We start from the raw sequence: 115,343 nt of genomic DNA on the forward strand, positions 1-115,343 counted from the left end.
CTGAGTAGCTTTCCTCAATCTGACCATCGCTATCTTGCATAATGTAGGTATAGGCACCGTGTAGAATACCTTTAGAGCCGGTACAAATTGCCGCACCGTGATCTTTGGTGTGAATACCTTTGCCCGCAGGCTCAACACCGATAAGGCGTACAGACGGTTCGTCGATAAAGTCTGCAAACATGCCTATGGCGTTAGAACCACCGCCGACACACGCAACAACAGCATCAGGCAAACGGCCTTCTTTCTCTAAAATTTGCGCACGTGTTTCTTCGCCAATCATACGATGATATTCACGTACAATGGTGGGGAACGGGTGAGGGCCTGCAGCAGTACCGAGTAAGTAATGCGCTTTGTCGTAATTGGCAGACCAGTCGCGCAACGCTTCGTTCACTGCATCTTTTAATGTGCCTGAACCTGAGTCTACCGGAATCACTTCTGCGCCCATCAAACGCATTCTAAATACATTGGGAGCTTGACGTTCTACGTCTTTTGCACCCATGTAGATGCGAGCTTTAAGCCCGAGTAACGAACAGGCGAGTGCGGTTGCTACGCCGTGTTGCCCTGCACCTGTTTCGGCAATAACCTCGGTTTTGCCCATGCGCTTGGTTAATAGTGCTTGGCCGAGTACTTGGTTAGTTTTATGCGCGCCACCATGGAGTAAATCTTCACGCTTGAGGTAAAGTTTTACTTTTGGGTTAGACACCAAGTTACGGGTCAGCGTCATAGATGTGGGGCGCCCTGCATAATCTTTTAGCAGCGACATAAATTCTTTTTGGAATTCAGGGTCTTCTTTGGCATCCAAAAATGCTTTTTCGAGTTGGTCTAACGCTGGAATGAGCAGCTCAGGCACATACATTCCGCCGTATTCACCAAACTTGCTATCGAGTTGATTCATAGTTGTCCTGTAATTTCTTTAACACTTGTTCTTAATACGTTCTGCACTGTGTAAACAGGGCATCGAGTTTATCGGTTGACTTATCTGCGGGTGCATTTTCTACACCTGAGTTCACGTCAACCATATCCACGCCACTGGCGAGTGCATGTCCTACGTTGTCTGGCGTAATCCCGCCAGCGAGGACTAATTTGGCTTTGTCTTCACAGTCATCCAGCATCGACCAGTCAAACTGTTGGCCTGTGCCGCCTTTTTCATTACCCACTTGGCAATCGAGTAATATGCGGTCGATGGTGTCGTCATCAAGTAATGCAAACAACAGTGGAGGTAACTGAGTATTTACGCCAAGTGCTTGCCAAATTTCACAGTCTTTAGGCAGCGCATGGCGCAGTTGTTGACGATAGGTGGTGTCTTCATCGCCATGAAGTTGTACAACTTTCAATTGCAATGCATGAGCAAGGGTGACCACCATATCCAGAGATTGGTTTACAAATACACCAACGTAACTGGCGGGTACTTGCTCGACTAATGTTTTTGCTTCACTTTCTGTCACGCAGCGTTTTGAGTGCGGCGCAAAAATCAAACCAAGGTAGCTCGCCCCTTTTGCTAGTGCGTGTTTGGCTTGGTCTATATGTTTCATGCCACACACTTTGACTTTACCCAACACCAATTGCTGCACGGCTTGAGGTAAATTGGCTTGGGCCATAAGTGCACTACCAACAAGGAAACCTTGGCAGATTGGCGCTAAGCGGCGCACGTCAGCATGGGTATAAATACCGGATTCTGAAATAACTACAAAATCGTGGCTTGCTTGCTCTAGCATGGGCACTAGGCGTTCAGTCGTTGCCAAATCTGTGCTCAAATCACGCAGGTTGCGATTATTGATACCAATGATTTTGGCCTCTAGCTCAATAGCGCGTGTCATTTCTTCTTCGTTGCTCACTTCGGTCAAAATATCGAGCTGCAACGTGTTTGCGAGCGCCGCTAATTGGCGGTACGTGTCGTCATCGAGTACCGACAACATAAGTAAGATGGCATCAGCGTTGTAATATCGAGCCAGGTACACCTGATATTCGTTAACGAAAAAGTCTTTGTTGAGTACGGGTTGAGATACGCGCTCTGTGACGTACTGCAAATATTCGTATTTGCCTTGAAAGTACTTTTCGTCGGTGAGTACCGAAATTCCCGCAGCATAAGGCGTATAAGCCGCTAGAATTTCATCGAGGTCAAACTGCTCTCGAATTAAGCCCTTCGACGGCGACGCTTTTTTACACTCTAAAATAAAACCTGCATTAGGCTGGTTTAGCGCGTCAAACAAGCTCTTGGTTGATGGCGTCAGGTTTTGTTTCACTGTTTCAAGGGGCAGGGCTGCCATTCGCGCTTCTAGTTCAACGCGTTTATCAGCAACAATTTTTTCTAGTACGTTTGCCATGAATTACTTCTCCTGATTGCTGATGGTTGCCACTTTATTCACTAAATCGAGGGCCTTACCGACTCGCATTGTTTCTAGCGCGAGTTCAGCACCTTGTTTAAACGTGTCTACGTGTCCGGTGACTTTTAATAAAGCGGCAGTATTCATTGCAATGGCTGCACAGTGGGCTTCTTTGCCTTCGCCGGCAAGCGCAGCCTGAATCATAGCTTTATTTTCTGCCGGTTCACCGCCTTCAATCGCTGATAGCGGGTAGGTGGGCAACCCAAAATCGTCAGGGGTGACTGTGTATTGGCGAATATCACCGTGCTCTAAGTCAACAATTTGGGTTTCACCGTGAAGGGCGAGTTCGTCTAGCCCTGCACCATGTACGATCAAAGCGCGATGTTGGCCCAATAACATGAGTGTTTCTGCATAAGGCTTAAGCAATTCTGGTGAGTAGACACCAAACACGCCGTGTGTTGGCCCCGCTGGATTGGCCAATGGACCGAGTATATTGAATACGGTTCGTGTTTTTAATTCTGCTCTCACTGGTGCAGCATGTCGCATGCCCGCGTGATAAACGGGGGCAAATAAAAAGCAAAAATTGGCTTCATCTAAGCATTCACGGGCTACGTCAGGCGCAATGTCTAATTTAATCCCCAGCTCGCGAAAAAGATCCGCTGAGCCCGATTTACTCGATACACTGCGGTTGCCGTGCTTGGCAACTTTAACGCCACAACTCGCCGCAAGTAATGCAGATGCGCTACTGATGTTAATGGTGTTGTGGCCGTCGCCACCTGTACCTACGATATCTGCAAAAGCATAATCTGGTGTCGGAAAGGGCAGGGCGTTAGCAACCATAGCACTGGCTGCCCCTGCAATTTCATCTGGGGTTTCGCCCTTTAGTTTCAGTGCGGTTAGCAGCGACGACAAACGAATAGGCGATAGCTCACCATGCATGACTTTGTTAAATGCAGCAAAAGCTTCTGTTTGGGTAAGCGAGCTTTGTTGGTAAAGCTTTTCCAATAAAGCGTTGATGTCAGCCATGACGCGCCCCTTCTTCGGTTAAATAATGAATACTTTGAAGTAACAACTTGCTGCCGTCTGCAGTTAAGATGGACTCTGGGTGGAACTGGAATCCGAGCATATTATCTTGCTCATGATACACCGCCATTACCGTTTCGCCCACCTTTGCTAGCGGTTGTAAACAATCGGGTAGCTCGGTCGCCATAAGTGAGTGATATCGCGCTACGTGAAGGGGCTGTGCTAAACCCGCGAACATCGCATTACCGGTATGAGTGATTGCCGAGGCCTTACCATGCATCACATCTGCTGCGCGGCCAACAGCGCCGCCGTAGTGAGAAACGATGGCTTGATGCCCTAAGCAAATGCCCAATACTGGGAATACACCTCGAACCTTATTCAGTAGTTCAGGCATACAACCGGCATCTTCTGGTGCGCCAGGGCCGGGCGATAATAATAGCAGAACCGGGCCTTGTTCAGCTTGGGCTTGCATCTTATCAAACAGGGCTGTGGCATCTACGGTGTTGCGATACACCACAATATTCAATTCCATAGCTCGCAGTTCATCTACGAGGTTGTAAGTAAATGAATCTACGTTATCGAGGAGGAAGACAGTAATTGGTTGCATTAGTTGTTTTCTCCTGCTTGTGCGGCCAATACGGCATTGATAACAGCTTGTGCCTTAGTACGAGTTTCATCAGCTTCTGACTGTGGGTCTGAGTCGTACACCACGCCCGCACCGGCTTGAATAAAGGCGCGCTGGTTTTTCACAAAGGCAGAGCGAATAACAATACAGGTATCCATGTCGCCTTCGCTGTTTAGGTAACCTACAGCACCGCCATAACTCCCACGGCGTTTGTGTTCGACACTGCGAATGAGATTAGCGGCACTGACTTTCGGTGCACCGACTAAGGTGCCCATATTCATACACGCTTGATAGGCGTGAAGTGCGTCGAGATCATCGCGTAACTGGCCGACAACGCGAGAAACCAAGTGCATCACATGTGAGTAACGGTCAACTTTGAGCAAATCTTTTACGTAGCGGGTGCCAGGGCGAGACACTTTAGCCACATCGTTGCGGGCTAAATCGACCAGCATAATGTGCTCGGCCTTTTCTTTCATGTCTTCGCGCAAGTTCAACTCGATACGGCTATCCAAATCGGGATCGATTTGACCATCAGGACGCTTGCCTCTCGGACGCGTACCGGCAATGGGGTATATCTCCACCACATTAGAAGCCTTTTCGTATTTCAATGCCGATTCTGGTGACGCGCCAAAAATCGTAAAATCGCGATCTTGCATGTAAAACATGTAAGGGCTGGGATTTTGTTGTTTGAGATTGGCGTAGGCGTTGAGCGGGTTTGGGCAAGGCAGGCTGAAAGTGCGAGAAGGAACAACTTGGAAGATATCACCAGCGAGAATATTCTCTTTTAAATTGATGACATCTTGCTTGTATTCCTCATCGGATTTGTCTACGTCGACACTAATATTCGCAAGGATAGAAGAACTCGAAATTGGCGTCGCGTCGTTGATATTTTTTAGCTCGGCCAGTATGTGCTCTAAACGTTGGGCCACTTCGAAGTAGTTGGTGGCAACATCCGGCCCGCTGAACACGCTACCTAATAATTGAGTTTGCTGAGTTTGGTGGTCGATAACGAGCAAGGTTTCGGCAAGGTAGAACACGTAATCTGCGCAGTCATTATCGCCTTCCGCCACTTCAGGCAATTGCTCAAATGTGGCAAGCAAATCGTAGGCGAAAACACCTCCTAAAAACACCGCGTTAGGGTGTTGGCGAATAGGAGTAACTTGATTGATAACCAAGCGTAAGGCGTCGAATACACTCGCTGACTTTAGACGTGCATCTTCGTCGAGATCACCACCTACAAAACAACATGTAAGCACTAACTGTTCACCGTCTTGAGTGACTTGAATACCTTCTGGGGCCTTTTCTTCAAGCAAGGGTAGTATTGCTTTGCCGTTGTTGGTGAGGGCTTCACATCGAATAGATTGGCCTCTGCATTCAAATCGCACGGCGGCGTCGACCATCATTAAACTTTTTAAATTGTCTTTACTGTCAATTTCAGCTGACTCAAGCAAAAGCGCATTCGGTTTTGCTTTGCACAAGTGGCTAAATGCCGTTAAAGGATCTTGCACATAGTCGCCAACTCGTTCAATTGACTCAACTTTTCCGGGCGTTGTGCCCAGTTCTGCTAAACTCATTTCGCGATACTCCGCCTGCGAATGTAAAAAAAAGGCCCGTAAAAACGGGCCTTTGTATTTTGTTATGCGTACCAACGCTCACACCGCCCGTCAATTGAGGGAGTGCCACCACCAGATAGCGCCTTTGGCCACTGTATTAAGGTTATTTTGCGTTAGTTTCATCGAAATCTTCTGTCTTTATTTTGCTTTTCGTCAATCTTCATTAGTCAATGGAGCGACGAATCCGTATACTTCTCCCTATAGAAGAAAACAAAACGTCTGCTGTGTCAACCAATAATTTACCCGAAGCTTTAAAAATCGACCTTCATAGTCATACCCATTTCTCCGATGGGCATTTATCGCCCACTGAGTTAGTGATGCGCGCGCAAACCATGCAAGTGGACGTTTTGGCGGTTACCGACCACGATACTGTCGCGGGTTTACAAGAAGCGCACGAAGCACAGCAGAAGCACGCCCGTAAATTGCGCATTATTGATGGGGTAGAAATATCAACAGGCTGGCACGGGTTTGATATTCATATTGTTGGGTTGAATGTTAATCGACATTGCCCGCAATTTTTGAGCATGTTGGAAAACCAGCAAAATATTCGTGACGAACGCGCCCAAAAAATTGCCGATAAGCTTGAAAAGTGTGGTTTTGAAGGGATCTTAGACTACGCTAAACGATATGCCGGCGTTGGACAAATTACCCGTGCGCACTTTTCCCGAGCGCTAGTGAATAACTACGGTGTCAGTACGCCAGAAGCCGCGTTTAGAAAGTATTTAGGCAAAGGTAAACGCGCAGCAGTGAAAGCCCATTGGCCAGAAATGGGTGTCGCTATTGACGCGATCCACGCTGCGGGTGGGGTAGCGGTTTTGGCGCATCCCATTCACTATGACATGACCACTAAGTGGTTGCGTAGGCTGGTGGACGAATTTTGCCAAGCCGGGGGTAATGTGATGGAAGTGGCAGATCGCAGTGCCAGCCTGGATAAAGCTAAATTAATTGAAGACATTGCGTTACAGCACGCAATGTTGGTCTCGGCTGGGTCTGATTTCCATTTTCCCAGTCGATGGACTGAGCTAGGTCGTTGTGCCCGAATCAGTGAACCACTCACTCCGGTTTGGCACGATTGGTCGCTCGCAACGGCGTAACGCCAACATTGGATTGTAGTCATGAGTCAATTTTTTTACGTACACCCCGAAAACCCACAACAACGCTTGTTGAACCAAGCGTGTGAGTTAATTCGTCAAGGGGAAGTGATTGTGTATCCAACCGATTCCGGCTATGCCATCGGTTGTCAGATGGAAAACAAAAAAGCGTTGGAACAAATTTGCCGTATCAGGCAACTCAAGAGCGACCATAATTTTACCTTGGTTTGCAAAGACATGTCTGAACTGTCGGTCTATGCCAAGGTGGATAACATTGCGTTTAGGCAAATCAAGAACAATACACCAGGGCCTTACACCTTTGTACTGCCAGCTACTCGCGAAGTTCCTCGTCGTTTACAAAACCCAAAGCGTAAAACTATTGGTATTCGCGTGCCAGACAATGCCATAGCCTTGCAATTGTTAGAAGCCTTGGGTGAGCCTCTTATATCTACAACGCTGATGTTGCCAGGGGAAGTAGTGGCAGAATCTGATCCCGATGAAATTCGCGATAAACTAGAACGCCAAGTGGGCCTCATTATTCACGGCGGCTACTTGGGTGAACAACCCACCACAGTCATTGATATGTCAGACGGCGAAGCCCAGATTTTACGTGAAGGTGCGGGCAGTATTGAGCCTTTCGTGTAATGAGTGACTTGCCTGAGGTACCCAAAGTCAATCAAGAGCCAGTGCAGCAGCCTTTGCCGTTGGCTTTTGTAAATGGCGAGGCGGTAATTGAAAAACCCGAAGATCTCTATATTCCGCCTGATGCGCTGGAAGTGATCCTGGAGTCTTTTGAAGGCCCGTTAGATTTACTCTTGTACCTCATTCGCAAGCAAAAATTTGATATTACCGCATTACCGGTTGCCATGATTACGCGTCAGTACATGGAATATGTAGAGGTGATGAAAACCCTCAAGCTTGAACTGGCAGCTGAATATTTATTGATGGCAGCAATTTTAGCCGAAATTAAATCTCGTTTGTTATTGCCCAAACGGGCCAGTGATGACGAAGATGAAGACGACCCCCGCGCCGAACTGATCCGTCGTTTACAGGAATACGAACTGACGAAAAAAGCGGCGGAAGAACTCGACAATCAACCGCGTTTAGAACGCGACATTTTTACCGTACAAGTGGACACCGCTGCCGATGTAGCTCCCGTGGTTATTCAACCCGATGTAAGCTTACAAGAGTTGGTTTTGGCTTTTTCAGATGCGATGAAGCGCGCAGCCGCTTTTGAACATCACACTATTGCGCCAGAGGCCTTGAGTACTCGGGAGCGCATGTCGATGATTTTAGCCACCTTAAAAACCGACGATTATTACCCAATGGAAGCGCTGTTCACAGCTGAAGAGGGCAGAGCTGGCGTGGTGGTTACGTTTTTAGCTATTCTCGAATTGGTAAAAGAAAAGCTGATATCCTGCGTTCAGGCTGGTCCTTACGCCAAAGTACATGTGAAATTGACACGTTATGAAGAAGATCAATAAACAACAACTTAAACAACTCATCGAAGCCGCCATCTTTGTATCAGACGCGCCATTGTCGATCGAAAGAATGAAGCTATCCGTTTTGGCAGAATTTTCTGTGTCTGATGCAGCAATTAAGCGTGCGATTGACGATTTAGTGTTAGACTATCAGCCAAGAGGTATTCAACTGATAGAAGTGGCAAGCGGTTTTCGCTTTCAGTCCGCCGACAGTTTAAGTCCTTGGATCAGCCGTTTGTGGCAGGAGAGCAGCCCGCGTTATTCGCGAGCCATGTTGGAAACCCTCGCGTTAATTGCTTATCGACAACCCATTACCCGTGGTGAGATAGAGCAGGTGCGTGGTGTTGCCGTAAGCAGTAATATCATTAAAACACTAACGGAACGCGAGTGGGTACGTGTGGTTGGGCATAAAGAAGTGCCAGGACGCCCAGCGCTTTACGCGACCACGAAACAGTTTTTAGATTATTTTTCACTGAAATCTTTATCCGAACTACCGAGTACAGACGCCTTTGCCCAGCTCGCTGAGCAGGCAGCGGATTCAACCAAAGTGGTGACCGTTTTATCCGATGATGCGAGTCAACCAGATGAAGATTCAACTAAAGAGCAGTTACATTAAATGACTGAGAAGTTACAAAAAGTGCTCGCGAACCACGGAATTGGTTCGCGTAGAGAGATGGAACGATGGATTGAAGAAGGCCGCATATCGGTAGATGGTAAGGTTGCAACCTTGGGTGAACGTGTGGGTGAAACCGCTCAAATTCGTGTGGACGGACATTTGTTGTCTCGCCAAGCCGAAAAGCAAGTATGCCGCGTACTGATGTACAACAAACCAGAAGGTGAGTTGTGCAGCCGCAGCGATCCTGAAGGGCGTGATACCGTATTTGACCGCTTGCCGCGAATTAAACAAGGACGTTGGATCACCGTTGGCCGTTTGGATATCAACACATCAGGTTTGCTGTTGTTTACTAATGACGGTGAGTTGGCAAACCGATTAATGCACCCTCGTTGTGAAGTAGAACGCGAGTACGCCGTACGTGTATTCGGTGAAGTCTCTGCACAAGCTTTGCGCAATATGCAGAAAGGCGTCGAATTAGAAGATGGTGTTGCGAAGTTTACAACGATTCGCCCGCGTCCATCTGAAGAAGAAAGCATCAATCATTGGTACAACGTGACATTGAGCGAAGGCCGTAACCGTGAAGTACGACGCTTGTGGGAAAGCCAAGAATGTCAGGTGAGTCGTTTGATTCGTTTGCGCTACGGCCCAATCGAACTGCAAAAGCGTTTACCACAAGGCGCTTGGGTTGAACTCAGCCTAGACGACGTCAATGCACTGCGCAAGCATGTGCAGTTAAGCCCAGAAACGCAAAGTATGATTGATGAGCGTCGCAATAAACTCGATCATGCGCGTTTGAGCCGTATGCGCCGCTCGGTGAAAAAGCACAAGGTTCGCAAAGAGAAAGTTAATCATCGACGCTCTCAGCCGAAAAAATAATTGATAAAGCACCGTTTTTACGGTGCTTTTTTGTCAGTGAATAAGAGCGTAAATACGATAAGCAATGACAGAATCACATTCCCACACTGATATTCAATCTCTGATGGAGAACAAATCCAGCTGGTTTGCAGCACTTTCTGATGACTGTCAGCAGCTATTGCTCAGGGAATGTCGGCATATGACTTTGCCGCAAAAGCAATACTTGTTTCATCGCGGTGATGGGTTCGACGGTATCTATGCCATGATTAGCGGCACACTGTGGATTAGTGGCTTGGATATTACTGGGAAAGAAATTGGCCTAACTGTGATTGAACCTGGCGAGTGGTTTGGTGAAATTGCGTTGTTTGATCAAGCTCCCAGGACTCATGATGTTGTTGCACTCCAACCCTGTGAAATACTGCATTTACCAACCAAAATATTGAATAGGATGGTAGAAGAAGACCCTTTGTGGTGGCAACGATTTGGTAAGCTGATGACGTTAAAGCTCAGATTGTTGTTCCAGAATATTGAAGATCGCAGTATGCCATCGGCGTTAATTCGCTTAGCCCGACGTTTGCTGACCTTTTGCCAGCAACAAGAAGGGCAATTACAAGCCGTTGAGATTGCCATTCCACAAGAGCAGCTTGGGCAGTTATTGTCTCTGTCACGGCAAAAAACCAACACATTGCTCCGCGAATTAGAGCAACAACAAATCTTATCGTTAACCTACGGCAAAATAGTACTCACTCATCCTGATAAGCTGATCGAAATTGCCTTTCCACGAGAGTAATTCAACACCTTAACTCGTCAATGTTGACGGGTAGCGGCGTGTAAAGCGCTTTAACCGAATGAATTGCTTGAGTTTAGTAATACCTGACATTGTTTTATAAGACGATGCTAGGTTTTTTCTTACCTCATCAACCACGGCTCTTTGTACTATCTCGTTCAGTTGTAAATGCGCTGAGCCTGTTACATCGCGGTTTAACTCCGCACCGCTGTCTATGGCTTGGGTCCAATAGAGCAATTCGCCTAGTTGAATTGCTGCCGGTGAGTCGTCTCTGTTTGGCCTAGTCATTCTAGGTTCAAAATCGAAACTGCCTTTTACCGTACTTTCAACACAGATACTTTGTACAGCTTGGTATGCAGCCATCGGCATAAACAAGTTTAAGAATCCGTCCTTTTTCCTGACATAGTAGAGCCTGGCTTGCAGGTACTTATCTTTTGAGGTTTGCAATTTGGCTGCCGCGTTGGTTTGGCACCCGTTAATATGAAAACCAATTAAGCGATGGGAGTTCGGTACGTTGAATTTTTCTCCTGATTCAAGAGACAAATAAGTCGCTTGTGTCAGTGAGTTTTTATAATGTTTGATTTTGTCACTGTTGCCTTGCAAGTGCGCTTTTTCACTGTGAAAGTTTTGGCTGTAATCCGTTGCTGTTCCACTGGGAGCCAGTTGATCGATTTTGGCAGATATTGCCTGACCAAGATAAAAACCAATTTGTTGAGACAAATGAGATTTAGGGTGCGCAGGGTGGTCGGAATAAACGTCTTTTTCCTGGAATGCATAGGTTCTCAGCGCAGCAGTAACGTCGATAAATTGAGCGTGATTTACACACGCAAAACGCTCTCGGTCTTGATAGACATCTGAGGCGTTAGAGAAAAAAGAACGCACCGAAATCCCAATGACAATCAGCCTTGTTTGTGCGGATATGGTTGAAACTAACTCAAACAAAACACGCCGATAGTCTTCATGGTACTGATAACCAGAAGTCTGTAACCCGAATTGTTCGTCGTTGGGGACAGAGTCGAGCAATACTACATCATATTGGCTAAAATCTTTTTGAGCGTACTTAGCAAATTGTACTCCGGGTGACGCACCCGATGACCAGTTTGTCCAAGTTGCCTTTGGCAAGGCGCGCTTTATACCACTGACATAGCCATTTTTTAAAATAGAGTTTGATGTACCCAGTATTAAGATATTCATAAAATAAGGTTAGTCCTTAAACCACTAATGCATCGCGAATCTATCAAGGATTGTCGGACGATTCAAAACATTGTCACTTTAGTGACAGTTTTCATTTTGAATTACTATTATTGTTTGTGAAAATAATGTAAATAACGTCGGTAAGGTTCGTATTATGAAAACCCTTCAACAACATCTCAGCCAATATGCCGAGTATCACAGAGACCAACGTAATATTCTCACGCACTACTTTGGCATCCCTCTGATTGTTTTTGCTGTATTGAGTTTACTCTGTCGGCCAATGCTGTTTTTAACCTTGCCTGTAGTGGGAGACGTAGTCGTTAATCCCGCACTGCTAGTATGGCTCGCGGGTAATGTGTTTTATTTAAAACTCGACATACGCTTAGGAATGACAATGGTTGTGCTAACCGGCACTTTGCTATTAATGGCGAATACGTTAGCGATGACCAGTACGTTGGTGTGGTTGTCTGCGTCTATCGGTATATTTGTTGGGGGCTGGGTTTTACAGTTTGTTGGGCATTATTACGAAGGCAAAAAACCTGCTTTTGTTGATGACGTAATGGGGTTAGTCATAGGGCCGCTATTTGTGGTGGCGGAATTGAGTTTTCAGTTCGGTTTGAGAAGAGAGTTACTAGCCCAGGTTGAATCAGTCGCTGGGCCTGTACATTAAACGAGTGAGGCGCATACGCGTTCGCTGTAGCTGTTATCTGACTGCAAGTACTCGTTGGAAAAAGCTCACTGCTTGTTGGTACATTTGTAATGCCAATGCACCATCGTATCGTTCGCCACCATCACGCATAAAGGCATGCACCGCATTTACTTCTTGCCAATGGTAATTTAAGCCAGTTTGTTGGCATGCTTGATAGATTTTAAGGCGGCCCTCTTGTGGTACGTGAGGGTCTTGTTTACCCCAGACAAAATACACTTCACCCTGAATGTCTTTCATTCGTGCAAAGCTCTGTTGTTCTGGCGTAGCGGGCAAAGCGTCGCTGTGAATGTCAGTTGCGTACAAACAGTACGCGCCCAATACTTTAGAGTTGAGTGCCGCTCTATAAGCCAAATGGCCGCCAAGGCAAACGCCCATGGCGCCAATGTTACCATTGCAATATTCAGCTTGCTCACAAAAGGCAATCAGCGCTTCGTTGTCGGTATCGTAATCGGTTAAGGGTTTAGCCCATTTGTCGTTGTTACCTTTGTCTTTTCCTGCATCGTCATACCCTAATACCGTTCCTATAGGATTTAACTCGTGAAACACTTCCGGCACGATAACCACAAAACCATGACATGCCATCATTGCCGCTGAACGACTGATGGGAGCTGTGTGTTGAAAAATCTCAGAATAGAAAAACAAGCTGGGGAATTTGCCTTCAGCGTTTGGACGATAAACGTAACAACGCATCGTACCGGTAGCGGTATTGATATCGATAGTTTCTTCGAGTATTTGCATGGAAAAAAGTCCGTAACGGGTTACTGGTATTGGAGAGATAAGGCTTCTAACGCGTCAATCGCACTATTTGCATCTTTCTCGGCAACAAAAATATGATCGTGATAATAGCCTGCGAGAACGTTCGCACTGATATTTTGCTTACCGAGTGCGGAGGCAAAAGCAGCCGTCAGGCCAACTGCTTCTAGGCTTGAATGAACAGAGAGTGTAATTTGTTTAAATACCCCCTGATAACCCAGCTTAAAGCTATCAGCTTGATGTTGCTCGCAAATAAGGGTAATACCTTCGTCTTCGACAAACATGCCCTTGGGGTGTAAATGGGTTGATAACTCGGCATAGTGCGCAGGTGACACCGTAGTAAAAACATAACATTTTTCACATAGGTGGGGGCGCATTGAAGCAATCAACTGATGTAAGTCGGTAATGCCTGACATAGGTAAACCATTGATTAGTTGTGATGCCACAGTATAACGAATAAGGAGGTAATTGAAACGAAGTAGGGAGATTGGCTTGCGAGGTGTTGGAAAAGGCCTTGGTTCACCACTTTTGTGAAGCCCGCAAAAAGCGGGCGTTATAATTAATGTTGATTGTTAAGCCTTGTTATAAAGGTATTCGACTTTATGGCCGAATTTTTCCATATCGAAATCTAGGGTCACTTCACGATAAAGAATAATTTTTCCTTCGAGTTGTACGTCAGAATCTAGATGCAGAGTAGGGATATGATCATCATCGTCCCAATCGTCATTTCTTTTATTATATGTGATATCGCCAACAACGTGAGTATGGCTAGTCAGTGAAATATCACCGTTAACGGTTTCAATATCGCCGCTGATCATGCTTTGATCGAATACAATGTCGCCATTCACGGTTTCAACATCGTAACCCACATTAGCTTGTTCTTGAAATTCGACATTGCCGTTTACAGTTACAATGCTATGGTAAATCTTTACGTGTTTACCCGCATCTATGTTCCCGTTAACCACATCGATTGAACGAATGTTGACGTAACTGCCAATATCAATTCCACCATTAACCACGGAAATATCTCTCACTTCGGCATGATCGCCTATTTCAATACCCCCGTTAACTGTAGATAAATTACCCATGTGACGATGCTCAGCCACATCAATACCACCGAGAATTGAACTCACGTCGCCGTTAGCGTCAGTACTACTTCCGCCGATTTTGATAACACAACCAGAAAGGTTAACGAGTAATAAGGCGGCGACAGATGTTGCGATAATCGATTTCATATAATCCCTGCTTGTCATTATGTTCGTCATTAATAGGCTTTACGTAGCAGGGCACATGCCAATTTTAAAATTTATTAAAAATCAATAGGTTATTGTTTTTGTGAGGCAGGGGATTTGCTAGGGGATTGTCTAGTTCACTAAATGTTAGTGAACTAGACGGTAAATAATTAAATTGACCAAGTTTGTGTGATTATTGGTCTAGCGGTGTGTTGAATTCTTCTGATAGCTCGAAGTCAGATTCGATATTAACCAATTTGTTATCAACGAATGAAATAACCATACGCTTCTCGAAATCTTCACCACGCTTTTTCATTCCGCGCTTCATTTCGTAGAAGTAATACCAGGTATCATGATCAAACGAGTCTTGAACGACGGGCTTGCCTAATACGTAGGTTACTTGCTCTTTCGTCATACCAATGCGTAGTTTTTTAACGTCTCGATCATCTAGAAAGTTACCCTGAGGAACATCAATTCGATAAATCCAGCTAGTGCATGCTGTGCCCATTGAGGTGAGCAAAATTAGAGCGATAATTCGATACAACTTCATTGTGCTTACTTTTTCCAAGTGCTTTATTGTCATTTTTGCCCATCGCCACATCAGTAATCGAAAGATGAGGGCAGTTGGTTAGCGCAAAGCATGCTATAAGCTCATCACGCCTGAGTCAACTATGACCCTCATATTCACAATTAGTTCGATACTGTATTGGCCAATAATTCTCTTGCATTAGCGAGTGCGGATTCCGTTATTCTATCTCCAGCTAATAATCGCGCTAGTTCATCCACACGCGCTTGTTCGGTGAGTGGCAGCATGTGGGTTTCGGTACTGTCATTGTCACTGACTTTGGTGACAAACAATTGATTGTGTGCTTGCGCAGCCACTTGAGGTAAGTGAGTTACACACATTACTTGCTGTGTTTTGCCTAATTGACGTAGAAGTTGGCCGACAATAGAGGCGGTAGGGCCACTGATGCCCGTGTCAACTTCGTCGAAAATCATGGTAGGAGTGGCATTTTGGTCACTGGCAATCACCTGAATTGCTAAGCCAATTCTAGATAGTTCACCGCCCGACACTACTTTGTCTAGTTTGTCTTTGTTTTGGCCTTTATTGGTGCTCACTTTAATGCTGATAGCGTCTAACCCCTGGGCCGTTGGTTTTAATTCAGAGTTAAATTGAATGTCAAAACACAACTGGGCATCGGGCATGTTTAATCGTTGAATTTGAGCTTCAACCGCCTTGGCGAGCTTCGCGCCTTGCGCTACCCGAGACTCAGACAGCTTTAAAGCTGAACCAAGATAGGCTTGTTTCGCTAATTGCACTTCATCTTCCAGTGATTCCAAACGCTCAGAATCAGCGCTCAACCCTGCTAATTCAGCGCTGAGAGTTTGGTGATGCTCATAAAGACTCTCTGGCATGACATTGTGTTTACGAGCTAATTCCATCGCGTAGCTGTAGCGTTTTTCAACTTGCTGAAGTTTAAACGGGTCAATTTCTAACTGGTCGCTATAGCTGCGTAATTCACGAGCAGCTTCTTCTACTTGAATTGCCGCCTCGTTGAGCATTTGCACTATTGGGGATAATGTCGAATCGTGTTCTTCCAACTCAGACAGTTTGTCTGCACTTTTTTGGATGGCACCAAGTGCGTTAAATTCATCGCTTTCATATAAATGGTAAGCACTGATCTGGGCTTCTTCGAGCAACGTTTGACTATTACTTAGGCGCTTGTGCTCTATTTCTAACTCGCTAAATTCACCTTCCTCTAAGGCAAACTCATCTAGTTCTTCAACTTGATAGGTGAGCAATTGCTCCCGGTCAGCCCTTTGTTGGGCTTCTTCCTTGAGAGTAATTAATTCTTTTTGCAAAGCACGCCATTGCTTGTAGTCTTCCGCTGTTTTCTGCAAAAGCTTGGGATGTTTGGCAAAGCTGTCTATGAGTTGACGTTGGTAGTCTTCTCGCAATAACTGCAAGTGCGTATTTTGACCATGAATGGCTAGCAGGGTTTGGCCAAACTGTTTCAATTGCTGCAAAGAAACGGCAGTCCCGTTGATAAAGGCTTTACTGCGCCCTTCCTTAGACACTAATCGGCGAATGAAGGCGGTATCAATATCATCTTCATCGGCTAGTTCATGCTCATCCAACCATGCTTTTGCAGCATGATTTGTTGTTAGGCTAAAATGGGCAATAATTTCCGCCTTACTTGCGCCTGAGCGCACAGCGCCAGCATCGGCGCGTTCGCCCATGCACAAGCTTAAGGCATCAATAGCGATAGACTTACCGGCGCCGGTTTCACCGGTAATCGCAGTTAGGCCTGCCTCCAAATTGACATCAAGATGCTTAACCACTGCGAAATTTTTGACCGATAAATGCACTAACATACAAAACACTCAATTTTTACACTGATACTGTTAATATATACAGTAATTTGTGGTTGTAAAGAGAATTTGTATAGAAGATGAGGGCATCGACTTACACGTATTGGTAACCCTTTAGTTTTCTAAGCGCCTCTAAACTTCAAGATGGCCCCCCTCCCATCTTACTGCTCATGGTAGGGGAGATGGGTTGTACACTGATCACCGCTCAATAAGGAGCAGGCCTTGTGAATGACGTTAGAGAGTAAAAGTGAGCTTTTTCGTGCTAACCGCTCCTTGTACATCATGGGGAGCAAATCGCCATTGGGCAACGGCTTGTTTCGCAGCGTTATCAAAAATACCTTCCGGATAAGAACTGATAATGTTGATGTTATTCACAACGCCATTGTTTTTTATACCAAACTCAACAACAACCCAGCCTTCAATGCCTTGTTGTTTTGCGTCGGTAGGGTAGGTAGGCTCTATACGTACAATAGGCGTTTTCAGCGGCATTAATTTTTCAAATACCTCCTTTTCGTGGTCTGTCGTTTGGGCTCGTAGTTGTACTGCTGCGACTAACGTTAGTGCGATAAGGCTGCACCAAGCAATTTTTCTGCTGTATGACTGACTAGTTTGTATATTGCTGATTCGTTCTTTAATCATCTTTGTATTTGCTCCTTTTCCAAATGAAGTTTGCATGTTAAATACCGTTGTTGAGATGTTAGAAGTCAGGATTGCTTTGGCATATTCTTGCCGATTAAAAAGAGTTTCATTTTGCATTACTGCATCGTCGCAAGAGAGTTCCTGGTCTTGCCTAAACGTGCGGTAGGCCACCCAAGTCAAGGGGTTGAACCAGAACATCACAACAATGACGTGCGCGACAAGATTCCAAAAAATATCTTTGCGGCGATAATGGTGTAGTTCATGTTGAATGATGGCGGATTGTTGGAATGAGTTAAATCTGGTGTCAAAGTCTGTGGGCAGATGTATTGTTGGGGTGAATAATCCCATTAACATGGGGCTGCTTATTTTTGGGTTTAAGTAAATCGGTAATTCACTTAGGCCGTCAATGCTGTGATAGCGGGGCAATAACAGTGTTTTTTGTAATCGATGATATCTGATGAAGCTGATCAGAAATACCAGTGTGAAAATCGTCAATCCAACAAAATAGGCTGCTAGCAGGTAACTGCCGAAATTAACCTGAGTCACGTTTGTACTAGTCTCAGATGGCAGTACATTAAAATCCGTAGTGCTGAAAGCAACAGGAATTTTGGTTTGATCTGGTAATAGCGACACGATTAAACAACAAGGAACGGCGAGCCAAAAATGATAGGCTTGGTTTGCGCCAAATCGTTTAATTGTTAGTGGTCTTAGGGCTAATATAACGACAACAGCAATAGAAAAAACAATGGTCAGTTCGTCGATTACATTATTCATTGTGGGTTTCCCATTCATCGATGAGCTTTTTCAACGCTTCAATGTCTTCTCGCTCAAGTGACTGATGTTTAGAAAAATGGGCGACAAGAGGAGATAGTTTTCCATCGAAAACTTTTTGTAAAAAGCTCTGACTTTCTTGTTTTACATAGCTTTCTCGCTCTACTAGGGGGGTGTACGCATACTCTCTGCCTGTTTTTGTATAAGAAAGCGCGCCTTTTTTAACCAGTCGGTTGAGTAATGTGTTCAAAGTGGTGAGTTGCCAACCTCGCTCAAGGGTTTGTAAAATGGCCTTAGCTGTTTGGGGCGCATCTTTCCACAGTACTTCCATTACCGCGTATTCGGCCTCTGATATTTCAACTCTATTCTTCATTCTTAACGTCAAAACTTTATATTACATGTGTAGTATTTAAATTTATTACACTTGTAGTATTAAAAGTCAACAAAAAATATACAGAGTGATCTCAGCGAAGCGCGGTCATGTATTTTTCGATAGACAGAGTTATTGTTTTTAACTCAGTATTCGTGTGCTTTTGCTCAATGACTTTATTTGTCTATTCAACCGTAGCAACTACTTTCCGAGTAGCAGTGAGTCGTCAATACAATGAAATTCAGCAGCGGCTTGTTTTAGAATATCTGCCGTGAGGTGCTCAGCCCCATATACATCGCACGGTAGCTGATAATTATTCGCCAAATGACCAAGTAGTAGTGCAAAATCACCGTCGCCAGACAGTAAAACCGCTTTATCAAGCTGTTTGGCCTCTTCCAGCATATCAATGGTAATACCTACATCCCAATCGCCTTTCGCACTGCCATCTCGGCGCTGAATAAGGGGTTTTAGTTTTACCTCAAAGCCAATTGCGCGCAGAATATTTTGAAACTGAGATTGTTTTTCGTCGCCACGGTAAATGGCGTAGGCAAAAGCGCAATCAATTTGGTAACGCTCGCTCATCTGAGCCCAAAAGGCATTGTAATCAAAATTTTTCTTGTAGCTTTCTTTGCAGGTGTAATAAATATTTTGTACATCAACAAAGATACCCACTCTTGGTTTATCAACTGCTGGCATAATTCTTCTGATTTAGTGATGAATGCTCACTGTAGCATTTCTGGGGTGGCATTGACGAAAAAGTCACTACTTCTAATGATGTTAAGTGGCGATAAAAAGCTTGGGATAGAAACCACTACATTCCATGAACGATTGTGTTTAGCCAAAATTTCATCGATCATACCGGCAAAAGCCCAGCGACAATCACTTCATGAGAACAAAAGTTGTCGGTAAATCCGGGAGTAAAATTATCCGGCTAAATAATCGCATTCATAATTCATCCTCATTAAAACCTGATATCTGATAGCGGAGAGCCACTTATGTTTTACTCAGTACAAGGCTAGGAGGCTTGATAGGGGATTAATCGTGCGGTCACCAGAACAATGAAAAATAAGACAAAAACGATAGCGAGGGCATACAGTAAACTATAGCTGTGGGCTATCACGCCAATACTGGCTGGCCCTAATAAAACGCCTGAGTATGCCATGGTTGAAACGGCAGGGACGGCGGTACTCTGGCTCATGTCTTGTTGATTAGCAATGGCACTGAACATTACAGGGACCACATTGGCGGCGCCAAGTCCTATGAAAAAATAACCGACAATATTGGCGAGTAAATAGGGGGTGAATAACACAGCTGCCAACCCCAGTGTGGCGACGATAGTGCCAATTGTGACCACTTTCATACCACCAAAATGAGCGACTATGTTGTCACCAGTTAATCTTGCTATTGTCATTGCCACGGAGAACGCGGCAAAACCCATTCCACCGTACGTAATTGCCACACCTCTGTGTTCTGTAAGAAATACGCTACTCCAATCAAGCACACTGCCTTCGGCCAAAAACATGCAAAAGCAGCTCAAGCCAATAAAGAAAACGGCACCTTTGGGCCACGCGAATGCAGGGCCATTTTCTTCGTTGCCGTACGAGAGCATAAACCGTTGATAGTAGATAAAAGCAATGACTACGGGAGCCATCGCGAGGAGTACAGCAATAACTACTGAGAAAATATTCAAACACATTGCCATGACTAGAGCGCCGACGATGCCCCCTAAGCTATAAAACCCGTGAAAGCTAGACATCAATGGTTTTGTATTCGCCTTTTCAACCAAAATGGCCTGAATATTCATGGCGCAGTCAATGGCGCCAATGCAGACACCTGCAATAACAACCACAACGGCAAGTAGCCATAAATTGAGAATAAAAGGCATGCAAGCCACTGTAGCTAGCAAACCAGCGAACCCAATAGTGATAATGTGCTTACAGCCAAATTTTGACGTGAGTGGACCGACTACTGGCATCGCAACCAAAGCACCGGTACCCATGCAAAGTAGAATTGCGCCTAAATCGGCGTCTGAAGCTTGGGTATGTAACTTTAGAAAGGGAATCAGTGTGGCCCACACAGCGGTAATGAATCCAGTGCAGAAAAAGATGCACTTGGTCGCGCGCTGTTCACAGACCCTACTTATACCGACATGATGCGCCGAGCGGTTATTTGCCATTGATTACACGACTTACGTTAGTTTTGGCGTAAAAAAGGCGCTGCGTAAGGTTTGTATTCAGCGATTTCTTCTTCACTCAAGCCTTTTAATTCGTAGGGGAATACCAACCAATCGTTGGTGTTGTGCAAGCAAAAGTCAGGTTTGAGATCGGTGCGGTTATACCCCTCTCGTTGATATAAGGTCGCGACTTTTACTTCACTGGGCATATTGCGTTTGAGTTTGGTGCGCAACCGGTTGATTACGGCATTGATGTTTTGGCCAGAACTAAACACATCGTCCACAATCAATAAGCCATCTTCAACGTTAAGGTTTTCAATTAAATATTGAGTGCCATGCACGCGGATGCGCTCTGGGGTTTCCACCATGTTCTGATAGTCGGGGAGGCCTGGGTAGGACGTTCTTAGCGCAATGTGGTCGGTTTCTACGCCCAAGGTTTGCAAGCATTCTTGCACGTATATACCAACGGCACTACCACCGCGCCACAAGCCAACGATAAAGTTGGGTCGAAAGCCGCTTTCAAATATTTGTACACCCAAACGAAATGAGTCTTCAATAATTTGTTGTTCCTGCAAAAATCGCTTATTCAATCTGCTGCTCCCATGTGACACTTTGCTCCTACGTCGGTATCATAGCATCCGACAGCTTAGTCGGGTAATACCTTTCTCAGAGGAAACGAAATGAAAAGTAAAACATATTTGAGTGCGCAGGGACTGTTGGAAGACTCTTTCCGTTTAGCTGAGAAAGTATATGAATCGGGATTTAAGCCCACCTTCATCATTGCTGTATGGCGAGGTGGCGCGCCCATTGGTATCGCCGTGCAAGAGTACCTCGCGTTTCACGGTATCGAGACCGATAATATTGCCATTCGCACCTCGTCTTATCAGGGGATCGACAAGCAATCCAAAGATGTGAAAGTGCATGGTTTAAATTATTTGGTGAAGAATATTCAACATCATGATCGTTTGCTTATCGTGGACGATGTATTTGACAGTGGCCGGTCTATTGAAGCCATTATCGATAAACTTACAGACCTTGCTCGTTTAAACACGCCTGAAGATATTCGTGTGGCAGTGCCGTATTACAAACCTGAGCGCAATCAAACCAACCGAGTGCCTGATTATTTTCTTCATGAAACCCAAGCGTGGCTCAAGTACCCACATTCGCTAGAAGGGTTGAGCAAAGAAGAAATTGCAGAAAACCGTCCAGAACTCTATGAGATTATGAAAAAGCACTTGTAGATTTTAGAAGGGCGAAGGGGGAAAATAGACTGGTTGAAGGATGACCAAATGGTCAGAAAAGTTGGGGGTGAGCCCTGAGTTATCTCCCCAGCATACGCCCCTAATTTTGAGAATGGAAGGCTTTCCGGTGCGAAAAGTGCCACAAATCAACTTTCTTTTTTTCTTCGCTAAAAAGGGCTTGTAAACGCGATAGGAATCCTGATATCAAGTAATGGAGGCAAAGAAATTTACCCTCCACAAGAAAGCGAGTGACCGCGCTGTAACGCGCAACTTCACTTCTACAATTAAGTTTCAGGAATAAGGAAAACTTATGAGAATTAGACTTTCTGGCCATCACGTCGAAATCAGCGATGCAGTAAAACAACACGTCTCTGAAAAAATCGATAAACTCGTTAATCGCTTCCCTAGCTTAATCTCTACCGACGTGGTTATTATCAAAGAACACGGAGAATTTATTGTCGATATTGCGACTCACTACGAAGGGCGCAGTGTGGCAGCAAAAGGTACGAATAAAGTCATGTACCCCGCTATTGCACAGGCAGTGAAAAAACTCGAAACCGTACTCGCTCACCGCAAAGGGCAATTACGTCAGGATTTACATCAAAAGCCAGTGCTTGTTTCGCCAGTTGACACGACTGAAGGCGTAGACGTTTTTGATGAGTACGACGAAGCGGTATAAGTCGCTCGCTTGGTAAACTAAACACAACCAATGGAAACCCGCCGATGAGCGGGTTTTCTGCTTTTAACCGCCTGCAAATTGTTAGCAAATGTGTGTTGTCGCCGCTTCAACCGTGGCCACTAACTCCAACAATGGCCACTAACTCCAACAATGGCAGTTGATATTACTACGCACTGTTTTCACGCTTGATGGCGTTGTTAATCAGCGCCACCAATTTAACGAGTTTGTTTTGTCTTGCAGGGGTAAGCTCAAACGACGCATTGAGGCGAATACAATGAGAAAATTCGCCCTGTAAGCAAAACAATTTCCCCGGTGCCAAGCTCAGGTTGAAGCGTAATACTTGTTGATAAATAGGCATTGTGTCGACATGGCGAGGGAGCGTGAGCCATAAAAAATAGCCGCCTTGGTTGGCATCAATCGTTACCTGTTTATCCATGTGTTCGCTCAGAAACGCGCGCATGCTTGCCTTTCTTTGTTTTAGTGTTTTTCGCAGTGATTTTAGGTGCTGCTCGTAGTTTTTAGTAGAGAGATAGTCCACGAGGGCGTGTTGTATTGGCGCACTAGTGGCAAGCGTGCTCATGAGCTGTTGTTTTTGCAATGCTTCTGCGTGTTTTCCTGCCGCTACCCAACCGATGCGATAACCCGCAATGAGTGATTTAGAAAACGAAGAACACAATAACCCATTACTGTTGTTGAGATAGTGTTTAATAGGCAATGAGGACTGTTGTCCTTCATACAGTTCTGCATACACGTCATCTTCGATAAGCGGCACCGCGTACTTTTCCAATAGTTGTGCAATTCGCTGCTTTTTCTCATCGTTCAAACTGTATCCCATGGGATTTTGACAATGAGACATCAACCAACACGCTTTAATTCGCTCAGTTTGTAACGCACGTTCCAGCGCCGTAAGATCCACTCCTTCTGTGGGTGAAGCCTCAACCGTTACCGCTTTTAACCCCAGTCTTTCCAGTGCCTGCATTGCACCATAAAAAGTGGGAGATTCAATAATCACGCTATCACCTGGAGACGTACACACTTGCAGACTTAAATTAAGCGCTTCCAATGCGCCTGCGGTGATCACAATTTCATCGGGTGATATCAACACGCCTTTGGCGGCGTAACGTTTAGCAATCAGTTTTCTCAATGCAAGGTTGCCGGGGGGCAGGTTGTCAAAGGCACTGGCTGAAGATAAGTCTCGTGCCGTTCTCGCGAGGGCCTTGCTCAGGTGATGTTTGGGGTAAAGCGAGGGATCTGGATAAGCAAAGCCCAAACTAAACATGTGAGGATCACGTGATGCTTGCAGCACGTCGTAAATAAAATCGTTAACGCTAACCGATTCATTGTGTTGTACTTTGCTTGTTGATGTCGGTTTGGTTGGTGCACTTACTTTATAACCCGAACGGTCAACCGATCGAATCAACCCTTGGCTTTCCAGCAATTGATAGGCGTTTAACACTGTCATCAAGCTCATTCCCGAATGAGCAGATTGCTTTCTCAATGACGGTAGTTTTTCATTCTCCACCCAAACGCCATTTTGAATTTGCACTTTGATTTGTTCGGCAAGTATTTCGTATTTTGTCACAGGTTCGATCGAATGAGTATGATGTGTAAACTATAACAGTTGTAGTTTTAAACTGTTATAGTTTTTCAGTGGTCAACTGTGTCTGTTAGGTAAAGTGAAACAGAGTGATAATCCCCAATGACGAATTAGTATTGGGGCCTAAAATGATGAAACCGTTTATCTTCCTGTTGTTACTTTGCTTCGTAGCGCCTTCTTATGCATCGGAAGCCACCACCATTGGCATTATCGGTACCGTGTTTTTTGTTGTGGTGTTATTGGTGGGTTACGCTGTTTTGGTGTTGGGAACGGGCGACACTGCCAAATCTGACGAGTCTTCCGCTAGTCCGGCTAACACCCAAAAGCACCATGCAACTCAGCCACCGTCTTCAAAATCGCGTTAACGGTAACGGCAGTAAATAGCCCAGTTCAGTCGTTTCAACTGGGGTTGCTACAACAACCAGCCGCTCAGGTGGGTTGGGCAACATACTGTCTACAGGGTAACAGGTGATTAACTGCACTTGATTTTGTTCAGGGGCAATCAGCCATTCATCTTTGCGTGTGTCGACGATGTGGCGGGATGTCACTTTATAACGCATCCAGCGCCCAGCCATGCCGCGAATATCAAACGTTTGGCCAATACCCAATGTATTGAGAAACGAGAAGTGCGTGTCTCTGTGGGCACTGAACACTTTTGTGCCTGATTCATCGGGCAGGGCCGTACCGTCAATGTGCCCAGGCCCAAAGGCGAGACTAGTGCCATGACTACCAGCCAGCGCATAAACTCGCACATTTTGATTTGGGAAGTAAAGCTCAGCGACGGGCCAGTTGTCTGCCCAACGCCAAGGTTTAACCGGCTGGTGGGTTTGCAGCGACTCTTGCCATGCCGTTGCGATCAAATGCTGAGCCAGCACAGCTTTGGCGCTGATATAAGCGCTATTGCCCCAAAGCAATGTGGCAAGGCATAACAAAATTGCGCTTGAGGCCCATTTCAAAGTCCCTTTCAAAGGGCGTTTATTTATCACGAAGTAGGCCTTGTATAAAAACGAATGCGCCAAAGCACACTAACCCGAGCCAGAATGTGAGCGTTGAGTTGGTTGCCGTTTGTGGCATTGCCAGAGCTTGCCTTGCTTGAAGCACTTGGCCTTTGGCTAATTGGTTGGCCACAGTGTCTAGCTTTAATTTTGCATCGCTGGGGCGAACAATGGCTTTGTCTACCGCCACAAATGATGTAAATCGACTTAATAAATGATGACGCAGTGCAACGGGAAGTACTTGTTCTTCCACTTCTTCTTTACTTAACAGACCGCGATGCCCCGCATCTTCAATAGCGGCAATCTTATCCCGCGCCCATAAGCTCCCAATACCTTGGCTTTTCGCAGCATTTGGCGCTGTCACTTTCTTAAGCCAGTGGTTTGAAGTGGTTACGCCAGCACTTTCTCCGGCTACTTTTAATTCTTCTGGCGGTGAGGTGAGTTTAGCAATGGCCACAAGGGGCTCGTCAGCATACAGGTCGCCGATACGCTGGGGGTACACTTCTGCATCGCTCGGCCAATTGACAATCAGGTTTTTTGCTACCGCGCTATCAAGTTTGGTAAATAGGCGTCGCATGTGTTGCTGTACTTCATTGGCATCGGCAATGTACTCATACGTACCGCGCCCAAATTGAGCGGCTTTTTTCATAAACCAGGTATTGGGGGCCGTGCCAATGCCAACGGTGAACAGGCGCGCATCACCTGCTTGTTGCTCAATACGTTGAAACAATGCTGATTCATTACCCACGGCACCATCTGTGATAAACACCACTTGAGCGAGGTGTTGGCTATTCGCCGTTTGCAGAAAAGCCGCATCCAAGGCGTTTTGCATTTCCGTGCCACCGTCCGCTTGTAACTGCGCAATCCAGTGCGTAGCAGTGGCAATGTTTTGCTCATCAGCAATTTGGGGGCGAGCAAACAGTAAAGAGTAATCACTGTTAAATTCGATAATGTTGAAGTTATCGGCAGGCGTAAGTTGGTTTAATGCATAGGTTAAACTGGCTTTTGCTTGTTCAATGGCAGTGCCTTGCATAGAGCCTGAGGTATCGATAATAAAGAGTAGGTCTCGATTTAAATGGGTTTGTTTATTTGCTTCGGGCGGTAACACCATGAGTAGGGTGAAGTAATCGTTGTCGATACGTTGCTGAAATATGGCCGCTTGAGGTTTTTGTGATAACACGGGTTGCCAGCGCAAAACAAAATCCCGATCCATTTCTTCTGGTTGTTGAAAGGTAATGTGATATTGCTCGTTGCTTTCGTTATTGCCTTGCTTATCACTTTGCCTCTCTATACGAATATCGTGGTAAAGCGACGATACATCAGCAAAGGTTAAACCGCCCGTGTGCAAGTTGATATTCATCGAAATAGGGTTGTGGGCAAGGTGACTGATGGGCGGCGATATTGCGCTAGCATCCTCTCGTTGTGCCGGTGTTAATGCCCATCCGGAGGCATGCACCTCAATGTTTTCTTGCCCATAATTTTGTGGCGGTAGTGCTGAAATACCGGGAATAAAACGCGGCGTTAGGGTAGTGGGGAGTCGCCAAGTAAATTCACTGTGTCGGTACTCCGCTTTGTCGGTAAAGGCAATTGTCACGATAAGGGTTTGATGGGGAGCTATATTGGCAATGCGCTGAGTAAACAAATTAGGCCGCTGTTGTTCCGTGAGTGCAGCTTGTTTACCCGCTTTCAAAGCGTGTTGGTAAATCTCTTTGGCTTTTTTTTTAGGGTGAATCTCACCCACAATAATGCGATTGCCAAGGTGTATTTCCATGTGGTGAATGGCAGCACTTTCAGGCAGCGGGAAGGTATAAATGCCCTCCACCCACTCATCACTGTCATTGCGAAACTCTTGCTGGTATTGCACGTTAACCACTAACCCCGATATGTCGGCATCGACTTGGGTTGCTACATGAGTGGCTTGCTGAGTACGAATGTTTGACGGCGTAAGAGTTTGCCCTTCGCGTTGGAAAACTAATTGTCCAGCGTGATTATCGGCCATTTCTTGGCTATTCGCTTTCACTGCCACCAAGGTAAAAAAGCCAATAATCAAAAGTAAAATAATGCTGCCTACCCAGCGGTGAGCTTTGCGTTTGGGTTGTGGTTCTAATAATAAATGTTTTGGAATGCGGCGAGTTTTCATTGTAGTTGCCAAGAGTGTGGAATAAGGATTATTCCACCAATGAAATCTGGCAATAATTTGTATCAGGTATGGTAATTACGAGGTCAATTCGGGCGAATTATTACCAATAGTGGCTAAGTGGTTGTATCACCGTTGGCCCTGTTGGTGGAGCACACAACGGTTCTCTTAGGCAGTGTCATTGATTTGATTTTAGTAATAGTCTCATCACATTGATAGATTTGAGCATACTAGGCGATACTTTGGATAAACAATATGACGAAGAGTCGTCGATATTGAGAGCCTGGTAATACTCGACAGAATACGCCATTGACGTATAATGAGGTTTGCATGGTAATTGTAGAAACCCCGATATTCACCAAGCTCATTACTGAAATGATGAGTGATGATGAATACAAGGGGTTACAAGAAGCCTTGGTCAATCGGCCGGATATGGGCAGCGTGATTAAACACAGCGGCGGCCTGCGTAAACTGCGTTGGGCGTTAGAGGGACGAGGAAAAAGCGGCGGTGTGCGGGTTATCTATTACTGGATGAGCGCCGATGAGCAGTTGTTTATGGTTTATGTTTATCCCAAAAATACTCAGGAGAGTTTAACCGATGCGCAGCTCAAGGCTTTGCGCACTGTTGTGGAAAGGTGGTCACTATGAAAGATGATATGTTCAATGAACTATTAGTTAGTGTTGAGCAGGCTGACGATATTATACAAGGCAAGGCTCAAGCTACGCGAGTTACTGAGTTTGCCGAACCTGAAGTGAAAGCCATTCGAGCTAAGACTGGCCTAAGTCAGAGTCGCTTTGCTGGTGTGATGGGGGTCAGTAAGCGCACGCTTGAAAACTGGGAGCAGGGGCGACGTCATCCTACGGGGCCAGCTCGGGCGTTACTTAAAATCGTGGATGCCGATCCAGAATACGCTTTAAAAGCCCTGAATAGCTAGTAAAGCTTGCTGCCCCAATTCAACTTATTCCGCAATACGTTGAAATAATTGTAATCTTTTGGATGCACCATGGTGAGCTTGTTGGCATTTTTGTGCACGCGGATCTCATCGCCCGGTAGCACAGGTAAAACAATGTGGCTGTCACAACTGATTTGTAAGTTGTCGGTATTATTGCCCGATACGCGCATGGATATTTTGCTGTTAGCATCTACAACAATTGGGCGGCTGCTCAAGGTATGGGGGAACATAGGCACTAGGGTTAGGGCATCTAAATGAGGCATGAGAATAGGGCCGCCACCCGATAAAGAATAAGCGGTTGAGCCGGTGGGCGTTGCCACAATCAGACCATCGGAGCGTTGGCTGAATACAAAGGCATCGTCGATATACACTTCAAATTCCATCATGTGCGCCACTTTTGCGTGGTGCAATACAATCTCATTCACGGCGGCATTGCTGCTCTTTAAAATCTCGTGGCGATACACAGACACTTCTAGCAAAAAACGTTGTTCTACGGTGCAATGACCATCAAAAATCAGGTCCATTTGCTGAACGATATCGTCGGGGTGAATATCGGTGAGAAAGCCAAGGTTGCCTCGGTTAACACCGACTACATGAATGTCGAAGCGAGAGAGAACTCGTGCCGCACCCAGCATATTACCGTCGCCGCCGACTACGATGGCAAGGTCAGCAATTTTACCAATGGTGACAAGATCACTCAGGGTGTAGTTATCGCTATCCATTTCCTGGGCAACAGACCCTTCAACCAAAATCGTACAGCCTTTGGCGTGCAGGTATTCGGCAAGTATGTTTAAGCTCTCGTGCGCACCTTCGTGCGCGGCTTTGCCGATGAGTCCAACCGTTTTGTATTGCATGCACTTGTCTTCCCATTAAAAACAGGCTTACTGATGAGGGTTTATCAATAAGCCTGTGGGCGACATTAGCACATTTAAAATATTAAAAGAAAGCGTTGATAGCTTTCTTCCAATGGTGTTTTGAAATGCTGGATTAGCGAGAGGTCCAGCCGCCATCCAAGATCATAGTTTGGCCGGTAATGTTTCGCGCACTGCTACTGATCAAGAAAGCAGCGGTGTCGGCGAGTTCTTCCAAACTGATAAATGATTTTTTCGGCATGGGTTCTAACATGATTTTGTTGATCACGTCTTCTTCAGAAATCCCATTTTCTGCGGCTTGAGCAGCAATTTGCTTTTCAACCAACGGCGTTTTGACATATGCCGGACACAAGGTATTCACGGTTACATCGCAATCTCCAGTTTCAAGAGCTAGGGTTTTTGCAAAGCCTAATAAGCCGTGTTTTGCTGCCACGTAAGCCGATTTATAAGGCGAGGCCACTACTGAGTGAATAGAGCCTACATTAATAATCCGGCCAAAGTTATTCGCTCGCATATGAGGCAAAAAGGCTTGGCTAAGTAATGCTGGGCCGACCAACATAATGTTGATTAGTAACTGCCACTTCTCTGCTGGGAAGTCTTCTAGTTTCGACACGTGCTGTATACCGGCGTTGTTCACTAGCACGTCGACAGGCGTATCTTTGAGTTTTTCAGGTAACTGGGCAATTTGTGCCGCATCACATACGTCCACTTGGATGGCCGAAGCACTTAAGCCTTTTTCATTTAAACTCGCTGCTGCGGACTCGGCAGCATCAAGATTGATATCTGCCAAAATCACATGATGACCATGGCCTGCAAGCGATTCGGCAATGCCCAAACCAATGCCACTTGCACCACCGGTAATAAAAATATTGTATTGACTCATTGTCGCCTCCTAATTTGCCAAACTTTTCACAATCGCCTCAACGGCTTGAATTTGTGGGCCTTGTTTGGTGGCATAATCTGCCCCCGTATAGCCCCACCAGTCCCAACACCCTTGTGGGTTTAACGGCATAAAGAGGGATTTTTTCGTTTGTGGATAAACCACCACAATTTGGTTGTCATCAGCCCATTCATTCAAGCCTGTTTGCTCAACATAGGCTTTACCTACGGCGCCAGCATATTGGTTACAGCCGTGAAAACTCACGTGTACTTTACAGGCTGTACCCTCGCTGTTTTCAGCGCCTTTTTTACATGACGCTGGAATATAAGCATAGCCGGTTTCTCCCATGGTGGCGGCATTTGTGCCCGCTAATGCTTGTTGATTAAAGCTCACGACTTCACCTGACAAACTATCATCTGGCTTGTTTAAACTACCGAGTAAATATTGAAGCAAGTCACCCGCAGCGTCATACTCGCAGTTGCCAATGTAGGGTGTCTCTGACGTTGTACAATTTCCACTACCTTTGTTTGTAGGGAAGACGTGGGCAAAAGGCTGAGTGTTCAGATAGGTTAGGTTGTCTTTGTCTACCCAGCCTTGGTATTGCTGATAGAGCGCGTTGTTAACATCACTGATAACGCGTACGTCTTTGGTGCCGTGCAATAGCCATACTCGGCTGCTTTTTAAATTCGACAGGGCGTCTATTTTGCCCGCTTTTGACCAAGCTTCGGCTTGTTTTGTTAATTCTGTTAGTGGAATAGGAGACTCAAACTTGTTCACACAACGCCCAAGAGCGGTAGTAATATCACCCTGTGCACAAAAATAAGGGCCGGCAGCGAGTATGGCTGCGCCAGATACCCATTCACTGCGGGCGATGTGAAATTGGTTCGCCATGTAGCCGCCCGATGACAAGCCAGAAACAGTGATGTGTTCAATATCTACATTCACAGGTGGGATGGCGGCAGTCGCAGTAGCAGTAAACACAGCGCTCACTAACATCGATGACAAAGATAATTTCATGGTTGCGTCCTATTCGTTTAAAAAGCGGCGAAGCGTATCGGCTTGTTCAGCAATATCCAGTACCCCTTCAAGGTGACCTAATCCGCCTTGCAGTTCCACATATTCACTGTGTTTACCCATATCAGCTAATGATTGATGGGCAGCTTGTGCTCCGTAGGGCATGAGTATGAGATCATTTTTCGCTGGAATAAACAACGTCTTGGCTTTTATGTTGAGTAGGCCATCGTTTAATGACCCTTTATGACCGGCAACAAAGAGTTGGCAGGCTCTTACCAAATACAACAAATGATTGGCATCCATGCTATTGGCTCGTGATGCAGCACGTTTGTATAGCCAATCAACAATACTGTGGTTGGCTAAAATACTGTGCAAAGGCGCTTCTTCAACGCTTTGGTAATGCAATTGCTGACCCTGTTTATTAAAAAACTCGGGGTGTAATGCTTGTTGCGTTACTACCATCAAGGCTGAAATCAATCCAGCCGTAGGTGGTTCGCTGTCGTAATAGTTCCCTTTTTGCCAATGGCTATCTAGCTTAATGGGCATGGCCCATTGCTCTAATGCTGCGGTTGTCCATGCATCGCTTTGCCCTGTGCCTATCACTGATACCATGCGCTCTACCCAAGTAGGGTAAGCTGCAGCCCAATCAATCGCCTGCATGGAGCCCATAGAAGGGCCAATTACGGCGTGGAGTTTGCGAATACCCAAACTTTCCAGCACGGCTTTTTGTACATTTACAAAGTCGCGAATTGTCACCACTGGAAAAGTGAGACCATAAGGTTTGCCGGTTTCAGGGTTAATCGAGGCTGGGCCGGTTGTGATCACGTTCGGCGCATTGGCGTTGAGGTTAGCTAGGGTGTCGACACTGATCACAAAGTATTTGTTGGTATCAATGGCTTTACCTGGGCCAATGATGGCATCCCAGTAACCCACTTGTTGATCATCTGGGTGGTATTTACCCGCGGCGTGTGATGTACCTGAAAAGTAATGGGTGATTAAGATCACATTGTCTTTGTTGTCGTTTAACTCGCCGTAACTTTCCCAACCCACGCTAACATGTTTGATGGCTTCACCACCAAAGGTAGTGAAGTTATCAATGTTAAAAACCTGCTTTTGTGTAATCAAAGGTGTGGCGCACGTGCTCGATGCAAGGAGCATCAAGCACACGGTTATCACCCATTGATTCATCCGCTTGGCTGCTTTGTTCATGCAAAATCCTTAGGCAAAGCTAAATAGTGTGATCGCAATGGCTAATCCTATCATCGGCGTTACGGCCGTAAGTGCAGCCATAGGCCAATAGGCATCTTTGTGTGTTTCATGACAAATAGCCCGAATGGTGGTGACCACATAGCCGTTGTGAGGCAATGTGTCTAACGCACCAGATGATATAGATACAATACGATGAAGTTGCTCGGGTTGTACACCTTGGTCAATATAGTGTTGCCCCACCAAGGGTAAAACAATGGCTTGTCCACCGGAGGCAGATCCGGTTAACCCTGCAATCACGCTCACTGCAACAGCCGCACCAATCAGCTCATTACCGGGTAAGTGAGTCATTACCTCTACGGTCATTTGAAAAGCCTCAGTCGACTTGGCAATGGCGCCAAAACCCACAACGGCTGCCGTGTTACCAATTGCAATTAACGCGCCTGTCGTGCCTAAATTAATCGCATTGCTGAGGTTTGAAAAATACTGGAAGTTGATTGCCATCAAAGACAATACGCCGCCCGCCAGTGCCACGATGAGTGCTAGATGGCCAAGGGCATCGTGGAGTAAGAAAGACAATACTAGCACCACAACCAACGGGAATAGTCCGCTCAACGGGTGAGGGTAATCTCGTTCTTTCAATTCAGGATCGGCGGCGCGCGCTTCAAATACTTCGCCATTTGCTACGGCTTTGGTGATCATGCGTTTGAGCCACCAATAGCCGAAACACGCCATAAAAATGGCCACGACTAGGCTCACTTCCCACGCTGCAAACGGGGAAGTTCCCAAGTACTTAATCGGGATCCAGTTTTGGATTTCGGGTGAGCCTGCCGAGGTCATCGTAAAGGTCACCGAGCCAAAAGCTAACGTGGCTGGAATAAAGCGCCGCGGTAAATTCGCATCTTTAAACAAGCTCACTGCCATGGGGTAAACCGAAAAGGCGACCACAAACAAACTCACCCCGCCGTAGGTGAGAATGGCACAAGCGAGTACAACAGCAAAAACCGCGTGCTTTTGCCCGAGCTTGCCTACTATCCAGCGTGCAACGGAATCCGCAGCACCTGTGTCTTCCATGAATTTACCGAATATTGCGCCGAGTAAAAACATAAAAAACCATGAGGCGATAAAGCCTGTGAAGCCACTCATATATACGCTAACAAAGTTGCCGTCGCCGACAAAAACGGGAATGCCATTGCACAATGCAACCAGCAGCGCACAGAGTGGGGCGGCGATGAATAAGTTCATGCCGCGTATGGTTAACACTATCAGTAGTGCCAGGCCTACAACCAAGCCTATTAAACTCAACATAATGATTTCCTTGCTAAAAACCTGTGACCGCAGATCTCTAGAGGTGAGCAGATTGTGGCTGGCAATCAGTAATTTGCCCATAGTACGATGGTACTACAGACCTGAAAGAGGAAGTTGCCTACAGTATTTATCGACCGCAGCCTTTAGTCAGTGAACAACGATAAATCAGCGATAGGGACACATATCATGAAACAACAAATCACGACGCCTCAGGCCTTACACACTCAGTACAGCTTTAGCAAAACCTTGTGCGCCGCAGCCGTAGCCATGGCTTGTGTGGGTTTACCTGCTCATGCACAAGACGCCGACACGACAGAAAATAAACGCGGAACACTCGAACGCATCGAAGTAACCGCACGTAAAACCGTTGAAACCTTGCAAGAAGTGCCTGTTTCCATCACGTCGGTGGGGTCGGTTGAACTTGCTGAAAAGGGCATCAGTGTACTGACTGAGATTCAGCAGTTTTCGCCTAACACCACCTTACAAACCAGCCGAGGCACTAACTCTACACTGACCGCGTTTATTCGCGGTGTGGGCCAACAAGATCCATTGTGGGGCTATGAGCCAGGCGTGGGGATTTACGTAGACGATGTTTATATCGCTCGCCCTCAAGGCGCGGTGTTAGACCTGCTCGACGTGCAACGTATTGAAGTACTTCGCGGGCCTCAAGGCACGCTTTACGGTAAAAACACCATTGGTGGAGCGGTGAAATATGTTACCAAGGAAATGTCGGGTGATATGCAGTTTAACCTCGAAGGTACGGTGGGCAGCTACAGTCAACGTGACGTTAAAACTACCGGCCAAATTCCGCTGATTGACGATACCGTTTATCTCGGGTTTGGCTATGCCAACCTGAACCGTGATGGCTTTGGTGAGTATTTGGTTTCAGCACTAGATGGCCAAGATAAAGAGAACTACAACAAAGATTTATGGGCGGCACGCCTTACGTTAGAAGTGCACCCTACCGAGGATTTATTCTTCCGCATTGGCTGGGATAAAACCGAAGATACCTCGAATGCGAAAGGGGGCTATCGATTGCTTCCCAGTTTGTTAACCGATGCGCCCGTGCCTGATTCCAAATACGATTCCTACACCAGTATGCCAACATGGAATAAAGTGGAAATTGAAGGGTACAACTGGCTAGTACGTTACAACCTCACTGACAACATGGAGTTGAAGTATGTGGGGTCTCACCGCGAGAGTTACTCTCCGACTAACATCGACTTTGATAACACGCCTCTGGATATTTTTGATGTACCAGCCGAGTACGATGACAGCAATGATACCCATGAAATTCAAGCGAATTACAGCGGCACTGACTTCTCTCTTGTCAGTGGTGTGTACTTATACGACGGTGAGTCGTGTGGTAATTTCGACGCTATTTTAGGCGTATACGGCCGTTCTTTGGGCTTACCGGGTTTAACTCGTGAAGTCACAGGCTGTAACAACAGTGAAAGCTGGGCCGTGTACACGCAGTTAAATTATGATTTCAGTGAAAAGCTGTCTATGTCTGTCGGCGCGCGATACACCGACGAAGAAAAGTCAGCCTACGTAAACAATGGCTTGGTATACGCGAATACTTACCCGTCTACAGGTTGGGTTGACGGTTATGTGCGCCCTGATGGTCAGTTAGTGCCACAAGTATTGGGTGTAGATTCAGACGGCGATGGCACATTAGATGCGCCGAAAGTAGAAAGCTGGTCGCGCTTCACGCCTCGTTTGGGTCTTGAGTACCAATACTCTGACGACATCATGTTGTTTGCTAGTTACTCGCAAGGCTTTAAATCAGGTACGTTTAACCCGCGTGCAACCATCAACGAACCGGCAGTTAATCCAGAGATTGTTGATTCTTACGAACTAGGGATGAAAGCCGACTGGACAGATTCTTTGCGTACTAACGTGACCTTGTTCTCACTTGATCACAAAGATCGTCAGTACATTTCTGTGCTTGCCGGCGCGAGTGCCACCGACTTACAGCAAATTTTGGGTAACGTAGGTGAGTCGAACGCACAGGGTATTGAAGCTGAAATTACTTACGCCGCTTCTGAATACCTGACTTTTGATTTGGCATTGGGGTATATCGATGCTGAGTTTGAAACCGTGATTGAAGAGACCGAATCAGGCTCGGTGAATATTGCTGACCGATTCTCAATTTCCAACACGCCAGAATACACCGCAAACTTTGCGGCGAACTATTTGATTGAGTCGTCAGTGGGTGATTTTGTAGTGAACGCAAGTTACTACTACCGCGACGATTACTCGTTGTTTGAGCAAGATAACCTGCTTAATCAAGACGGCTACGGTATCGTGAATGTGAGTGTGACTTGGCAGAGCGATGACGGCAGTTGGTATGCAGGCCTTCATGGTAAAAACCTAACCGATGAAGAATACTTAGTGGGTGGATATCAGTTTGTTACGCCTGATCCAACTGACCCATCTGATACCTCTAAGTATCAACCTGGCCTAGGCGGTGACAACACGTTAATCGGTTATTACGGCGATCCTCGTACCATTCACTTAACAGTGGGCTACCGCTTCTAAACAATTTCCCGTGTTCTCTTTCAAGCGCCGACACTGAAAAGTTTAGGCGCTTTTTTTTCGTCAACAACCGCATTTGTTCCTCCCACTATTTTTATTCGTCAATAGACTGACGATCCAACACAATTTATTCCATCTGCTACGCTTAAAACTGATGTTTTGCCTGATTATTTCCTCAAAAAAGGTTGGGTGGGTGTTAATAATTGGTTAATATGTTTTTGGTTTGTTTACAACGTTGAGAATGGATTACCACATGAACACCAAAGTCTTGATTGTCGATGACCATCCGCTCTTTCGAGCCGCGATGAAGCAAGCCTTGGTAGATTTAGTCGGCGACGGGATTCTTGAGGCGGATTCAGTGCAAAGTGCAGCTTCAATACTCGATACTGAGATAGACGTTGAGTGTGTGTTTCTCGATTTAAATATGCCGGGCAATCAAGGTTTGGTTGGGTTACAAACTCTGCGTAGCCAGTACCCTGATGTGCTGGTGGTAATTGTTTCAGCCGATGAAGATCCAGCAATGATCAGTAAAGCAATGGGTTTGGGGGCCAGTGGCTATATTCCCAAATCAACGCCTTTAGAAACCATTGCCGATGCGGTTGAAGAGGTGTTGGAAGGCGAGACTTGGCTACCTGAATACATGATTGAAGCGATCAACAAAGCGAAGCAATTAGAACAGCCTGATTTTGCCGAACGCCTTAACCAGCTCACCCCTCATCAATTCAAAGTGCTACAACTCATGGCCGATGGTTTGTTGAACAAGCAAATTGCTTACGAACTGGATATTTCTGAATCCACCGTTAAACAACACGTGTCAGCCGTACTCAAAAAGTTACAGGTGATCAACCGCACCAAAGCGGGCGTGCTCTTTAAACAGATGATGGGCGCTGAGGAAGTAGCCTAAGCACCGTTTATTGATTAAATTTGATTTTTTGCTTCAACAAGCGTTTCAATGCAGCCGGTTTGAGTGGTTTGGGCAAGTAGTGTAAATCGGCTTCTGCCGCTTCATCGCGAATGGAGTCACTGCGATTGGCGGTGTTGAGAATACCAGGCACCGATTGCTGCCAGTATTCACGTAAGGCTTTGGCCGTTTCTGTGCCCGTTTCACCGTGGTCGAGATGATAATCGACAATAATAAGATCGGGAGGTGTGGCGCATTGCTGCTTTGCATTCTCTAGGTTATTGGCGCTAAGAACTCTGGCACCCCAATCTTGCAATAGAGCCACCATAGCCGCAGTAATTTGCGCATCATTTTCTACTAATAAAGCCGTGCGATGTGCCAGCAACGCGGATGTCGGCGTTGGGTTGTGGGCAGACGTAGATTCCGTTGATGATTGACCACGGGTAACGCGAGGGAGGATGACCCGAAACTGCGTGCCTTTTCCTACTTCAGATTGCAATTGCACAGGGTGATCGAGTAAGTGACTCATACGCTCAACAATGGTGAGCCCAAGCCCTAACCCTTGGTTGTTGTGCTTAGATTCCAATTGATGAAACTCATTAAATATTTCGTGCTGTTGGTGTTTGGGGATACCCGGCCCAGTATCGAGTACACAAATACTGATTTGCTGGCTGGGTAATCGCCTTACTCCCACCAGTACAGCACCTGATTCGGTGTATCGAATAGCATTAGATAACAAGTTTTGTACAATGCGTCGCAACAGCTTTTTATCGGTTTGTACCCATACGTTGCTAGCTTGGTAACGCAATGTCAGTGACTTTTGTTCGCAGATAACTGCGAACTCTTGAATCAAAGGAGCGAGCACAGCATCAACAGCTACTTCTTCTCGCTGTGGGGTCAATACTCCGGAGTCGAGTTTGGTCATGTCTAACAACATGCCGAGTAGGCTCTCAGCACTGTGAAGGGAGTTCACTAACCCTTCAGTCATTGGACGCAAATCAGGCTGCGTAACTTTGTTTGCAAGCATAGCGGCAAAAAGCGTTGCAGCGTTAAAAGGCTGCATTAAATCATGGCCGGCAGCAGCGAGAAATTTAGTTTTACTTTCATTCGCCTTGTCAGCTTCTAGCTTGGCTTGTTGCAACTGTTCAGTGCGCTTCGCCACCCGTTGTTCGAGTTTGGTTTTGGCTTCACTGAGTTGCTCTTGAATTGCAATATATTCGGTAATATCTGTGTAGGTGGTCACATAGCCGCCGCCGGGTAAAGGACTCCCGTTTAGTTCGATTACACGGCCATCGCGCTGCTTTCTAACGTGTTTGTATCTGCTGCCTTGCTTAATGTAGGTAATACGCTTTTCTATTTCAGCGTTGATGGTGTCGGCATTATGGTCAACATCGCCTAACAATCCCCGTTCAGCGTTGTACTGAAGTAAGGTGTGAATGGGCAACCCCACTTTAATAAAACCCGGTGGATAATTAAATTGGGTGAGATAGCGTTCATTCCAAGCGAGCATGGTCAGGTTTTGGTCTACTACGCTGATACCTTGCTCAATATTTTGTACAGAAGACTGTAACACTTCGTGATTGAATTGAAACGACTGCGAGGCTTCTTCCACCCATTCAACCAGTTCGGGTAAGGTGTCTTGCTTGGTATCGGCAATGGCGGTAAGTAAGATACGTGCACTCGGAGAGCCCACCTGGGTCGTCAGTAACTTTTCAACACGAGTTAGTAGGTTTTGGCTGGCAAAGCCAGAAGAGTTTTCTGGTAGTTTTGTCGACAGTTGATTGATTAACGCTTGATGAACAGCAGGTTCAAGTACTCGTTGAGTTAAATGAAGTAAGTCTTTTACCCTCACAACCAGCTCGGGTTTTGTTTCCTGTGTAGTCGGGATGTGTTGCGTCGCCTCATTTGACGACGGTAGCACAAGTGCCACGATCACGTAGACCACACAGTTTACCGTTAAGCTGAACATGTAACCTAGGCCCAATTCAGTGTCGGTCGGAACGGGGTTAAAGTAATAGCTCGACATAATACTGGGGTAAAGTAACAGCATGACCCAACAGAGAAAGCCTGCAAGTAGGGCCAATTGTGCAGCTGCTTTACTACGTCGCCGCCAATATAAGCCAAACATCATTGTGGGCAGGGCTTGTGAAAGTAGGGCAATGGCAATAATTCCACTCTTAACCAAAGGTGCGGTTTGGCTCACATTTAGGTGATACCAATACGCCACACTCAACACCACCAATACCGTGAGTCGACGGATAGTTAAAATGCGCTCGGGTTGCATGGAGTGAGTTGGGTCGGCCTTGAGTTTTATTTTTAACCACAGTGGTGTGATCACGTTGTTGGCGATCATGATCCCTAGCGCTAATGTTGCCACAATCACCATGCTGGTAGTGGCCGACAGCCCCCCAATAAAAGCCATTACTGAAACCGGAATATTGCCCACCGATAAGGGCAGCGCAAGCACGTAAGCCTCAGCATTCACATAGGACGTGTCGAGTAACAAAGCCCCGGCTAACGCAATGGGTAATAAAAACAGACTCATGCCCAGTAGATAGAGTGGAAATAACCAGCGTGCTGTACGCAGTTCACTCTCGCCATTGAGTTCAATAAAGTTCATATGAAACTGGCGCGGTAATACAAACATGGAACATATGCCTAACAGGATGTGTGTGATGTACACAATCACGCCGCTGTCTGCGTACAAAATTGTGCGGCCTTGCTCTGACATGCCTGCTTTGGCAATCAAATCATATATACCGTCAAACAGGCTGTAACAGACAAACAAGCCAACAGCGACTAGCCCCACCAATTTAATAATGGATTCGAAGGCGATGGTGAGTAGTAAGCCTGGGTGTTTATCGGTGAGGTTAAGTGTGCGGGTACCAAATAAAATAGCAAACAGGGCCATTAGCGCAGCCACATACAAACCCACTGTACTGGAACTGTCCTCGCTGGTGGGCGTGATCAAATTAATACTGTCGGTAATGGCATCGAGTTGCAACGCGATATAAGGCACTACGCCGACAAAGCACAACAAGGTGATCAGGGCTGCTAACAAGTGTGATTGTTTGTACTTGAGGGCGATAAAGTCTGCTAGTGAGCTGATATTGTGTTGTTGGCATAGTCGGCTAATACGCAAAATGACGGGGTAGGCGAAGAGCATCACAAATGCAATGCCCACATAAGTAGGAAATAGTGCCCAGCCGTATTCAGCGGCCTGTGCTGTGGTGCCGAAAAAAGCCCAAGAGGTACAGTGTACGCCGAGTCCTAGACTGTACAAAACTGGGTGCTGTTGGTTATCGCGTAGGCGTTTGTCGCCCCAAAATGCAATAAGGAACAAAATTCCCAGATAAATAACGACGATTGTTCCCACCGTCCATATGCTTAGCATTTTCTCGATATCTCTTTAAAAACACAGGTTTACCCTAGCATAAAAAGACAAAAACACGTACAGCACCTTGGTACTATGGCAATGAGTCCATAAAAAAATTGTGGATACACTTGAAGGCGCACAAACAAACCCCATAAATAGCCTCATTGGAAAATTTGCTATGTAAAAATCACAGGTGGAGGTAGGCATGAGCGAAGAGCGCGACATGCAGACAGAAGAACAACAGCAAGCTGCTGAAGTTGTAGAAGATCAGGCTCAGCAGGTTGAAGAAGTAGAAGTTATCGAAGCAGGTAGCGAAGACGAAGCACAAGCACGCATCGCCGAGCTTGAAGCTGCGCTTCTCGCCTCTAATGCCAAAGTTAAAGAGCAACAAGAATCTGTGTTGCGCGCACGTGCTGATATGGAAAACGCACGCCGCCGTGCAGATGCTGAAGTAGAAAAGGCGAGAAAGTTTGCCCTTGAACGCTTCGCGAACGAGTTGTTGCCCGTGATCGATAACCTCGAGCGCGCTATTCAAATGAGCGACGCTGAAAACGATCAGGTGAAGCCGTTGTTGGAAGGCGTAGAAATGACGCTAAAAACTTTCAATAGCGCTATTGAAAAATTCGGAATGAAGGCCATTGATCCGCAGGGCGACGCCTTTAATCCTGAATTGCATCAGGCAATGTCGATGCAAGAAAGTGCAGAAATGGAACCGAATACCGTAATGGCAGTGATGCAAAAAGGTTACGAGTTAAACGGTCGTTTGTTGCGTCCGGCTATGGTCATGGTTTCTCGCGCGCCAGAAAGCGGCGTAGATACACAAGCATAAGTCATTTTTTTTGGAAAATTTTTGCTGACACTATTGAAAATCAAGGGCTATAACCCCACTAAAAGTGCAGCATTAACAGAATTTTTGGAGACACGTAATGGGTAAAATCATTGGTATCGATTTAGGTACAACGAATTCATGTGTCGCAGTTTTGGACGGCGACAAAGCACGCGTTATCGAAAACGCAGAGGGTGATCGTACCACCCCTTCAATCATCGCCTACACAAACGACGGTGAGACCCTAGTAGGTCAGCCGGCAAAACGTCAGGCTGTGACTAACCCAACTAATACATTATTCGCAATCAAGCGTCTTATCGGCCGTCGCTTTGAAGACAAAGAAGTACAACGTGATATTGACATCATGCCGTACAAAATTGTTAAAGCTGACAACGGTGATGCGTGGGTAGAAGCAAAAGGCGACAAAATGGCGCCTCCGCAAATTTCTGCTGAAGTACTCAAGAAAATGAAGAAGACAGCAGAAGACTACCTTGGCGAAGAAGTGACTGGCGCAGTAATTACTGTTCCTGCTTACTTTAACGACTCTCAACGTCAAGCAACAAAAGACGCTGGCCGTATCGCTGGTCTAGAAGTTAAGCGTATTATCAACGAGCCGACAGCGGCGGCGTTGGCATACGGTATGGACAAAAAGCAAGGCGACAACGTTGTTGCAGTTTATGACCTTGGTGGTGGTACATTCGATATCTCTATCATCGAAATTGACGAAGTTGACGGCGAGCACACCTTCGAAGTATTGGCAACCAACGGTGATACTCACCTTGGTGGTGAAGACTTCGATAACCGCATGATCAACTACCTTGTTGACGAGTTCAAAAAAGACCAAGGTATCGACTTGCGCAAAGATCCGCTAGCGATGCAGCGTTTGAAAGAAGCGGGTGAAAAGGCAAAAATTGAGTTGTCTTCTGCACAACAAACAGAAGTAAACTTGCCTTACATCACTGCTGACGCTACTGGTCCTAAGCACTTGGCAATCAAAGTGACTCGCGCGAAGCTTGAGTCTTTGGTTGAAGATATGGTTAAAAACTCTCTTGAGCCTGTTAAACAAGCTCTTGCTGACGCAGACCTATCAGTAAGCGACATCAACGACATCATTCTTGTTGGTGGTCAAACTCGTATGCCTTTGGTTCAGAAATACGTAACTGAATTCTTCGGCAAAGAGCCACGTAAAGACGTTAACCCTGATGAAGCGGTTGCTGTAGGTGCTGCGATTCAAGGTGGTGTACTTGCTGGTGAAGTAAAAGACGTACTACTACTTGACGTTACACCGCTATCTCTTGGTATCGAGACCATGGGCGGCGTGATGACAGTGTTGATTGAGAAGAACACGACGATTCCAACGAAGAAGTCGCAAACCTTCTCTACTGCTGAAGACAACCAGTCTGCGGTAACAGTACACGTACTTCAAGGTGAGCGTAAGCAAGCACAAGGCAACAAGTCGCTTGGTCAGTTCAACCTAGAAGGTATTCGTCCTGCTCAACGCGGTGTACCGCAAATCGAAGTAACCTTCGATATCGATGCTGACGGTATCTTACACGTGTCTGCGAAAGATAAAGACACTGGTAAAGAGCAGAAGATCACCATTCAAGCGTCTTCTGGCTTGAGTGATGAAGAAGTCGAAAAAATGGTAGCGGACGCGGAAGCGAACAAAGACGCAGACAAGAAGTTCGAAGAACTGATTCAAGCGCGCAACCAAGCTGACGGCATGATTCACGCAACACGCAAGCAACTTGAAGAAGTTGGTGACGCGTTGAGTGCAGACGATAAAGCACCAATTGAAGCTGCGGTTTCTGCTCTTGAAACAGCAAGCAAAGGCGAAGACAAAGCGGAAATCGAAGCGAAGACGCAAGAACTCATTCAAGCATCTTCTAAGTTGATGGAAGCGGCACAAGCACAACAAGCTGCGGCTGGTGGTGCTGATGCAGGTGCTGAACAAGCAAATGCTAAGCCTGAAGATGACGTTGTTGATGCTGAATTTGAAGAAGTTAAAGACGACGACAAAAAGTAATCTGCGATGAGATAAACCACTTGCTGTAAAGTGAGTGGTGTTCGCAGAAACACTCAGGCGCAGCAGGCTAGCTTGTTGCGCCTTTGTTGTGTTAACAGAGACACAAATTTAAAGGTGTGATTAAATACTGAGTATTGATGACATCTGGTAACGATGGGTAGGAATAAGTAGCGATATGTCAAAACGAGACTACTACGAAGTGCTTGGGGTAGAGAAAAGCGCCAGCGAACGCGATATTAAAAAAGCGTACAAAAAGATGGCGATGAAGTATCACCCCGACCGCACCCAGGGCGACAAAGCCCTAGAGGAAAAATTTAAAGAGATTCAGGAAGCGTACGAAATACTGACCGACTCTCAAAAGCGCGCGGCATACGACCAGTATGGTCACGCTGGCGTTGATCCTAATCGTGGTGGGGGCGGCGGCTTCGGCGGCGGCGCTGATTTCGGCGATATTTTCGGTGACGTATTCGGCGATATTTTTGGCGGTGGCCGTGGTGGCCGTCAATCTCGCGCTCGTCAAGGTTCAGATCTGCGCTACAACTTGGAAATGACCCTTGAAGAAGCGGTTCGTGGAAAAGAAGTAGAAATTCGCGTGCCAACCTTGGTGGAATGTGATTCTTGTCACGGTTCCGGCGCGAAGAAAGGCTCGTCTCCCACAACGTGCCCAACCTGTCATGGTAATGGTCAGGTTCAAATGCGTCAGGGTTTCTTTGCCGTACAGCAAACATGCCCAACCTGTTCGGGTAAAGGGAAGATCATTAGTGATCCTTGTACCTCTTGCCGAGGCCAAGGCCGTACAGAAGATACCAAAACGCTTTCTGTTAAAATTCCAGCGGGTGTGGATACTGGCGACCGTATCCGACTTTCTGGAGAAGGTGAAGCTGGTGAAAACGGCGCTCCTGCGGGCGACTTGTATGTTCAGGTTCACGTACGTGAGCACGATATCTTCACTCGTGACGGTAATAACCTTTACTGTGAAGTACCACTGAGCTTTACTACAGCAGCCCTTGGTGGCGAGCTACAAGTGCCAACACTTGAAGGCAAAGTGAAGCTTAAAGTGAGCCCTGAAACACAAACAGGCCGTATGTTCCGCTTGCGTGGTAAAGGCGTGAAGTCGGTACGCAGCGGTAGTGTTGGTGATTTGTTGTGTAAGGTTGTGGTGGAAACGCCAGTTAACTTATCAGCGCGTCAGAAAGAGCTGCTCAAAGAGTTGGATGACTCAATGGGTAAAGGTACTGACGCGGCGAAACATCGCCCTAAAGAACAAGGTTTCTTTGACGGCGTGAAGAAGTTTTTTGACGACTTTACCAATTAAGCTCTATGCTTGAATGACGAGAGAACCGTCAAATAAAAATAAACCATTAAGCCCTCCTCTTGGAGGGCTTATCGTATCTGCACTTGTATCCTCAATGTATATCACCCACTATTATTAAGGTTAAATTCAAGTTGCAGTTTTTACTTAAGTTTATAAATTAGATAATTAAATACACTCAAAAACAGGCAAATTCGCGGTAACGATCGGTTACTGACTGAATCAAACGGAGACAAGACCCAATGAAAAAATTAATGCTAACGGGCATCAGCGCAATGGCAGGGGTAATGGCACTATCAGGTGTGGCCATTGCTGAGCCAGCTTCATCGCAAAAGCATGCAGAAGCTGCCGTGACCTATCGAGAAGCAGTATTTCAATTGATTCGCAGTAATATGGCGCCTTTAGGTGGAATGGCAAAAGGCGCACTACCGATGGACGAAGCGGTACTCATGACTAACGGTATGCGTTTAGAGCAGCTTGCGAATATGTTGGGTGATTATATGGCTGTTGATACCCGAGAGTTTGACGTACACACCGAAGCCAAAGACGCGGTGTGGGAAAACCCCGAAGACTTCGCTAACAAAATTGAAGCGCTTCGCAGTGCCGCGGTAGCTTTGCAAGCAACCGTAGAAGCGGGCGATGAAAGTACATATCGAGCCGCCATTGGGAAAGTGGGAGCCAGCTGTAAATCTTGCCACGATTCATACAAAGACTAATTCATCGTTTTGCTTTTAGTTGTTGGGGCAACCTCGAAGAGTAACGCACATCTTTTCGCGTTATTTACTTGGGTTGCCTTTAGCAAAAACTTCCTTTATTTTCTAATCTTAAGATTAATCTTCACGTCGAGTTCGGGTGAGCCAATGTTGCTCAAAAGGATGATGTGTTATCCACTGTGGTAGTTTCGAAAGGAGAGCGATCTATGCTCGACGCTCGTGGTAGTGAAAACCCATTTATCACCTTGTCGCAAGACAACGTGTTGTCGGTACTCAGACAAATAAATACAATTAATCAAGGTGTGGGTAGTGCCTTGGTGTCGGTAAACCGTTTTTTGCATCCGCAAACCATTGTGGTCGGCGAAATAGAAAATACGACCTACATCGACAAACCCATCGCTTTTTCCAGTACAGACGCACAGGTTTTACTTAACGGTGTAGCTGTTTCTTTACCGAAAGTAACGATTAACGGATGCGAGAGTCATCATTTATCCGAATCGCTTATCGCTACACCCATTCAGTCCCCTGAGGGAATTTGCTTAGGGTTGTTACTACATTGGACGAACAAACCCATACAAGAGCGTGATGTGATGAGTGCCTCGCTGACTATGGCGGCCAATAGCATCGCTTTCGATTTGGTTAGAGCAATAGAAAAGCCCAAATCGGTATTCGTGTCAGCAGAATCCGAGCAAATCGATTTGCTCAATGAGATCGGGCAAATCTCCAAAACAGGAGGCTGGGAAGTCGACCTAGAGACCAAGCAAATCAAATGGACTGACGAAATGTACCATTTGTATGGCCTTCCTGTCGGCTCAGAAATCGACATCGCGCAGGCGATGGCGTATTTCCCTGAAACGGCGCGCAAAGATATTTACACGGCATTCAGCAACATTGTAGAAAAAGGTGGAACCTATCAGCATGAAGGGCCGTTAATTACAGCCAGTGGCAAGCAGAAGTGGGTAAAGGCGACTGGAAAGTCTCGGCGGTTTAACGGCAAAGTCACCCATGTATTTGGTGCACTTGAAGATATTACCGAGCAGTATCGCCTGTTGGAAACAGCACATAATTACACGTCTTATTTGGCGGCAATTTTAGACAACCTGAACGACGCGGTTGTGACGATAGATGAATACGGTACCATTATCACTGCCAACCAAGCTGTAGAGTCTATTTTTGGGTATTTGCCAGAACAAATTATGGGGGCTGATGTTTCTATGCTCATGCCCGCTGAGTACGCGCAAAATCACGCCAATTATTTAAGTCGATATCTAAAAACTGGTGATGCGCGTATCATCGGTATTGGTCGAGAGGCTATGGCGTTACACAAAGACGGTAGCGAATTTCCTGTCGAGCTTTCTTTGTCTGAAGTCGAGCAAGACAATCAACGCCAATTTATCGGTATTATTCGTGATATTACTGAGCGAAAACAAGCGACAGATAATATCTATCGCATCGCTTATTTTGATGATTTAACCCAACTGCCGAACTTAAAATCCTTTGAACAAGACGTTCATGATGTGATTAAAAAAGTGAAAAAGGTCAATGGTGATATCTACTGCTGCATTATCGATGTAGACAATTTTGCTCAGTACAACTTGGCCTACGGTAAAGAAACCGGCGATTATATTCTGCAAACCTTAGCTGACAGGATCAAACGCGAACTACCAGATACAATCAAGGCTTACCGTGGGATCGGCGATAATTTTTTGTTGTTAAAGCAAACACCTGTAATTAACTCAGATTTGCAACAGCAACACCGATTAAGCTCGATGGAGTGGGCGTTGCACAGCGAGTTGCTCAATGAGATGTCTATTCACTCGCACTCTCATACTGTCACGTCGGCTATGTCTACCGCATATGTGGATGGTCAAACGGCGAGTTACGAAAAAATCATTGGTATTTTGGAGTTTGGTCGCAAGCGAGCGAAAAGCCAAGGGCACGGCGGGCGTCTTACATTAGAAAAGTCGGCGTTTGCAGATTATGAACGGCATAATCTTATCAGTCAGTCTTTCAGTCACGCCCTGTGTCACAACGAATTTTACTTGTTAATGCAGCCTCAATTTGATGCGGCTGGTAACCTTGTAGCGTCCGAAGCATTGTTGCGTTGGGAGCATCATTCTCTGGGCATGATTAGCCCAGGTGAATTTATTCCTATTGCCGAAGACAGCGATGCCATTGTTGATATTGGTTACTGGGTGCTGAATGAAGCGTGCCGGTTACTCGCGAAGTGCATAAAAGACGGCCTAGACACCAAATTAGCCGTCAATATTAGTGGTCGACATATTGCGCGGCCTGAATTTGGCAAGCGCCTGCTTGAGATTACCAAACAGTGGAATATCTTACCGTCTTCGCTGGTGTTAGAAATAACTGAAACAACCTTAGTGAGCAGTATTAATTTAGTGCGTCAGCGTATTCAACGCTTGTCAGAATATGGTTTTAGCTTTTCTATTGACGATTTTGGCACTGGCTATTCGAGTTTGAGTTACCTCAAAGAGCTGCCTATTTCTGAGTTGAAAATCGACCGTTATTTTGTCGACGAAATTAACTTTAATGCCGAAGATGTGCCTATCGTTAACACAATTGTCGACATGGCTCATGCACTAAAAGTACGCACGGTGGCAGAAGGGATCGAAAATAGCTATCAGCTCTACTACTTGAGTCAGCGCGGATGTGAAATTTTTCAGGGCTATCATTTGGCCCGTCCAATGCGAGCAGATAAGTGGTTTGCTTTACTGAAGGAAAAGCTATTACCGTCTACCACAGATAGTTAGTTCATGCCGGATGTTTGATCTCTCTCAAGCTCTGGCATGAAATCCAACCTATAAGGCTATCGTCTTATCTGCAAATTCTTTGTTCTCTATTATTGTAAGTTGTAGTTAAAGTTTTCATGAATGGTTTCATGATTTGACGTAATTACACCCATTGAGTGAAATAATAATGACTTACAAGAGAGACTATCAGGCTTCGATACACTCGCCAGAACTGTTTTGGAAACACCAAGCTGAAGCGCTAGATTGGTACCAATTTCCAACAACGATTTTAGCAAAAGACGACAACAACCTTGACCGTTGGTTTGTTGATGGTGAACTAAATACGGCTTATTTGGCCCTTGATTACCATATTAATAATGGCAGGGGAAACCATACCGCGTTGATTTACGACTCGCCCGTTACGGGTAAGAAAAAGCAGTTTACCTACGCGGAGCTAAGAGATGAGGTTGCTCGATTTGCCGGCGTATTAAAAGCACAAGGCGTTGATAAAGGTGAGCGAGTGATCATCTACATGCCGATGATCCCAGAAGCAGTAATTGCGATGCTAGCGGTAGCTCGTCTCGGAGCCGTACATTCTGTTGTTTTTGGCGGCTTTGCGCCTCACGAATTAGCCGTGCGTATTGAAGACGCGGCACCGAAAGTGATAGTTACTGCTTCATGTGGGGTTGAAGTGAACACGACCTTGCCATACAAGCCTATGGTTGACCAAGCGATAGCGCTGTCTGCGGTAAAACCTGAATGTTGTATTGTACTGCAACGAGAGGAATTACACGCTCCCCTTAACCCCTCCATTGACATTGATTGGGTTGAAGCTATGGCCGTTGCCGAGCCTGCAGACTGTGTTGCGGTGAAAGCGACCGACCCACTTTATATTCTTTATACATCGGGGACGACGGGAAAACCAAAGGGGGTAGTTCGTGATAATGGCGGGCATGCGGTAGCGTTGAAGTATTCGATGTCGGCGATTTATGACTTATCGCCTGATCAAGTGTTTTGGGCGGCTTCTGATGTGGGATGGGTAGTTGGCCATTCGTATATCGTTTATGGCCCTTTATTGACTGGCGCGACAACGGTCTTGTATGAAGGGAAACCGGTTAAAACCCCTGATGCAGGGGCATTTTGGCGTATGGTTGATGCGTACAAAATTAATATTCTTTTCGCCGCGCCAACAGCATTTAGAGCTATTCGCAAAGAAGACCCCGAAGGAAGATTAATTGAGCAGTACGACCTAACAAGTTTACAAACTATTTTTATGGCTGGTGAACGTTTAGATCCACCCACCTATTTATGGACCGTTGAAAAAACGGCTAAGCCAGTTGTCGACCATTGGTGGCAAACAGAGACGGGTTGGCCAATTTGTGCAAATCCCACAGGGCTAACTGATTTCACACCTAAACCGGGCTCTTCCACCGTACCTGTCCCTGGTTTTAATGTACAAGTATTGAATGCGTCGGGCGATGAACTTGCGCATGGCCAACAAGGGGCGATAGCAATCAAGTTACCTTTGCCGCCAGGTTGTCTAACAACTATTTGGGGTGATACAGCCCGTTTTAAGCAAAGCTATTTAACACAATTCCCAGGGTATTATTGCTCCGGTGACGGTGGCTATAAAGATGCCGATGGATATGTGTATATCATGGGTCGCACTGATGATGTTATCAACGTAGCAGGGCATCGATTATCGACCGGTGAAATGGAAGAAGTGCTGGCTGCTCATCACGCTGTCGCTGAGTGTTCGGTTATTGGCGTGCATGATCATTTGAAAGGCCAGATACCCATCGGGTTAGTACTGTTGAAAGACGGTGTGGATATGGATGAAGAGGCATTAGAAGCTGAACTGGTTGAATTAGTGCGAAAGGATATTGGTCCTATTGCCTGTTTTAAAAAAGCGATTGTAGTGGGGCGTTTACCCAAAACACGATCAGGTAAGATTTTGCGGAAATTGCTACGTCAAATTGCAGCCAACGAAGAGGTAGTGGTTCCTTCGACCATAGACGACCCCGACAGCATAAAAGAAATCACGAGCGTGATGAAACAACATGGGCTGATAGCTGATCATTAGCGCTCGGCGACCGTTTTCGGGCTGAAAGCGCATAAAGACAGCCACAATCTTTATGCGCCTTTTTACTAATTAAAAGTACAACTCTTCTTCTGCCGCTTCTGGGGGCGCAACTTCAACCACGTAATAAACGACCCCAGCAACTAACAAAGCGACCACCAAAGCAACAAGCAGTTTCGATGAGCCAATGCCCTGCGCTGTAGTTGCTTTTTTACCGTGTACCATAGCTGGCACTAATCTTTGTTTTTTAAATACTGCATAAAGCACAATGGCTGCAATATGTAATGCAACAGCAATTATAATCACGTTGAAAACATTGTGATGAATAAACGACATCGTGGACTGGGTAGATTCACTCACCGCGCTGAAGTAGGGGCCGTCACTGAATATGTCGTCGCTGATAAATAACCCTGACACTGCTTGTAGGGCGATTAAAGAAAGCAAAGCTAACACCATCCACGCTCCCATTGGGTTATGACCTGCATGGGGTGTACTGTTTTTATCGGTTAAGGTTTTGGCATAGTTGAGTGTGGCTTTGGGGCCGTGAACAAACTGACTAAATTTGGCATAGGTTGTACCGACGAAACCCCAAATTACCCGGAATAAAATCAGCCCTAGAGTAAAGTAGCCGATATAAAAGTGCCATTGAATGGCGTTATCTAACACTTCGGCAGTGAAATATTGGGCAACAATTGAGGCCACTAATAACCAATGAAACAAGCGAGTGGGCATATCCCAGATTAATTTTTTTTCCATTCATCTGTCCTTCACGTATTGCACACTAATTTGAGTGCGATTCTGTTTATGTACCGCGATACCTGTCTTTGATTAATCCTATACGCGATAAGTGAATAAAACGAGTGGAATAATCAATAATACCGCAGTCGCACCTTTGCATTCCTATGTGCATCAGGCAAAATGCCAGCAAAGAGCAAAATAGAATTGAACAACAGGTAGTGAAATGAGAATAGGTATTTTTGGTGCCAATGGGCGCATGGGGCGCGTGTTAATTGAAGCCTTGAACGAACACAACGATGCAAATTTAACGCTGGCCACGGTGCGCGACGATTCACCGTGGGCAGGTATGGATGTGGGTGAATTAGCAGGCATTGGCAAGCAACAAGTGAGCTGCACTCCTATTAGTCATATTAGCGCCGATGCTGTTGATATTATGATTGATTTTACCTTGCCAGCCGCTTTTGAAAGCAATTTGGCTTGGTGTGTAGAAAACAATAAACCGGTAGTAATAGGTACTACTGGTTTATCTGACGAGCAATTAATGGTGTTAGACAAGGCCGCTGAGCAAATTCCGGTGGTATTTGCAGCAAATTACAGTGTTGGTGTTAATTTAATGCTGTCACTGGTAAAACAAGCGGCAAGAGCGCTGGGCTCAACGGCGGATATTGAAATTATTGAAGCGCACCACAGATACAAACTCGACTCACCGTCGGGCACGGCTATGGCTATTGGTGAGGCCATTGCCGATGAATTAGGACGAGATTTAAAGACCTGCGCTGTGTATGGTCGTGAGGGAAAAGGCCCTGAACGCGATCAGGAAACGATTGGTTTTGCTACTATTCGCGCCGGTGATGTAGTTGGTGAACATACCGCGTTGTTTGCCGATATTGGTGAGCGATTAGAAATTACACATAAAGCGTCGAGTCGATTAACCTTTGCTCGTGGTGCGGTGCATGCAGCTAAGTGGTTGGCGGGCAAAAAAGCAGGCTTGTATTCAATGAAAGAAGTAATTGGCTTAGCGGATTAAGCCGTAATAGATAGACTTAAGTCTGACTTTTGGCGAGTTTGCCTCAAAAATGGGGTAAGTGTGATATTTGTTAATATTTTCCAAATCGGAATAGACCTGTTTCAATATCTCATGTATACTCGCCGGAATTTGCCAAAATTTCGCGATGTTGTTGCAACATCGCAGTTTTATTAGCTGCAAAGACATGTAAACGGGAAGTAAAAAATACATTACTCCCGTTTTTTGTGGGAGTTTGAACAAATTCGTTGAAACACTCGGTTATCCTTAATTTGGAGGTTGACTTGGCTAATTCCGCCCTTTTGGTGTTAGAAGATGGGTCCGTGTTTAAAGGTACCGCTATCGGTGCTGAAGGTATTTCTGTTGGTGAAGTGGTATTTAACACTTCGATGACGGGTTACCAAGAGATCCTGACTGACCCCTCTTACGCTGAACAAATCGTAACGCTAACATATCCACATATCGGTAATACCGGTACCAACGAAGAAGACGTTGAGTCTGATAAAATCTGGTCGAAAGGGCTCGTGATTCGAGATCTTCCCCTTGTTGCCAGTAACTTCCGTAATCAACAATCCCTTTCTGATTACTTAAAAGCTAACAATGTTGTCGGTATCGCAGACATTGATACCCGTCGTCTAACGCGTATTTTACGTGATAAGGGCGCGCAAAACGGATGTATCGTGTGCACAGACAACCTTGACGAAGCAAAAGCGTTAGCTGAAGCGAAAGCGTTCCCTGGGCTAAAAGGCATGGATCTAGCCAAAGTGGTATCTATCACTGAAAAACGCGAATGGACCAGCGGTGTATGGGAATTGGGAACAGGCTACAAAGAAGACAACGAAGCGAAATATCACGTTGTTGCCTACGATTACGGTGCTAAGCACAACATTTTGAGAATGTTAGTCGACCGCGGTTGTCGTTTGACTATCGTGCCTGCACAAACTCCTGCAGCAGATGTGCTTGCGATGAATCCAGATGGCGTATTCTTGTCAAATGGACCGGGCGACCCTGAGCCATGTGATTACGCGATTGAAGCGATCAAAACCATTGTTGATACAGGCTTACCGGTTTTCGGTATCTGTCTTGGTCACCAGTTACTTGCTTTGGCAAGTGGCGCAAAAACCACAAAAATGAAGTTCGGTCACCACGGTGCTAACCACCCAGTGAAAGACCTTGAGCGCGATGTGGTGATGATCACCAGCCAGAATCACGGTTTCGCGGTTGATGAAACAAGCCTGCCAGACACACTTAAAGTGACGCATATTTCACTGTTTGATAAATCGTTGCAAGGTATCCATCGTACGGATAAACCAGCGTTTAGTTTCCAGGGCCACCCTGAAGCAAGCCCTGGTCCGCACGACGCTGCAGCGTTATTTGATCACTTCATCGAACTTATCGAACAAGCTAAACAGTAGGAAGACGCTCGCAATGCCAAAACGTACCGACATAAAAAGCATTTTGATTCTTGGCGCTGGCCCTATTGTTATTGGCCAGGCCTGTGAATTTGACTATTCAGGCGCCCAAGCCTGTAAAGCCCTACGTGAAGAGGGCTACCGCGTAATTCTGGTTAACTCTAACCCTGCGACCATTATGACTGACCCTGAAATGGCCGATGCAACATACATCGAACCGATTCATTGGGAAGTGGTCCGCAAAATCATTGAAACTGAACGTCCAGATGCGATTTTGCCAACCATGGGTGGGCAAACGGCATTGAACTGTGCGCTTGAGCTTGACCGCGAAGGCGTACTAGAAGAATTTGGCGTTGAGTTAATCGGTGCGACAGCAGATGCTATCGATAAAGCGGAAGACCGTGACCGCTTTGACCAAGCGATGAAGTCGATTGGTCTTGAATGTCCTCGCGCTGAAATTGCTCACAGTATGGATGAAGCACACGACGTGCTCACTCGTATTGGCTTCCCTTGTATTATCCGCCCGTCGTTTACTATGGGTGGTACAGGCGGCGGTATCGCTTACAACATTGATGAATTCAATGAAATCTGTCGACGTGGCCTAGACCTTTCACCGACTAAAGAATTGTTGATTGACGAGTCTTTGATTGGTTGGAAAGAGTACGAAATGGAAGTAGTACGCGATAAAGCAGACAACTGTATTATTGTTTGTACTATCGAAAACTTCGATGCCATGGGCGTGCATACCGGTGACTCAATCACAGTAGCGCCAGCACAAACTCTTACCGACAAAGAATTCCAAATTATGCGTAATGCTGCTATGGCAGTACTACGTGAAATCGGTGTTGAAACCGGTGGTTCTAACGTACAGTTTGGTGTTGACCCTAACACTGGCCGTATGGTTATTATCGAAATGAATCCACGTGTATCACGTTCTTCGGCTTTGGCGTCTAAAGCAACCGGTTTCCCGATTGCAAAAGTGGCCGCGAAACTTGCTGTAGGCTACACGCTGGACGAACTAGCGAACGATATCACAGGCGGATTAACGCCAGCATCGTTTGAGCCGTCAATCGACTACGTCGTGACTAAGATCCCACGTTTCAACTTTGAAAAGTTTGCCGGTGCCAATGACCGTTTGACTACCCAGATGAAGTCTGTGGGTGAGGTAATGGCGATTGGTCGTAACCAACAAGAGTCATTGCAAAAAGCGTTGCGCGGTCTTGAAGTTGGCGCAACAGGCTTTAACCCCATTATTGACCTTGAAGATCCAGAAGCGCGCAGCAAGCTAACTTACGAATTACGCGAGCCAGGTGCAGAGCGTATTTGGTACATTGCTGATGCGTTCCGTATGGGCATGACAGTTGACGAGGTCTTCAGCCTGACTAATGTTGACCGTTGGTTCTTGGTACAAATTGAAGACCTGATCAACCTAGAAGCCTCTGTTGCAGAATCTGGCTTGCAAGGCATTGACGAAAACACCATGCGCACATTGAAGCGCAAAGGGTTCTCAGATGCCCGTTTGGCAGAACTCACCAGCGTAGCTGAAAGTGATATCCGTGATACGCGCCGCAAAATGGGTATCAGCCCAGTTTACAAGCGTGTAGATACTTGTGCTGCGGAGTTTTCTACCAGCACGGCATACATGTACTCAAGCTACGATGAAGAGTGTGAAGCCGCACCTTCAGACAAAGACAAAATCATGGTATTGGGCGGTGGTCCAAACCGTATTGGTCAGGGTATTGAGTTCGATTACTGCTGTGTTCACGCAGCGTTGTCGATGCGTGAAGACGGGTACGAAACCATTATGGTTAACTGTAACCCTGAAACCGTATCAACCGATTACGACACGTCAGACCGTTTGTACTTCGAACCGGTTACGTTAGAAGACGTGCTTGAAATTGTTGCCAAAGAAAAGCCCAAAGGCGTTATCGTGCAGTACGGTGGTCAAACGCCACTTAAACTTGCTCGTGAATTAGAAGCTAATGGCGTACCAATTATTGGTACTTCGCCTGAATCTATCGACCGTGCAGAAGACCGTGAGCGTTTCCAGCACATGGTGAATAAGTTGGCATTAACTCAGCCAGCTAACGCCACCGTGAGCAACATGGAACAAGCGTTGACCAAAGCAGAAGAAATCGGCTTCCCACTGGTAGTACGTCCTTCTTATGTACTTGGTGGTCGTGCGATGGAAATCGTGTATGACTTAAAAGACTTGAAGCGCTATTTGAACGAAGCGGTGAAAGTGTCAAACGACTCACCAGTATTGCTAGACCGTTTCCTAGATGATGCTATCGAAGTAGACATCGATGCGGTTTGTGATGGCACTGATGTTGTCATTGGCGGCATCATGGAGCACATTGAGCAAGCCGGTGTTCACTCAGGTGACTCTGCGTGTTCACTACCACCGCATTCATTGTCGAAAGATATTCAAGACGTTATGCGTCAGCAAGTGCGCGATATGGCACTTGAATTGGGCGTAATCGGTTTGATGAATACTCAGTTCGCGATTAAAGACGGTGTGGTTTACTTGATTGAAGTTAACCCACGTGCTGCTCGTACTGTTCCCTTTGTTTCAAAAGCAACGGGCGTACCTTTAGCGAAGATTGCTGCACGTGTGATGGCAGGTAAATCGCTCAAAGAACAAGGTTTTACTGAAGAAGTAATTCCTCCATTCTATTCAGTGAAAGAAGTGGTATTGCCATTCGCTAAGTTCCAAGGTGTTGACCCCTTATTAGGCCCAGAGATGCGTTCGACGGGTGAGGTAATGGGCGTAGGCGATACCTTCGAAGAGGCGTATGCGAAAGCAAACCTTGGCGCGAGTGCACCGTTACCTAAATCTGGTAAAGCCTTGCTGTCAGTGCGTAACAACGACAAAAACAAGATAATCGATTTAGCTAAAGCGTTAATCGAAAACGGTTTTGAAATTGAATGTACGCGCGGTACAGCCACTACGCTTTATGATGCAGGTATCATGAGTACGGTAGTGAACAAGGTGTCAGAAGGTCGTCCGAACATCGTAGACGCAATAAAAAATGGTGAGTATTCGTACATCATCAATACCACAGAAGGTCGTCAGGCCATTTCAGATTCTGTGTATATTCGTCGCGAAGCGCTTCTGAACAAGATCACTTACACCACCACGATGAACGCAGCATTTGCAACGGTTCGCGCTAAATCAGCCGACGACCGTGGCAAAGTGGCGTCAGTTCAACAACTGCACGCTCGCATCAAAGGGTGATGACAATTGGCAGGATACGCGGTATCCTGCCTCATTATCCGGCAAAGCAGCCTCAGGCTACCAGCCTAAAAACCGAAGAAAATCAACGTTAGCGGCAGTGTTTACTGACGCTAACTTATTTTTGTTCTTAAATAAGTAGATTCAGCAAGTGAGATGTCTATTATGACTCAGTATCCGATGACTGCTCGCGGCGCAGAGTTATTGCGTGCAGAGTTAAATGAATTAAAAAGCGTGACTCGCCCACGTATTATCGAATCCATAGCGGAAGCACGTGAGCACGGTGATTTGAAAGAAAACGCTGAGTATCACGCTGCACGTGAACAGCAGAGTTTCTGCGAAGGCCGTATTCAAGATATTGAAGGTAAGCTTTCGAACGCTCAGATTATCGATGTCACAAAAATGGATAACAATGGTAAAGTGATTTTTGGTACCACAGTGACCATTATGAATTTGCAAAACGATGAAGAAACCACTTACCGCATTGTGGGTGATGATGAGGCAGATATTAAAAATAATCTGATCTCAGTGAATTCACCAATCGCACGTGGTTTGATTGGTAAAGAATTGGATGATGTAGTGAATATCCAAACGCCAGCAGGTACTGTTGAGTTTGAAATCATCGAGGTAGAATACATCTAAGCGTGTAATTCACTGACTAAAGCCGTACTCCGTTGTGCGGCTTTTTTGTTTGTGGGGCTATTCTATTCTTTCTTATCAATGTTGCCCCAATTATCTCATCGTTTTTTATAACATATTTACGCATTACAGGGAGTCGTGATGCCATTTCGAATATTTATTTTTCTTGTTTTTGTGCATGCTGTCACAGGGTGTGCGAGTTATATTGCAGAAAAAATTGAATCCCCTGGAGGCTCTCGCTTTACTTTTAGCGGGATAACTTTGATTGAACAGGGGATTTATCAAGATCAATTTTGTGCTGATGATGATGCCGCTTGTTTACCTTTTATCTATGCGGGTGCAGAGCCCTGTTCCACAGGCACAGAAATGGATATGTACTTGTCACTGGAGGGCACTCCAACCGGCGATATTTACAAGTCATTTCATCACAAAATAATCGAACCCCAATACCGTGGTGTGGTGGTTTTTGTACACGGTTTTCGCAGCACAAGTTTGTCTGTCTACCCTATGTTGAATGTGTTTAGTTGTTTAGGCTTTGACACGTTTTCTATGGATTTATTGGGCCACGGTGAATCACACGACAAATTTGGCTACGGGGTAAAAGATGCTGAGTTGATGACACAGTTTATTGAACAGCTACCTAATAATGTGGGACCAATTATACTTGTGGGGCACTCGATGGGCGCGCTGACAGCAACGCGAACAGCGGTAAATTCATCGCGAATCTCGGGTTTATACTTGTTAGCGCCTATGGATAAATTTGACGATGCTGCAGTGGGTGTTGCTTCAATGTTTTCGCCTCTGCTTAGTTATTTTATTCCTGATAGCCAAATTAAAGCTGGTGCACAATTGGCCTTGCAACATGCTGGAATTGCTCTCGAAGAAACTGATATCAAGCCTGTACTAGCAACCTTAGACGTACCTACGTTAATTTATGGTACTCACGAAGATGAAGCATCTATTTTGGCAAGAGGTGATTTGATTTTGTCTAATAACCTTATAAAAATGATAGACAGAGAAGGTGAGAATCATTTATCTGTGATTGCTTTTGATGATGAGCAACTCACGATTTTCCTAGATTGGCTACAGCAGGTTATGCCTGAAAGTGCAAAGAAAAAGCGGTTTGAAAGTCGGCCCGATTATAATTTCATTGGGCATCCATTGGTAAAAGAGGCAGTGTATGAGCAATAACAACAACGATGAAATTTACACAACAGGCAGCAAAATTGTTTACCAAAATCGATGGATGACTGTAAGAGAAGACGCTATTGCTCGAGACAGCGGCTACACGGGCATTTATGGGGTAGTAGACAAACCGGATTTTGTTGTTGTACTTGCCGTTGAAGACGATCATATTTATTTGGTAGAACAATATCGTTACCCAGTAAAAGGGCGTTATAAGGAGCTGCCGCAAGGGGCGAAAGAGGGCGATGCGTCAGCCGAGCCACTTGCTGTTGCTAAGGCGGAGCTACGAGAAGAATGTGGATTGGAAGCTCAACAGTGGCAATATGTTGGCGAGCAGTTTTTAGCCTATGGCATGTGCTCTCAAAAGTACCACATATTTGTTGCACAACACTTTACTCAGGTGGGCCAAGAACTCGAAGCAGAAGAAGAGGGCCTGACGGTAGAGAAAATGCCCATTAGTGAGTTTCAGCGTTTAATTTTAAGCAATGAGATTAAAGATGCTGTGACGGTAAATGCATTTGGACTAGCCAAATTGCATGGCTATCTATAGGATGATGGCCGTTTTTTGTTTTAAGATCATGCTTTATGTTGTTTACTCGCGCGCGTACTAAATGTTGGGTTTCTCTTGCCGTTGCTATGTTCTTTGCATATGGGCAGGCTGCCTCTTCGGCGCTCGCTTACCCTGAATCTGTAGAAACGTTAGCGCTCACGCATATTGATCATTGTTTAACTGTTCCCGACTATTGCTTGGAAGCGGCCAGGCAGGAACTCGCACAAACCCGAACACATTCGAGAGAGTGGTTTAGGCTGTACTACCTGATGTTGTCTGCTGAGTGGCAGGTTAAAGAGCTGAGCATGCCTAAGGAACGGGTTGAGCGAATTGTCGAACTCGAAGGTGTTCCGCCGGTATTACTGGCAACTGCATACACGATTTATGCAAAATTATTGATCACCGACGGTGATGTAGAGCGCGGCGCACATTATGTGAAGCAAGCAAGCGCATTACTGCGGCAAATTAATGCGGTTTCGCTAAGCGTACGTCGCTATGCTGAACTTATTGTGTTGAATAACTATTTACGCCAATACGAAGAAAGCCTCGTTATTGCAAAATGGGCTTTGGCACAGTCGCAAAGCATTAAAAATAAATCTTTAAAAAGCGAGTTGTACACCGCAGTAGGTCACACGCATTTCTTTCTCGCGGATTACAAAAAGGCGGCATCTTATTATAAGCAAGCCATCCCGGATGAGGATGAGCCAAATAGTCACCTTGTTAGAGCGCAGGGGTTAACCAACACCGCGCGCGCTTACCAAGCGCAAGAAAAATGGCGTATTGCGTCATCATACTTCAGCGCGGCGCTCAACGCCTTTAGCAAAATTCAAGGAGAGGAGATTGTACGCTCCGCCAACTACGTCAAAATGCGCTTTGCCGAAGTTCTGATTGCTCAAGATAAGCAAGCGCAAGCCCATGACACCTTCTCTGAAGTTGACCAAGACAACATCCACGATATTCACCAGCCTTTGTTTGACGAACTCTCACAACGTTTATCTCATTAAATTTCTTCGGTAGTGTAATAAATTAGTCTTGGTAGAGACTATGACATTATTGAGGCCAAATTAAGCGCCAAATTATTACATTCGTTCAATCTAAGGAAGGTGAGGGCAGCAATGCATCAGATAGAAGTACTTAATGTCACTAAGCAATATACGTCAGTGACAGCAGTAAACGGGTTGAGTTTCCACGTTGAGCAAGGAGAAATTTTTGCCTTACTTGGGCCGAATGGTGCGGGTAAGTCGTCGTTAGTTCGTATGTTAGTGGGTTTTACTGAACCCGATAGTGGAGAGATTAAAGTGTTAGTAGCAGGGGCATCGCTGCACGCTATTCCCGCTCAACACTTAGGTTATTTGCCGGAAGACAGAGGCCTGTATCCCGAAAAGTCGGTGTTAGATAATCTACTGTATTTTGCTCGCCTCAGAGGCGTGAATAAACCGCTCGCCATTGAACGCATTGATTTTTGGTTAGGAAAATTTGACCTAACTGAACGTAAGCAGGAAAAGCTGAAAGCGTTATCCAAGGGAAACCAGCAGAAAGTACAACTAATTACTGCTGTTATCCATGAGCCATCAGTGGTTCTACTTGATGAGCCTTTTTCCGGGCTCGATCCAATCAACCAAGAAAAAGTCGTTGTGTTTTTGTCTGAACTACGTGCGAAAGGCATGACGGTGATCCTCAGTGCCCACCAAATGGCCATGGTAGAAAAGTTGGCTGACCGCATGTTGTTGATGAACAAAGGTGAAGCTGTGCTTTACGGATCGTTGTCGGATATTCGTCAACAGATGAATATTGGGGCCAAATTAATAGTGGGCTTTGGTACAGAGGTTTCTGTATCACAGCTTCAATCTTTATTAACTGATTGCGATATTGAAGCGTTAGATAACGAGCGCTTTTCTATTGTACTTGCTGCTGGCGGATCGCTTTCAGCTGCCATGACAGAGTTGGCAGGAGTGGGGGAGTTAACTTATTTAGCCAGCGAACAACAAGATCTGCACCAGTTGTATCTTCATGCGATCGAGTCACATCAGCGTCAACATGCCGTTTTAACACAGGAGGTGAGCAATGCGTAATTGGCAACAGCTTTGGTTAGTGACCCAGTGGGAGTTCATGCACTTCTTCAAATTGAAACAAGAAGTGATTGGCAAACTGATTATGCTTGGCATAGGTGTGTTTATTTATCTTTGGCAAAACAGTGTGTTGTCTAATGCAGATGTGTATCGCGTGGGCGTGGATGCGCAGTTACCAAATTTGTCACTAGGCGTCGAGTTTGAACAGCAACGGGGAAGCACTGAGGCGTTACTAAAACAGTTGCGGCAAGAAGAGGTAGATGCGGTGCTGCTTAAGAGTGCGCCTGTTGACAGTAATCAGTTGAGTTTGGCGCTTCACACCTTGGGTAAGAATGCGTGGCAGCGAGATTTGGTCGAAGCGGTAAATCGCTCGTTGTCAGCACAAAAGGCCGATGAACTAGGTATTACTGATAGCACCTTGGCACTCCTGCAACAACCAGGTCTATTTGAGTTTCACTATCTTGATGATGATATTAAAACAGGAGACGAAGCCTCCACCATGACCGCAACGGGTGTACTTATCCTCATGGCAATTGGAGTGTTTATGTCTTTCGCTCAGATATTTGTCTCGATAACAGGCGAAAAGCAGCAGCGAGTGACCGAACAACTTTACGCATGTATGGATGCGCAAACCTGGATAGACGGAAAAATTCTGGGGCAAATGCTCCATGCGCTGAAAGCTATGGTCTCAACAACCTTATCTATTTTATTAGGTATGGCATTTGTTCAGTTGGTACTACGCAATCAAGCAATTAACTTTTCGATGATCGACTTTTCATTGCTCCCGGTGTTTTTGTTGTTCGCTATATTGGGGCTATATATGGTCACGGCATTTATGGCGGCGATAGCGGCCGCCATAGATGATCCGAACCACAGCGGTAAATCTTCGTTTATGATGATTCCACTACTACCTATTCTTTTGTGTTTCTTTTTTACCGATAGCCCAAGCAGTGTGTTACTGAGCTTTTTGTCTTACTTCCCACTTACCGCGTTTGCAGCAATGCCAATGAAAATGGCTTTGGTTACCGTACCGTTTTGGCAAGTTTTGTTGGCCATTATCAGCACGTTAATCGGTTGCTATGTATTACGTGTGGCTGCGGGCCGTATGTTTAAAATGGGCATGGTAATGTACGGGAAAGAGCCAACATTTAGACAAATGCTGGCTTGGGCGGTTACGAAAAAAACGTGAGCTATTTAATGAGGCATTTCCTACCGCATAGCGCTGTTGAGTTGTTGTGTGATAGCTTGGGTTAGCAGTGAGATAGCTTCCGATTTAACCGCTTTGGGATTGAGCAGGCAAACGCCAATTTGTCCGAGGGCCGGTAAGGCATCATTGTTTGGTAAAATCGCTAACCCTTGGGGCACTGTTCCTCGGGCCAGTGCTGTGATGCCTAGTTCTTCATTGATGGCCGTTTGAATACCGTTTAGATCGGCGATGGTATACACGATTTGCCAATCGCGTTTCAATTTAGCCAATCGTTGCGTGGCTCGCTTGCGGTACAAACAGGGAGAGGGGGCGGTAATAAGTGGGAGTCGCTTGGGTAAGTGATGCAAATATTGTTGGCTACCCACCCAAACCAGATCGTCGGTCATGATAAAACCCGGCTGAGTGGGATCTGGCTCATCTTGTAGCGTCAAAATTAGGTCAAACTGGCTGTGTAGCGGCTCAGACAATAAATCTTTACTTAACGCACAATGCACTTCGAGAGAAATTTCGGGGTAGTTTTGGGTAAATCGGCGAATGATACGTGGCATCAAGGTTGTTGAAAATTCACTGGGTAACCCTAGTTTCACATTCCCGCTCACTTGGGGCTTGCCAAACTCTGCCATGGCTTGGTCGTTCAGTGCTAATATTCGTGTGCCAAAATCGAGTAATTTGTTTCCCGCCATGGTGATTGAGAGTTTGTTACCCTCACGCACAATGAGCTTTTCTCCCACCATTTCTTCCAGTTTTTTTATTTGTAAGCTAATGGCTGGCTGTGTGCGTTTTAGTTTTTCTGCACAGGCGGTATAGCTGCCGGTTTGCGCAATAGTCACGAAGGAGCGTAAAAAATCAATGGGGAGGTTTTTCATTGTTGGGGTATTAGTAATTGTTATGATGGTTTTTTTATAATTAATTATATTTATTCTATCTCAATTCATAGGATAAAAAAAAGGCGCCCAAAGCGGGCGCCAAAAAGAATCAGGGAAACTCACAAAACAGCAGGGTTATTTACTCTCTAATAAACTAGCACCAATCTCGATTCGACGTGGTTTCTTGGCCTCGGGAATTACCCTTTCAAGATCGATACTGAGCAAGCCATTTTCTATATTCGCCCCCGTGACTTTCACGTGGTCGCCGAGTTGGAACTTGCGCTCGAACGCCTGCTCGTTAATGCCTTGATGTAAAAATTGACGTTTTTTCTCTTCTTTCGGCTTTTCTGGTAATTTGCCACTGACAGTGAGCGTGTTTTCTTGCACTTCAATGGTTAGGTCGTCTTTGCCGAATCCTGCTATTGCCATACTCACCTGGTATTTGTCTTCACCCAATAATTCAATATTGTATGGCGGATAGCTGGTTTGTGATTCTTGTCGGGTGGCCGAATCGACCAAAGATGCAAGACGATCAGAACCAATGAAAGAACGATAAAGTGGTGATAAATCAATAGTACGCATAGTCATATCCTCAAATTTAAGCAATATGTAGAATTGTCGCCCCGCCCAATGCGGCAGCGAAGATTACGTCGGCCAGACCATTCCGGCCGACAATATTAAAATGGTGTTAGGACGCAGTTATTCGTTGTCGAATACGCGACTGCCAATTTCGATACGGCGTGGCTTTTTCGCCTCTGGAATAATGCGTTCCAGGTCGATATTCAGTAAGCCATTTTCCATTTCAGCGCTTCGCACTTTAACGTGATCGCCGAGTTGGAATTTGCGTTCGAAACTGCGCTCAGAGATGCCTTTATGTAGGAAGCGTCTTTCTTCTTGCTTCGCGGCATCAGAGGGCTTGTTGCCAGAAATCGTGAGGGCATTGTCAGCTACTTCAATAGTAACGTCTTCTTTGCCAAAGCCAGCAACGGCCATAGTGATACGGTATTTGTCTTCACCCAAAAGTTCGATGTTGTAAGGGGGATACCCGCTTTGTTTTTCGTTGCGAGAGGCAGCGTCGATAAGTGCTGCTAAATGGTCAGAACCAATGAATGAACGGTATAGTGGAGATAGATCGATAGTACGCATAGTCATATCCTCATTATTAAGCAATATGTAATTTTAAATGTGCCCCGACACTGCGGCGGCGTTCTGTCGACCTTGCTATCAAGCATCGACAATACCTATGTATGATCGCCCCAAGGTTTTTCAATAATAAATTCAAATAAAATTGATAAAAAATATATAACTATTTGTATTTATTGGTTTTAATTTTTATATTTTTTCTTTCATTTTTACATCGCTGTGAACAATACACCACAGATGACCAGTTTTTTTCCCATTTTTTACGCCAACTAAAAGGCCGTTCACAGACTGGGCAGGTCTTTTCGGGCAAATGAATTTTTTTGTGCGCCATGCGTCACATCCAACCATTGTTTGCTGAGTTAATAGTTTCTGTAACGCCAACTCGATCACATTCGACAGCTGAATACTAAGAATTGTCATCTGCTACTCGACGTTATAACTCACCAATTTATCTATTTGATGAAATGTTATATTGTAACAATTGCTGTTTTTGGTGTTATATTATAACAATGAAGTCAGTCACAATTCATATGCAGGTATTTCGTGAAACGCTTAACAACACTATCTCATTCCTTATTTTGCATTGCAGTAGCAGCGTGCGGCCTAACTCCAATGAAAACCGTTCAGGCAAAAGAGAGCCATGTACACGGGCATGGAAAGTTACTTATTGCGCAAGAAGGCCAACAGTGGCATCTGGCTTTTGAGTTGCCTGCCGCCAACCTTTTGGGGTTTGAGCACAAACCAGAAACCGCTGCACAGCGAGTGCTTGTTCAGGAATGGCAGGCAAAGTTACAAGATCCCACAAAGATATTAGGCATGATGGGGCATTGTGAACTTACGCAAGCGACCGTGTCTTTGCCAGGCGTTGAGGGTAGTGGTCACGATGAACACCATGAGCGCGAAAACGATAGCGATCACGATGACGAGCATCACGAAGAGCATCACCATGAAGATGTAGACGCCAACTATGAGTTTACCTGTGATTCAGAGGTAAAAGGCATTGACGTTGTGTTGTTCAAACAAGCGCCGTCGTTGCAAGAAATTGAAGTGCAATGGATAGCAGATAATGGACAAGGTATGCGTGAACTCACTCCTGCTTCGCCTTCGCTCCGTTGGTGAGTTTATTACCATCCACGTACTACTGTTTCCCCGATATAGAGAGAAAATATGGTTCAATTCCAATCTGTTGGCGACAAGTTCGCCATTTTCCTGTCGTCGTTGTGTGTCGTGCACTGCATTTTGACACCGTTGCTACTGGTTGCATTACCGTCTTTAAGTGGCCTCGCATTGTTAGAAGACGAAACCTTCCATGAGCTTATTCTACTTTTTGTTGTTCCTATTGGTCTGATGGCATTGCTGGCAGGCTTTCGTCATCACAAAAGCAAATCTGTATTTGTTATTGGTATTTTGGGTTTGGTGGTGTTGGCAGTGGCAGCCAGTTTACCTCACGACATTGTGTCTGAAACGGGTGAAACCTTGCTCACCGTAGCGGCATCTGTGCTTATTGTGTTTGCCCACATTCGCAATTTTTCATTACGTCACCGCCAGTGCGAACATTAGCGTAAGAGAGTCATCATGAAGTTAAACCGTTTACCCGTAACCGTATTGAGTGGATTTTTAGGCGCAGGTAAAACCACCTTACTCAGTCATATTTTGAATAACCGCCAAGGCATGAAAGTAGCGGTTATTGTGAATGACATGAGTGAAGTGAACATTGATGCGGCAGTACTCAAAAATGAAGTGTCACTTAATCACCAGCAAGAAAAATTGGTAGAAATGAGCAATGGTTGTATTTGTTGCACCTTGCGAGAAGACCTCTTGGTGGAAGTCAGTGCGCTGGCTCATTCCGGTAAGTTTGATTACTTGGTGATTGAATCCACCGGTATATCAGAGCCGCTTCCTGTTGCTGAAACCTTCACCTTTACCGATGAGAGTGGAGCTAGTTTATCTGACGTTGCGCAGCTCGATACCATGGTCACCGTTGTTGATGCAGTGAATTTTCTACGAGACTTTGAAGACGCAGAGTCTCTGCAAGACACCGGCGAGCATCTGGGCGAAGAAGACGAGCGCAGTGTATCTGATTTACTCATAGATCAAGTTGAGTTTGCTGATGTGATTGTGGTTAGCAAAACAGATTTAGTTGAGCCAGCAACCGTAGAGAAGCTGTGCGCTATTCTTACGACGCTGAATACCCATGCGAAAATTATCCCTATTTCAAAGGGTAATATTGATATTAAAGCGGTACTGGGTACAGGGCTGTTTGATTTTGAACGTGCTCAACAAGTGCCCGGTTGGTTAAAAGAAATGCGGGGTGAACATGTGCCAGAAACCGAAGAATATGGTATCGCCAGTTTTACTTATGAGGCCCGCCGTCCTTTTCACCCGCAAAAGTTTTATCACTTTCTTCACAATAGCGAGGGTTTTGGCAAGTTGCTTCGCTCTAAAGGTTATTTCTGGCTGGCGACACGGCCTCAATTTGCTGGTCAGTGGAGTCAAGCGGGTGGAATTGCTCGCTACGGCTTTGGTGGGATGTTTTGGAAAGCGGTACCAAAATCTCAATGGCCACAAGACGAAGAATATCTCGCTTCTATCGCTGAACAATGGCAAGAACCCTTTGGTGATATGCGCCAAGAGTTAGTGTTTATCGGCCAAAACCTAGACCAAGAAGGCATTGTGAAAGCGCTTGATCAGAGCTTGTTGAGCGACGAAGAATTACTGGCTGGCAATGAGTTATGGAAAACTTTACCCGACCCTTTTCCTAGCTGGGAGTACGAACAGTGAAAGGCCAGCCTCAGCCAATACCAGTCACGGTTACTCGTCACGCAAACCTGCACCACGAGCAAGATGTGCTGGCTGATATTTATCAGGAAAACTGCAATTTGGCGGTGTGGCAAAGAAAGTTAAGTGGTGCGCTTAGACTGTCTATTACCAGCCTGCTAACCCAATCTGAGCGCATTAACTTAACTCAAGAAATTGCGGTAGACCACGCATTCACTTCGCTTTGGGACAGCTTTGACAACAAACCAGAGCGACGGGCGTTAGCCGAAGATATTGCGATTTTAGCGCAGATGTTTGGGTGCTTGTTCGACACGGAACATGTTGGCATGCGGTTGCGCACCTTAACGTCGCCTATGTGTCCGCGATTTCACATAGACCGCGTGCCCTGTCGATTGGTGACTACTTATCGCGGCATTGGGAGTCAATGGTTAGCGCATCAATCTGTTGATCACACCAAACTTGGTCCGGGCGCGCAGGGTAAGCCGGATGCGGAGTCTGGGCTTTATAAGCACGAGCGTGATATTCACACCTTAAACGAGGGTGATGTGGCGTTGCTGAAAGGTTCGACGTGGCCAGATAATGAATTAGGCGGGATTGTCCATCGTTCGCCTAATGTGCATGACGGCGAGCGTCGTCTTATGTTGTCGTTTGATTACTTGTGAGCTAGGCGATTTTACGCACAAAAAAAATGAAAATTGAACACTTACCAGATATTACCAATGAACAAAATTTAGACACGCCAAGCGCATTGCGCTGGGTGGGTATGGACAATATTGCTGTACCTATCACACGTTGTGATTTTATTGGTGATGGAAAAATAGATAAAGCCAGTGCTGATGTGGCTGTGAGTTTAGATGACCCCACAGCGAAAGGCATTCATATGTCGCGTATATATTCGCTCACTCAACATGCGTTTATAGAAAACACTCTGAGTTTTGATCATCTTGAGCAATTGCTGACACAATTGTGGCAATCGCAGAAAGGGTTGAGCTTTGGTGCTAAGTTAAACTTGCGTTTTGACCTGTTAATGGCCAAATCTGCATTGCTTAGCGGGCAGTTGGGGTTTCAGACTTATCCGGTTGCCCTTGGATGTGAAATGGCTTACGACCAAACGCATTTTATTTTGTCGTTAACACTGCCGTATTCGAGTACTTGCCCTTGTTCTGCATCGTTGTCTCGTCAGGCATTAGCGGCCGCTTTTCGTGAGCAGTTCGACAACGCGGAGCAACTCAATTTGGATGCAGTGGCAACATGGTTAAGCGCCAAAGAGGCCAGCGTGGCGACACCTCATAGCCAGCGCTCCTATGCGTATCTCACGTTGAAATTACAGCAGCATGCCAAGGTTAACTTGGTCGAATTGATACATTACTTTGAGAATGCGTTGAGTACACCAGTTCAAACGGCCGTTAAGCGCAGCGATGAACAAGAATTTGCTAAATTAAATGCACAAAATTTGATGTTTTGTGAAGATGCCGCGAAGCGTATTAAGCAAGCCATCACACAACATTCGGCATTCGCTGGCTACTGGTTTAAGGTCGAACATCAGGAAAGTCTCCATGCTCACAACGCTGTGGTGGTGGATTTCTCTGATGCGGCATTAGGTCATTATCAGCAAAAGCAATAACCACACACTATTCAAAAGAGCGAAACAATGACAACAAAGTCTCTGCTTTTCATCGGCGTTGCCGCCGCATTATCCCTTCAAGCTTGCAGTAGTCCACAAGCGTCCACCAAGGCGGCAGAGAGAGTTGCGCCTATTAAGGTGGCAACGTGGAATATGGAGCATTTTACGTATCCACTAAACGCGGGTTGCCGCCCGCGCAGTGAAGCTGAATTAACGGCAATGAAAGCTTACATTGCCAAGGTTGATGCTGATGTTTACGGGGTAGAGGAAGTGGCGTCAGAACAGGCCTTGCGCCAACTGTTCCCCGAAGATTCGTGGCAGATTGTCTTTTCGGCTCGGCCAGACTCTGATGTGTATGAATGCCGCGGCTCGGGGTTTACCTCAACTCAGCAAAAAGTGGCGATTGTGAGCAGAAAAACGCTGCCCATTGAAAGCGCCTCGCAGTTTTCTGCGTTGAGCGTGGGTAACCCAGGCTTACGATATGGTGTTGAAGCGCGTATTAGTACGCCAATGGGGCCTGTCGATGTACTCACTGTTCATATGAAAAGCGGCTGTTTTGTCAGTAATTACCACGACAAAGAGAGTAAGGCCTGCAATACACTAGAGGCCCAAAGCCCTGTGTTGATCGATTGGATAAGCGCTCACGAAAAATCAGATACGCCTTATTTGATCATGGGTGATTTTAATCACCAACTCGGCGAGAAGGACAATGCGTTGAAAAAAGAAATTTTGCAGTCGGTGGGAAGTGCGTCGTCACTTAGGTTAGTCACAGAAGATATGGTGGGGTGTCATCCTCGTTATCCCAAACCGATTGACCACATTTTCATTGGCGGCAAGGTATCGGAAAAGTGGGCAATACGCACGGCCGTGCACAATTTTGAAGACATGAGCGAAGCGGCAATGTTAAGTGACCATTGCGCTGTTTCTGTGACGGTTTCTCAATAAATTAACCAAGGTGTTGAGACAAAAACGTCATAAAAAAATGATGTAATACCCCTGAGTTGTTGCACTGTCTTGATGACACCTGATGTTGCGATGGGCGACAACAAATGAACAATAAAAAAGGAACAGGCATGATTTCTAGAAGACGCTTTAATCAAGGCGCAGTTGCTATGGCGTTAGCAGGCTTGTCGCGTCATTTATACGCCGCATCGAACAGCTCGTTAGCGAGTCAGAGTGTCGGGTATGGCAAGTTGGTCGACGACCCTAATGGGTTACTCGATTTACCTCACGGCTTTAGCTATCACGTTATTTCTGAACGTGATCGTATTATGGCCGACGGTTTACCCGTGCCAGATTGTGCTGATGGCATGGGGTGTTTACCAATAGATAACGATCGCGTGGCCTTGATCCGCAATCACGAAAACTCTTCAGGAGCGGGTGTAGCGTTTAAAGACGACAAGCAAGCCATTGCCAATACCTCGCCATGGGCATACGACACCGATGAAAATGGTATTGCGTTACCGGGTGGTACAAGCACGATTATTTACAACGTGAAAACAGAGCAAGTTGAGCGCGAATTTATGTCACTTATTGGTACCGTGCGCAATTGCTCTGGTGGCATTACACCGTGGAATTCATGGTTAACGTGCGAAGAATCGGTGTTAACGCCTACCGACAAGAATAAACGCGAGCATGGCTATGTGTTTGAGGTGCCCGCTACATCTCAAACGTTGGTGCCGCCGCAGCCAATTAAGGCAATGGGCCGGTTTAATCATGAAGCGGCCTGTGTCGACCCGCGCACGGGTATTGTGTATATGACGGAAGACAGGAACGATAGCTTGTTGTACCGCTATATTCCAAATGTAAAAGGCAATTTGGCGGGAGGCGGGCAATTACAAGCACTCGCGGTTGTGGGGCAACCCCAGCTAGATACCCGAAATTGGGAGTCTCGCCAAATTAGTGTAGGTGAAAGTGTTCGCACAACTTGGGTGAATTTAACTCATGTGGAAAGCCCCGATGATGACTTGCGTATACGTGGTTATCAAAGTGGGGCAGCGTTGTTTGCCCGAGGTGAGGGGATTCACTGGGCTGATGATGCCTTGTATTTTTGTTGTACCAGTGGTGGTAAAAAGAAACTTGGTCAGATAATGCGTTATACGCCTTCGGAAAAGGAAGGGTTAGACGATGAAGCACTTGCGCCGGGTACGCTATCACTGTTCATCGAAAGTCAGAGTAAAGCGTCGTTTAATTATGGTGACAATCTCACCGTAGCACCTGATGGGCATTTGATTGTATGCGAAGATCAATATACAACAATTGTTGATAATCATTTGAAAGGCGTTACCCCAGAAGGGAAAACCTTCGATTTGGCGCGTGTTAATATACAAACAGAACCGGCTGGGGCTTGTTTTTCACCTGACGGCAGTACATTGTTTGTCAACTTGTATTCGCCGGCTAAAACACTGGCAATTAAAGGCCCTTGGAAGCATTTAGGGTAATGAACCCATGCCATTGCTATCTGTCTGAGTTAGCAATGGCACAGAATGCTTCAGCGGCGTAAAAAGCAGAGTAATCTACACCGCGGTAACATTAACGCGTTGCTCTAGGGCAATAGGCACTTCACCACGCAGAGCATTGACCGTGAGGATAATCTGGTACTTCCCCGGTTGTGCTACGCGATAGTTGAGTGTGTAAGTGCCGCTAATTTTGTCCATTGTCATTGTGGGCGGTTGAGAAAATTCAATCCCGTCACTGCCCGTGATTTGCACGATGATATCTTGGTAAGCGGGTGGGGCTAGATAACTGATCGGCAGCGACACGTCTTGCTGAGCTGCAACATTCACTACCCGTTCGTGTTTAACGCTGAGCGTACTCATAATGGGTTGTTGCATGTGCCGCTGCATAAGCGGGTGATTTTGTGCGAATCCTCCCATACCAAACCCACCCATGTGATATTCGCAGCTTAGCGCAAGCTCTGAGAATGCAAGAGTGCTCAATGCCATGAGAGTAATACTGTGCTTATTCATGGTTATTCCTCGTAGGTGTCAATGGTATCAAGAGTCATGCTGTAGGCCGATGTACCTAGGGCGTTATCGATGGTTTGAATTTTTACCGTACCGGTGAACCAAAACGCAGTGTATAAACTTTCCAGTTCAATACCGTCTGGGTATTTGGCATAAATAATTTGGTTGGGGGGCGGTGGCGGCATATGCAAACAGGCGCCAAAGTAAGGCACAATAAAAAACTCGGTCACTTCTTTATCGGCGTTTTGTTGTAATGGCACAATGTAACCCGGAATTTTAATCCCTTTACCATCAAAATCTGCTACGACATTCAGCGAGGTGAGCGCGTCTTGAAATGCTCTTGCACGGTCGTCCTGAAACTCTTGGTTGCTAAATGCATCTACAGAGTCTTGTTGCGAACCGTCTTGAACGCTGTCTAAATAGGATGGGGGATTCAGCAAGGCAGCTAAGTCCTCGGCTGGCATTAGTTCAGTCCATTCTATTTCTTTGTAAGCGGTGTTAGCGCTAACGGGAAAAACCGCAACGGCGATTAAGGAGCTTGCTAAAAGTAATAGTCTACCGATTTTTTGGGCATTGGCCTTATCGAACCTAGTCTTCATCTTTTTCTTCTTCACGGCATTGTTGAATAAGGTGAAAATGTTATAACATATCAATAGTGAGGTGAATAGGCAGTACCCATGAGTGTGATGAAACAACAAGAACAAACGATAGACGCTGCTGCGATTACAGTAAACAATGTGGTGCAGCGGTACGCCAATAGTCGTCAAGTAACACATATAAACCATTGGCAAGTTAGCCAAGGTGAGCGTGTTTTTTTACATGGGCCTTCAGGATCAGGTAAAACGACCCTGTTAAATTTGTTAGCTGGAGTTCTGCTGCCAGAGTCTGGCTCTATCTCATTGTTAGGGCAGGATTTTTCGTCGATGTCGGCGAAAAAACGCGATAGGTTCAGAGCGCAACATATTGGTGTTGTGTTTCAACAGTTCAATTTAATTCCTCATCTCACTGTTTTACAAAATATTGAGTTGGCCGCTTTTTTCGCAGGCAACAAGCAAGATATAGCAGCTACAGCCAAGCAACTGATCACTGAACTTAATTTACCTGCAAATATATTGGGCCAACAGGCGTCTACGTTAAGTGTAGGGCAGCAACAACGCGTTGCCATTGCCCGCGCGCTGATCAATCGTCCAGAAATTTTGCTGGTGGATGAGCCTACTTCAGCGTTAGACGCAGATGCACGAGACGCCTTTATGCAAGTACTACTCACGCTATGCGAATCTGCAAACTCTACCTTGTTGTTTGTGAGTCACGACCCAGCACTGGCGAGTTATTTTTCTACCCAGCAAGCCCTGAATGATATCTGTCTGAAGGGGGAGGCGTCAGCATGTTAATGTCATTTGCTGTGAGCAGTATTAAAAGCCGCACCAAATCTGTGGTACTCACCTTTGCGTCATTATTGATCAGTATTAGTGTTTTACTGACGGTGGAACATATTCGTATGCAGGCGCAAGACAGTTTTAATCGCACGATTTCCGGTGTCGACTTAATTGTTGGTGCGCCAACAGGGCAACTTAACTTGTTGCTGTACTCTGTATTTAGAATGGGCAGTGCGACGAATAACATCGATTACGCCAGTGTTCAGATGTTGCAAGAGCACAGCCAGGTTGATTGGGTTATTCCCATTGCGTTGGGCGATTCTCACAAAGGGTTTCGTGTTTTAGGTACGTCTACCGATTACTTCTCTCATTTTCGCTATGGTGACAAGCAAGCGTTAGCGTTTGCCGATGGACATGCATTTTCTGGCATATTTGGCGCTGTGATAGGGGCTGATGTGGCGAAGAAGTTACATTACAAAGTGGGCGATCAGGTGGTGATTGCCCATGGTATTGGCGAAGTAAGCTTTACCAAACACGATAAATCTCCTTTTACTATTGTGGGCATATTGGCGCCGACAGGAACACCGGTTGATAAAACGGTACACGTGTCGTTAGCAGGCATAGAAGCCATGCATCTCCCTCCTCAACAACTTGCCACTGTACTCGCCGAGCCAGATAATCTTGCTAACCCTTACATTCAGCCCGATGCGGTGACCGCTGTGATGGTGGGCTTGAAGTCTAAGTTCGCAACGTTTGCCTTACAACGTGAATTAAACAATTACCCTGACGACAGACTAATGGCCATCTTACCCGGCGTCGCAATGGCCGAACTCTGGCAGATGATGGGTAGTGTAGAAAACCTACTCAGAGTGATCAGCGGTTTAATTTTGGTCGCGTCGTTATTTGGTTTGTCGACCATGTTGCTCGCGTCTATGCAACAACGAGAGAAAGAGATTGCCGTACTTCGCATATTAGGCGCAGGCGCGGGCACGGTGTTTTTGTTGATACTCACTGAAGCCTTGCTGATAGCGTTGGTATCTTGTTTGGCGTCAATGGGGCTGGTATCGGCAGGAATAGGCTTAGCTAAACCTTGGTTAGCTTCTCATTACGGTTTGTTTTTGTCAGCCAACTTACTGAATTGGCATACGTTGGGGGTTGTGACCGGGGTATTAGTCGCAACCATGGTGACCTCGTTGTTGCCTGCGTTCGATGCGTATCGCAATGCGCTGCATTCAAAACTCTAACGCTTAATCTAAGGCGACATTGTCGCCTTTCTTCATTTTCACAACTATTACAACATCGCAAAGGTAAGATTAATGAGTATGGGAACCCCTGTGATTAGTGCCGAAAACCTGTGTGTCAGCGCTAATGCAAAGGACATTCTAAAACAGGTCTCGTTTAGTGCAGATAAAGGCGAAATCTTCGCTTTATTGGGTGGCAACGGTGCGGGGAAATCGACCACCTTGAAAACCTTTTTAGGTTTAATGTCACCGCAGTCTGGTTCAGCTAAATTGTTGGGTAAAAGCGTGCATGCCAACCCGCAACTTGTCCGCGAGGCTGTGGCTTACTTACCTGAGTCGGTCATGTTATATGGTCATTTGTCTGCCGTTGAAAACATCCGCTATTTCTTGTCGCTAGCTAACGCAAATCACACCGATGAGGCTATTCATGCCGCCTTGGAGCGGGTGTCGTTACAGTCGGCAGCGTGGCATACGGAATTAGGGCGGTTTTCTAAAGGCATGCGTCAGAAAACGGCTATTGCACTCGCCATGTTAAGACAAACGTCTATTTTGTTACTCGATGAGCCAACATCGGGCCTAGACCCTGTTGCGATTGACGAATTTAACGCCTTGGTCAGTGAATTGGCACAACAAGGCGCGACTATTTTAATGGTTACTCACGATGTATATGGCGCGTGTCAGGTAGCGAACAAAATTAGTTTACTTCGTCACGGTGAGATAGTGGGGAATTTTGCATCGACCACCGCTGGGGCAATTGAAACCCAAGTGGTGCACGACGCTTTTGCACATAAGGCCTCGTCGTAATGGGGAATATTCGATTAATTGCTTATGACGAATGGCGCTATTGGCGACGTTCAAAACTGGCTATTAGTGTGCTAGCCATTGCGTTTGTGCTTGCTGTGACTGCTGTTATTGCTACCCACTTGTCAATTACGCGTGCTGCAGAAGCACGGCAAGCTTTGCAATCGGCAGCTGAAGCCGCGTTTGCAGAACAGCCCGACCGTCACCCGCATCGCATGGTGCATTATGGCCACTATGTGTTTCGTACTCCCACGCCTTTAGCGAGTATAGACCCTGGCGTAGATGCTTATACCGGCACGGCAATTTTTCTTGAAGGCCATCGCCAAAACAGCGCCACGTTTTCGCCCATGCAAAGAGGCAGCGGCCTGAATTGGTTGGGCATGTTGTCACCTGCTTTTATTATGCAAATCCTTGTGCCCTTGGTAATTGTGCTCATTGGTTTTGCGTCAGTAAGCAGAGAGAAAGAAGGCGGTACCTTTACCTATTTACAAGTGCAAGGAACTTCAGTCACTACGCTCTTGTTGGGCAAAGGTTTGGCTTTGTTGTCTGTGGCAGGATTACTGTTACTGCCCTTGTTGGTGAGCAGCTTGCTCACCGTATTTCAGGGTGAAGCACTAAGCGTATCTTTGTTGTTTGTATGCGGTTATGCGATTTATCTGAGTATTTGGGTGTTGTTCACCTTATTTGTGTCTTTGGTTTCTCCGTCTAATGCCAATAGCTTGAGTTGGTTATTGGTGTTGTGGGTAGTGTTGTGTTTGCTGCTGCCTAAAATCGCAAGTAGCACAGCAACCGTGTTAGCGCCGTCGCCGGGTAAACTCGAAACCGAATTTGCAATTCTTAAAGCATTGCGAGAAGAGGGCGATGCGCATAATGCCAATGATCCAGCCTTTAACCAACTTAAACAGCAATTACTTGCCAAATATAAGGTCGACAATATTGAAGACTTGCCGGTTAACTTTAAAGGCGTTGTTGCGCAAGCCGCAGAAGCTAAACACACAGATATCTTGAACGATTTTGCTGAGCAAAGCCGTCAGGATGAAATTACTCAGGCCAGCATTTCCCGTTGGTTTGGTTGGTTATCGCCGGCAATTGCTATTCAAACCGCATCGAGCAAACTTGCAGGCAGTGATTTGGAAAACCACCACAGGTTTTTGCGCGAAGCCGAAGCGGTGCGCTACGACTTTGTGCAGTCGCTCAATAAAATGCATGCAGAAGACGTGTCTTATCACGATGACAGTAATAAATACAAAGACGAAGACACACACGCGAAAGCCAAAGTGGATGCGTCTAGCTGGCAAGTATTACAGTCGTTTGCGTTTAGCCCAGACAAAGCTCAAACGCGCATTGCGCATAGCCTACAAGCGCTTACACAGCTTGTGTTTTTACTTTTGATTGCCTTGGTATTGTTTGTGGTTGTAAGGAGGCGCGCATGAGCTGGCAAAATGTAACGCGTGAAATTCGCTTTATTAGTAAGAAAAAGTCAGTACTTGCGTTACTGATGATCACCTTTTTGCTCACTGCCTTTGCTGTGGTAACCGGTATGCAAGAAGTAAAACAACAAAATACGGTGATATCTGACATGTTGGCGGCTGATGCCATTGATCGTCAATCAGCGATTGCCCATCAAAGTGATTATGGTGGAGCGGCATATTACAGTTTTCATTTAACGTATTCTCCGCCATCGCCTTTGGCTTTTGCCGCGCTTGGAGAGCGAGACAACTACCCGTGGAAACACCGCATCAGAATGTTGGCACTAGAGGGGCAAATTTACGAGTCTGACACGCCTAATCCTGAGTTGGCTTATGCGGGACAAATCGATTATGTATTTGTGTTGGCAGTACTCTCGCCTTTGTTACTGATTATGTTGTTGCACGACATGCGCGCGTTTGAACGTACAGCAGGGCGCTACGACCTACTATGTGTGACCGCCGGAGAAAGCGTATGGCGGTTGCGGGCATTGGTGGTGTACTGCGCGGTGAATTTAGTGCTGTTGGTGCCGTTTGTTATTGGTGCATTGGTGCAACAGGTGAGTGTGAGTAGCGTACTTGCGATGATCGCGATTACTGCGTTGTACACCGGTTTTTGGACGCTGGTGGTGTATTGGTTTGCAAGAGCTAACGCATCGGCACCGCGCATCGCGGCATACTTACTGGGTATTTGGTTAACAACGACCTACTTGGTGCCTGCATTGGGTGACCGCGTGTTAGATTCTATGTACACCGGCCCGTTAGGGGGCGAAATTGTCATGACTCAGCGGGAAGCGGTTAACGACGGTTGGGATAAGCCTGTGAGTGCGACTATGGACGCTTTTGTCGCCCGTTATCCAGAATGGGCAGAGTACACCGATATGCCGAGCTTGTTTGATTGGAAGTGGTACTACGCGTTTCAACAAGTGGGCGATCAAACTGCCGAGCCGATTTCTCAAGCTTATCGACAAGTGGCACAAGAAAAGTATCGCGCGGCTGGCTATGTGGCGTTACTTTCTCCCGCGACTTTAGTGGCGCGAACGATAACGGCAATGGCACATACCGACGCTACAGCGGCGAGAGCCTATGAGAGCGACGTGCGTGCATACCATGAAAAACTGCGAGAGTTTTATTACCCTTTGCTGTTTAAAAAGCCTGAGTACGACCCAAAAGTATTGCAACAGGTGCCGGAATATCAGCCGCGCCCTGTCGAATAAAGAAAGTATTTCGGTACTAAAAAGGCCTGTTTAACAGGCCTTTTGCTAAGGTAAGGAAAGTCGAAAAAGATTACTGCGGCGTTTTGTAGATCACACCTTCTTTCATCACAAAGCCCACTTTTTCCATTAGCGCCATATCTTCCATTGGGTTGCCCGGTACGCCTACGATATCGGCGAACTTCTCAGCTGCAATACTGCCGATAATAGTTTGTTTTTTCAGCAGGGTTGCGGCATTGATCGTGGCGGCTTGAATGGCTTGCATCGGTGTCATACCAAACTTCACCATACGGGCAAATTGTTTTGGGTTGTCACCGTGAGGATAAACTCCAGCGTCAGAACCAAACACCATTTTTACGCCTGCTTTCACCGCGCGATTGAATGAGTCTCGCTGGGTTTTACCCACAATGCGTTCTTTGTTTAAGCTCTCTTCCAAAATGCCCGCCGCTTTACCTTCAGACAGGATATATTCAGTAACGTAAATATCCATTGAAAAATAAGTGCCGTTTTCTACTGCCATTTTGATGCCTTCATCATCCAATAAACTCACGTGTTCAATAGAGTCCGCGCCGGCTCTGATGGCATCTTTGATACCACTGGTGCCGTGAGCATGAGTGGCAACGGTTAAGCCTCGTAAGTGGGCTTCATCGACCAAGGCTTTCATTTCTTCATAAGAGTACTGTTGCGCACCCACTTTGGTGCCTTTAGACAATACGCCACCAGTTGAGCAATACTTGATCACATCGGCGCCGTATTTGATGTTTCTACGTACGGTTTTACGAATTTCCCAAGGGCCATCTGCCACACCTTCTGATTTTTGGTGGTATTCGTAGGGCAACAAATTGTTGTCACAATGCCCGCCGGTAACGCCGAGAGAAGGGCCTGATACATACATTCTTGGTCCAGGTACAACACCTGCATTAATGGCGTCGCGTAGCGCAACATCGGCAAAGCCGGGCGCACCGACGTTACGTACCGTGGTAAAGCCCGCTAAAAGCGTTTTTTCTGCGTTGCGTACCCCATAAATAGTTTGTAAGGGTACAGACTCAGCCAAAGAGCGATAACCATGAGCATCCCCTCCGACTAAGTGAACATGCATGTCCATTAAACCCGGCATCAAAGTGTAATCACCCAGCGCTATCACTTGTACATCGTCACCGTGACGCATTTTTGTCGCTTTACCTGCAGATACAATTTTGTCGTCTTCAATCACAACCGCTGCGTTATTAATCACGCGGCTGTTTTCTACGTCGACCATGCGATCAGCGGTAATCACAATGGTTTCAGCCATTGCGCTCGACATGGCACTTAGCATTAATGCCATCGTGGCTAATTTTTTCATTCTAACACCTGATATTTATTGTTTTATTGTACGGCGCTTAGGCACGCCGTCTTCCCCTGAGTGTGATAACCCATCCAATGGATATGGCATCATCGGGCAGTAACTTAACCAGTATAGGCGCTGGAGGGAAGTCTAGATAAGGTAAAGACGCGATGGATTACGATTATCGCGTCTTTATATTGATATTGATTACAGTCTATTTACGTCGCTGCAACACGAGGGCTATAACTAGGCCAATAAGGCTTAACATCCACACAAACAGATCGCCAAAAGTACGATAGGGGGTGGAGCCCTGTGTAGAGGTCACGGTTGCGCTTATTGTTCCCGCTTCGAATTGAGGAAGGGAGGCTGTAATATCACCGCGATGGTCAATAAAGGCCGTGATGCCATTATTCGTGGCTCTGATTACGGGAATACCAAACTCTTTGGCCCGCATTTGGGCAATTTCCAAATGCTGATTGGGGCCATGGGAATGGCCGAACCACGCGTCGTTACTCACTGTAACAATCATATCGGTATCTGCATTGATATTTGCCATCACTTGTCGAGGGAAGGCGATTTCAAAACAAATAGCTGGCGCTAGGTGAATGCCGTTTGCTTCAATATTGGTTTGTTGAAAGTCACCACGACTAAAGGACGACATGGGCAAATCAAACAGAGGCGCAAGTGGGCGTAACCAGTCTTCAAACGGCACAAACTCCCCAACAGGCAACAAGTGATGCTTGGCGTAGCGGTTAGCATTGAAATAACGATAGTTGCCTTGAGGGTCCCGTTCCGATTTTTTGCCCAGAACGATGAGATTATTCCACGCGTTACCTGACTCATAACTGTAATTGACAATGCCAGTGACGATTGCAGTGTTGTGCTCGGCGGCGCGGTTGTCCATTTCGACAAGGTAATCTTGTGCCAGCATTTCAATACGGGGTACTGCAGCCTCAGGCCAAATGATCAGGTCGTTGTCCCATACCCAGTCTGTCATATTGGCGTAGGCTTCCATGGTGGGGCGGTCTTGCTCCGGCACCCAACGCAACGACTGAGCAATGTTACCTTGTACCATGGCAATGCGATGTGATTGTGAAGGGGTAACCCACTCAACTTGATTTAATACCAAACCTGCGACATGGGTAACTACAACCACAAGTGCGGCAGGAATGTATTTGCGTTGCTGAATGCCGATGACTACCGAGGTTGCTAGCATGACTAAAAGCGCTGAGACACCGGTTTCACCAATAATCGGTATCCAGCCAGACAAAGGGCTAAACAGTTGGCTATAGCCCACTGATAACCAGGGGAAACCGGTTAAGAACCAACTGCGCAACCATTCACTTAACACCCAGAAAAAGGGCAGAGCTAATGGCCATAAGGTGGGCTTAATAAAGCGTGAAGTGAGATAAAAAGCCAGCGCTGGGTATAGCGCTAAGTAGCTGCAAAGCAGTGCCATTAAACCAATAGAGGCGATAAGGGGTAACCCACCAAACTGAGAGATACTCACGTGGACCCAACTGATACCGGCACCAAACCAGCCGAGGCCAAAGAGCCAGCCGGTTAAAAATGCACGATGCCGAAAACGAAGTAATTGGCGTATTGCTACTATTAGGCCCAGTAACGCGACCGGCCAAATGTTAAACGGAGAATAAGCGAAAGTCATTGCACTGCCGGCTAGCAGTGCAATCAAACTGAATAAGATCATTGCGAATGATTATTCCAGAGCGGGGACGGTTACCTTAAGTTGAACCAGTCGGCGTTTATCTGAGTTTGTGATTTTAAAGTGAATGTCATCAATCACAATTTCGTCATTAGTGGTGGGCATATGGCCAAAGGCCTTCAAGATAATACCACCAATGGTATCGGCTTCTTCTTCGCTGAATTTGGTTTCGAAAAAACGGTTAAATTCATCTACAGCGGTTAAGGCTTTGACCGAGTAGGTGTATTTATTTAGCGGGCGAATGTCATCGGTGCCATCTTCTTCGGTGTCGAATTCATCTTCGATCTCACCAACGATAAGTTCGAGGATATCCTCAATGGTAACTAACCCAGATACGCCGCCGTATTCATCCACCACTATCGCCATGTGGTAACGTTGTTGACGGAATTCCTTGAGCAATACATCAACGCGTTTACTTTCCGGCACGATAACCGCAGGGCGCAATACGTCGCTGAGCTGAAAGGTTTTACCGGGGATAAAAGCGTAAGATAGGAGATCTTTAGCGAGCAAAATACCTTCAATATGGTCTTTGTCTTCGCTAATCACTGGGAAGCGGGAGTGGGCGCTTTCCAGCATAACAGGGAGAAACTCTTCCACTGATTGGTTGATATCGATGGTGGTCATTTGGGTGCGAGGGATCATAATGTCGCGTACCCGCATTTCGTTAACGCCAATGACGCCTTCGATCATTTCGCGGGTTTGGGGGTCGATCACTTCACGTAATTCCGCTTCGGTAATAACCTCAACCAATTCTTCTTTACTTTTCGGCTCTCCGGAAAAAGACAGCTTTAGCTTGTCTAACCAACTTTTACCGCCAGAGCCGTTGGTAGAGTGGGGATTGTCGTCGCTCATAATTCAACTTTTTCGTTATTAAGAATACAAAAGTTAAAGCTCTTGATAAGGGTCGTCAATGCCTAATTGCGATAAAATCTCAATTTCAAGGGCTTCCATTATCTCAGCTTCATCATCTTCAATGTGGTCATAGCCCAGCAAATGCAGGATTCCGTGCACTGTCATATGGGCATAATGATTATGTAAGGATTTGTGTTGCTCGCTGGCTTCTTGTGCGATCACTGGCGCACAGATCACTAAATCACCTAACAGAGGCAACTCAATGCCAGGCGGGCATTCAAATGGGAAAGATAACACATTAGTCGGCTTGTCTTTGTGACGATACTGACTATTGAGCGCTTGTGATTCGTCGTTGTCGACCAAGCGGATGGTAATTTCTTTTTCCTCAAGTTCCAGCCTTGCGAGTACGGCATTGGCCCATAGTGTGAATTCTGATTCTTGAGGCAGGTTACCAGCATCGTCTGATGCTGGCTCTATTGCGAGTTGGTAGTCGATGAAGGCTGTCACGAGTTTGACTCACCGCCTTTCGCATCTTGTTCTCGCTGTAACGCTTCTGCTTTTTTGGCTGCGCGAATCTGTTCTTGTTCGCGATCGTGCTCTTCGTATGCCTGTACAATGCGCGCAACCACTGGGTGACGCACAACGTCAGCGGCGGCAAAAAAGTTAAACGAGATATCATTAACCGGCTGAAGCACATCAATGGCATGGCGTAAACCAGAGCGAACACCACGAGGTAGGTCGACCTGGGTAATATCACCAGTGATCACGGCTTTGGAATTAAAACCAATACGCGTTAAGAACATTTTCATTTGTTCTGTGGTGGTGTTTTGGCTTTCATCCAGAATGATAAAGGCATCGTTTAAAGTACGACCACGCATATAGGCGAGGGGAGCAACTTCAATCACGTTGCGCTCCATCAGCTTTTCGACCTTTTCGAAGCCCATCATTTCAAATAACGCATCGTAAAGAGGGCGAAGGTATGGGTCGACTTTTTGTGCCAAATCACCGGGTAAGAAACCCAGTTTTTCGCCTGCTTCAACCGCAGGGCGGGTGAGCAAGATACGGCGTACTTCTTGGCGTTCTAACGCATCAACAGCGGCAGCAACAGCCAGATAGGTTTTCCCGGTTCCCGCTGGGCCAATACCGAAACAAATATCGTGATTAACAATATTGGCAACGTATTGCGCTTGATTCGGGTTACGAGGCTTAATGACACCACGCTTGGTTTTGATCTGTATTTCTTTGCCGTACACATTTGGCGTTTCGTCACGCTCTAAACAGTTGGCTTCTTGAATCGCTAGGTGCACCTGCTCTGCACCTAGGTCGGGGATCAAACCTTTAATAGGTTGAGTTTCGATATAGAGTAATTTGAGTAACTCGACCGCACCGCTCGCCTGTTGTGGCTCGCCAAGTACTTTGAAAAAGTTATTGCGGTAGGTAATTTCTACCCCAAGTCGACGCTCAATTTGCTTGATGTTATCGTCGAAAGGCCCGCACAAACTCGATAAACGTTTGTTGTCTTCGGGCTCCAGTACTATTTCGTTACTAACCAGTTTACTCAAATTACTTCTATCCTCTTAAGCTTGTGTGCTCGGCACAAATTGGCCTACGCCGAGTGTGTCAGGTTTATCAATGTGCTGACGCGCTAAAATACTTTGTGGTGAAACGGCAACGCGTAGGCCCATGTCTTTTTCTCGACGAACCACGTCACCGCGTAATGAGTTAGCGAAAACGTCAGTAATAGTAACGTCAACGAACTCACCTATCATATCGGGGCTACCCTCAAAGTTTACAACCCTGTTGTTTTCAGTACGGCCTTGTAACTCCATCGGATTTTTCTTCGATGGACCTTCTACCAGAATGCGCTGTTCAGTACCTAGCATTTTACGAGCAATGTCTAAGGCCTGTTGATTAATGCGTTGCTGAAGAAGATACAAGCGCTGCTTTTTAGTGTCGTCTGACACATCATCAACGGCGTCAGCTGCAGGTGTGCCCGGGCGAGCACTGTAAATAAAGCTAAAGCTGATGTCGTAGTTAATTGCACTGATCAAATTCATGGTTGCTTCAAAATCAGCGTCGGTTTCACCAGGGTAACCAATGATAAAGTCAGACGACATACAAATATTTGGACGGATCTTCTTCAAGCGACGAATTTTAGATTTGTACTCAATGGCTGTGTGACCACGCTTCATCATATTCAGAATGCGGTCAGAGCCGCTTTGAACAGGTAAGTGCAGGTGGTCGACCAACTCAGGAATGTGTTCGTAAGCCGCGATAATATCGTCTGTAAATTCCACTGGGTGTGACGTGGTGTAACGAATACGGTCGATGCCGTCTATCGCTGCGACTAACTCCAGTAACTCGGCAAAGCGACAAATAGTGCCGTCGTGATGATCACCGCGATATGCATTGACGTTTTGACCCAACAAATTGACCTCACGTACCCCTTGTTCTGCCAACTGGGCAATTTCTAACAAAACGTCGTCTACAGGGCGGCTGACTTCTTCACCACGAGTGTAGGGTACTACGCAGAAAGTACAGTATTTAGAGCAACCTTCCATAATAGAAACAAACGCCGTAGGGCCTTCTGCTCTTGGCTCAGGCATGCGGTCGAATTTTTCAATTTCAGGGAAGCTAACATCAACCACTGACTTCTCGCCGCCTTTAATTTGGTTAATCATTTCTGGCAAGCGATGCAGAGTTTGTGGGCCGAAAATCAAGTCGACATAGGGGGCGCGTTGACGAATGTGATCGCCTTCTTGAGACGCCACACAGCCACCTACACCAATAATTAATTCTGGGTTAGTTTGCTTGAGGTTTTTCCAGCGACCCAGTTGGTGGAACACCTTCTCCTGTGCTTTTTCACGAATTGAGCAAGTGTTCAACAGAATGACATCTGCCTCTTCTGCTTCTTCTGCCAGAGTATAACCGTGGGTGGCATCGAGTAGGTCGGCCATTTTCTCCGAGTCGTACTCGTTCATTTGACAGCCCCAAGTTTTGATGTACAGCTTTTTAGTCATACGTGAAAAAATCCAGTGTTACTTAGTGAAGATGTTGAAACTAGTAGTATAGCAGCCAACATCTGGGTATCGTGTTCAAAATAGCCGCGCATTTTACCCGTAATCACCCGTAATCACCAGTGTTTGAGGCGAATCAATCCGCAACTCGCCGATTCTCTGTATTATCTTTGTAACGCAACTGATACCTATTGTTTGATGTATCGCCTAACGCGCCGATTATTTGGTGTTTCGATAGTCGAGACGTGGTGACTTAGGCATAATACAAAAGGCATGACATCGATAAGGAGTTTTCATGTTTGATTTCTGCATCAATGGTGCGGGTATGGTCGGCGCGGCAACCGCTCTGGGGTTGTTGCAACAAGGCTACAAAGTCGCATTAATTGAACCTGCTATGCCGCAAGCCTATTCGCCTTCACAACCGCCCGATCTTAGAATGTCGGCAATTTCTATTGCTTCTGTTGAATTACTTGAAGCACTAGGCGCGTGGCAAGCCATTGAGGCAATGCGCGTTAGGCCATATCACACCCTTGCCGTGTGGGATAACCCTAGAGCAGAAACCCGTTTTTCAGCCCAAGATTTGGGGTTGGACAAACTCGGTTATTTTGTTGAAAACCGACTCGTACAGTTAGGGTTACATACCGCTTTGGCTGAGTTGGCCCATAGTGGGCAATTAACTTGGTTTTGCCAAGACCCTGTCAAACGTATTGACGAGCAGGACTCAGGCGTTGTTGTTACATTATCTAGCGCTAAGACGATTGAAGCAAAATGGTTAATTGGTGCAGACGGTGCAAATTCTCAAGTGCGTCAAGCTGCTGGAATTGGTACAACCGGCTGGGACTACGCCCAACAAGCAATGGGCATTATTATTGAAACCCCAGAACCAGTAGACGGCGTAACGTGGCAACAGTTTTACCCAACCGGTCCTCGGGCCTTACTGCCCATGCACGACAACTACGCATCATTAATTTGGTATGACAGTAGCGATAAAATCAAACAGCTTAAAACCTTGTCACCTATTCAACTAGAAGCCGAGATAAAAGCAGCGTTTCCTGCGCCGACGCCTGCCGATTTTAAAGTACTGAATGCTGCCGCGTTTCCTTTGACGCGGCGTCACGCCAGTCATTATGTAAAAGGGCGGAGTATTTTGATTGGTGATGCTGCTCATACAATTAATCCACTGGCGGGGCAGGGCGTGAATCTGGGCTTTAAAGATGTGAAGGCTTTGTTGGCAGAAACGGCCCAATTTGAACCTCACCAACTCGCGGGTTTAGCGTCACAGTTGCAATCTGATTATGAGGCCATACGTAAGAAAGATAACTTGTTGATGATGAGTGCGATGGACGGGTTTTACGCATTGTTCAGTAACGACCATGCGCCGTTAAGTTTGCTCAGAAATAGCTTATTGGCAGTGGCGCAGAGAGCCGGCGTGCTTAAAAATCGCATTCTTAAATACGCATTGGGACTCGCATAATGACGGTATTGATTATTTTAGCGGTATTATTTGCTAGCTTATTTATTGTGCTCCCGCTTATCGAGCGGTCTAATATTCGTATTAGCGATGAAAAAGTCGCAAAGTTACGCCGCTGGATTTGGCCTTTACTCATGCTATTAGTGTTGGCGCAAGTCATTCGCTACTTTTGGGAGTAAGGCGGCAAAGAAGCCATGACGCAGAAACAACAAAGGGGCAAGATGCCCCTTTGTTTTTAAATGGTATCTAGTGTTAACCCTTACCAAATACCGTCTTCGGATTTACCCTGAATTTTACAGTCACCGGTTTTGTATTCGATGGTTTCACCATTGTCGTGCTTCTTAAAGTAATCTTTTGATATCGCAACAATAGTCGGGGTCAGCCACACGATGGCAATGATGTTAATCACTGTCATTAGGCCCAATGCCATATCTGCAGCTGCCCATACTTCAGGCAACGCTGCTCGAGAGCCCCAGAAAATCATTAACAGGTAACCCGCTGTAAAGACACCACGGCCGACTTTATTGTCGAGTTTAAACATGTGCAAGTTACTCTCACCATAAGCGTAGTTAGCGACAACTGAGGTGAATGAAAACAAGCAAATTGCAGCAGCAACGAAGTCTTCACCGCCTACACCTATGTGTGCATTCATGGCTTCCTGAGTGAGGCGTATACCTTCCATGCCTTCAGTTCCTGTGCTCACGCCAGACAACAGAATAATAAATGCAGTTGCGGTACACAAAATCATGGTGTCGAGAAACACACCCAACATTTGCACATAACCTTGAGAAACCGGATGGTTAGGATTGGGCGCCGCACTCGCTGCAGCGTGAGGCACACTGCCCGATCCCGCTTCGTTTGAATACAAGCCTCGTTGAATACCGTTTTTAATTGCCGCGCCCAGTGCGCCAGCGCCGGCTTCCTGTAAACCAAAAGCTGATTGAATAATTTCCCAAATCATTCCTGGCACTTGGTCGAAGTTGTAAAAGGTGATGCCCAATGCCGCGATAACATAGCTAATCCCCATAAAAGGGACAATCCATTCTGCGAAACGAGCAATGCCGCGCAAACCACCTACAACAATAAGTGCAGCAAGAGCGATAATGAATAAGCCAGAGTAGGAAGTAGGGATTTCGTAGGCGTTATTTAATGCGTCGGTAATGGTGTTGGCTTGTACCGCACTAAAGATAAAGCCATAACCGAGGAATAAACAGAATGAGAAGATCCAAGCCAACCAGGTTTTATTCAGACCTTGCTTAATATAATAAGCAGGACCACCACGGAATTCACCGTGATCATCGCGAACTTTATAAAGTTGGCCCAACACGCTTTCAGCAAAACCGGTTGCCATGCCGAGTAGGGCAATAACCCACATCCAGAAAATACTGCCTGCACCACCAAGGGATATAGCAACGGCAACACCGGCCAAATTACCTGTGCCGACGCGAGCTGATAAACTGGTACATAATGCTTGGAAAGAACTAATTCCTTCTTTTGTTGCGTTAGTACTACCTTTCAATAAGGTAAACATATGGCCAAAATGACGGAGCTGCACAGCGCGCAACCGCAATGAGAACCAAATACCACACGCCAGTAGCATAAAGATAAGAACCTGGCCTTCACCCCAGAGAATGTTGTTGATAAAGGAGACAACGTCGTTGATCACGATGAGAATCCTGTTGATTATTATAATATTAAAGTGAGATGAGTAGTCTGCCGAGGAATGCAGAGACTGTAAAGCAAAAACGCCGGTCAAAGACCGGCGTTTTCAAGGAATTATGGCTGGGGTAGCAGGACTCGAACCTACGAATGGCGGGATCAAAACCCGCTGCCTTACCAACTTGGCTATACCCCATAAGGTATTTAGCTGACAACAGCGATAAGCTATTTTGTATTATTCAACTAAAAAGAAGAATGGCTGGGGTAGCAGGACTCGAACCTACGAATGGCGGGATCAAAACCCGCTGCCTTACCAACTTGGCTATACCCCAACAATGGTGCGGAAGGAGAGACTTGAACTCTCACGCCGTGAAGCACTGGAACCTAAATCCAGCGTGTCTACCAATTCCACCACTTCCGCATCTAACCCAAATTTGACACCTACGAATAGGTTTGGGAAGATTGGTGGCTACGGCGGGACTCGAACCTGCGACCCCATCATTATGAGTGATGTGCTCTAACCAGCTGAGCTACGTAGCCATCCATTTGTTGGCTTCCTCTCGGGAAGTGCGGCGTATTATGCTGAGTTGATCTGACATCGTCAACCCCTTTTTTGACAACTTTTTTCGTTTGCGCATATTTCAAACATTTCACGATCGATATTCACGCAAATGGCTAAATAATGCGCATGAAACGGGGGTTTTGAGGGGAGTTCACGGAAAGTTTTTTCAAATAAAATCCCCTTTCACTGTAAAAATACGCGTAAAATTTCCGAGCTTTCAGACAAATTCAAAAACGAATTTGTCATCTTTTTGTGATATCCCGCGATTTATTATAAAAAGTTTGTCATTCAACGGAGGTTTTTTCTCTCCGAACTTAGAAAATTAGCAGCTAGCTTATTGTTGATTGATCGTTTTTAGCGCAAAAGATAGCGCATCAATTTCAGCCGGCGTAGAAAATACTTGTGGCGTTATGCGAATATTGCAGCCGCTCGATAGGTCTTTTCTAACAACAGTGAATATCCCAAATTGATTTTCAAGTTTTTGCTGCAATGCGGTGAGCTTAGCTTGTGAGGTTTGATTTTTGATTCTGAAACCTCCCATACCCGAAGCACATTTATTGTCAGCAGCACCCAGCACTTCAATGTGTTCTAGTTCGAGTGCCACATCCACCCATCGTTGGCGCAAATAGCGTAAACGTTCAGCTTTGTTCTTGTCGCCAATTGCAAAATGAAATTTAAGCGCGTCAGGAACGGCCAGGAAGGATGCAAAATCAGATGTGGCTATATGCACACGGTTTTGTACGGATTCATTCCCGCTGGGCTCTCCTGGGAAGGGGGCAATTTTGTCGAATGTGCCTGTTTTCATATATAGGGCACCCACACCAACAGGTGAGCCAATCCACTTGTGCAAATTGAATACTGCCCAATCTACCCCTAATTCATCCATTTTAAAGTCAACCAGTCCCCAGGATTGGGCGCAATCACAAATAACATCAATCCCCTTAGATTTTGCTATTTCTGTAATTTCTTTCACTGGGAGTGTTAATCCGTGCTGATTACTGGTGTGTGTCAGTAGCATCAACTTGAGATTAGGATGCTTTTCAAATGCTGATACATAGGCGTCTATAAAGTCTTGCTTGCTTCCGTAAGCGGGCAAATCAAGTTTTACGCCTTCCACATCATGCTCGTCAGCAAGCCAGGCCATCATGCGCTGAAAACTGGGGTAGTCTGCATCTGCCCACAAAATGGCATCGCCTTTTCTTAAGGCTTTGTATTGTGTGATCAGGTTAACAAAGGATTCCGTGGCATTGCGTGTCAAAGCGACTTCATTCTCTTGCGCTCCTAAAGCCGTAGCGAGAGCCTGTTTTACCTGCTTAAAATCATCATACCAGTCCTTTCTGGCATACCAGGACATATCTTCATTTACTTTACGCGTTAATTGAATATATTGGTCTTCGACCGGTGTAGCCATTTTTCCCCAGTAGCCTTGCTCCAGGTTTATGGTGTGCTTTCCTTTTCTGTAATACTGAGACACCGCTGCCCAATAAGCTTCATCTTTAGCGACAACTCTAGGGTCTTCTGATATCGCAGGTAAGACGGGAGTATCGATAAGAGAAGTTAGACCGGTCCCGGCGAAGGTTGATTGTGCGATGCTTCCTGCAGATATCGTGGTAGCTGCTTTTAGCAATTGTCTTCTGGTGAGCATGAATGTTCCCTGTTGTTATTGTGATTTTATAACATTGCATTCATGGGGAAGGGTGTCCAGACCCGCTATGGTGCTAAGTCGCTAAACTGCATGGAAATAAGATAAAGGACGGATGGAGATATTCAGGAAAGATAAAGCGCTCAGGTGAGCGCTTGGGGATAAATCAGCTACGATTTGCCAGCTTACCGAATCGACTGGTGAATCGTGCAACACGGCCTTCACTCTTCGTGGCGCGTTGTTGACCGGTATAAACCGGATGTGAAGCACTTGAAACATCAAGTGATACGTAAGGATAAGTCTTACCTTCGTATTCAATGGTACGTTCAGTTTTGATAGTTGATCCTACTAAGAAGTAGGCATCTGCTGACGTATCGTGAAAAACGACCTGTTGATAATCTGGATGGATTCCGGGTTTCATTTGGCACCTTTTGATATGTTATATAGTATCAATAATTGTCGCAGGTATCTAAGCTATAATCAATTAATAATAACCATTCGCATTTATAAAAGGTGTTTTACAACTTTAGTAGTAAAATGTTATAACATAACAATTCGTTGCTAAGGGCGACGGATATTTGCAAGCACGCGTCGGTGTAATTTCCATCTTTCATTCCATTTCGACGTAAAATTATTACTCTGAATTGTTATGTTATAACGTACCTATGAAAACAATAAATAAATCTTTATTAGGCCTGGCAGTGGCTATGGCAACGTCTGGTGCATTGAGCGCCGAAACTGAATCCAACATTGAATCAATCGTCATTACGTCCAGTTCTTCTGAAAAACTACTGAGTGTTGCGCCAGCAAGTGTCAGCGTTATTACCCAGGAACAAATCGAGCGCAGGGTTGTGATGGATGTCACTGATGCGCTACGAGGCGAAACAGGTGTGAATATGAGTGCCGTTGGTTTTGGCCGAAAAGGCATAGAGATTCGCGGAATGGACGCCGACCAAACTCTTGTGCTTATCGATGGGCAGCGCGTTGGTGGGTCTGCCGATCTTATCGCGCACTCCAATTACGAACTCAGCGCTATTCCTGCCAGTGATATTGAGCGTATTGAAGTTGTTCGTGGCCCCATTTCTGCACTATACGGTTCTGATGCGCTGGGTGGTGTAATCAACATTATTACGAAGAAGGTGAGTCAGAGTTGGCGCACAACTCTGGACGCCATGGGTAGTCAACGCAGTGACGAAGAAAATACTAACAACTATCGACTAGGCGTCTCATCAGCCGGTTCGTTGGCAAATGACAAAGTGTTTGTGCGCGTTGCAGCCTCTCAGCAATATCAGGGTGATGTGGCCAATGCTGACGATCCTGGATTATCTGACATTGAAGGTAATAAGCGTAAAAATGTGCGGGCTAACGTGTCCTGGATGCCTGATGATAATCAAACCATAGATGCGTCAGTTGCGCTGGTTGATGAGTTCCGCTGGCGTGATACCGTATCGCGCAGTACCTATTACACGTACATGGACGATATTGAGCGAGTGCAATTGTCATTGCAACATCAGGGCTCGTGGTCATGGGGTGAATCCACCATGAGGCTGTATCGCACAGAGATAGACCGCGAAAATACGCGAACTGCGGGTATTTCTGCTACTGCACCAAGTACCATTAGCGAAGAGATTGTCGACGGAAAAGTAGCCAAAGAAATCGCTAATCATCACGTCCAAGCCGGTGTGCAGTGGTGGAAGCAAAACCTGAAGAGCGAAGATGTGAATGACCGTGGCGAAAGACAGTCAATTCAGAAATCGCTGTTTATCCAGGATGACTGGGCAATCGATGATAGCGTGTCCCTTTTGCTCGGCGGACGTTTTGACCACCATGACAGTTATGGCTGGGAAACCAGTCCGCGGGCTTATCTTGTTTGGTCTCAGGGCGGTTGGGTTGTTAAAGGTGGTTACGGAGAAGGTTTCAAAGCCCCGAGTCTGAAGCAGCTTTCGCCAGAGTATGAAGCGTCGGCTGCCGGCGGGTTATTTTACATCGTAGGTAACCCGGATCTGCAACCTGAAACTAATAAAGCTTACGAGCTGTCTGTTCGCTACGGTACCAAAAGCTGGCATATCACCTCTACACTATTCAGAACCGATGCCGATGATTTAATCGAAACCTTCTGTGTGTCTGGATGTGATGGCCGGGGTGCTATCCGCAATTATCGAAATGTTGCAAAGTCCTCGCTGCAAGGTGTTGAACTGGCAGCAAGTTGGGATATTAGTGACGCTTTTGCTGTAACGGCGAATGCTAACTATCTGGATGCCCACAATGACACCGACAATGTGGATTTACAAAATAAGCCAGAAACTTCCGGGTATGCCGAATTGCTTTGGAAACCAACAGATAAAATCACCACGCAATTGCGAGTGGAACACGTTGGTGAACAATTGATAGATGAAGATACTTTGCCAAGCTATCAATTGATGTATGTGAGTGCGAGTTACAAGCTAACAGATAACTGGCGTATCCAGGCTAATATTGAAAATCTGACTGATGTGTATCTTCTCGATGAATCTGCAAACTTTGAATTTGTAGAGCCTGGCAGAACGGTATCTATCAGCACGCAGTTGAGTTTCTGATGCGTAGCTGGTTATTGATTATAGCAATCACATTGTTTGCCAGCCCAGTGCTGGCAAACAAGTCAGACACGATACTGGTACTCACGTCAGATTTTGTACCCGCTAATAAATTCAAACAACTGGATAAACTGGCCGCTGATTATCAACTCAGGGTTGAAGTTGCTGTTGCTGGTGTTGATGATCCTGTTAGTCAACAGACGATAGACAACGCACAATTGATGATACTTGACGGCCCCAGGCCGTCAGACCGAGCTGCTGCGGAATCTCTGTTGCCTAACGGCACTGCTAAGATAAGTGTACCCTGGATACAAATTGGCGGTGGGCGTCCCATGTTTGGGCATTTAGCTCCGCCTGTCGCACGTCAACTTATGGGGTACTATCAGCATGGTACGGAGCGAAATTATCGATATATGCTTGCTGGGGTTAAAAGTTTATTAGCGGGGCTGCCACTTACCAGCTTACCGCCAGCAATAACACTATCAGATACTGGTGTTTACTCGCCGTCAGGTCTCTACCCTAATCTGTCGACTTACCTTTCTGACACGGATAATGATTCATTACCGCTGGCCGGCTTTGTGATCTCCGATAGTCTGATCAGTAATATGCAAACCTCGATGCTTGACGCCTTGTATCTAGAAGCCGAGACATTTGGCATCAAGCCAGTCATATTTTGGTTCAATCAGTCGCAAAGCGATGGGCTTACGCAATTCTGGCATGGTTCGCAACCTGTCGCGGTAGTCAACATGACCCATATGCAAAATGGCGAGGCGAGAAAAGCAGAGTTTGCCACGTTGAATATTCCGATCTTACAAGCATTTACTTATCGTAATGGCAGCGTTCAGGATTGGCGAAATGATGTCAATGGACTAGCTGCCGCTACAGCGGCTACTCTCATGGCGGTACCCGAAGCTTGGGGAATGACAGACCCCTTAGTGATCGCCGCGATGGAGGAGGGGGAAGCACAGCTAATCCCCGAGCAAACGTCACTGTTGCTGGGTAAAATCCGGGCGTTATCGCGTTTACAAACTCAAGTAAATCAGCAAAAGCAACTCGCGTTGTTATTCTGGAATACCCCGTCTGGCGAAGAAAACTTTTCTGCCTCAAACCTAAATGTTCCTGCCAGTATTGCATCGGTTATCGCTGAGTTAGCACGCAATGATTATCGTGTCCCCTATAAGACAGAAGCTGAAATCATAGCCAAGGGCAAACAACTGATCGGTGGTTTGTATCACCCTGAACGCTTAGTTGAGCTTTATCAACAGGGCGCAGCTATTTCCCTAAGCGTTGCCGACTACCAACAATGGTTTCAACGTTTACCTGAAACCATCCGTCAGGAAGTGAATGAAAAATGGGGTAAGGTGAACGAGCATTGGGCATTACGTGAAATAAATAATCAAAAGGTGTTTATATTTCCTGCGCAGCAATGGCAAAACCTGTTGTTAATGCCACAACCACCACGTTCAGGGAAAGTAGGCGCGGATACACACGACACCAAAGTACCACCTGATCACTATTATTTGGCAGCCTATTTAGCCCTGCAGCAAAGACTACTTTCTGCGGTAATCCATTTTGGTACCCATGGCACGCAAGAATGGACGCCAGGTAAAGCGAAAGGACTGAGTGCAAATGACTATCCGTTTTTAACTCTTGGGGATTTGCCGGTTATTTATCCCTATATACAGGATAACGTCACGGAAGCATTACAAGCCCGGCGACGAGGTCGTGCGACGACAGTAAGCCATCAAACTCCCGCCTTTGCGCCTTCTGGCTTGTATAAAGAATTACTCGATATTCACGGCTTGATCCACGAATATGAATTGCTCTCCGAAGGACAAGTGAAACAAGAGGTTGTGAATAAACTCATTGCTCAATCTGAAGCCATGTCGCTGGATAAAGAATTGGGCTTCATCCGTGCCGACATTGATCAGGATTTTGCACATTTTTATGATGCACTACACGATCATTTACATGCGCTGGCCGCCAGTGTAACACCACTTGGTTTACACACATTTGGGGTGAGTGCTTTACAAGAACATCGATTGCTTACAGTACTGCAGCAGTTAGGGCCTGATTTTTATGAGGCTGCGGGCGAAAATCCGAAAGAGTATCTGGCGGCCGATTTGGAGACTATCAAAACCAGTAATGCCATGTTGTTATTACGCAATGCTGTGCTAAATGAATTTAACGCGCCCGATAATGAGAGTTTGAATGAATGGCTGGATACTGCACGTTATAACTATGCGCATTTGACCGCGAACAATGAAATGTCAGCACTGTTAAATGCGCTGGATGGTGGGTTTGTTCCCGGGGGACTAGGCGGAGACCCTGTGCGTATGCCTGAAACTACCAGTGGCACCAATCTGTATGGTTTTGATCCACTCAAAATACCTAGCCCATCAGCCTACAAGGCCAGCGAAAAAGCACTACAACAAGTGATCGATAATTATATCGATGCGCATGACCGTGCGCCGAAAAAGCTGGCGTTTTCCATGTGGTCCAGTGAGTCTCAGCGACATATGGGAGTAGTGGAAGGTCAGGTGCTACATGCTTTGGGATTGAGACCCGTTTGGGGCCGCAATGGCCGATTGGAGCGGTTAGAAATTATCCCCCAAGGCGAGTTGGATCGTGAGCGTATCGACGTAGTATTGCAATTAACCAGCTTATATCGCGATCAGTTTGACGGGTTTATGAACCTGCTGGCGGAGGCAATTGCGGACATTGCTGAACTATCTGACGGTAACCCTATTGCGACCAACAGCAAGGCCTTAACGAATGCCCTTATTGCAAAAGGTATAGATGCAGAGCAAGCTGAGGAACTAGCCAAGATTCGTTTGTTTGGTAACGAACCCGGAGATTACGGAACCGGAGTCCCGGACCTTGCTCTTGATTCGACCCGTTGGGATGATGATTCCGCACTGGCTGATCAGTATCTGAGTCGTCTGCAATATGCATTTGGCCGAAAAAACTGGGGAACGCGATTACCCGGCAATTCCAATCTATTTGGTGAGCAATTAAAAGGTGTCGACGCTGCGGTTATGTCACGCTCGTCAAACCTGCACGGTATGTTGTCCACCGACCATCCGTTTGAGTTTCTGGGGGGAATGGCATCAGCAGTGCGCAAGATAAACGGGCAGTCCCCTGAACTCTATATTAATGACTTACGTTCATCGGTGTCCCGTACGGTAACTACTGCGACTTTTATTAGTGAAGAAATGCGTGCTCGTTACCTCAATCCGAGTTGGATAACCAATATGCAAACAGAAGGGTATGCTGGCGCCTTAAATATGTTGGACACCGTTAACAACGTGTTTGGCTGGCAGGCTATGGCTCCGGAGGTGATTAGGGACGATCAGTGGGAAGCACTGAGTGAAGTGTTCGTTGAAGATAAATACGAGCTGGGACTTAACGAGTGGTTTGACGAACAGCATCCCGTTGCCCAAATGCAATTGATCGAACGTATGGTTGAGGCCATTCGCAAAGATTACTGGCAAGCCAGTGATAAGGCGAAGGCAGCATTGGCACAGCGTTACGATGAGTTACAACAAGCTAATCCTCAACATGCTGCGCCAGAGAAAACCGAACAGTTTTTACAGGAAATGATGGCGGGGTTCGGTTTAGGAACACAACCGAGAGGTGCAGGGCAAATGGTCTCTGGCCAAACCTTAAAAAAGGTAGAAAGCCCGCCATCCGCAACTTCGTTACCTGTTCTGCAACTGTTAATGATTGCCGGAATCTTGTTATTACTGGCGGTTGGTATTATTGCTCAGAAGCGTAAAAACAAACTATTTTCACAGAGTTAATTATTGATGAATGAATTTGAATCTGTTTTGTACGGCCTTACCCGATTCTTTTTGTATCCGGTTATGGGGCTTATTTTGTTGTCTTTGGCCTACGCGTTGGTTGCATTGGGGCGTTTTGTTATGGAGCATATTCAGCGTTTTCAGCGCGTTTATGCGTCTGAACTACTCTACTTGTATCGTCAGGGTCAATTAACCCATACCGATGACGTTGAATTGTGGATCGTAAAACGGCTGGAAAACCTGCGCATAGTGACGCGTACCGCACCTATGTTGGGTTTAGTCGCCACTATGATTTCAATTGGCCCTGCCTTGCTGGCTTTAGGAGAGGGCGAGGTGAGTGAGGTGTCGAGTAATATGGTTGTGGCATTTTCAGCGGTAATCTTGTCATTGGTTGCAGCTAGTATTACTTTTGCTGTTGTTACGGTGAAACGCCGCTGGTTGTTGGAAGAATTACGCGAATTTGAAAAGCAACAACAGGCAGCGGAGGCGACCCATGCGCTTCCTTGACAGTGACGACGCTGATGACCCCATTTTGTCGGTGGTCAACCTGGTCGATTTGTTCTTGGTTATTATCGGCATTTTGTTGGCGGTCATTGCTGCCAACCCGTTGAACCCATTTTCCAATAAAGATGTCGTTGTTATTGAAAATGCCGGTAAGCCGGATATGAAAATGACAATCAAAGAAGGCGAGAAACTAACTAAATACGAATCGTCTGGTGAGATTGGTCAAGGACAAGGCGTGAAGGCTGGCGAAACATTTCAGATGGCTGATGGTACTCTGATTTACGTGCCGAGTGATGAGTAACAAAAAGCCCCGTTATCGAACTCGATAACGGGGCTTCAACAATGCTTTAGGTTTAACTTAGACGTTAAAACGGAAGTGAATCACATCACCGTCTTTTACGATGTAGTCTTTCCCTTCTAGACGCCATTTACCTGCGTCTTTAGCACCTTGCTCACCGTTAAACTCAACAAAGTTGTCGTAACCAACCACTTCAGCACGGATAAAACCTTTTTCGAAATCGGTATGGATTTTTCCGGCGGCTTGAGGTGCAGTTGAACCTTCAGGGTAGGTCCAGGCACGCACTTCTTTCACACCGGCGGTGAAGTAGGTTTGTAGCGTTAGCAAGTTATAACCAGCGCGAATTACACGGTTAAGGCCAGGCTCTTCTAAGCCCATGTCTTCCATAAACTCGGCTTTTTCATCGTCATCGAGTTCGGCTATTTCAGACTCGATTGCGGCGCATACTGCAACCACAACCGCGTTTTCGCCTTCAGCAATCTCTTTAACTTTATCGAGTAGTGGGTTGTTTTCAAAACCGTCATCATTCACGTTAGCAATGTACATGGTTGGCTTAAGCGTCAACATGTTCATATAGCTAATCGCGGCTAACTCTTCTTTGCTCAGTTCGACAGAACGAAGAAGGGCACCTTCATCTAGGTGAGGTTTGATTTTTTCTAGTACCTTGAGTTCAAACTTGGCATCAGCGTCGCCACCTTTGGCCCGCTTAGCTACACGAAGCAAGGCTTTTTCTGTGGTTTCTAAATCAGCCAGTGCAAGCTCAGTGTTGATAACGTCAATGTCGTCTTGAGGGCTAACTTTACCTGCAACGTGAACAATGTTCTCGTCTTCGAAACAACGTACTACGTGGCCGATGGCATCGGTTTCACGGATGTTAGCCAAAAATTTATTACCAAGACCTTCACCTTTTGAAGCGCCTTCAACCAAACCGGCGATATCAACGAATTCCATGGTGGTTGGTACAACGCGCTCTGGCTTAACAATTTCTGCAAGCTTGTCGAGACGAAGATCAGGAACCGCAACAACACCTGTATTGGGTTCAATAGTACAGAAAGGGAAGTTTGCCGCTTCGATTCCTGCTTTAGTCAGTGCGTTAAATAGCGTTGATTTACCTACGTTAGGCAAACCGACAATGCCACATTTAAATCCCATGATGGATCCTTGATATCAATTAACTGTTGTCTGCTTTAAAGCTATGCAGGCGATTTTGCGCCATTTTTAGATCATTTTTAAGCAAAATTTCGGTACAACGTACAGCTTCGTCTATGGTGTCTTCAATGGCTGCCTTTTCGGCGGCTGAAGGTTTACCTAATACATGACCTGTCACCTTGCTTTTATGGCCGGGGTGCCCGATACCAATTCGCAAGCGTAGAAAGTTTTTGTTGTTGCCCATTCTAGCAACAATGTCTCTAATGCCATTTTGGCTAGAGCTACCACCGACTTTAAATTTGGCAACGCCTGCAGGCATATCCAATTCATCAAAGGCGACGAGAATCTGTTCAGGTTCAATTCGATAAAAGTTTGCTAGTGCAGCTACTGCTTGGCCACTTTTGTTCATAAATGTTGTAGGGAACAATAAGCGAATATCTTGTCCGGCAATGTTGATACGGCCGGTTTTACCGAAGAACTTACTTTCTGGAGTGAGGGAGGTGTTGTAGCAACGAGCGAGTTCGTTGAGAAACCATTCGCCAGCGTTGTGTCTGGTTTGGGCATATTCGGGGCCTGGATTACCCAGGCCCACGATAAGACGAATATCCGTCAAGCTGATTATTCCTCAGCTGCGTCTTCTTCTGCTTCTTCAGCGCCACCCTTAGGTGCTTTGATAGTGATAACCGCTAGGTTATGCGCTTCGTCATCTTTAGCTAGCTCAACAGAAGCTACGCCAGCAGGAAGAGTTACGTCAGAAAGGTGAAGAGTTTGACCCATTTCTAGACCAGCAACGTCAACTTCGATGAACTCAGGAAGGTTTGAAGGCAAGCAAGTTACGTCGATTTCTGTAACGTGGTGCTCAGCGATACCGCCAGCTTTAACAGCTGCGTTGTTTGCTTCGTTGATGAAGTGAACAGGAACCTGAGTGTGAACTTCTTGACCAGCGATAACACGTTGGAAATCCAAGTGTGTTACTTTTGGCTTGTACGGGTGACGTTGAACGTCTTTAAGAAGTGCTTCAACTTTTTCGCCACCGATGTTCAAAGTAAGAACGTGTGAGTAGAAAGCTTCAAATTCTTGAGCTTGGATAACTTTGTTGTGTTCCAAAGTTAGTGCTACAGGCGCTTCTTCACCACCGTAAAGGATCGCAGGAACTTTGTCAGCGTGACGTAGGCGGCGGCTCGCACCTTTCCCTAGGTCGGTGCGGACTTCCGCATCCAAATTAAAAATTGCATCAGACATGTGACTGTCTCCGAGTATATAAATGTTAGATTTAAGCAGGCTTTTGCGACCAAAACCCACTGCTTGCTACCCTTACTCACCTTGCTACCAAGGCAAAATAAAGGCGCCCCGTATTTAACGGGCGGCGAATTCTACCACCACCCTTTGATATATACAAACCTAAAATAGACAGGCTAGGCTGGCGTAAGCAAAACCCTCGATTAAATATTGCTATTGTTGACCGGTTTGGCTTTTTCGGCTTTGCTATCGTCAATTACGTTAACGTGCGTTACTTTGAGAGGTTCGCCGAATTGATAGATGGTCATCATGTCCGGATTTACTGACCCCTCAATTTCTACTATTAAGCCATCTCTTTTATGGGCTTTGGGTAGCCCCATCAAGGTGTATTTTTGGCCATTTACGCTTTCTAAAGCAAAAAAGCCGCCTTCCATGGGTTTAAATCGAATTGTACCTTTCACTTTCACCTGTTTAATTCCGCTATTTTCTCCATCAGATTGCCCAGAATCGGTCGTAGCATGGGCTTTTTCTCCCGATGGTGTTGAAGTGGCGGCTGGGTCTGGTTGAGAGCAGGCCCCTAATAATAAGCAAAAAGATAAGGTTGCGACGGCGCGAACAAACATGAGTGAACTCCTTTTTAGCTGAGCATGTATGTAGTGCTGATTATAGCGCTGAAACTTAACTGTGCGCTGAACAAATGTCATTCTTTCAAATTGTCTTGCGAAGCTACATCATTTTGTTGGCCTTGAAGTGCCGTTAGTTTGACTTTTAACTGCTCTATTTGATCTTTCAATGTGGCTTTCTGCTCGCCTTCTGTGGCGTCTATTTCAACTTGAAGCTCAATAATTTGTTGCTCAATATCCGCTTTTTCCCGATCTTTTTCCTCTGCTTCATTGGCTTTGTCGAACAATATTGCTTCGGGTGTGGCGTCTTCTTTACTTGGTGATACCTGCTGCGGTGGGGCTGGGATCATAACGCTGCCGGCAGGTTGGGGGCGTTGGTTAATAAACCCTGGCGACACAATTTCAATATTGGCCTGATGCAAATGGTCTAGTACTGCTTTGTGCAGTTTTGAACGGGCACTCAGCATGCTTTTCACGTCAGTCAGTAAACCGGCGAGCCTATAGCTAACAGAAAAATCGCCTAATCCAATCACTTGAACAAAAGGCTCTTCCAGTTCACAGGCTTTTGCGGCGTCAATTAGGTGTTTTTCAATTATGCTGTGGTGTATTTCATAGCCTAAGCTTAACTCGACAGAAATAATGGCTCCTGATGATCGTACAACAGAAACTGGGTCGGAAATGAGAACGCTGTTGGCTATGGCAATCAACTCACGAGTTTCAGTTTGAATTTCAGTATCCAGTAAGCCCATTTCTGCCACTCTTCCCGCATGCCCGTTAACACGGATAAAGTCGCCAATACGAAACGGCTTATTGATGCGCAGGACCAAACCAGCCATAAAGTTAGACACTATCGTGGTTGACGAAAAAGCAATGACACCGGATATCAATACACCGATCAACCCAATGACTTGATTACGGGAGCTTTCGCTTACTGGCAAAACTAAAACAATGGCGACAACACCAGCGATGGTGGCAAAAAGTAATACCAACTGGCGAGGTAATTTTTGGTCACTGGATAAGTGCTGATGTTTAGACAGTAGAAGCCAATTGAGGCCCCAAAGTAAAGCGCTGACAACCGCGATAGCGATCACAAGAGGAATAAAAGTATAAAGCTGATTAACCACAGTTGCCTTTTGACCACGTTGAAGAACAAAGATGTATGTAGAGTAGGGGAAACGGGGGAACTAAGCTAGTGGAACGATACGCAGGGACAATGCCAATAGAAGCAAAAGACTGCCACCGCTTATTTATATAGCGAAACAGAGGAAAATACGGCGCAAACCAGAACATAGGTTTGCGCCATCGATATTTAGTATTCGAACATTGCCGAAATAGATTCTTCGTTGCTGATACGACGAATTGTCTCAGCCAGCATTTCTGACAAGGTCAGTTGCTTCACTTTGCTCACACCTTGCATTTCACGACTTAATGGAATGCTGTCAGTTACAATGATTTCGTCGATCACTGATTCTGCTAAGTTGTTTGCTGCGTTACCTGAGAAAATAGCGTGGGTGGCATAAGCGTATACTTTGCGCGCACCGTGAGCTTTCAATGCTTCTGCAGCTTTGGCAAGTGTGCCACCTGTATCGATCATGTCGTCAACAATAATACAGTCGCGGTCTTTTACATCACCGATAATATTCATCACCTGAGCTACGTTAGCTTTAGGACGACGTTTATCGATAATGGCAAGCTCAGTATCGTTGAGTAATTTTGCGGTAGCACGCGCACGCACTACGCCACCGATGTCGGGTGATACAACAACAGGATCTTGGAAATCTCTTTTGATCATGTCGTTCAACAAAATGGGTGTACCAAACGCGTTATCAACAGGCACATCAAAGAAACCTTGAATCTGTTCTGCGTGTAAGTCGATGGTCAAAACACGGTCTACACCGACGTTTGACAAGAAGTCAGCGACGACTTTCGCAGTAATAGGAACACGGGCTGAACGAACACGACGGTCTTGTCGAGCATAACCGAAGTATGGGATAACCGCAGTAATACGACCCGCTGATGCCCGACGTAGGGCGTCGATCATCACAATCAGTTCCATCAGGTTGTCATTTGTTGGTGCACACGTAGATTGGATAATAAAAACGTCCGAGCCACGGACGTTTTCATGAATTTCTACTGCAATTTCACCGTCGCTAAAACGGCCAACAGTGGCGTTTCCAAGCTTGGTGTAAAGACGGTCGGCAACCTTCTGGGCAAGTTCCGGGACGGCGTTACCTGCAAAGAGCTTCATATCTGGCACAAGTGGTTCCTCAGTGCATTGATAAAAGGAGGTGGCTGGGGTAGCAGGACTCGAACCTACGAATGGCGGGATCAAAACCCGCTGCCTTACCAACTTGGCTATACCCCAATTTTTAATTAAATTCAGTGTCCGATTTCGGGTTCGCTTGTTCTAGTTTTTGTTTTAACGGCGAAACATTTACTCCACTCGCGATGAAGCTCGACCATTCATTGGGCAGTTTGGCTTGCACCTGCCTGGCCAAATTTTCATCATCAAAAGTGGCAAAAACGCACGCACCTGTGCCCGTCATTCGCGACGGTGCGTAGTGTACCAACCACTGTAATAATTTTGCAACTTCCGGATGCCGTTCACAGACAATTTCCTCACAATCATTGTGTGTTGTGGAAAAATTGTACGCATCCCATGAGATTGCCGGTGTTTTGCGTGGCAATGCTGGGTCGGTAAATACCGCCGCTGTGCTCACGTGTACACCAGGGTTGACAATTAAATAGGTTTTAGGCGCTAACTGCGTGGGGCATATTTCTTCACCCACGCCACCGGCGAACGCTGTCACACCGTGTACAAAAATAGGTACGTCTGCGCCTAAGGATAGTCCAATTTCAGCCAAAGTTTGGTCTGAGAGGTCGCATTGCCAAAGATAATTGAGTGCGACGAGTGTTGTTGCAGCGTTGGAAGACCCGCCACCAATACCGCCTCCCATGGGTAACGCTTTATTCAGATGAATGCGCGCACCTTGGCGAACGTTGGCATGGCGTTGCAATGCGTTGGCTGCTTTGATGATTAGGTTGTCTTCATCAGGCACGCCAGCGAGTGGTGTCGCCATCGTAATACTACCGGTATCATTGAGTTCAAAGGCCAGTTCGTCGCCTTTGTCGACGATTTGAAACAAAGATTGAAGTTGGTGGTAGCCGTTGTCGTAGCGCCCTAATATATGAAGAAACAGGTTGAGTTTGGCCGGGCTAGGCCACCAATCGAGTTGCATGGTTAATTGATCTGCCATTGAGTTATTCGAATTTTTATCCACTGTTTAGTGTCGTGCTTGTGTTTTAACGTCACAGAGTAAGGGAGCCAGACGTTGTTGACTTGTTTGTAATTACCGTAACTGACTTGCCAGTTCTGACAGTCATTACACTGTGGTGTGAGTTCATACACCAACCCTTTGTCTGTGAGTACGTAGTCGTCGTTGTTGTTGGGTAAGCCTTTAATCCAGTTTTTTAATTGCGCAATCGGTACGGCTAAGCCAGTCACTGCTTCTAACAGACGGTCGGTGTCGGTATCTGAATAGCTATTGCCGTCGGCTTCTATGGTGGCGACACCTTGCTCTTCGTGCATATCAGCCAATGTGACACCAAGAAAATTAGTCATGGTGAAATGAGATTCTTCGGGGCTGACATTCCAGCGCATCGAAGCACTCACAGACTGATCAGGGTGTTTTACTGCTATTTTGCCCTTGACCTGCCAGTGTGTCAGTGAAGAAAGCCGGGAAAACTGTGCGGGAGTGTTAACGTGCGATTGCGGTGCTTGCGGCTGACTGGCACACCCCCCCAATATAAAGAGAAGTAAAACAAATAGAAAAAAATATTTAGACAAAAGATGCGCAGCAATTGATTTTAATCATGATGTAAGTTGAACACAGAACAGCAAGCACTTTCAATCATTTTGGCTTTTTCGTACAATGCCGCTCCAATATTGCCAGCACAGATCTTCATGACGTTAATAGCCTTCGGAATCAACCACAAAACCGCCCCTGTTGCGCTTAGGGAACGCGTTGCGTTTACCCCTGACGCGTTGGTGGAGGCTTTGACGTCGCTAAAAGGCTTTGATGGCGTGGATGAGTCGGTGATTGTGTCGACCTGTAACCGCACCGAAATTTACGTAAAATCTGATCATAGCTGTACAGATAAGTTATTGAAATGGCTTGCTGAATTTCACGATGTTCCACTAGATAGCGTATCTGATAATGCATACGTATACGAGCAAGCTGCGGCCATAGAACACGTGATGCGTGTGGCTTGTGGGCTAGATTCTTTGATACTGGGCGAGCCTCAGATTCTTGGCCAAATAAAGCAAGCTTTTAGCAATGCAAAGAATGCTGGCATGGTCGGGGGTAATTTCGAGAAGCTGTTTCAGCATACTTTTTCTGTTGCCAAGCGAGTGCGTAGTGAAACAGAGATAGGCGCCAATGCGGTTTCTGTTGCTTTTGCCGCAGTTCAGCTAGCAAAACATATCTTTGCTTCTCTATCGGATCAATCGGTTTTATTAGTTGGCGCTGGAGAAACCATCGAGTTAGTGGCTCAGCATCTGAAAGAACAAGGCGTCAATAAACTAGCCGTAGCCAATAGAACGATTGCACGCGCTACTGCCTTGGCTGACAATTTGGGGGCAGAAGTAATGACTCTGTCACAATTACCCGAACAATTGCACAAATTCGACATTGTTATCAGTTCAACGGCTAGCCAATTGCCCTTAATCGGCAAAGGCATGATAGAGAAAGCGTTAAAACAACGTCGTAATTTGCCGATGTTTCTGGTTGATTTAGCGGTGCCGCGGGATATAGAAGCTCAAGTCAATGAACTGGGCGATGCGTACCTCTACACGGTCGATGATTTACAGCACATTGTTGAACAAAATTTGGCGTCGCGGGAAAAAGCCGCAGAAGAAGCGCAAGGCATCATTCAACAACAAGTTGTGCAGTTTCTCAATTGGCAAACCGCACAGAAATCGATTGACTTAGTGCGGCAGTATCGTCAAAAAGGGCAAGTTCAGCGCGACGAGTTGGTAGCAAAAGCCCTTAATCAACTCAGTGATGGAAAGCCCGCTGAGGCCGTTGTTGAGGAGTTGGCGCACAAATTAACCAACGCACTTTTGCATCCACCCACACTCGCATTGAGAGAGGCGGCGGCACAGAGTGATAAAACACAGGCGCAATGGCTCGCCAGTGTGATGAATATTATTGATGATGCTCAGTAAGCATCATATTGATTGTCAGGAAAATCATGAAAGACAGCGTAGTAGCAAAACTCGAAAACCTCGTTGAACGCTTTGACGAAGTACAAGCGTTACTTGGAGACCCTGAGGTTATTGGAAATCAAGAGAAGTTCCGTGCCTTGTCCAAAGAATTTAGCCAGTTAGAAGATGTGGTAAAAGGGTTTAACGCGTTTAAAGACGCGCAGTCAAACCTTGAGTCTGCCCAAGAGATGCTGGAAGAAGACGACGCAGAAATGCGTGAAATGGCGCAGGAAGAAATTAAAGAAGCCAAGGCCGACATCGAACGCCTTGAGCTTGAGTTACAAGTTTTATTGTTGCCAAAAGATCCGAATGACGATCACAACTGCTTTTTGGAAATCCGTGCGGGAGCAGGGGGCGACGAAGCAGCGATTTTTGCAGGCGATCTATTCCGCATGTATAGCCGTTACGCCGAAACACAAGGCTGGCGAGTTGAGTTGGTAAGTGCTAACGAAGGCGAGCACGGTGGCTTTAAAGAAGTGATTGCCAATGTAGCGGGTGACGGTGCCTACGGTGTAATGAAGTTTGAATCTGGCGGGCATCGCGTACAACGTGTACCAGAAACAGAATCTCAAGGGCGTATTCATACCTCAGCCTGTACGGTGGCGGTATTGCCTGAAATCCCTGAATCAGAAGCCATTGAAATTAATGCGGCAGATTTGCGTGTGGATACCTTCCGCGCTTCTGGTGCCGGTGGTCAGCACGTTAACAAAACTGATTCAGCCATTCGTATTACCCACATACCAACGGGGTTGGTTGTGGAATGCCAAGATGAGCGTTCACAGCATAAAAACCGTGCCAAAGCGATGTCGGTGTTACAGGCGCGTCTGAATCAAATGGAAGAAGATAAACGTGCGAAAGAAGAAGCGAGTACACGCCGAAGCTTAGTAGGAAGCGGTGATCGTTCTGAGCGTATCCGTACGTATAACTTCCCGCAAGGCCGAGTAACAGACCATCGTATTAACCTGACTTTGTATAAATTAGATGAAGTCATTGGCGGCGATTTGAATGCCTTGTTGGAGCCGATTCGACAAGAGCATCAAGCCGACCTACTAGCGTCGCTTTCTGACGAATAACACAAGGGCGCTAACAGCGCCCTTTGTTTTTAGGAAAAGAAAATGAGAATTGATGAAGCCTTGGCGTGGGCAAATACGGTGCTCAAGGACGGTGAATCGCCGGTTGTCGACAGTAAAGTGTTACTCGCCGATGTATTAAAACAGAGTCAAACTTATCTGTTCACCTGGCCTGACAAAGTGATCAGTGACGCTGAAGAACAGCAATTTAAGCAAGTTGTGACGAGGCGCCATAAGGGTGAACCCGTGGCTCATATTTTGGGCTATCGCGATTTTTGGTCACTCAGGCTGGCCGTCACACCGGATACATTGATCCCGCGTCCAGAAACAGAGTTGTTGGTTGAAGCTGTGTTGGAAAGAGCTGAACCGCACCACAAGCGAGTGTGTGATTTAGGAACGGGAACCGGTGCGATTGCGTTGGCTCTGGCGGTAGAGCACCCAGAATGGTATGTGCTAGGTGTCGACCGTATCGATGCTGCCATCGCATTGGCGAAGCAAAACGCTGAAAATAATCAAGTTTTCAACGCAGATTGGTTGGCGAGTCACTGGTTTGATGCTATACCCAATCAAGCATTTGATTTTATTGTGACAAATCCGCCTTATGTTGAATCGAACAGTGAGTATCTTCAACAAGGTGATGTTCGCTTTGAGCCAGACAGTGCACTGACTTCCGGAGACGACGGTTTGGACGATATTCGGCATATCACCAAGACGGCGTTAGAATACCTTGCTCCGAATGGCTACTTAGTGATAGAACATGGGCACAATCAACAACCTGAAATTATAAAAATGATGCAAGCGCACGGATACGTGCATTGCCAAGGGTTGCTTGATTTAAATGGATTACCAAGAGTCACGTTGGGACAGAAAGGTTAACACTGCTCCCATCGGTGGCTTTGCGCGCTTTTATGGGATTTTAAAGTATGAATGATGACTTTCTTTTCGCCGATGACGACGAACCAGAAATTGAAGAAGAACTGGGACATTGGAAGATTCTTGTTGTTGACGATGAACCAGAGGTTCACGCAGTCACTAAGCTCGCACTGAGCGACTTTGTTCTGAATGATAAATCGCTGGTTTTTTTGAGTGCTTACGACGGCGATGAAGCTAGGCAAATGTTCCGCGAGCACGACGACATTGCGGTTGTGTTGCTTGATGTAGTGATGGAATCTGACGATGCGGGGCTAAAGGTCGCCGACTTCATCCGCAATGATATGGACAACCACTTTACTCGCATCATACTGCGTACCGGCCAACCGGGCCAAGCACCAGAGAAAGATGTCATCATTAATTATGACATTAACGATTACAAGTCTAAAACAGAACTCACCGCACAAAAACTCTTCACTGTTATTATTGCTGCTTTGCGCTCTTATCGCGACATTATGGTTATCGAAGATGCGCGCTCAGGGCTAGAAAAAATACTCGACGCGTCAACGAATTTATTCACCTCTCGTTCGTTAGAACGTTTTATGCAGGGGATTATTCAACAACTGGCTTCTATTTTAGGCGGCTCAAAAGATGCGGCCTATATCACCTCTGCGGTTGCAGCACCCAAACGTATGACAGACTCTGGCGAGCTGTATATTTTTGCGGGCAACGGTGAATACGCCGGAAAAGAAGGGGTAAAATTGCATGACGCCTTGCCGAGCAAAGAATACAACCTGTGTAAAGAAGCGTTGGAGAAACGCGCGATTGTTTATGCAGACGAATACTTAGTGGCTTATTGTGACAGTGACTCGCTAAATGGCTCGTTACTGTTTTTAACCGGTCTTCCTCGCAGACTGAGTGACATCGACAAACGGCTGGTGCAAAAATTTGCCGACAATGTGCAAGTGGCATTTGACAACATATTGATGAACAACGAAATCGAAGAAACCCAAAGAGAAGTGATAGAGCGCTTGGGTAAAGCGATGGAGTTTTCAGAGCCTGAAAGTAACAACCTCAAACGACTAACGGCAATGGCCGAAGTGGTGGCGAAAGGCGCAAAACTTTCTTTTTCGAGTATTCGTTTGCTCAAACTAGCTATTCCTTTACTGGACATCGGCAGTTCCCGGGTGTCTGAGCAAATTCTCAATAAAGCTGGCCCGCTAACCGAAGACGAAAAGTTGCTCATACGCCAACATGCGGAGTTTGGATATAACATTTTGAAAAACTCTGAGCGCCCTACGATCAAGCTGGCTGCACTTCTTGCCAAAGAGCATCATGAAAAATGGGATGGTTCGGGATACCCAGACGGCATGCTACGCACGCAAATAGCCATTGAAAGCCGCATTGCAACACTGGTAGATGTGTTCGACGCACTATATAATTCGCGACCTTACAAGCCGGCGTGGCCGCTAGAAAAAGTGATCGCCACAATAAAATCTGAAAGTGGTAAACACTTTGACCCTCATTTGGTGGAGATTCTGTTGGAAAATATCGACGCCATCGAGAGGATTCAAACGACGTTAAAAGACGGTCGCAACATTTTTGAATAAACACATAAGGTAACGACGTATGTATATGATGGCAAAGCACCTTCACCTAACTGCCGTGGCATTGAGTATTTTGCTATTCATTGGCCGTTTTATTTGGTCTCAATTTAACCCTGAGATCATGCAGAAAAAGCTAGTGAAGGTACTGCCTCATATTATCGATACCGTATTGTTAGCCAGTGCAATATGGCTTTGTGTTATTTTGTCTCAATATCCTATCGTTAATGCCTGGCTTACTTTTAAAGTTGTTGGTGTCATCACTTATATTGTGCTGGGTTTAATTGCATTGAAAAAGGCCAAAACGGCCTCGATGCGCTGGGGAGCATTTTTGTTTGCGCTGGTTGTTTTGTCTATGACTGCGCACGTTGCTATTTCAAAGCAACCACTTTTCTTTTAATTAGGTAAAAACTTTATTATGAATAACAAAGTCATTCAGTTTAATGGTGTTGAAGTTGGTAACGACAAGCCATTTGTTTTGTTCGGTGGTATGAACGTATTGGAATCTCGCGATATGGCGATGAAGATCGCCGAACATTATGTTGAAGTGACCAATAAACTCAATATTCCTTATGTGTTCAAAGCGTCGTTTGACAAAGCTAACCGTTCTTCTGTGACGTCTTTTCGTGGTCCGGGCATGGAAGAAGGCTTAAAAATCTTTGAAGAAATTAAGCGCACCTTTAACGTACCGATCATTACAGATGTTCATGAACCTTATCAATGCCAGCCTGTGGCAGACGTGGTTGACGTGCTCCAATTGCCCGCATTCTTGGCGCGTCAAACTGACCTCGTTGTCGCGATGGCGGCAACCGGTGCTGTGATTAACGTGAAAAAGCCGCAGTTTTTGGCTCCCCACGAAATGCGTCATATTATGAAAAAGATTGGCGAAGCAGGAAATGACAAAGTCATATTGTGTGAACGTGGCAGTTGTTATGGCTATAACAATCTTGTCGTTGATATGCTTGGCATGGATATCATGAAAGAGTTTGCACCGGTTATTTTTGATGCGACTCACGCTCTTCAAATGCCGGGTGGTCGAGCTACGTCTGCGGATGGGCGTCGTGCTCAAGCTGCGCAATTAGCGCGTAGTGGTATGGCATTAGGTTTGGCTGGTTTGTTTATTGAAGCGCATCCTAACCCAGATGAAGCCATGTGTGATGGCCCTTGTGCTTTGCCATTGTCTAAATTAGAGCCTTATTTGGCCCAGATGAAAGCGGTAGATGATTTGGTGAAGTCGTTTGCACCGTTGGACACAAGCCAACAGTAAATGATTTATGTGCGGCTGGCTAACGCCAGCCGAAACACAAATCAGGTGTGAGTAGCTGACTATTCAGTATCAGCTTGTTTAGTGTTGTCGTTGCGCTCGGTTTGCGCTATCAACACAGGTTTTACACCGTATTTTTCGCCTTGTAATTGAATGGCTGAATGCGCTTGCTGCTGTACTTCAATTTGAAGGTTTTGCTTTTGTGTCATAGTTAGCGTTAACAGTTGTGCAGCCATTGCTTCGTTAAGCATAGGCTTGTGCTCAACAGTGTTGGCAAACGTGTTTGCAGTATAAGTGACAGTAAGTAAACTAATTGCTAATAGTATTTTTTTCATATTCACACCTAATTTTAATAATATGTTAAAAGTTGCAATTTTGTAATAAAGTTAACAAAATTAGACTTGTAACCTTCTGTAATTTAAAGAGGGTTTTTTAAGTCGTGTAAATAGTAAACAATTTAGAAGAATGATTAAAACGAGTAAAATTAAGTCATTTGACTTAGAAAAACTAATGAGATGTTTTCTTGGGTTGTCAAGCCCAGAGAGGCGAGTTTGAATCGTCGTTTACCCCCTCTCAATGCGCTCAAAGCCTTTGAGGCTGCGGCTCGCCACCTAAGTTTCACCAAAGCAGCCGATGAGTTGTTTGTGACTCAAGCTGCAGTGAGCCATCAAATAAAAGCGCTCGAAGAATACTTATCCATGAAGTTATTTATTCGACGCAATCGCACCTTGTTGTTAACTGAAGAGGGGCAAGCGTATTTTCTTGAGTTGAAAGACATCTTTAAGAATTTGCAAGAAGCCACAGAAAGACTTTTGGCACGAGGCAGCAAAGGGGCGATCACTGTTGCCACGCCGCCGAGTTTCGCAAGCCAATGGTTGGTACCCCGCATTAGCCAATTTAGCTTGGCTTTTCCTGACATCGACGTACGCATTAAAGCGGTGGATTACGACGAAGGTTTTTTGGCCGACGACATCGATGTGGCGATCTACTACGGTCGGGGTCGTTGGAATGGTTTACAAGCCGATAAACTCCACACCGAATTTCTCACTCCTTTGTGCTCACCTATGTTGTTTCAAAGCGACAAGCCTCTCGACAAGCTCAGTGACTTACGGCATCACGTGTTGTTACACGACTCCAGCCGCGCTGCGTGGAAACTGTGGCTCAAGTTAGTCGGTGTGAATGGTGTCAACGTGAATCACGGACCTGTGTTTAGCCATTCTATGTTGGTGTTACAAGCCGCGGCATTGGGGCAGGGCATCGCGCTGGGAAATACCATTTTAGCGAAACCAGAGATCGACGCTGGGCGTTTAATCATGCCTTTTGAAGAGAAAATAGAAAGTCGCGATGCGTTTTATTTAGTGTGTGAAGAATCACAAGCCGAATTAGGTAAAATTGCTGCGTTTAGAGAATGGATCCTCGATGTAGTGAAAGAGGAGCAAGTCTATGTCTAAATTTTTAATTGATAAGCCCAGCGTGCCAGAAGCGGTGCTTGTCTTAGCGCATGGCGCTGGCGCGGGCAGCGATTCTGATTTTATGCAGGACATTGCCGCTCAGCTATGCGCACTCGGCATTGCGGTAGTGCGCTTTGATTTCCCATATATGCATACCATTCAGAAAACGGGTAAACGTAGACCGCCGGATAAAATTGACAAGCTGACCGCACATTTTCTCGCGCAAATTGACCAGATAGAACAAGACCCACAATTAAACGGGTTGCCCATTTTCATTGGTGGCAAGAGTATGGGGGGAAGAGTGTCGACATTAATCCTCAACCAAGCTGCGCGTGTTCAGGGCGCGGTAGTCTTGGGTTATCCATTTCACCCTCCGGGTAAACCAGAAAAACTGCGGACTGCCCACTTAATGACATTGGAAAAACCACTGTTAATTGTGCAAGGAGAACGAGATACTTTCGGCACATCAGCACAAATCACTGAATATGGGTTGCCTGACAGCATTCAGCTTCACTTTCTTGCCGATGGCGACCACAGCTTAAAACCACGAAAAAGCAGTGGCTTTACTCAGACTCAACACATTCAAAGCGCCGCTGAGGTCATCATGCGTTTTATTCAGGAAACACGGCATTGAAAGTAATCATTATTATTGGTGCACTTAGTGCATTATTCGCAGTCATCCTCGGCGCATTTGGCGCGCATGGACTCAAACAAGTGTTAACACCAAGTGCACTGCAAACCTTTGAGATTGGAGTGCGGTATCAGTTTTATCACGCGTTGGCGATGTTGGTGTTACCTGCCTTATTGAACGTAGCTAATGCCAAATGGCTTACCAGAGCTGGCGGGTTCTTTTTTGCTGGCATCCTTTGTTTCAGCGGCAGTCTTTATTTGTTGGCAACGATGGGGCATAAGTGGCTTGGGCCTATCACGCCATTCGGTGGCTTGTTGTTTATGCTAGGCTGGGTTTGTATCGTCGTCGCTGCGGTTAAAGGGAAGCAGGTTGATGAGTGAGATTTTGGTCTATTGCCGGCCCGGATATGAAGTAGACACGGCAAATGAAATCACCGCAGTCACCACTGAACAAAACTGGTTTGGATACCCTACATTTAAAAGTGGTGATGGTTATATTCGTTTTCACTTTTACCAAGCTGAGCAAGCTGAAACATTTGCTAAACAAGTGCCTGTCAGCACCTTGATATTCGCTAGACAGGTCATTTGTGTTTACGGCCATTTGGTGCTGGACGACAAATCTGACCGTATTTCTCCTGTGTTGGCAGAATTACAAAACCACAGTAAAGGTATGGCAGGGCAGGTATGGGTAGAGTTTGCCGATACCGAGGCCGGTAAAGAGTTGGCTAAATTTTGTCGTAAATTCAATGTGCCATTGCGACAACAGTTGCGCAAAGCGAAGCTCCTCACTGACAAAGAACGTGAGGACAAAGCTTGTTATCACTTGTTTTTCACCGACTTTGACAATGCCACACTCGGTGTGAGTTTTGCTAAATCTCGCGCGCCGTTTTACAACGGTATTTGTCGGTTGAAGTTCCCACCTGAAGCGCCAAGTCGTTCAACGTTAAAATTAGAAGAAGCCATACTGACTCAGTTAACCGACAACGACAGACAGCGCATCTTTCGCGCTGGTGCTAGGGCGGTGGATTTGGGCGCCTGCCCAGGCGGCTGGACGTATCAATTGGTCGACCGTGGAATGTATGTGGAGTCGGTGGACAATGGCAAAATGGCAGAGAATTTAATGGCCACGGGTTTGGTGGATTACCGCGCTGAAGATGGATTTCATTACAGACCACAATTAGGGCATGTAGAATTGCTAGTTTGTGATATGATCGAGCAACCTGATCGGGTAGCCAAATTGATGGGCGATTGGATTTGTCACAACAGGGCAAATCATGCCATATTTAATCTCAAACTCCCAATGAAGCGTCGCTATGAAAGTGTGGTAGCGGCGAGGATGCATATTATTGAGCGTATGGAGCGGGCTGGGATCCCAATATCGTTATCTATCCGTCACTTGTATCACGACAGAGACGAAGTGACGGTAGCGCTTATCAGGCAATAGTGGCGCTTTTTTTATTTAGCGCTAAAAATCGGTTTTAATTTAATTTAATCAGTAACTTAAGTGAATTCGGTGACGGATCCGCTGGATAAGTTTCGTACTTTCTGCGGAAAAAGGTGTAAATGTGGTACAAAAATCCTTTATAATCCGGCCGTTTTTTTACTCTGAACCAATGAAAGTGAACTAATGGCAGACTTATCTCATTACAGAAACATTGGTATTTTCGCCCACGTAGACGCGGGTAAAACTACCACTACAGAACGTATCCTAAAGCTAACCGGTAAAATCCATAAAACTGGTGAAGTACACGACGGTGAGTCAACGACTGACTTCATGGAACAGGAAGCTGAGCGTGGTATTACCATCCAGTCTGCTGCGACTACCTGTTTCTGGAAAGATCACCGCATGAACATCATCGATACTCCTGGACACGTAGACTTCACAGTTGAAGTATACCGTTCATTGAAAGTATTGGATGGTGGTATCGGTGTATTCTGTGGTTCAGGCGGTGTTGAACCTCAGTCTGAAACTAACTGGCGTTATGCTAACGAATCAGAAGTTGCTCGTGTAATCTTCGTAAACAAACTTGACCGTATGGGCGCAGATTTCTATCGCGTTGTTGGTCAGGTTAAGAAAGTACTAGCAGCTAACCCTCTAGTAATGACGCTTCCAATTGGTATCGAAGACCAATTCACCGGTGTTGTTAACCTTCTAGATATGAAAGCGTACATCTGGGACGATTCAGGTCTTCCTGAAAACTACGAAGTAGTAGATATCCCAGCAGATATGGTTGATAAAGCAAACGAATACCGTGAGCAACTAGTTGAAACTGCTGTAGAGCAAGACGACGACCTAATGATGGCTTACATGGATGGTGAAGAACCGTCTCTAGAAGACCTGAAGCGTTGTATCCGTAAAGGTACTCGCGATATGTCTTTCTTCCCAACATACTGTGGTTCTGCATTTAAGAACAAAGGTATCCAGTTGGTACTAGACGCTGTTGTTGACTTCCTTCCTTCTCCAACAGAAGTAGATCCACAAGAGCTAACTGACGAAGAAACTGGTGAGCCTACTGGTGAAGTAGCAACGGTTTCTACTGACGAGCCATTCCGCGCATTGGCGTTTAAGATCATGGATGACCGTTTCGGTGCCTTGACCTTTATCCGTATTTACTCAGGTGTTCTGAACAAGGGTGACACCATCCTTAACAGCGCAACAGGTAAAACTGAGCGTATCGGCCGTATGGTTGAGATGCACGCTGACGAACGTACTGAGCTTCAATCTGCGCAAGCAGGTGACATTCTTGCTGTTGTAGGTATGAAGAACGTTCAAACTGGTCACACGCTTTGTGATCCTAAGAACCCTTGTACACTAGAGCCAATGATCTTCCCTGAGCCAGTAATCTCAATTGCTGTTAAGCCAAAAGACAAAGGCGCTAACGAGAAGATGTCTATCGCTATCGGTAAATTGGTAGCAGAAGATCCGTCGTTCCAAGTTGAAACTGACGAAGATTCAGGCGAAACCATCCTTAAAGGTATGGGTGAGCTTCACCTAGACATCAAAGTAGATATCTTGAAGCGTACTTACGGCGTTGAGCTAGAAGTAGGTCAGCCTCAGGTTGCATACCGTGAAACTATCACGTTGCCAATCGAAGACAGCTACACGCACAAGAAGCAGTCTGGTGGTTCTGGTCAGTTCGGTAAGATCGATTACCGCATCAAGCCTGGTGAAGTTAACACTG

At 46.0% G+C, this 115,343-nt stretch carries 109 protein-coding genes and 5 tRNA genes (2 of these 114 cut by a window edge); 58 read left to right on the forward strand and 56 right to left on the reverse strand.

The genetic code is table 11. The features are described from left to right. The 5 genes in view from trpB to ACXAH6_RS00340 are tightly spaced (at most 31 nt apart) and all read right to left on the reverse strand, a layout consistent with a single transcriptional unit that may run on beyond the window. A protein-coding gene (trpB, locus tag ACXAH6_RS00320) for a tryptophan synthase subunit beta (RefSeq protein WP_474874631.1) crosses the window boundary here: on the reverse strand, positions 1-895 show its 5' portion. It extends 293 nt beyond the left edge of the window; only the first 895 of its 1,188 coding nucleotides appear in the window; it begins with the start codon at positions 893-895; its stop codon lies off the left edge, out of view. A 31-nt stretch (positions 896-926) separates the two neighbouring features. Continuing rightward, the gene (trpCF, locus tag ACXAH6_RS00325) at positions 927-2,324 is read right to left on the reverse strand and encodes a bifunctional indole-3-glycerol-phosphate synthase TrpC/phosphoribosylanthranilate isomerase TrpF (protein ID WP_474874632.1); all 1,398 of its coding nucleotides are present in this window, start codon (positions 2,322-2,324) and stop codon (positions 927-929) included. Between the two features lie 3 nt (positions 2,325-2,327). Beyond that, complete coding sequence (gene trpD, locus ACXAH6_RS00330) at positions 2,328-3,350, reverse strand: anthranilate phosphoribosyltransferase (protein ID WP_474874633.1); 1,023 nt, start codon at positions 3,348-3,350, stop codon at positions 2,328-2,330. Next, on the reverse strand, positions 3,343-3,954 hold the full coding sequence (locus tag ACXAH6_RS00335; protein WP_474874634.1) for an aminodeoxychorismate/anthranilate synthase component II: 612 nt from the start codon (positions 3,952-3,954) through the stop codon (positions 3,343-3,345). Before ACXAH6_RS00335 ends, trpD begins: the two co-directional genes overlap by 8 nt. Next, positions 3,954-5,546 (reverse strand): anthranilate synthase component 1, encoded by a 1,593-nt coding sequence (locus ACXAH6_RS00340; protein ID WP_474874635.1) that lies wholly within the window; start codon positions 5,544-5,546, stop codon positions 3,954-3,956. The genes ACXAH6_RS00335 and ACXAH6_RS00340 overlap by 1 nt, the downstream gene beginning before the upstream one ends. Positions 5,547-5,809: 263 nt before the next feature. Between ACXAH6_RS00340 and ACXAH6_RS00345 the strand changes: the two genes are divergently transcribed. The 6 genes from ACXAH6_RS00345 (at position 5,810) to ACXAH6_RS00370 (ending at position 10,418) form a co-directional block, all read left to right on the forward strand. Further along, positions 5,810-6,679 carry a PHP domain-containing protein gene (locus tag ACXAH6_RS00345; protein ID WP_474874636.1) on the forward strand — a complete coding sequence of 290 codons (870 nt, stop codon included), beginning with the start codon at positions 5,810-5,812 and terminating at the stop codon, positions 6,677-6,679. A gap of 21 nt (positions 6,680-6,700) precedes the next feature. Beyond that, positions 6,701-7,321 carry an L-threonylcarbamoyladenylate synthase gene (locus ACXAH6_RS00350; RefSeq protein WP_474874637.1) on the forward strand — a complete coding sequence of 207 codons (621 nt, stop codon included), beginning with the start codon at positions 6,701-6,703 and terminating at the stop codon, positions 7,319-7,321. Further along, a complete protein-coding gene (locus ACXAH6_RS00355) occupies positions 7,321-8,160 on the forward strand; it encodes a segregation and condensation protein A (protein ID WP_474874638.1) in 840 nt (279 codons plus the stop codon). The genes ACXAH6_RS00350 and ACXAH6_RS00355 overlap by 1 nt, the downstream gene beginning before the upstream one ends. Then, positions 8,144-8,773: an SMC-Scp complex subunit ScpB gene (gene scpB / locus ACXAH6_RS00360; protein ID WP_474874639.1), complete on the forward strand. Its 630-nt coding sequence runs from the start codon at positions 8,144-8,146 to the stop codon at positions 8,771-8,773. Before ACXAH6_RS00355 ends, scpB begins: the two co-directional genes overlap by 17 nt. Further along, positions 8,774-9,649 carry a 23S rRNA pseudouridine(2605) synthase RluB gene (rluB, locus tag ACXAH6_RS00365; protein ID WP_474874640.1) on the forward strand — a complete coding sequence of 292 codons (876 nt, stop codon included), beginning with the start codon at positions 8,774-8,776 and terminating at the stop codon, positions 9,647-9,649. A gap of 64 nt (positions 9,650-9,713) precedes the next feature. Further along, the gene (locus ACXAH6_RS00370; protein WP_474874641.1) at positions 9,714-10,418 is read left to right on the forward strand and encodes a Crp/Fnr family transcriptional regulator; all 705 of its coding nucleotides are present in this window, start codon (positions 9,714-9,716) and stop codon (positions 10,416-10,418) included. Between the two features lie 9 nt (positions 10,419-10,427). Here the strand turns inward: ACXAH6_RS00370 and ACXAH6_RS00375 are convergent, their stop codons facing one another. Further along, positions 10,428-11,609, reverse strand: a complete 1,182-nt coding sequence (locus ACXAH6_RS00375; RefSeq protein WP_474874642.1) for a hypothetical protein — start codon at positions 11,607-11,609, stop codon at positions 10,428-10,430. Between the two features lie 154 nt (positions 11,610-11,763). Here ACXAH6_RS00375 and ACXAH6_RS00380 point away from each other — a divergent pair, with 154 nt between their 5' ends. Next, complete coding sequence (locus ACXAH6_RS00380; protein WP_474874643.1) at positions 11,764-12,279, forward strand: Mpo1 family 2-hydroxy fatty acid dioxygenase; 516 nt, start codon at positions 11,764-11,766, stop codon at positions 12,277-12,279. Positions 12,280-12,312: 33 nt separating this feature from the next. On the opposite strand, the gene ACXAH6_RS00385 is transcribed toward ACXAH6_RS00380, so the two are convergent. The 11 genes from ACXAH6_RS00385 to ACXAH6_RS00435 all read right to left on the reverse strand — a co-directional run bounded on the left by ACXAH6_RS00385 (position 12,313) and on the right by ACXAH6_RS00435 (position 21,219). Beyond that, positions 12,313-13,056, reverse strand: coding sequence for a dienelactone hydrolase family protein (locus ACXAH6_RS00385; RefSeq protein ID WP_474874644.1), 744 nt, complete (start codon positions 13,054-13,056; stop codon positions 12,313-12,315). 20 nt (positions 13,057-13,076) lie between these two features. Next, the gene (locus ACXAH6_RS00390; protein ID WP_474874645.1) at positions 13,077-13,517 is read right to left on the reverse strand and encodes an ACT domain-containing protein; all 441 of its coding nucleotides are present in this window, start codon (positions 13,515-13,517) and stop codon (positions 13,077-13,079) included. 126 nt (positions 13,518-13,643) lie between these two features. Beyond that, complete coding sequence (locus tag ACXAH6_RS00395) at positions 13,644-14,306, reverse strand: DUF4097 family beta strand repeat-containing protein (RefSeq protein ID WP_474874646.1); 663 nt, start codon at positions 14,304-14,306, stop codon at positions 13,644-13,646. A gap of 190 nt (positions 14,307-14,496) precedes the next feature. Beyond that, positions 14,497-14,853: an outer membrane protein assembly factor BamE gene (locus tag ACXAH6_RS00400; protein ID WP_474874647.1), complete on the reverse strand. Its 357-nt coding sequence runs from the start codon at positions 14,851-14,853 to the stop codon at positions 14,497-14,499. 140 nt (positions 14,854-14,993) lie between these two features. After that, positions 14,994-16,679 (reverse strand): DNA repair protein RecN, encoded by a 1,686-nt coding sequence (gene recN, locus ACXAH6_RS00405; protein WP_474874648.1) that lies wholly within the window; start codon positions 16,677-16,679, stop codon positions 14,994-14,996. A 231-nt stretch (positions 16,680-16,910) separates the two neighbouring features. Next, a complete protein-coding gene (locus ACXAH6_RS00410) occupies positions 16,911-18,089 on the reverse strand; it encodes a M56 family metallopeptidase (RefSeq protein ID WP_474874649.1) in 1,179 nt (392 codons plus the stop codon). Continuing rightward, positions 18,082-18,459, reverse strand: coding sequence for a BlaI/MecI/CopY family transcriptional regulator (locus ACXAH6_RS00415; protein ID WP_474874650.1), 378 nt, complete (start codon positions 18,457-18,459; stop codon positions 18,082-18,084). Before ACXAH6_RS00415 ends, ACXAH6_RS00410 begins: the two co-directional genes overlap by 8 nt. A 198-nt stretch (positions 18,460-18,657) precedes the next feature. Further along, the gene (locus ACXAH6_RS00420) at positions 18,658-19,152 is read right to left on the reverse strand and encodes a LabA-like NYN domain-containing protein (protein ID WP_474874651.1); all 495 of its coding nucleotides are present in this window, start codon (positions 19,150-19,152) and stop codon (positions 18,658-18,660) included. Between the two features lie 26 nt (positions 19,153-19,178). Beyond that, complete coding sequence (locus ACXAH6_RS00425) at positions 19,179-19,313, reverse strand: hypothetical protein (RefSeq protein WP_474874652.1); 135 nt, start codon at positions 19,311-19,313, stop codon at positions 19,179-19,181. 158 nt (positions 19,314-19,471) lie between these two features. Continuing rightward, complete coding sequence (locus tag ACXAH6_RS00430; protein ID WP_474874653.1) at positions 19,472-20,632, reverse strand: MFS transporter; 1,161 nt, start codon at positions 20,630-20,632, stop codon at positions 19,472-19,474. Positions 20,633-20,649: 17 nt separating this feature from the next. Beyond that, complete coding sequence (locus ACXAH6_RS00435; RefSeq protein WP_474874654.1) at positions 20,650-21,219, reverse strand: phosphoribosyltransferase; 570 nt, start codon at positions 21,217-21,219, stop codon at positions 20,650-20,652. Between the two features lie 90 nt (positions 21,220-21,309). On the opposite strand from ACXAH6_RS00435, the gene ACXAH6_RS00440 reads away from it, so the two are divergent. Then, entirely contained in the window at positions 21,310-21,870 is a 561-nt protein-coding gene (locus ACXAH6_RS00440; protein ID WP_474874655.1) for a phosphoribosyltransferase, read from the forward strand. A 310-nt stretch (positions 21,871-22,180) separates the two neighbouring features. Next, positions 22,181-22,549: a ribosome hibernation-promoting factor, HPF/YfiA family gene (hpf, locus tag ACXAH6_RS00445; protein WP_474874656.1), complete on the forward strand. Its 369-nt coding sequence runs from the start codon at positions 22,181-22,183 to the stop codon at positions 22,547-22,549. 166 nt (positions 22,550-22,715) lie between these two features. Here the strand turns inward: hpf and ACXAH6_RS00450 are convergent, their stop codons facing one another. Further along, a complete protein-coding gene (locus ACXAH6_RS00450; protein WP_474874657.1) occupies positions 22,716-24,131 on the reverse strand; it encodes an aminotransferase-like domain-containing protein in 1,416 nt (471 codons plus the stop codon). Between the two features lie 143 nt (positions 24,132-24,274). Here ACXAH6_RS00450 and ACXAH6_RS00455 point away from each other — a divergent pair, with 143 nt between their 5' ends. Further along, a complete protein-coding gene (locus ACXAH6_RS00455; RefSeq protein ID WP_474874658.1) occupies positions 24,275-24,511 on the forward strand; it encodes a hypothetical protein in 237 nt (78 codons plus the stop codon). Here ACXAH6_RS00455 and ACXAH6_RS00460 read toward each other — a convergent pair. Continuing rightward, complete coding sequence (locus ACXAH6_RS00460) at positions 24,497-25,132, reverse strand: class GN sortase (RefSeq protein WP_474874659.1); 636 nt, start codon at positions 25,130-25,132, stop codon at positions 24,497-24,499. The genes ACXAH6_RS00455 and ACXAH6_RS00460 overlap by 15 nt on opposite strands. After that, entirely contained in the window at positions 25,122-27,281 is a 2,160-nt protein-coding gene (locus ACXAH6_RS00465; protein WP_474874660.1) for a marine proteobacterial sortase target protein, read from the reverse strand. The genes ACXAH6_RS00460 and ACXAH6_RS00465 overlap by 11 nt, the downstream gene beginning before the upstream one ends. Before the next feature lie 327 nt (positions 27,282-27,608). On the opposite strand from ACXAH6_RS00465, the gene ACXAH6_RS00470 reads away from it, so the two are divergent. Next, on the forward strand, positions 27,609-27,926 hold the full coding sequence (locus ACXAH6_RS00470) for a type II toxin-antitoxin system RelE/ParE family toxin (protein WP_474874661.1): 318 nt from the start codon (positions 27,609-27,611) through the stop codon (positions 27,924-27,926). After that, positions 27,923-28,213 (forward strand): NadS family protein, encoded by a 291-nt coding sequence (gene nadS / locus ACXAH6_RS00475; RefSeq protein ID WP_474874662.1) that lies wholly within the window; start codon positions 27,923-27,925, stop codon positions 28,211-28,213. The genes ACXAH6_RS00470 and nadS overlap by 4 nt, the downstream gene beginning before the upstream one ends. Here the strand turns inward: nadS and nadK are convergent. The 5 genes from nadK to ACXAH6_RS00500 form a co-directional block, all read right to left on the reverse strand. Continuing rightward, positions 28,210-29,085 (reverse strand): NAD(+) kinase, encoded by an 876-nt coding sequence (gene nadK / locus ACXAH6_RS00480; RefSeq protein ID WP_474874663.1) that lies wholly within the window; start codon positions 29,083-29,085, stop codon positions 28,210-28,212. The two genes, nadS and nadK, sit on opposite strands and share 4 nt — an antisense overlap. Before the next feature lie 133 nt (positions 29,086-29,218). Continuing rightward, the gene (locus ACXAH6_RS00485) at positions 29,219-29,986 is read right to left on the reverse strand and encodes a 3-hydroxybutyrate dehydrogenase (RefSeq protein ID WP_474874664.1); all 768 of its coding nucleotides are present in this window, start codon (positions 29,984-29,986) and stop codon (positions 29,219-29,221) included. A gap of 9 nt (positions 29,987-29,995) precedes the next feature. Beyond that, entirely contained in the window at positions 29,996-31,000 is a 1,005-nt protein-coding gene (locus tag ACXAH6_RS00490) for an extracellular catalytic domain type 2 short-chain-length polyhydroxyalkanoate depolymerase (RefSeq protein WP_474874665.1), read from the reverse strand. Positions 31,001-31,009: 9 nt separating this feature from the next. After that, positions 31,010-32,206, reverse strand: coding sequence for an E22 family MetX-like putative esterase (locus tag ACXAH6_RS00495; RefSeq protein WP_474874666.1), 1,197 nt, complete (start codon positions 32,204-32,206; stop codon positions 31,010-31,012). Positions 32,207-32,215: 9 nt separating this feature from the next. Beyond that, on the reverse strand, positions 32,216-33,511 hold the full coding sequence (locus ACXAH6_RS00500; RefSeq protein ID WP_474874667.1) for a GntP family permease: 1,296 nt from the start codon (positions 33,509-33,511) through the stop codon (positions 32,216-32,218). Between the two features lie 186 nt (positions 33,512-33,697). Here ACXAH6_RS00500 and ACXAH6_RS00505 point away from each other — a divergent pair, with 186 nt between their 5' ends. Together ACXAH6_RS00505 and ACXAH6_RS00510 are read left to right on the forward strand one after the other, a co-directional pair. Further along, a complete protein-coding gene (locus ACXAH6_RS00505; protein WP_474874668.1) occupies positions 33,698-36,052 on the forward strand; it encodes a TonB-dependent receptor in 2,355 nt (784 codons plus the stop codon). A 250-nt stretch (positions 36,053-36,302) separates the two neighbouring features. Continuing rightward, complete coding sequence (locus tag ACXAH6_RS00510) at positions 36,303-36,953, forward strand: response regulator (protein WP_474874669.1); 651 nt, start codon at positions 36,303-36,305, stop codon at positions 36,951-36,953. 7 nt (positions 36,954-36,960) lie between these two features. Here the strand turns inward: ACXAH6_RS00510 and ACXAH6_RS00515 are convergent, their stop codons facing one another. Further along, positions 36,961-40,344: a PAS domain-containing hybrid sensor histidine kinase/response regulator gene (locus ACXAH6_RS00515; RefSeq protein ID WP_474874670.1), complete on the reverse strand. Its 3,384-nt coding sequence runs from the start codon at positions 40,342-40,344 to the stop codon at positions 36,961-36,963. A 187-nt stretch (positions 40,345-40,531) separates the two neighbouring features. On the opposite strand from ACXAH6_RS00515, the gene grpE reads away from it, so the two are divergent. From grpE to ACXAH6_RS00545, 6 genes are all read left to right on the forward strand, one after another. Then, on the forward strand, positions 40,532-41,155 hold the full coding sequence (grpE, locus tag ACXAH6_RS00520; RefSeq protein WP_474874671.1) for a nucleotide exchange factor GrpE: 624 nt from the start codon (positions 40,532-40,534) through the stop codon (positions 41,153-41,155). A 97-nt stretch (positions 41,156-41,252) separates the two neighbouring features. Further along, a complete protein-coding gene (dnaK, locus tag ACXAH6_RS00525; RefSeq protein ID WP_474874672.1) occupies positions 41,253-43,178 on the forward strand; it encodes a molecular chaperone DnaK in 1,926 nt (641 codons plus the stop codon). A 175-nt stretch (positions 43,179-43,353) separates the two neighbouring features. Continuing rightward, a complete protein-coding gene (gene dnaJ, locus ACXAH6_RS00530) occupies positions 43,354-44,493 on the forward strand; it encodes a molecular chaperone DnaJ (RefSeq protein ID WP_474874673.1) in 1,140 nt (379 codons plus the stop codon). A gap of 239 nt (positions 44,494-44,732) precedes the next feature. Beyond that, positions 44,733-45,206 carry a c-type cytochrome gene (locus ACXAH6_RS00535; RefSeq protein ID WP_474874674.1) on the forward strand — a complete coding sequence of 158 codons (474 nt, stop codon included), beginning with the start codon at positions 44,733-44,735 and terminating at the stop codon, positions 45,204-45,206. Between the two features lie 203 nt (positions 45,207-45,409). Beyond that, positions 45,410-47,974 (forward strand): sensor domain-containing protein, encoded by a 2,565-nt coding sequence (locus ACXAH6_RS00540; protein ID WP_474874675.1) that lies wholly within the window; start codon positions 45,410-45,412, stop codon positions 47,972-47,974. 166 nt (positions 47,975-48,140) lie between these two features. Continuing rightward, on the forward strand, positions 48,141-50,036 hold the full coding sequence (locus tag ACXAH6_RS00545; protein ID WP_474874676.1) for a propionyl-CoA synthetase: 1,896 nt from the start codon (positions 48,141-48,143) through the stop codon (positions 50,034-50,036). A 69-nt stretch (positions 50,037-50,105) separates the two neighbouring features. Here the strand turns inward: ACXAH6_RS00545 and ACXAH6_RS00550 are convergent, their stop codons facing one another. After that, entirely contained in the window at positions 50,106-50,789 is a 684-nt protein-coding gene (locus tag ACXAH6_RS00550) for a cytochrome b/b6 domain-containing protein (RefSeq protein WP_474874677.1), read from the reverse strand. Positions 50,790-50,994: 205 nt separating this feature from the next. On the opposite strand from ACXAH6_RS00550, the gene dapB reads away from it, so the two are divergent. The 9 genes from dapB (at position 50,995) to ACXAH6_RS00595 (ending at position 62,074) form a co-directional block, all read left to right on the forward strand. Beyond that, the gene (gene dapB, locus ACXAH6_RS00555) at positions 50,995-51,798 is read left to right on the forward strand and encodes a 4-hydroxy-tetrahydrodipicolinate reductase (RefSeq protein ID WP_474874678.1); all 804 of its coding nucleotides are present in this window, start codon (positions 50,995-50,997) and stop codon (positions 51,796-51,798) included. 281 nt (positions 51,799-52,079) lie between these two features. Beyond that, positions 52,080-53,210, forward strand: a complete 1,131-nt coding sequence (gene carA, locus ACXAH6_RS00560) for a glutamine-hydrolyzing carbamoyl-phosphate synthase small subunit (RefSeq protein ID WP_474874679.1) — start codon at positions 52,080-52,082, stop codon at positions 53,208-53,210. Positions 53,211-53,223: 13 nt separating this feature from the next. Then, on the forward strand, positions 53,224-56,445 hold the full coding sequence (carB, locus tag ACXAH6_RS00565) for a carbamoyl-phosphate synthase large subunit (RefSeq protein WP_474874680.1): 3,222 nt from the start codon (positions 53,224-53,226) through the stop codon (positions 56,443-56,445). A 162-nt stretch (positions 56,446-56,607) separates the two neighbouring features. Continuing rightward, positions 56,608-57,084 (forward strand): transcription elongation factor GreA, encoded by a 477-nt coding sequence (gene greA, locus ACXAH6_RS00570; RefSeq protein ID WP_474875030.1) that lies wholly within the window; start codon positions 56,608-56,610, stop codon positions 57,082-57,084. Between the two features lie 138 nt (positions 57,085-57,222). Beyond that, entirely contained in the window at positions 57,223-58,272 is a 1,050-nt protein-coding gene (locus tag ACXAH6_RS00575) for an alpha/beta hydrolase (RefSeq protein WP_474874681.1), read from the forward strand. Continuing rightward, on the forward strand, positions 58,262-58,816 hold the full coding sequence (locus ACXAH6_RS00580) for an NUDIX domain-containing protein (RefSeq protein WP_474874682.1): 555 nt from the start codon (positions 58,262-58,264) through the stop codon (positions 58,814-58,816). The genes ACXAH6_RS00575 and ACXAH6_RS00580 overlap by 11 nt, the downstream gene beginning before the upstream one ends. A gap of 35 nt (positions 58,817-58,851) precedes the next feature. Further along, a complete protein-coding gene (locus ACXAH6_RS00585) occupies positions 58,852-59,820 on the forward strand; it encodes a hypothetical protein (RefSeq protein ID WP_474874683.1) in 969 nt (322 codons plus the stop codon). A 111-nt stretch (positions 59,821-59,931) separates the two neighbouring features. Then, positions 59,932-60,888, forward strand: coding sequence for an ABC transporter ATP-binding protein (locus ACXAH6_RS00590; RefSeq protein WP_474874684.1), 957 nt, complete (start codon positions 59,932-59,934; stop codon positions 60,886-60,888). Next, the gene (locus tag ACXAH6_RS00595) at positions 60,881-62,074 is read left to right on the forward strand and encodes an ABC transporter permease (RefSeq protein WP_474874685.1); all 1,194 of its coding nucleotides are present in this window, start codon (positions 60,881-60,883) and stop codon (positions 62,072-62,074) included. The genes ACXAH6_RS00590 and ACXAH6_RS00595 overlap by 8 nt, the downstream gene beginning before the upstream one ends. Before the next feature lie 20 nt (positions 62,075-62,094). Here ACXAH6_RS00595 and ACXAH6_RS00600 read toward each other — a convergent pair whose 3' ends face one another. From ACXAH6_RS00600 to ACXAH6_RS00615, 4 genes are all read right to left on the reverse strand, one after another. Then, a complete protein-coding gene (locus ACXAH6_RS00600) occupies positions 62,095-62,958 on the reverse strand; it encodes a LysR family transcriptional regulator (protein WP_474874686.1) in 864 nt (287 codons plus the stop codon). Between the two features lie 135 nt (positions 62,959-63,093). Next, a complete protein-coding gene (locus ACXAH6_RS00605) occupies positions 63,094-63,540 on the reverse strand; it encodes an Hsp20 family protein (protein ID WP_474874687.1) in 447 nt (148 codons plus the stop codon). 117 nt (positions 63,541-63,657) lie between these two features. Beyond that, entirely contained in the window at positions 63,658-64,104 is a 447-nt protein-coding gene (locus ACXAH6_RS00610) for an Hsp20 family protein (RefSeq protein WP_474874688.1), read from the reverse strand. Positions 64,105-64,264: 160 nt separating this feature from the next. Beyond that, a complete protein-coding gene (locus ACXAH6_RS00615; RefSeq protein WP_474874689.1) occupies positions 64,265-64,432 on the reverse strand; it encodes a DUF2256 domain-containing protein in 168 nt (55 codons plus the stop codon). Positions 64,433-64,713: 281 nt separating this feature from the next. On the opposite strand from ACXAH6_RS00615, the gene ACXAH6_RS00620 reads away from it, so the two are divergent. From ACXAH6_RS00620 to ACXAH6_RS00650, 7 genes are all read left to right on the forward strand, one after another. Continuing rightward, positions 64,714-65,220, forward strand: a complete 507-nt coding sequence (locus tag ACXAH6_RS00620; RefSeq protein ID WP_474874690.1) for a DUF2796 domain-containing protein — start codon at positions 64,714-64,716, stop codon at positions 65,218-65,220. A gap of 48 nt (positions 65,221-65,268) precedes the next feature. Next, complete coding sequence (locus ACXAH6_RS00625; protein ID WP_474874691.1) at positions 65,269-65,661, forward strand: MerC domain-containing protein; 393 nt, start codon at positions 65,269-65,271, stop codon at positions 65,659-65,661. A 15-nt stretch (positions 65,662-65,676) separates the two neighbouring features. After that, entirely contained in the window at positions 65,677-66,882 is a 1,206-nt protein-coding gene (zigA, locus tag ACXAH6_RS00630) for a zinc metallochaperone GTPase ZigA (RefSeq protein WP_474874692.1), read from the forward strand. Next, a complete protein-coding gene (locus ACXAH6_RS00635) occupies positions 66,879-67,541 on the forward strand; it encodes a DUF1826 domain-containing protein (protein WP_474874693.1) in 663 nt (220 codons plus the stop codon). The genes zigA and ACXAH6_RS00635 overlap by 4 nt, the downstream gene beginning before the upstream one ends. Before the next feature lie 26 nt (positions 67,542-67,567). Next, positions 67,568-68,503 carry a GTP cyclohydrolase FolE2 gene (gene folE2 / locus ACXAH6_RS00640; protein WP_474874694.1) on the forward strand — a complete coding sequence of 312 codons (936 nt, stop codon included), beginning with the start codon at positions 67,568-67,570 and terminating at the stop codon, positions 68,501-68,503. A gap of 27 nt (positions 68,504-68,530) precedes the next feature. Next, positions 68,531-69,448 carry an endonuclease/exonuclease/phosphatase family protein gene (locus tag ACXAH6_RS00645; RefSeq protein WP_474874695.1) on the forward strand — a complete coding sequence of 306 codons (918 nt, stop codon included), beginning with the start codon at positions 68,531-68,533 and terminating at the stop codon, positions 69,446-69,448. 128 nt (positions 69,449-69,576) lie between these two features. Further along, a complete protein-coding gene (locus tag ACXAH6_RS00650) occupies positions 69,577-70,944 on the forward strand; it encodes an alkaline phosphatase PhoX (protein ID WP_474874696.1) in 1,368 nt (455 codons plus the stop codon). 75 nt (positions 70,945-71,019) lie between these two features. Here the strand turns inward: ACXAH6_RS00650 and ACXAH6_RS00655 are convergent, their stop codons facing one another. After that, complete coding sequence (locus ACXAH6_RS00655) at positions 71,020-71,472, reverse strand: hypothetical protein (protein ID WP_474874697.1); 453 nt, start codon at positions 71,470-71,472, stop codon at positions 71,020-71,022. A 2-nt stretch (positions 71,473-71,474) separates the two neighbouring features. Continuing rightward, the gene (locus ACXAH6_RS00660; protein WP_474874698.1) at positions 71,475-72,068 is read right to left on the reverse strand and encodes a DUF3299 domain-containing protein; all 594 of its coding nucleotides are present in this window, start codon (positions 72,066-72,068) and stop codon (positions 71,475-71,477) included. A 78-nt stretch (positions 72,069-72,146) separates the two neighbouring features. Here ACXAH6_RS00660 and ACXAH6_RS00665 point away from each other — a divergent pair, with 78 nt between their 5' ends. The 5 genes from ACXAH6_RS00665 (at position 72,147) to ACXAH6_RS00685 (ending at position 77,570) form a co-directional block, all read left to right on the forward strand. Next, positions 72,147-72,860, forward strand: coding sequence for an ABC transporter ATP-binding protein (locus tag ACXAH6_RS00665; protein WP_474874699.1), 714 nt, complete (start codon positions 72,147-72,149; stop codon positions 72,858-72,860). Further along, a complete protein-coding gene (locus tag ACXAH6_RS00670) occupies positions 72,854-74,089 on the forward strand; it encodes an ABC transporter permease (protein ID WP_474874700.1) in 1,236 nt (411 codons plus the stop codon). Before ACXAH6_RS00665 ends, ACXAH6_RS00670 begins: the two co-directional genes overlap by 7 nt. A 78-nt stretch (positions 74,090-74,167) precedes the next feature. Continuing rightward, complete coding sequence (locus tag ACXAH6_RS00675; RefSeq protein WP_474875031.1) at positions 74,168-74,890, forward strand: ABC transporter ATP-binding protein; 723 nt, start codon at positions 74,168-74,170, stop codon at positions 74,888-74,890. Continuing rightward, positions 74,890-76,320: a DUF3526 domain-containing protein gene (locus tag ACXAH6_RS00680; RefSeq protein WP_474874701.1), complete on the forward strand. Its 1,431-nt coding sequence runs from the start codon at positions 74,890-74,892 to the stop codon at positions 76,318-76,320. The genes ACXAH6_RS00675 and ACXAH6_RS00680 overlap by 1 nt, the downstream gene beginning before the upstream one ends. After that, the gene (locus tag ACXAH6_RS00685; protein ID WP_474874702.1) at positions 76,317-77,570 is read left to right on the forward strand and encodes a DUF3526 domain-containing protein; all 1,254 of its coding nucleotides are present in this window, start codon (positions 76,317-76,319) and stop codon (positions 77,568-77,570) included. Before ACXAH6_RS00680 ends, ACXAH6_RS00685 begins: the two co-directional genes overlap by 4 nt. Positions 77,571-77,640: 70 nt before the next feature. On the opposite strand, the gene ACXAH6_RS00690 is transcribed toward ACXAH6_RS00685, so the two are convergent. The 6 genes from ACXAH6_RS00690 to miaB form a co-directional block, all read right to left on the reverse strand. After that, a complete protein-coding gene (locus ACXAH6_RS00690; protein WP_474874703.1) occupies positions 77,641-78,909 on the reverse strand; it encodes a Xaa-Pro dipeptidase in 1,269 nt (422 codons plus the stop codon). 196 nt (positions 78,910-79,105) lie between these two features. Further along, entirely contained in the window at positions 79,106-80,599 is a 1,494-nt protein-coding gene (gene lnt, locus ACXAH6_RS00695) for an apolipoprotein N-acyltransferase (protein ID WP_474874704.1), read from the reverse strand. 9 nt (positions 80,600-80,608) lie between these two features. Beyond that, positions 80,609-81,466 carry a CNNM family magnesium/cobalt transport protein CorC gene (gene corC, locus ACXAH6_RS00700; protein WP_474874705.1) on the reverse strand — a complete coding sequence of 286 codons (858 nt, stop codon included), beginning with the start codon at positions 81,464-81,466 and terminating at the stop codon, positions 80,609-80,611. Positions 81,467-81,499: 33 nt separating this feature from the next. Beyond that, positions 81,500-81,973, reverse strand: a complete 474-nt coding sequence (gene ybeY, locus ACXAH6_RS00705; protein ID WP_474874706.1) for an rRNA maturation RNase YbeY — start codon at positions 81,971-81,973, stop codon at positions 81,500-81,502. Further along, positions 81,970-83,028: a PhoH family protein gene (locus ACXAH6_RS00710; RefSeq protein WP_474874707.1), complete on the reverse strand. Its 1,059-nt coding sequence runs from the start codon at positions 83,026-83,028 to the stop codon at positions 81,970-81,972. The genes ybeY and ACXAH6_RS00710 overlap by 4 nt, the downstream gene beginning before the upstream one ends. 15 nt (positions 83,029-83,043) lie before the next feature. Next, positions 83,044-84,486, reverse strand: coding sequence for a tRNA (N6-isopentenyl adenosine(37)-C2)-methylthiotransferase MiaB (miaB, locus tag ACXAH6_RS00715; RefSeq protein ID WP_474874708.1), 1,443 nt, complete (start codon positions 84,484-84,486; stop codon positions 83,044-83,046). Positions 84,487-84,778: 292 nt separating this feature from the next. Here miaB and ACXAH6_RS00720 point away from each other — a divergent pair, with 292 nt between their 5' ends. Beyond that, a complete protein-coding gene (locus tag ACXAH6_RS00720) occupies positions 84,779-85,957 on the forward strand; it encodes an FAD-dependent monooxygenase (protein ID WP_474874709.1) in 1,179 nt (392 codons plus the stop codon). Next, on the forward strand, positions 85,957-86,133 hold the full coding sequence (locus ACXAH6_RS00725) for a hypothetical protein (protein ID WP_474874710.1): 177 nt from the start codon (positions 85,957-85,959) through the stop codon (positions 86,131-86,133). Before ACXAH6_RS00720 ends, ACXAH6_RS00725 begins: the two co-directional genes overlap by 1 nt. 80 nt (positions 86,134-86,213) lie before the next feature. Here the strand turns inward: ACXAH6_RS00725 and ACXAH6_RS00730 are convergent, their stop codons facing one another. The 7 genes from ACXAH6_RS00730 to ACXAH6_RS00760 form a co-directional block, all read right to left on the reverse strand. Continuing rightward, the gene (locus tag ACXAH6_RS00730; RefSeq protein ID WP_474874711.1) at positions 86,214-87,620 is read right to left on the reverse strand and encodes an alanine/glycine:cation symporter family protein; all 1,407 of its coding nucleotides are present in this window, start codon (positions 87,618-87,620) and stop codon (positions 86,214-86,216) included. Positions 87,621-87,733: 113 nt separating this feature from the next. Next, positions 87,734-87,809 (reverse strand) — tRNA-Gln (locus ACXAH6_RS00735). A gap of 60 nt (positions 87,810-87,869) precedes the next feature. After that, positions 87,870-87,945: transfer RNA gene (locus ACXAH6_RS00740), tRNA-Gln, on the reverse strand. A 4-nt stretch (positions 87,946-87,949) separates the two neighbouring features. Next, positions 87,950-88,034: transfer RNA gene (locus ACXAH6_RS00745), tRNA-Leu, on the reverse strand. Positions 88,035-88,076: 42 nt separating this feature from the next. Further along, positions 88,077-88,153: transfer RNA gene (locus tag ACXAH6_RS00750), tRNA-Met, on the reverse strand. A gap of 356 nt (positions 88,154-88,509) precedes the next feature. Next, complete coding sequence (locus tag ACXAH6_RS00755) at positions 88,510-89,802, reverse strand: aminotransferase class V-fold PLP-dependent enzyme (RefSeq protein ID WP_474874712.1); 1,293 nt, start codon at positions 89,800-89,802, stop codon at positions 88,510-88,512. A 181-nt stretch (positions 89,803-89,983) separates the two neighbouring features. Next, a complete protein-coding gene (locus ACXAH6_RS00760) occupies positions 89,984-90,238 on the reverse strand; it encodes a type B 50S ribosomal protein L31 (protein WP_474874713.1) in 255 nt (84 codons plus the stop codon). Between the two features lie 286 nt (positions 90,239-90,524). Between ACXAH6_RS00760 and ACXAH6_RS00765 the strand changes: the two genes are divergently transcribed. The 4 genes from ACXAH6_RS00765 to ACXAH6_RS00780 are packed head-to-tail and all read left to right on the forward strand — an operon-like array spanning position 90,525 to position 96,998. Beyond that, positions 90,525-92,393, forward strand: a complete 1,869-nt coding sequence (locus ACXAH6_RS00765; protein ID WP_474874714.1) for a TonB-dependent receptor plug domain-containing protein — start codon at positions 90,525-90,527, stop codon at positions 92,391-92,393. Continuing rightward, the gene (cobN, locus tag ACXAH6_RS00770; RefSeq protein WP_474874715.1) at positions 92,393-96,193 is read left to right on the forward strand and encodes a cobaltochelatase subunit CobN; all 3,801 of its coding nucleotides are present in this window, start codon (positions 92,393-92,395) and stop codon (positions 96,191-96,193) included. Before ACXAH6_RS00765 ends, cobN begins: the two co-directional genes overlap by 1 nt. A 6-nt stretch (positions 96,194-96,199) precedes the next feature. Beyond that, complete coding sequence (locus ACXAH6_RS00775) at positions 96,200-96,700, forward strand: MotA/TolQ/ExbB proton channel family protein (RefSeq protein WP_474874716.1); 501 nt, start codon at positions 96,200-96,202, stop codon at positions 96,698-96,700. Further along, a complete protein-coding gene (locus tag ACXAH6_RS00780; protein ID WP_474874717.1) occupies positions 96,687-96,998 on the forward strand; it encodes a DUF2149 domain-containing protein in 312 nt (103 codons plus the stop codon). The genes ACXAH6_RS00775 and ACXAH6_RS00780 overlap by 14 nt, the downstream gene beginning before the upstream one ends. Positions 96,999-97,055: 57 nt before the next feature. Here ACXAH6_RS00780 and ychF read toward each other — a convergent pair whose 3' ends face one another. From ychF to lolB, 9 genes are all read right to left on the reverse strand, one after another. Next, on the reverse strand, positions 97,056-98,147 hold the full coding sequence (gene ychF, locus ACXAH6_RS00785; protein WP_474874718.1) for a redox-regulated ATPase YchF: 1,092 nt from the start codon (positions 98,145-98,147) through the stop codon (positions 97,056-97,058). Between the two features lie 19 nt (positions 98,148-98,166). Next, a complete protein-coding gene (gene pth / locus ACXAH6_RS00790) occupies positions 98,167-98,757 on the reverse strand; it encodes an aminoacyl-tRNA hydrolase (RefSeq protein ID WP_474874719.1) in 591 nt (196 codons plus the stop codon). Positions 98,758-98,762: 5 nt separating this feature from the next. Then, complete coding sequence (locus ACXAH6_RS00795; RefSeq protein WP_474874720.1) at positions 98,763-99,386, reverse strand: 50S ribosomal protein L25/general stress protein Ctc; 624 nt, start codon at positions 99,384-99,386, stop codon at positions 98,763-98,765. A 200-nt stretch (positions 99,387-99,586) separates the two neighbouring features. Further along, positions 99,587-100,006, reverse strand: a complete 420-nt coding sequence (locus ACXAH6_RS00800) for a hypothetical protein (RefSeq protein WP_474874721.1) — start codon at positions 100,004-100,006, stop codon at positions 99,587-99,589. Positions 100,007-100,083: 77 nt separating this feature from the next. Continuing rightward, positions 100,084-101,130, reverse strand: a complete 1,047-nt coding sequence (locus tag ACXAH6_RS00805; RefSeq protein ID WP_474874722.1) for a mechanosensitive ion channel domain-containing protein — start codon at positions 101,128-101,130, stop codon at positions 100,084-100,086. 185 nt (positions 101,131-101,315) lie between these two features. After that, the gene (locus tag ACXAH6_RS00810) at positions 101,316-102,263 is read right to left on the reverse strand and encodes a ribose-phosphate pyrophosphokinase (protein ID WP_474874723.1); all 948 of its coding nucleotides are present in this window, start codon (positions 102,261-102,263) and stop codon (positions 101,316-101,318) included. 32 nt (positions 102,264-102,295) lie between these two features. Next, positions 102,296-102,371, reverse strand: a tRNA-Gln gene (locus tag ACXAH6_RS00815). Positions 102,372-102,375: 4 nt separating this feature from the next. After that, a complete protein-coding gene (ispE, locus tag ACXAH6_RS00820; protein WP_474874724.1) occupies positions 102,376-103,263 on the reverse strand; it encodes a 4-(cytidine 5'-diphospho)-2-C-methyl-D-erythritol kinase in 888 nt (295 codons plus the stop codon). Next, positions 103,248-103,853 carry a lipoprotein insertase outer membrane protein LolB gene (gene lolB, locus ACXAH6_RS00825; RefSeq protein WP_474874725.1) on the reverse strand — a complete coding sequence of 202 codons (606 nt, stop codon included), beginning with the start codon at positions 103,851-103,853 and terminating at the stop codon, positions 103,248-103,250. The genes ispE and lolB overlap by 16 nt, the downstream gene beginning before the upstream one ends. 117 nt (positions 103,854-103,970) lie before the next feature. On the opposite strand from lolB, the gene hemA reads away from it, so the two are divergent. From hemA to kdsA, 6 genes are read left to right on the forward strand one after another with little or no spacing between them, the layout of a single operon-like run. Further along, positions 103,971-105,233: a glutamyl-tRNA reductase gene (gene hemA / locus ACXAH6_RS00830; RefSeq protein WP_474874726.1), complete on the forward strand. Its 1,263-nt coding sequence runs from the start codon at positions 103,971-103,973 to the stop codon at positions 105,231-105,233. Between the two features lie 26 nt (positions 105,234-105,259). Then, the gene (gene prfA / locus ACXAH6_RS00835) at positions 105,260-106,345 is read left to right on the forward strand and encodes a peptide chain release factor 1 (RefSeq protein ID WP_474874727.1); all 1,086 of its coding nucleotides are present in this window, start codon (positions 105,260-105,262) and stop codon (positions 106,343-106,345) included. Positions 106,346-106,387: 42 nt separating this feature from the next. Then, the gene (prmC, locus tag ACXAH6_RS00840) at positions 106,388-107,218 is read left to right on the forward strand and encodes a peptide chain release factor N(5)-glutamine methyltransferase (RefSeq protein ID WP_474874728.1); all 831 of its coding nucleotides are present in this window, start codon (positions 106,388-106,390) and stop codon (positions 107,216-107,218) included. Between the two features lie 47 nt (positions 107,219-107,265). Continuing rightward, a complete protein-coding gene (locus tag ACXAH6_RS00845) occupies positions 107,266-108,822 on the forward strand; it encodes a DUF3369 domain-containing protein (protein WP_474874729.1) in 1,557 nt (518 codons plus the stop codon). Between the two features lie 19 nt (positions 108,823-108,841). Beyond that, a complete protein-coding gene (locus tag ACXAH6_RS00850; RefSeq protein WP_474874730.1) occupies positions 108,842-109,216 on the forward strand; it encodes a SirB2 family protein in 375 nt (124 codons plus the stop codon). 18 nt (positions 109,217-109,234) lie between these two features. Beyond that, a complete protein-coding gene (kdsA, locus tag ACXAH6_RS00855) occupies positions 109,235-110,083 on the forward strand; it encodes a 3-deoxy-8-phosphooctulonate synthase (protein WP_474874731.1) in 849 nt (282 codons plus the stop codon). 59 nt (positions 110,084-110,142) lie between these two features. Here the strand turns inward: kdsA and ACXAH6_RS00860 are convergent, their stop codons facing one another. Next, on the reverse strand, positions 110,143-110,415 hold the full coding sequence (locus tag ACXAH6_RS00860; RefSeq protein ID WP_474874732.1) for a hypothetical protein: 273 nt from the start codon (positions 110,413-110,415) through the stop codon (positions 110,143-110,145). Positions 110,416-110,631: 216 nt separating this feature from the next. Here ACXAH6_RS00860 and ACXAH6_RS00865 point away from each other — a divergent pair, with 216 nt between their 5' ends. From ACXAH6_RS00865 to fusA, 5 genes are all read left to right on the forward strand, one after another. Beyond that, positions 110,632-111,531, forward strand: a complete 900-nt coding sequence (locus tag ACXAH6_RS00865) for a transcriptional regulator GcvA (protein ID WP_474875032.1) — start codon at positions 110,632-110,634, stop codon at positions 111,529-111,531. Beyond that, complete coding sequence (locus ACXAH6_RS00870; protein ID WP_474874733.1) at positions 111,524-112,165, forward strand: alpha/beta fold hydrolase; 642 nt, start codon at positions 111,524-111,526, stop codon at positions 112,163-112,165. The genes ACXAH6_RS00865 and ACXAH6_RS00870 overlap by 8 nt, the downstream gene beginning before the upstream one ends. Further along, positions 112,162-112,542: a DUF423 domain-containing protein gene (locus tag ACXAH6_RS00875; RefSeq protein ID WP_474874734.1), complete on the forward strand. Its 381-nt coding sequence runs from the start codon at positions 112,162-112,164 to the stop codon at positions 112,540-112,542. Before ACXAH6_RS00870 ends, ACXAH6_RS00875 begins: the two co-directional genes overlap by 4 nt. Then, a complete protein-coding gene (gene rlmM / locus ACXAH6_RS00880; RefSeq protein WP_474874735.1) occupies positions 112,535-113,605 on the forward strand; it encodes a 23S rRNA (cytidine(2498)-2'-O)-methyltransferase RlmM in 1,071 nt (356 codons plus the stop codon). Before ACXAH6_RS00875 ends, rlmM begins: the two co-directional genes overlap by 8 nt. Positions 113,606-113,788: 183 nt before the next feature. Continuing rightward, positions 113,789-115,343, forward strand: the 5' portion of a protein-coding gene (gene fusA, locus ACXAH6_RS00885; protein ID WP_474874736.1) for an elongation factor G. Its footprint extends 530 nt past the window's final position; 1,555 of the gene's 2,085 nt are visible here — the first part of the coding sequence; the start codon lies at positions 113,789-113,791; the stop codon falls past the right edge of the window.

This window comes from Alteromonas sp. ABE4_545, assembly GCF_056161325.1.

What these genes read in the sequence shown, in the direction of transcription:
- folE2 (WP_474874694.1), top strand. Translation starts at nt 67,568, where the DNA reads ATGAAAATTGAACACTTACCAGATATTACCAATGAACAAAATTTAGAC.
- ACXAH6_RS00440 (WP_474874655.1), top strand. Translation starts at nt 21,310, where the DNA reads ATGAAAAGTAAAACATATTTGAGTGCGCAGGGACTGTTGGAAGACTCT.
- ACXAH6_RS00795 (WP_474874720.1), bottom strand. Translation starts at nt 99,386, where the DNA reads ATGTCTGATGCAATTTTTAATTTGGATGCGGAAGTCCGCACCGACCTA.
- hemA (WP_474874726.1), top strand. Translation starts at nt 103,971, where the DNA reads ATGACGTTAATAGCCTTCGGAATCAACCACAAAACCGCCCCTGTTGCG.
- ACXAH6_RS00350 (WP_474874637.1), top strand. Translation starts at nt 6,701, where the DNA reads ATGAGTCAATTTTTTTACGTACACCCCGAAAACCCACAACAACGCTTG.
- ACXAH6_RS00590 (WP_474874684.1), top strand. Translation starts at nt 59,932, where the DNA reads ATGCATCAGATAGAAGTACTTAATGTCACTAAGCAATATACGTCAGTG.
- ACXAH6_RS00685 (WP_474874702.1), top strand. Translation starts at nt 76,317, where the DNA reads ATGAGCTGGCAAAATGTAACGCGTGAAATTCGCTTTATTAGTAAGAAA.
- ACXAH6_RS00550 (WP_474874677.1), bottom strand. Translation starts at nt 50,789, where the DNA reads ATGGAAAAAAAATTAATCTGGGATATGCCCACTCGCTTGTTTCATTGG.
- trpD (WP_474874633.1), bottom strand. Translation starts at nt 3,350, where the DNA reads ATGGCTGACATCAACGCTTTATTGGAAAAGCTTTACCAACAAAGCTCG.
- ACXAH6_RS00690 (WP_474874703.1), bottom strand. Translation starts at nt 78,909, where the DNA reads ATGAAAAAATTAGCCACGATGGCATTAATGCTAAGTGCCATGTCGAGC.
- ACXAH6_RS00670 (WP_474874700.1), top strand. Translation starts at nt 72,854, where the DNA reads ATGTTAATGTCATTTGCTGTGAGCAGTATTAAAAGCCGCACCAAATCT.
- ACXAH6_RS00515 (WP_474874670.1), bottom strand. Translation starts at nt 40,344, where the DNA reads ATGCTAAGCATATGGACGGTGGGAACAATCGTCGTTATTTATCTGGGA.
- miaB (WP_474874708.1), bottom strand. Translation starts at nt 84,486, where the DNA reads ATGACTAAAAAGCTGTACATCAAAACTTGGGGCTGTCAAATGAACGAG.
- ACXAH6_RS00860 (WP_474874732.1), bottom strand. Translation starts at nt 110,415, where the DNA reads ATGAAAAAAATACTATTAGCAATTAGTTTACTTACTGTCACTTATACT.
- ACXAH6_RS00625 (WP_474874691.1), top strand. Translation starts at nt 65,269, where the DNA reads ATGGTTCAATTCCAATCTGTTGGCGACAAGTTCGCCATTTTCCTGTCG.
- nadK (WP_474874663.1), bottom strand. Translation starts at nt 29,085, where the DNA reads ATGCAATACAAAACGGTTGGACTCATCGGCAAAGCCGCGCACGAAGGT.
- ACXAH6_RS00600 (WP_474874686.1), bottom strand. Translation starts at nt 62,958, where the DNA reads ATGAAAAACCTCCCCATTGATTTTTTACGCTCCTTCGTGACTATTGCG.
- ACXAH6_RS00775 (WP_474874716.1), top strand. Translation starts at nt 96,200, where the DNA reads ATGAATGAATTTGAATCTGTTTTGTACGGCCTTACCCGATTCTTTTTG.
- ACXAH6_RS00495 (WP_474874666.1), bottom strand. Translation starts at nt 32,206, where the DNA reads ATGAACAAAGCAGCCAAGCGGATGAATCAATGGGTGATAACCGTGTGC.
- ACXAH6_RS00620 (WP_474874690.1), top strand. Translation starts at nt 64,714, where the DNA reads ATGAAAACCGTTCAGGCAAAAGAGAGCCATGTACACGGGCATGGAAAG.
- rlmM (WP_474874735.1), top strand. Translation starts at nt 112,535, where the DNA reads ATGAGTGAGATTTTGGTCTATTGCCGGCCCGGATATGAAGTAGACACG.
- carB (WP_474874680.1), top strand. Translation starts at nt 53,224, where the DNA reads ATGCCAAAACGTACCGACATAAAAAGCATTTTGATTCTTGGCGCTGGC.
- prmC (WP_474874728.1), top strand. Translation starts at nt 106,388, where the DNA reads ATGAGAATTGATGAAGCCTTGGCGTGGGCAAATACGGTGCTCAAGGAC.
- ACXAH6_RS00665 (WP_474874699.1), top strand. Translation starts at nt 72,147, where the DNA reads ATGAGTGTGATGAAACAACAAGAACAAACGATAGACGCTGCTGCGATT.
- prfA (WP_474874727.1), top strand. Translation starts at nt 105,260, where the DNA reads ATGAAAGACAGCGTAGTAGCAAAACTCGAAAACCTCGTTGAACGCTTT.
- ACXAH6_RS00370 (WP_474874641.1), top strand. Translation starts at nt 9,714, where the DNA reads ATGACAGAATCACATTCCCACACTGATATTCAATCTCTGATGGAGAAC.
- ACXAH6_RS00615 (WP_474874689.1), bottom strand. Translation starts at nt 64,432, where the DNA reads ATGGCGCACAAAAAAATTCATTTGCCCGAAAAGACCTGCCCAGTCTGT.
- ACXAH6_RS00765 (WP_474874714.1), top strand. Translation starts at nt 90,525, where the DNA reads ATGGCAACGTCTGGTGCATTGAGCGCCGAAACTGAATCCAACATTGAA.
- ispE (WP_474874724.1), bottom strand. Translation starts at nt 103,263, where the DNA reads ATGGCAGATCAATTAACCATGCAACTCGATTGGTGGCCTAGCCCGGCC.
- ACXAH6_RS00760 (WP_474874713.1), bottom strand. Translation starts at nt 90,238, where the DNA reads ATGAAACCCGGAATCCATCCAGATTATCAACAGGTCGTTTTTCACGAT.
- ACXAH6_RS00410 (WP_474874649.1), bottom strand. Translation starts at nt 18,089, where the DNA reads ATGAATAATGTAATCGACGAACTGACCATTGTTTTTTCTATTGCTGTT.
- ACXAH6_RS00610 (WP_474874688.1), bottom strand. Translation starts at nt 64,104, where the DNA reads ATGCGTACTATCGATCTATCTCCACTATACCGTTCATTCATTGGTTCT.
- ACXAH6_RS00660 (WP_474874698.1), bottom strand. Translation starts at nt 72,068, where the DNA reads ATGAAGACTAGGTTCGATAAGGCCAATGCCCAAAAAATCGGTAGACTA.
- kdsA (WP_474874731.1), top strand. Translation starts at nt 109,235, where the DNA reads ATGAATAACAAAGTCATTCAGTTTAATGGTGTTGAAGTTGGTAACGAC.
- ACXAH6_RS00385 (WP_474874644.1), bottom strand. Translation starts at nt 13,056, where the DNA reads ATGCAAATACTCGAAGAAACTATCGATATCAATACCGCTACCGGTACG.
- ACXAH6_RS00540 (WP_474874675.1), top strand. Translation starts at nt 45,410, where the DNA reads ATGCTCGACGCTCGTGGTAGTGAAAACCCATTTATCACCTTGTCGCAA.
- cobN (WP_474874715.1), top strand. Translation starts at nt 92,393, where the DNA reads ATGCGTAGCTGGTTATTGATTATAGCAATCACATTGTTTGCCAGCCCA.
- ACXAH6_RS00650 (WP_474874696.1), top strand. Translation starts at nt 69,577, where the DNA reads ATGATTTCTAGAAGACGCTTTAATCAAGGCGCAGTTGCTATGGCGTTA.
- ACXAH6_RS00465 (WP_474874660.1), bottom strand. Translation starts at nt 27,281, where the DNA reads ATGAAAACTCGCCGCATTCCAAAACATTTATTATTAGAACCACAACCC.
- greA (WP_474875030.1), top strand. Translation starts at nt 56,608, where the DNA reads ATGACTCAGTATCCGATGACTGCTCGCGGCGCAGAGTTATTGCGTGCA.
- ACXAH6_RS00725 (WP_474874710.1), top strand. Translation starts at nt 85,957, where the DNA reads ATGACGGTATTGATTATTTTAGCGGTATTATTTGCTAGCTTATTTATT.
- lnt (WP_474874704.1), bottom strand. Translation starts at nt 80,599, where the DNA reads ATGATCTTATTCAGTTTGATTGCACTGCTAGCCGGCAGTGCAATGACT.
- ACXAH6_RS00455 (WP_474874658.1), top strand. Translation starts at nt 24,275, where the DNA reads ATGATGAAACCGTTTATCTTCCTGTTGTTACTTTGCTTCGTAGCGCCT.
- ACXAH6_RS00585 (WP_474874683.1), top strand. Translation starts at nt 58,852, where the DNA reads ATGTTGTTTACTCGCGCGCGTACTAAATGTTGGGTTTCTCTTGCCGTT.
- ACXAH6_RS00355 (WP_474874638.1), top strand. Translation starts at nt 7,321, where the DNA reads ATGAGTGACTTGCCTGAGGTACCCAAAGTCAATCAAGAGCCAGTGCAG.
- corC (WP_474874705.1), bottom strand. Translation starts at nt 81,466, where the DNA reads ATGAGCGACGACAATCCCCACTCTACCAACGGCTCTGGCGGTAAAAGT.
- ACXAH6_RS00380 (WP_474874643.1), top strand. Translation starts at nt 11,764, where the DNA reads ATGAAAACCCTTCAACAACATCTCAGCCAATATGCCGAGTATCACAGA.
- ACXAH6_RS00780 (WP_474874717.1), top strand. Translation starts at nt 96,687, where the DNA reads ATGCGCTTCCTTGACAGTGACGACGCTGATGACCCCATTTTGTCGGTG.
- recN (WP_474874648.1), bottom strand. Translation starts at nt 16,679, where the DNA reads ATGTTAGTGCATTTATCGGTCAAAAATTTCGCAGTGGTTAAGCATCTT.
- ACXAH6_RS00645 (WP_474874695.1), top strand. Translation starts at nt 68,531, where the DNA reads ATGACAACAAAGTCTCTGCTTTTCATCGGCGTTGCCGCCGCATTATCC.
- ACXAH6_RS00580 (WP_474874682.1), top strand. Translation starts at nt 58,262, where the DNA reads ATGAGCAATAACAACAACGATGAAATTTACACAACAGGCAGCAAAATT.
- ACXAH6_RS00375 (WP_474874642.1), bottom strand. Translation starts at nt 11,609, where the DNA reads ATGAATATCTTAATACTGGGTACATCAAACTCTATTTTAAAAAATGGC.
- ACXAH6_RS00605 (WP_474874687.1), bottom strand. Translation starts at nt 63,540, where the DNA reads ATGCGTACTATTGATTTATCACCACTTTATCGTTCTTTCATTGGTTCT.
- ACXAH6_RS00425 (WP_474874652.1), bottom strand. Translation starts at nt 19,313, where the DNA reads ATGATCGATGAAATTTTGGCTAAACACAATCGTTCATGGAATGTAGTG.
- ACXAH6_RS00395 (WP_474874646.1), bottom strand. Translation starts at nt 14,306, where the DNA reads ATGAAATCGATTATCGCAACATCTGTCGCCGCCTTATTACTCGTTAAC.
- rluB (WP_474874640.1), top strand. Translation starts at nt 8,774, where the DNA reads ATGACTGAGAAGTTACAAAAAGTGCTCGCGAACCACGGAATTGGTTCG.
- scpB (WP_474874639.1), top strand. Translation starts at nt 8,144, where the DNA reads ATGAAGAAGATCAATAAACAACAACTTAAACAACTCATCGAAGCCGCC.
- nadS (WP_474874662.1), top strand. Translation starts at nt 27,923, where the DNA reads ATGAAAGATGATATGTTCAATGAACTATTAGTTAGTGTTGAGCAGGCT.
- ACXAH6_RS00545 (WP_474874676.1), top strand. Translation starts at nt 48,141, where the DNA reads ATGACTTACAAGAGAGACTATCAGGCTTCGATACACTCGCCAGAACTG.
- ACXAH6_RS00850 (WP_474874730.1), top strand. Translation starts at nt 108,842, where the DNA reads ATGTATATGATGGCAAAGCACCTTCACCTAACTGCCGTGGCATTGAGT.
- dnaK (WP_474874672.1), top strand. Translation starts at nt 41,253, where the DNA reads ATGGGTAAAATCATTGGTATCGATTTAGGTACAACGAATTCATGTGTC.
- ACXAH6_RS00595 (WP_474874685.1), top strand. Translation starts at nt 60,881, where the DNA reads ATGCGTAATTGGCAACAGCTTTGGTTAGTGACCCAGTGGGAGTTCATG.
- ACXAH6_RS00505 (WP_474874668.1), top strand. Translation starts at nt 33,698, where the DNA reads ATGAAACAACAAATCACGACGCCTCAGGCCTTACACACTCAGTACAGC.
- ACXAH6_RS00575 (WP_474874681.1), top strand. Translation starts at nt 57,223, where the DNA reads ATGCCATTTCGAATATTTATTTTTCTTGTTTTTGTGCATGCTGTCACA.
- hpf (WP_474874656.1), top strand. Translation starts at nt 22,181, where the DNA reads ATGAGAATTAGACTTTCTGGCCATCACGTCGAAATCAGCGATGCAGTA.
- dnaJ (WP_474874673.1), top strand. Translation starts at nt 43,354, where the DNA reads ATGTCAAAACGAGACTACTACGAAGTGCTTGGGGTAGAGAAAAGCGCC.
- ACXAH6_RS00415 (WP_474874650.1), bottom strand. Translation starts at nt 18,459, where the DNA reads ATGAAGAATAGAGTTGAAATATCAGAGGCCGAATACGCGGTAATGGAA.
- ACXAH6_RS00535 (WP_474874674.1), top strand. Translation starts at nt 44,733, where the DNA reads ATGAAAAAATTAATGCTAACGGGCATCAGCGCAATGGCAGGGGTAATG.
- zigA (WP_474874692.1), top strand. Translation starts at nt 65,677, where the DNA reads ATGAAGTTAAACCGTTTACCCGTAACCGTATTGAGTGGATTTTTAGGC.
- ACXAH6_RS00485 (WP_474874664.1), bottom strand. Translation starts at nt 29,986, where the DNA reads ATGAGTCAATACAATATTTTTATTACCGGTGGTGCAAGTGGCATTGGT.
- ACXAH6_RS00430 (WP_474874653.1), bottom strand. Translation starts at nt 20,632, where the DNA reads ATGGCAAATAACCGCTCGGCGCATCATGTCGGTATAAGTAGGGTCTGT.
- ACXAH6_RS00340 (WP_474874635.1), bottom strand. Translation starts at nt 5,546, where the DNA reads ATGAGTTTAGCAGAACTGGGCACAACGCCCGGAAAAGTTGAGTCAATT.
- ACXAH6_RS00420 (WP_474874651.1), bottom strand. Translation starts at nt 19,152, where the DNA reads ATGCCAGCAGTTGATAAACCAAGAGTGGGTATCTTTGTTGATGTACAA.
- ACXAH6_RS00845 (WP_474874729.1), top strand. Translation starts at nt 107,266, where the DNA reads ATGAATGATGACTTTCTTTTCGCCGATGACGACGAACCAGAAATTGAA.
- ACXAH6_RS00400 (WP_474874647.1), bottom strand. Translation starts at nt 14,853, where the DNA reads ATGAAGTTGTATCGAATTATCGCTCTAATTTTGCTCACCTCAATGGGC.
- ACXAH6_RS00675 (WP_474875031.1), top strand. Translation starts at nt 74,168, where the DNA reads ATGGGAACCCCTGTGATTAGTGCCGAAAACCTGTGTGTCAGCGCTAAT.
- ACXAH6_RS00870 (WP_474874733.1), top strand. Translation starts at nt 111,524, where the DNA reads ATGTCTAAATTTTTAATTGATAAGCCCAGCGTGCCAGAAGCGGTGCTT.
- ACXAH6_RS00680 (WP_474874701.1), top strand. Translation starts at nt 74,890, where the DNA reads ATGGGGAATATTCGATTAATTGCTTATGACGAATGGCGCTATTGGCGA.
- ACXAH6_RS00470 (WP_474874661.1), top strand. Translation starts at nt 27,609, where the DNA reads ATGGTAATTGTAGAAACCCCGATATTCACCAAGCTCATTACTGAAATG.
- ACXAH6_RS00655 (WP_474874697.1), bottom strand. Translation starts at nt 71,472, where the DNA reads ATGAATAAGCACAGTATTACTCTCATGGCATTGAGCACTCTTGCATTC.
- ACXAH6_RS00510 (WP_474874669.1), top strand. Translation starts at nt 36,303, where the DNA reads ATGAACACCAAAGTCTTGATTGTCGATGACCATCCGCTCTTTCGAGCC.
- trpCF (WP_474874632.1), bottom strand. Translation starts at nt 2,324, where the DNA reads ATGGCAAACGTACTAGAAAAAATTGTTGCTGATAAACGCGTTGAACTA.
- ACXAH6_RS00800 (WP_474874721.1), bottom strand. Translation starts at nt 100,006, where the DNA reads ATGTTTGTTCGCGCCGTCGCAACCTTATCTTTTTGCTTATTATTAGGG.
- ACXAH6_RS00720 (WP_474874709.1), top strand. Translation starts at nt 84,779, where the DNA reads ATGTTTGATTTCTGCATCAATGGTGCGGGTATGGTCGGCGCGGCAACC.
- grpE (WP_474874671.1), top strand. Translation starts at nt 40,532, where the DNA reads ATGAGCGAAGAGCGCGACATGCAGACAGAAGAACAACAGCAAGCTGCT.
- dapB (WP_474874678.1), top strand. Translation starts at nt 50,995, where the DNA reads ATGAGAATAGGTATTTTTGGTGCCAATGGGCGCATGGGGCGCGTGTTA.
- ACXAH6_RS00500 (WP_474874667.1), bottom strand. Translation starts at nt 33,511, where the DNA reads ATGTTGAGTTTAATAGGCTTGGTTGTAGGCCTGGCACTACTGATAGTG.
- ychF (WP_474874718.1), bottom strand. Translation starts at nt 98,147, where the DNA reads ATGGGATTTAAATGTGGCATTGTCGGTTTGCCTAACGTAGGTAAATCA.
- ACXAH6_RS00335 (WP_474874634.1), bottom strand. Translation starts at nt 3,954, where the DNA reads ATGCAACCAATTACTGTCTTCCTCCTCGATAACGTAGATTCATTTACT.
- ACXAH6_RS00490 (WP_474874665.1), bottom strand. Translation starts at nt 31,000, where the DNA reads ATGAAATTATCTTTGTCATCGATGTTAGTGAGCGCTGTGTTTACTGCT.